Genomic DNA, 112349 nt, shown 5'->3' with positions numbered 1-112349 from the left:
CGCCCGCTCGGCCTCGCCGAGGTCGCGCTCCTGCACCCCCACGTCGACCAGGCGGAGCTGCGAGCCCGGTACGACCTGACCGGCGGCAACCCCGGTTACCTGGCGGCGCTCCCGGCCGGCCCCGCTCCGGCCGCCGCCGACCCGCTCCGGGAGGCGCCTGGTGTTCGGCTGCCCGACGCGGCGGTGGCCGTGCTGCGCCGCGAGTGGGCCGACCTGCCGTCCGTCGAACTGGCCTGCCTGCGAGCCGGAGCGATAGTGGATGCGCCCTTCGCCCCGGACCTGCTGGCCGAGGTCGCGCAGGTGCCGGCGGCACTGGCGGTCGCGGCCGGCTGGCGGTTGGCCCGGCTCGACCTGATCCGCCGCGTCCCCGGCACCGGACGCTTCGCCTTCCGGCACCCGGTGCTGCGGATGGCGGTCGCCCAGGACACCGACCCGGCGTGGCGGGTGGACGCCTGCGCGCGAGCGCTCACCGCGCTCGTCGACCTGGGCGCGCCAGCCGCGGACCGGGCCCGCTACGCCGAGCGTCTGCTCGCCCTGCCGAACGGCCGCTGGGCCGGACGCTGCGTCGACGTGCTCTCCCGGGCCGCCCAGGAGATCCGGCGCGAGACACCGGACCTGGCCATCCGCTGGCTGCGGCTGGCGTTGCGGGCGCTGCGGCCGACGGCCGGTGAAGCCCAACGTCGCCGCGACGTGTCACTCGCGCTGGCCCAGGTCACCGGCGAGGCGGGCGACCTGGCCGAGAGCCGGGCCCTGCTCCAGGAGATCGTGCCGCTGTTCCCCGCCGACCCGGAGGGACGACGGGCCCAGGCGGTAGCCCTGTGGGCGCGCGTGGAACGCCTGCTCGGCAACTACGCGGAGGCGGTGGCGATCAGCCGGCGCGAGCTGGCCGCGCTGCCGGCCGGCACCGGGCCCGCCGGCGGCTACCGGCTCGCCACCGAGATCGGCGTCGCCGGCATCCTGGCCGGCCGCCCCGTGGCCGGGCTGCCCGACGCGCTCACCGCGGATCCCGGCGGCCCGGGCGTGGACCGGGCCGGCCTCCTGGCCGTACGCGGCCTGGCCGCCGTGCACGACGGCGCGCTCGACGACGCCCGTGGGCTGCTCGACGCCGGCGCCCGGATCGTCGACTCGCTGCCGGACCGGGACCTGCGGGACCACCCCGACTGCCTCACCGCGCTCGGCCTGACCGAGCTGTACCTCGAACGGCAGGCCGACGCGGTGCGGCACCTCGACCGCGGGCTGACGCTCGTCCGCGCCTCGCACCGCGACGACGGGTTGTGTCAGCTTCTGCTCGCGCGCACCGAGGTGGCGTACCACGCCGGCCGGCTGAGCACGGCCATCGGACTGGCCACCGAGGCCGGCATCGTCGCCCGGCGCATCGGCAGCCGCCACCTGCTGAGCTTCGCCCTGGCGTTCGAGGCGGAGGCGACCGCCTGGCGTGGCGGTCCTCGGGACGACGACCGGGCGGTGGCGCTGGCCCGCAGCGCCGTCGGAATCGCCACCGACCCCGCCACCTGGTGCGGTCGTACCGCCGCGACCGCGCTGGCGACGGCGGCGCTGCTGGCCGGTGATCCGGCGACCTGTGCCGAACTCGTGCGCTCGGCCGGCGGCGACAGCCGGCTCAGCCGCCTCCAGACCACCCTCCGTCCGATGTGGCACGAGCTGCTCTGCGCCGCCGCGCTCGCCGCGGGCGAGGTGGACGACGCCGAGCAGCAGGCCCGGCAGGCGGTGGCCGAGGCGGAGCAGGTGGGCCTGCCGGGGCAGCGGGGCTTCGCCGAGTCGGCGTACGGCGAGGTGCTGCTCGCCCGCGGCGAGGTCCCGGCGGCGCAGCTCCACCTGGAGGCCGCTGCCGACCTGTTCCGCTCCGGCGGCATGGCGCTGCGGCGCAGCCTCGCGCTGGCCTCCCTGGCCCGGGCGGCCGAAGCCGCGGACCAGCCCGGCCCGGCGGCGCGGGCCCGCCGCCGGGCGCTGGAACTGGCCGGGTGGTGCGGTACGGAACGGGTCGCCCTGCGACTGGCGCGTCCGGTCGGCCCGCGCGAGGCCGCCGCGCTGACCGACCGGGAATGGCACATCGCGCGGCTGGCGACGACCGGAGTCACCAGCCGGCTGATCGGGCGGCAGCTCAACATCAGCCCGCGCACGGTGGAAGCGCACCTGACCCGGATCTACCGCAAAGCGGGCGTCGCGTCCCGGTCGGGCCTGGTCGCCTGGGTCGCCCGGCTCGACGACACCGATCGGTGACCGCTGTCCGGGCCGGATGACATCGTTCCGTGCAACGCCCGCGGACCGGGTAGCACGAGGCCGCGCCGCCACCGGCCCGGGCCGACGGTCGCTCACATACTCGACTGCATCGGGCGCGATTCCCGCGCACCGGCTGTGGATGGAGGACGAGATGCTGGGCAGAAGATCCGTCAGGAGCCCGCGTACCCTCGCCGCGCCGGTGCCGGCGATGCCGTTCGCCGCCGCCGCTGCGGCGCTGCTGATGCTGACCGGCTGTGGCGGCGAACCGGTGGACGCGGCCACCCCCGCGCCCGAGGGCTCGGCCGGCTTCGGCCGGGACCGGGCCGCGCTGGTGCTCACCGCCTTCGACCAGGCCGACTCGGCCGCCTCGGTGGCCGGCGACATCGAGACGCTGCGGACCCAGGAGGTTCCGCCCTCGCTGGACCTCAGCGTCGCCGCGGTCCGCCGGGCCGCCTACAACCAGCAGGCGCAACCGTCGTTCCAGCACATCAACCCGGCGTTCGCGGTGCCGCCCGGCGACCCGGCGTGCTTCCTCGTCACGGCCACCCTCAAGCTGGCCGGCTCAGAGCTGGCCCCCACCGACGTCAGCCAGTTCGTGCTCGGCACGGACGGCCAGTGGAAGCTCAGCCACAACGTCCAGGTCACCCAGCCTGCGCTGGTGGCCGCCCGGAGCATCGACGGCCGGCCGGCCACCGAGGGCGGCACCGCCCTGGACGAGACCAGCCGCCGGGCGCTCGCCGCCGAGGTGTTCGCCCGCAGCATCGGGTCGACCACCGGCAACCGGTCCCTGATCGCGTCCAGCCCGCTGCTCGACGGCCAGTTCGCCGGCGGCTGGGAGGTCTACGGGCAGCAACTCGCCGGCGTCGGCGCGGAGGTCCGGCGAACCCTGGACCGGGCGGAGTGGTCGGACTGCGCGGTCACGACGCCGACCGGCACGCTGACCTTCCTGACCGTCCACGCCACCGACACGCTGCGCCCGGCGCCCGGCGGTCCGGCCACCGTCCGGATGGTGCCGCAGAGCCCGGACCTGATCGCCACCGGTCATCGCACGGCGGTGAGCGGAAAATCCATCCGGGTCAACCGGGTGGAGACCTTCCTGCTGCTCGTACCGGCGCAGACCACCGGCACGTCGGTGCTGGGACTCAACGACACCGCGTTGACGGTCACCGCCGGCTGACCGCGCACCGACCCCGCCGACGGCAGAAACCGGTGGCATCACTCGGGATCGGAGGCCGCGGACCGCGACGATGACAGCAGCCGTGATCGCCGGCGGGGCCGGTGGTACCCGCGGCCCGGCCACCAGGCTCGGGAGGAACCATGTGGCGTCCGCGCTTCCGATCGGACTACGTGCCGGTGCGGCTGCCCGACGGCCCGCTCGTGGTGCTGGGGGAGACCCGCAGCCTGCTCGTCGACGATCCGGTCGCCGCGGACCTGGCCGACCAGCTCGACGGCGCCGCGCCGCTGGCCGACGTGGTGGCCCGGCTGGCCACCCGGCACCCGGTCGCCGCCGTCGCCACCGCCCTCGCCCGGCTGCGTGACCACGGCCTGCTCACGTCCGGCCCGGCGCACACCTCGCCGGCCGAGGCCGCCGGCTGGGACGCCCGGGGCGTCCCGCCCGAGGCGGGGCGGCGGTGGATGGCCGGTGGCCCGGTCACCGTCGTGGACCTCGGGGCGCCCCGGGTGGCCGAGACCGCCGACGCGCTGCGCGCCCTCGGACTCGCCGTGACAGTGGTCGGGCCGGACGGACCGGACCCCGGCCCGGACGACGCCCAGGTGCTGGTGCTGCCGTCGTCGATGCTCGACCCCCGGCTGGCGTCGATGAACGACCGCCACCTGGCCGCCGGTCGCGCCTGGACCCTGGCCCGGCCGCACGGCAACGTCGTCTTCCTCGGCCCGCACCTGGTGCCGGGCCGTACCGGCTGCTGGGCCTGCCTGCGGCAACGCTGGCAGGAGAACGAGCAGGTGAACGCGTTCCTCGGCGGGCAGGACCTGGCCGGTCCGCTGCCGCAGCCCGGACGGGCGGTCCTGCCCGGACTGGCCACCACCGCCGCCGGCCTGCTCGCCGCCGAACTCGCCGTGCTCGCCGTGCGGGGTACGTCGCCCCGCCTCACCGGCCGGATGGTGGCCCTGGACACCCGGGACCTGAGCACGGAGAGCCACCAGCTCGTACGCCAACCGCAGTGCCCCGCGTGCGGCGACCCGGACCTCGTCCGCAAGGCCGAGCCCCGGATCGACCTGCCGCCGAGCGGCGCCCAGCCCAGCCGGGCCGGAGACTCCCGTACCCGGGAACCCGCCGAGACGTACGCGGCACTCGCCCACCACGTCAGCCGGTACCTGGGCGTGGTGAGCCGGCTGACCCCGCTGGAGGCGACCGACAACGGCGTCACCCACACCTACTCCGCCGGGCACAACTTCGCCCAGCCCCGCGAGCTCGCCGGGCTGCGCCGCAACCTGCGCGGGCAGAGCGGCGGCAAGGGCCGGACCGACCTCCAGGCCCGGATGAGCGCGATCGGGGAGGCGGTGGAGCGCTACTGCGGGGTGTGGCGTGGCGACCGACCGGTGCACCGGGCGACCTACCGGCAGCTCGGTCCAGACCGCGCGGTGCACCTGCGCGAGCTGCTGCTGTTCTCGGACCGCCAGTACGCCGACCGGGACCGGCTCAACCGCGACCTCGGCCACCTGCACCGCGTTCCCCGCCCGTTGCCCGACGACGTGGAGCTGGACTGGACGACGGGCTGGTCGCTGACCCGGCAGACGCCGCGCGAGCTGCCCGCCGCGTACTGCTGGTACGGCCACCCGGAGCTGACCGGTCTGGGGGTGTGCTCGGCCGACTCGAACGGCTGCGCGGCCGGCGGCAACCTGTCCGAGGCGATCCTGCAGGGCTTCTGCGAACTCGTGGAGCGGGACAGCGTCGCCCTGTGGTGGTACCACCGCTCCCGGATGCCCGGCGTGGACCTCGCCTCGTTCGCCGACCCGTGGACCACCGCCTGCGTCGACCACCACGCCACCGCCCTGAGCCGCGAGCTGTGGGCCCTCGATCTGACCGCCGACCTCGGCGTACCCACGTTCGCCGCGGTGTCCCGGCGGGCCGACGGCGGGACGGAGGACGTCCTGGTCGGCTTCGGCGCGCACCTGGACGCGCGGGTCGCGCTGACCCGCGCGCTCACCGAGGTGAACCAGTTCCTGCCCGCCGTGCCCGGACCCACCTCCGAGCGCAACCGGTACGGCGGCGACGAACCGGACACCGCGCGCTGGTTCGGCACGGTGCGGGTCGCCGAACAGCAGTGGCTGTCCCCGGATCCGACCCGGCCGCCGCGCACCGCCGCCGACCACCCGACGCTGACCACCGGCGACGTGGGCGACGACGTGCGCCGGTGCGTACGCCGGGCGGAGCGGGCCGGCCTGGAGGTGATCGTCGTCGACCAGTCCCGCCCGGACGTCGACCTGGCCGTGGTGAAGGTCGTCGTGCCGGGCCTGCGGCACTTCTGGCGCCGGCTCGGCCCCGGTCGGCTGTGGGACGTGCCGGGCCGCCTCGGCCGGGACCCGCTGGCCGCCGACGAGACGTCGGCCAACCCGCTGAACGTGTTCTTCTAGCCGGCGCTCCCGGCCCGCCGGTGAACGTGGAAGGGATGGTGGGGGATGACCACAGTGGCGGACCCGACCGGTCGGCGGCGGTCGTCGTGAACGGCGCCGGCGGCGGTCCTCCGGTCCAGGAGTCGTACCGGCTGCGCCGTGACGCGGAGCTGCGACTCGGTGAGGACGGCTCGCTGCTGCTGCGGCAGACCCGTTTCCGGCTCACCCTGGAGCGACCCGGCATGGGCCGGCGGGCGCTGCTGCTGCGCCTCGCCGCCGACTGGGTCGGCGACGTCGAGGTCGGCCGGCTGATCAGCGGTCTGGAGGGGGAGAGCCGGGTGCTGCCGGCGCAGTTGCTGCTGCGCCGGCTGCTCGCCCACTCCTGGCTGGAGCGCCGCGTCCAGGTCGACGACCGGGCGCTGCTCGACCTCGTGCCCACCGGGCTGGGCCGGGGCAGCCTGCCGGAGAGCCGCCCGCACACCCCGGGGGTCCGCTACCGGCTCTCCCGCTTCGCCACCCTCCAGCACGATCGGGGGATGCTGATGGCCGCGTCGTCGCTGAGCACCCTCACCGTCGGTTGCGCCGACGCCGCCGCCGGCGCGGTGCTGGCCGCCGCCGTGCCGGGCCTCGGACCCGACACGGTGGCCCGCATGCTCGGCGTGCCGCCGGAGGCCGCCGGGCGGGTGCTCGACGAGCTGGCCACCGCCCGGATCCTGGTCACCGACGCCGAGTACGAGGCGGAGCACGACGACGCGCCGCTCGCCTACTGGTCGCCGGAGGAGCTGCGGCTGCACCACCGCTCCCGGGCCGGCCGGCACGCGCTGCCGGTGGGCGGCACCTACCGGATGCGGGAACGCTTCGCGCCGCAGCCGCTGCGCCGCCCGTACGACGGGGGCCGGGCGGTCGAGCTGCCGCTGCCCGACCTGGCGACGATCGCCAAGGCGGATCCCGCGTTCAGCCAGGTCGTCGCGGACCGGCGCAGCGTGCGCGAACACGACGACACGGCGCCGCTGCCCCTGGAACGGCTGGCCGAGTTCCTGTACCGGTCGCAGCACACCACAGTCGTCGGCGAGGCCGGTGGACAGGAGGTGGGCCACCGGCCCTACCCGGGCGGCGGCGGCGTCTACGAGCTGGAGATCTATCCGCTTGTCGCACGCTGCGCCGGGCTCGACCCCGGGCTCTACCACTACGACGGCGTCGGGCACCGGCTGGAGCCGGTCGCCGGCTGGGGCGCGGCCGCCGACCGGCTGCTGGCGTACGCCCGGGCGGCCGGCGCCATGCCCCGGCCGCCGCAGACGGTCCTGGTGGTCACCGCCCGGGTCCAGCGGCTGATGTGGAAGTACGAAGGGATGAGCTACGCCATGATTCTCAAGGACGCGGGTGTGCTGACCCAGCAGATGTACCTCGTCGCCACCGCCATGGGGCTGGCGCCGTGCGCCCTCGGCGCCGGGGACTCCCAGGCCTTCGCCGAGTTGTCCGGGCTCGATCCGCTCGTCGAACCGAGCGTGGCCGACTTCCTGCTCGGCTCCCGCCGTCCCGCCGACACGGGGGCCCGGCCGTGAAGTTCCGGCGGCAGGCGCTGCGTCAGCTGGAGGCGCCCGAGCAGCTCGACCGCGCGGTCCGGCTGACCACGGTGCCGAACTGGCTGGCCACCGTGGCGCTGGTCATCGTCGTGGTGGCCGCCGGGGTCTGGTCGGTGCGTACCGTGGTGCCCCGGACCGTCGAGGCCGCCGGGGTGCTGATCCACTCCAACGGGATCTCCGCCCTCGACGCGCTCGACAGCGGCCAGGTCACCAAGGTGTGGGCGTCGCCGCACCAGCGGGTCACGAAGGGCACGCCCCTCTACAGCCTGCGCACCATGGACGGCAAGGTGCGGGTGGAGAACGCGCCGGGTGACGCGTACGTCGTGGCCTGGCTGGTCTCGGAGGGCGAGATCGTCACCCCCGGCACGCACCTGGCCGACCTGGAACGGCTCGACACCGCCGGGGACGCGTTGCAGGCCGTCGTCTACGCTCCCGCCGTCGCCGCGCCCCTGCTGCAACCGGGCGTACCCGTCGAGGTGGCCGCCGCGGCGGCGCCCCGCAACGTGTTCGGCACCCTGGCCGGCCGGGTGACCACCATCGGCGCCTTCCCGGAGACCGAGGCCTCGCTGCGCGCCTTCCTGGGCACCGGGCCGGACGTCCGGCGGCTGCTCGCCCGGGGCAGCGTGGTCCGGGTGACAGTCACCCTGGAGCCCGACCCGGCGGCCCCGGGTGGCCTGCGCTGGACCAAGTCCCCGCCGCCGTTCCAGCTCAACTCGGCCAGCGAGGTCACCGCCTGGTTCACAGTGGACCAGGAACACCCGATCGACTGGTTGCTGGGACGATGAGCGCGCCCCCGACCGCCGCCACCGGAACGCCGGAGCCTCCCCGCATCAGGCGTCGACGGGTCCGTACGCCCACCCTGATCCAGATGGAGGCGGTGGAGTGCGGCGCCGCCGCGCTCGGCATCCTGCTCGCCCACCACGGCCGGCACGTACCCCTGGAGGAGCTGCGCCGGGTGTGCGGGGTGAGCCGGGACGGCTCCACAGCGGCCACTGTGCTCCGGGGCGCCCGCCGGTACGGGATGGTGGCGAAGGGCTTCCAGATGGACCTGGCCGGCCTGGCCACGGTGGCGCTGCCGGCGGTGCTGTTCTGGCGGTTCGAGCACTTCGTGGTGCTGGAGGGGCTCGGCCGCAAGGTCTTCATAAACGATCCGGCCACCGGCCCCCGCGCGGTGAGCTGGGAGGAGTTCGACGGCGCCTTCACCGGCATCGCGCTCACCATGGAGCCCGGCCCGGAGTTCCGGCCGGGCGGCACCCGCTACCGGCTGGTGCGGGCGCTGGCCGAACGGTGGCGCGGCCCGGGCTCGGCGATCGCGCAGATGCTGCTGCTCGGCCTGCTGATCGCCGTGGTCGGCTTGACCATCCCGGTGATGGCGAAGGTCTTCGTCGACCGGGTGCTGCTCCAGGAGGACCGGGCCGCGTTCGCCGGCCTGGTGGCGGCGGTGGCGGTGGCCACCGTGCTGACCTTCCTGGCCGGCCTGCTCCAGCAACGCCTGACCGTACGCGCGGAGACGGCGCTCGCCCTGAGCAGCGCGGCCCGGTTCTTCCGACATCTGCTGCGGCTGCCGCCGGCCTTCTTCGACCAGCGGCAGGCCGCCGACCTCAGCCAGCGGGTCCGGGGCAACGAGGTGGTCGCCGAGGTGCTCACCCGCCGCGCGGCCACCACGGTGGTGGACACCGGCCTGGTGCTGGCGTACGGGGCGCTGCTCTGCCAGTACGACCTGCTGCTCGGACTCTGCGCGGCGGTCCTCGCCGGGCTGAACGTGAGCGTGCTGCGTTACGTCGCCTCGACCCGGTCGACAGCCGTCGCCGGGCTCCAGGCGGACCGCAGCAAGCTGGTGACCACCGTCTACACCACGGTCCAGATGATCGAGACGGTGAAGGCCGGTGGCGAGGAGGAACGCGCCGTGGCCCGGTTCGCGGCGCGCCACGCCACAGTCGCCACCCGCCAGCAGCGGCTGGGGGTGCCCACCGCTGTGCTCTCCGTCCTGCCCGCGTTCCTCGCCTCCGGGACCACCGCCGTGCTGCTGGGGCTGGGCAGCCGGCAGGTGGTGGCGGAGGCGATGAGCGTCGGCGTGCTGGTCGGCATGCAGAGCCTGGCCGCCGCGATGAACCGGCCGTTGGGCAACCTGACCGCGCTGGGCTCGCGGCTGCAGGACATGAGCGCCGACCTCAACCGGCTGCGGGACGTGGAGCGGTACCCGCTGCCGTCGGCCGGGGACCGGCCCGCCGGGCCGTTGGCGCCGATGGAGGGGCACCTGCGCATCGAGGACGTGACCTTCGGCTACAACCCGCTGGGCCGGCCGCTGCTGGAGAACTTCAGCCTGGACCTGCCGCCGGGTGCCCGGGTGGCGCTCGTCGGGCGGTCGGGCAGCGGCAAGTCGACAGTGGGCCGGCTGGTGGCCGGGCTCTACCGCCCGTGGACCGGGCGGGTCACCGTGGACGGCCTCGAACGGCCGGGGAGCGACGACGGCCTCTGGGCGGCCACGGTGGCCATGGTGGACCAGGACCAGCGGCTGTTCGAGGGCACGGTGCGCGACAACGTCACCATGTGGGACCTCACCGTCGCGGACGAGGACGTCGTCACCGCGCTGACCGACGCCTGCCTCTACGACGAGGTGGCGGCCCGGCCGGGCGGCCTGGCCAGCCCGGTACGGGAGAACGCCCGCAACTTCTCCGGCGGGCAGCGGCAGCGGCTCGAGATCGCCCGCGCGCTCGTCCGCAATCCCCGGGTTCTCGTGCTCGACGAGGCGACCAGCGCGCTGGACGCCGAGACCGAACGCCAGATCGACAGGCACCTGCGGCGGCGGGGGGCGACCTGCCTGATCGTGGCCCACCGCCTGTCCACGGTCCGCGACTGCGACCTGATCGTCGTGCTGGACGGCGGCCGGGAGGTGGAGCGCGGCACCCACGAGCAACTGGTCGCCCGCGACGGCGCGTACGCGCGCCTGGTCCGGGACCACTGACCACGACGACCCGAGGAGACGCTGATGAGCGGCGCGGTGGAGAATCCCTCGCCCGGCAATCTGATCGGCTTCTGCGCCGACGGCGTACGCCAGGTCTGCCGCCTCGACGACCCGGTGGCGGGCTGGCTGGTGACCGGCGGCGAGGCCGACCTGTTCGCGGTGCGCCGGGCCGGGACGAACCCGTCGCGCCGGCACCACGTGGCCCGGCTGCCGGCGGGTGGCCTGGTGCCGACGTCCACCGCGATCGGTGTGTGGCAGCTGATCCTGGTGCCGCTGCCCGGCACGGACCTGCGCGGGCTGTCCCGGCCCCACCTGTCGCTGCTGGAGCGGCAGGTACGGCCCGGCCTCCCGGCGGACGAGGAGGTGTCGCCGCGGGCGCGGCGCGCCGCGGCGGAGCTGGTCGCGGCGGTGGACCTGGTGCTGGTGGCCGTCGCCGACGCGCTGCGCCGCGGGCAGGCGCCCCGGGAGGCGTCCACCCTGAGCGGGCGCGAGATCGTGTCGCTGGCGCAGGGGAGCGCCCTCGTCTCCACCGGCGGTGCCTGGTGGCTGCGCAGCGCCGGCGGGCAGTTGCGCCGCAACGACGGCGGTCCGGCGGAGATGTCGGGGGAGCGGGAGCTGTTGCTGGTCGCCGAGCGGGACTGGGTGGTGGCCGAGTCGCCGTGCGCGGTGGAGAGCCACGGCAGCTGGGACCTGCTGGTCAGCGGTCAGCTCCGGTCGGCGGTCGACCAGCACGTGGTGCGGCTGCTGCGGATGGTGGAGACCCGCGTCGAGGAGGCCGACGTGGCCCTGCTGAGCGGCGTGGAGCGGCGCCGGCAGATCGACGCCGAGGTGCTCGCCGCGGCGGCCCGCCGGTCGCTCGGGGTGATCGGCGCGGGCGGTTCGCTCCCGGTTCCGGACACCGAGGCCGGCTTCGACAGGTACGGGCGGGCGGCCTCGGTGGTCCGGGTGGTCACCGAGGGGATGGGCAGCCCGGTCAACGAGCCGGCCGACCGCAGCGGCACGCCACTTGACGACCGGGTGGCGGTGCGTGCGGTGTCCCGGGCGTCCAGCCTGTTCCTGCGCGAGGTGCGGCTTCCGGACCGGTGGTGGCGGCGGGACCTGGGGCCGCTCGTGGGGTGGCGGACCGGCGACGACCCGTCCCGTGCCGTCGCGGTGCCGCTGGTGTTCCGCCGGGGCCGCTACCACCACGTCGACCCGGAGACCCGGGCGTACGGGCCGATCGACGCGACGATCGCCGCGACGTTCGCCGCCGAGGCGACCCAGGTGCAGGCGCCGCTGCCGCAGGCCGCCCGGATGCGCCACCTGCTGCGGGCCGGGCTCGTCGGTGCGGCCCGCGACGTGCGCGGGCTGCTCATCGCCGCCGCCTGCGTGGCGCTGCTGGGCCTGGGCGTGCCGCTGGCCACCGGCGAGGTGCTGGGCCAGTTGGCCCGGCAGGGCGAGGTGGACGGCCTGTTCGGTTTCCTCGCGCTGATGCTCAGCGCCGCTGTGGTCGCGGGACTGGTCGGCGTGGTGCAGAACCTGCGGCTGCTGCGGTTGGAGGGCCGGTTGCAGTCCGGCGCGCACCTGGCGCTCTGGGACCGGCTCATGCGGCTGCCCGCCCGGTTCTTCACCGGTCGCAGCAGTGGTGAGATCGCCAACTCGATGTTGGGGATCTCGTTCGTCGGCGAGGCGCTGAGCGCGCTGCTGCCGCAGCTCGTCTCCGCGGCCACGACCGTCGCGGTGACCCTCGGCCTGCTCCTGGTGGTCGAGCCCGTGCTCGGGCTGTGGGGGGCGGGGATCGTCGCCGTCACCATGCTGGCCTTCGGCGCGTTCGCCGTCCTGATCGTCCGCCGGCAACGGATCGCGCTTCCGGCCGAGCACCGGGCGGCGGCGATGACCAACCAGTTGCTCGGGGGAATCGTCAAGATCAAGGTGGCGGCCGCCGAGGCCCGGGCGCACGCCCGCTGGTCGGAGGTGGCCGCGGTGGCCCGGGCGGCGCTGCAACGGGTCCGGCAGAGCCAGGCGGGCCTGGTCGCGTTCGCCACGGTGCTGCCGGTCGCCGGTCAACTGGTCCTGTTCGCCGTGCTGATGGGACCGCTCGCCGGCCGGGTCACGCCGGCCGACTTCTTCGTCCTCAACGTCAGCTTCGCGATGCTGCTCGGCGCGCTGCTCGTGCTGGTGTCGGCCGGGGTCGAAGTGATCGCGGCGGTGCCCCGCCTGGGCGGCCTGCGGGACATCCTGCGCGCCGACCCCGAGGCCCGGCCGGACCGGGTGGACCCGGGCGAGCTGCGCGGTGAGGTCGCACTGCACCGGGTCACCTTCGCCTACCAGCCGGACGAGCCGCCGGTGCTCGTCGACATCGACCTGCACGTGCGCCCGGGTGAGTTCGTCGCCATCGTCGGGCCGAGCGGCTGCGGGAAGTCCACACTGCTCCGGTTGCTGCTCGGTTTCGAACGCCAGCAGCAGGGCGCGGTGCTCTACGACGGCCAGGACCTCGCCGAACTCGACGTGCACGCGGTCCGCCGGCAGTGCGGGGTGGTCCTGCAGGACGGCCAGCTCTTCGCCGGCTCGGTGCGGGACAACATCTGCGGCGCCGGCAGCTTCCCGCTGGACCAGGTCTGGGAGGCGGCGCGGATGGCCGGCCTCGCCGACGACCTGGAGGCGCTGCCGATGGGGATGAGCACCATGGTGCCGTTCGGCGGCGGGACGCTCTCCGTCGGGCAGCGTCAGCGGGTGCTGATCGCCCGCGCGCTGGCTCCCCGGCCCCGGATCATCTTCCTCGACGAGGCGACGAGCGCGCTGGACAACCGGACCCAGGAGGTGGTCACCAGGAGCACCGCGGACCTGGCCGCGACCCGGCTGGTGATCGCCCACCGGCTGTCCACGGTCCGCGCGGCGGACACCATCGTGGTGCTCGAAGCGGGGCGGATCGTCCAGCGGGGCACCTACGACGAGTTGATGGAGCAGCCCGACGGGCTGTTCCACCGGCTGGCGCGACGGCAACTCGTGGACCAGCCGGAACGGTCCGACGCCGTGGTGGAGAGCCGGCAGCCGGACGGGCAGCCCGCGACGGGCTGAGGCCCGGTCAGCCGTTGTCGATGACCGCGCCGTCCTCCACGCACACGTCCGTGCCGAGGTGGTTCTCCAGCAGTTCCGCGACGTGCGCCTCGGCCTGGTTCTCCACGGCCAGCCGGAACGCCTCGGTGAGCACGCCGACCACGCCCTGGGTCAACAGCAGGGTCTCCCGGTCGAGGTCGGCCCAGGACGATCGGTTGCCGCTGCGCACCAGCTCCGGCGCGAGGGCCAGCAGCCGGGCGGTGACGGCGGCGACCAGATCGTCGGCGACCGGCCGGAGGCTGTCCAGCACCTCGCTGAGGGTCTGCAACGCCGGCACCGTGCCCACCCGTACCCGATGCAGGTCCAGGGCGGCGCGCAGCGGACGTGGCCGGGAGGTGCGGACGGTGCCGTCGTCGGCCCGTCCGATCACGCCGTGCCGGGTCAGCGCATGGGCCAGCGCGGGACGGTCGGCGGCCAGGCGCTGCAGCATCGCGGTCAGCCCGTCCGGCGCCTCGTCACCGGCCCGGACCCCGAGCATGGCCTCGATCGAGACCAGGTTGAAGCCCTGCCGCTGCAGGGCGAGGATCGCGTCCAGCCGGCGGACGTGGGAGTCGTCGTAGAGCGCGGCCCGGCCGTGCCGAACCGGTGGGGGCAGCAGCCGCCGGGCCTGGTGGGCGCGGATGTTGCGCGGCGACATGCCGACCTTGCGGGCGAGTTCGTCCACGCTGTACCCGGCCGGGCCGCCGGGTGTCGTCGTCACCTCGTCGATGGTCACGGTGGCCTCCGGCAGCACTCGGTGACGGAACACGGCAGCCGCCGGACCGCTGTCACAGTGGGCGATCCGACGATCGCAGCGTAGGTGCGGGCGCCGCGCGGGTGACAGGCGAGGAATTACTACTTGTTCACACTGATGACAATCATTAGAATCGCCAATCCGCGTCACGCCGTTGATTTCCATTACCCGGCTTTCGCCGCGGCGCGGACCTGTCGCGGCCGCATTCGATGAAATTCCCACTCGTCGGGCGGGCCGGAACGGCCGGTGGCCCACGATGAATCGGAACCGGCGGCCCGGACCCTCCCGCGCTGCCTGTCGCCGCCCCCGGTGTCGTCGTGGGCGGCCGACCGTCGAAGGGAGCAGGGGTGTGACAAATGTCGATCGAGCGGTCTTCGTGGCCGCGTACAGCCGGCTGGTCGCCGACGTCTGGGCCGACCCGGCCAAGGAGCAGGCGCTCGACCGGGACCCGCGGGGGTTCCTCGCCGGCTATGGCCTTCACCTGCCCGAAGAGGTGCAGGTCCGGGTGGTCCGGGACGTCGCCGACGCCGATCCGGACCTCGAGGTGCAGGTCAAGTCGTGGGAGCTGGCGGAGTCCAGCTGCGCCTTCGTGCTCTTCGTGCCCTCGCTGCTGCCGGTGGCCGAGGCGGAGCTGGCCGAGGACGAGCTGGACAGCGTCGTCGCCGGCCTGGACTCCAGCTGCGCGTGCTGCTGCCCGTGCTGCTGCACCTGACACCGATGTCTGCCGCCCGCCGGCCGGCACGGCAGATTCTGATGGCAGTCAGCGGAAATCCTTGATTGCCGAACCTCGATCTTCCTAGCGTTCTCGCCACAGCAATTAACCGCCCGGCCCGCAGCCCCAGGAAAGGACCGAACGATGAGCAACGACGAGCAGGAATACGGCGCGAGATTCGTGACCAAGTACTCGGAACTGGTCACCGCGGTGTGGCGCAGCGACGAGGAACTGCAGCGGCTCCTCGCCGACCCGACCGGCTACGCGACGGCGGCCGGCCTACCGGTCGCCCCCGGCGCCACCGTCGAGGTCGACCGCGCCCAGCCCGCCACGCTCTACACCAAGGAGCAGATCGTCGCCGACTGGTCCGGTACGCCCGGCCGGCACGTGCTGCACGTGCCCGAGGTGCCGCTGGTCGACCTCAACGAGCTGACCGAGGCCGAGCTGGAGACCGTCGCCGGCGGCGTAGCGCCGGCGGCCGACAACAACGTCAACATCATCGCCGTCCTCATCGTCTGAGTTCCCCTCCGCACCCCGCCGGGAGCCTCGATGACTGACACGACCGAGACCATCGCGTTCCGATCCGGCACCTACCGGACGGCCACTGTGGAGCAGACCTGGGCACGGGTCGGCGGCATGCTCGACCGGTTCCGGATCACCCGGGTCGCCGACATCACCCGGCTCGACGAGATCGGCCTACCGGTGCACGTCGCCTACCGGCCGGTCGGAGCCACCATGGCGGTGAGCGTCGGCACCGGCGCCACGGCGACGCAGTCCCGGGTCAGCGCGGTGATGGAGAGCATCGAGTCCTGGCATGCCGAGAACCTCCGGCCGGGGACCGCCGTCCGGTCCCCGGCCGAGGCGCTCGACCTGCCGTACGACGTCCGGTGGCTGCACCTGGCGGAGCGGTCGCCCCTGACCCCCGCCGTCGAACTCGACTGGGTGGCCGGCCGTGGGCTGGTGACCGGAGCGCCCTGCCTGGTGCCGCGCGCCACGATCGAACTCGACTTCACCGTCCGGCGGGGCTGGGACCGCGCCCTGTTCACCCCCAGCAGCAACGGGCTGGCCACCGGCAACACCTTCGCCGAGGCCAGCCTGCACGCCCTGCTGGAGGTCGTCGAGCGCGACTGCATCGCCCCTTACTGCACCTCGCCGCTCGCCGAGCGCACCTACACCGATCCGGGCACCGCCACGAACGCGATGACCCGCACCGTGCACGAGGCGCTGGTGCGGGCCGGCTGCTGGGTGGAGGTCTGCGACATCACGAACGCGGTCGGCGTGCCCTGCTACGCCGCCTCGATCTGGTCCCCCGACCTGCCGGTCACCTTCGGCGGCTTCGGCTGCCACGTGGATCCGGAGATCGCTGTCGGCCGGGCCATGTCGGAGGCGGCACAGTCGCGGCTGGTCATGGTCTCCGGGGCCCGGGACGACATCGACGCCACCGCGTACCACGACGTCGGCGCGCCGCCGGTGCCGCCACCCACCGTCGACCGGCCGGTCCGGCCGGTCCGCCGCGACCCCCCGCCCGCCGGGGACGTGACCCAGGTGCTGCGCGAGCTCGCGTCGCGGGTGCAGCGGATAACCGGCGTCGAGCCGTTCAGCGTCGACCTGACGCACGACGACATCGGCATCCCGGTGAGCAAGGTGTTCGCCCCCGGCCTGCGGATGTTCGACGAGCGGGCCCTGAGTACCCGACCAGGAGTGCCCCGTGACTGACGTCGTCTTCATCGGTCCGAGCCTGCCGGCCGACGAGGTCGGCCGGCTGCTGCCCGACGCGGTGGTGCTGCCGCCCGTCGCGCACGGCGACCTGCTCCGCCTGGACGTCGGCCCCGGCGACCGGGTCCTCGTCGTCGACGGGTTCTTCCTGCAACACCCGCCCGTACGCCACCGGGAGATCCTCGACCTGCTCGACCGCGGGGTGACAGTGGCCGGCGCGGCCAGCATGGGTGCGCTGCGCGCCGCCGAGCTGTGGCCGTTCGGCATGCGTGGCGTGGGCGAGGTGTTCCAGCTCTACCGCGACGGTGTCGTCACCGGCGACGACGAGGTGGCGGTGGTGCACGGGCCCGCCGAGGAGGGCCACCGCACGTTGAGCGAGCCGCTCGTGAACATCCGGGTCGAGCTGCGCCGCGCCGTCGCCGCCGGGGTGCTCGGCCAGGCCGAGGCCACGCTGTTGCTGGACGTCGCCCGGGACCTGCCGTTCCGGCGGCGGTCGTACCGCGCGCTGGAGCGCTCCGCGCCACCCGGGGCCGCGGCCGTGGTGGACCGGTTCCTGACCTGGCGCCGGCGCGACCCCTGGGACGCCAAGGGCGCCGATGCGCGGCTGCTGCTGTCGATGGCGGCGGACGACGCGCCGGAGCTGTGCCCGGCGCACGCCGGCGACCAGCCGATCGACAACCTCCACACCCGCTTCCTCGACAGCTGGCGGTCGCGGTTCGCCGGGAAGCCGGTCGGTGGGCACTGGGTCAGCGACCGGGACGCCGCGGCGGTGCTGATGCTGCTGCACCCCGAGGCGCCGGCCTGGCACCGGCGTGGGGTGCTGGCCGGGCTGGCCGAGGTCGACATCGCCGACCCGGCGGTCGAGGAACGCGCCCACCAGGCGGCGTGCGAGCGCGGCCTGACCGGCACGGCGCCGGGTGGGTGGGACTGGCTCACCGACCGGGAACGGGGCATCGGCGACCGCGAGGCGGTGCTGCGGGTGCTGGTGCGGGCGTTCGGCACCACGCCGTACCGCAGCCTGGCGCTGTGGATGGTCGCGGCGCCGCTGCGTACCCCCGCGTTGCTCGCCGCGGCGCGGCAGGTCGCAGCGACCGCGGCGTCGCTGAACGAGACGCTCGTCCCGCGTACGACGGGACACCGCCGCCCGGGCGGCCGGCTCCACTTCCGCACCGAGGTGGTCGACGAGTGCTTCGCGCGGTTGTGGGGCTGCGACGCCGACGGGCTGGAGTCGGCTGCGTGGGACCGGGGCTTCGACGGCCTGGCGTCGTTCCGGTACGCCGCCGAGCCGATCGTGGCGTACGTCAAGGCGTTCGGCGCCCCGCGACTGCCGGCGGTGGCGCAGGGCGCGCAGGAGGACATTCCGGCCGGTTGCACGGCCCGGGTCGGCTGAGGAGGCGTCGATGAGCGGAACGGTGAAGGCGGCACTGGTCTACCCCCCGCTGACCGACCCCACCTCGGGGTACCACTCCCTGAACTACCTCGACTCGTACGCCCGGGCACAGGGGCACCGGCCGGCGGAGATCATCGACGCCAACATCGAGGCGTTCCACCACTCGTACACGCCGTCGGCGTACGAGTGGCTGCGACGGGAGCTGTCCCGGTCCTCGACCGACGACCTCAGCGGCCCGGACGCGCTGATGGCCCGGGCGAACCACCTCGGCCTGCCCGACCCCGATCCGGAGCGGCTGCGCCGGTCGATCGGGGTGTTGCAGGATCCGAACCTGTTCTACGACTACCGGCACTACCAGGACGCGGTCGAAGGCGTGATCTCCTGGATGGACGCGCTCGGCGCGGTCGGGTTCCCCGGCCAGTTCCGCGCCGGCTTCCGGCTGCAGCCACCGCCGATGATCTCGATCGGCTCGGTGGCCGCGCTCACCGACGAGGCGCTGCTCGGCCGGCTCAACAAGCCCTTCCAGCCGTACTACGAGGACGTGCTGATCCCGCGGCTGGCCGCCGGTGGCCACCAGGTGATCGGGATCAGCGCCACCTATCAGTGGCAGCTTCCGTTCGCGCTCTGGATCGCCCGGCTCGTCCGCCGGGCCTGCCCGGACGTCTTCCTCGTCGCGGGCGGCACGGAGATCTCCGACGTCTGGAAGTGCGCCAGCAGACCCGAGTACGTCTTCCAGGTGCTCGCCGACTTCGACGCGATCGTGGTCGGGGAGGGGGAGAGCGCGTACACGGAGATCCTGGACGCGGTGGCGACCGGCACCCTGCCGGCCGGGCACCCCAACGTCCGCCTGCACCCCAAGTACGGCCGCCAGCGCCAGCTGCCCCTGCGCTACGAGCGTCTGGCGCAGGTGCCGGTCCCGGACTTCTCCGGTCTGCCCTGGGACCTCTACCTCAGCCCGGAACGGTTCGTCTACTACTCGCCGACCCGCGGCTGCTACTGGAACAAGTGCACGTTCTGCGACTACGGCCTGAACACCGACGGCCCGACGAGCCCGTGGCGGCAGGACACGGTCGGCAAGATGATCACGGACGTCACCGAGCTGTCGAAGTTCGCCAAGTTCATCTACTTCTCCGTGGACGTGCTCGCTCCCGCGACCATCCTGCGCTTCGCCGAGCAGGTCGTGGAGCGCGGGCTCGACTTCCGCTGGGGCGCCGAGATCCGGCTGGAGAAGTACTGGTCGGACGAGCGCTGCGAGCTGCTGCGGCGCAGCGGATGCGTGGCCGTGTCGGTCGGTTTCGAGTCCGGCAACCAGCGCATCCTCGACCTGATCGACAAGGGCACCAGACCGGAGCAGGTACGGCGCACCATGACCGCGATGACGAAGGCCAACATCGGCGTGCAGATGATGGGCTTCACCGGCTTTCCCACCGAGACCCGCGAGGAGGCGCTGGACAGCATCGCGTTCCTGCGCGACAACCCCGACCTGTGGACCCTCGGCGGGCTCGGCGACTTCATGCTGACCCCGGGCGCCATCGTCGCCAAGGAGCCGGACCGGTTCGGCATCACGAACGTGCGGCCGGTGGAGGGTTCGGACATCGTCCGGATGCTCCGGTACGACGAGCCGGTGACCGAGGCGGCGCAGGCCGAGGTCGCCCGGGCCAAGGCCGACCTCAACCCGGGACACTTCCACCGTCCCTGGCTGGGCAGCACCGACACCCCGCACACGTTCTTCTACCACGACCGGTACGGCACCGCGGTACGTGGTGTGCTCGCCCACGACCGGGTGCGGCACGACACCGACGACCGGACCGAGTTCCTCGCCAACGGCGCGTTCGTGGACCGCGACGACGAGCAGGTCTGGGACGCGTACCGGCGGATCCGGTCCGACGAGCAGGAGGGCGTCCCCGGCGACCTGCCGGCGAACCGGCACCTGTTCCGCCGCACCGACGGCCAGGTGTTCGCGCTCAACCGCAGCAGCCGTCTGTTCCTGGACCTGTTCAGCACGCCGCTCACGCTCGCCGAGGCGCAGCGTCGGCTCTGGATCGTCGAACCGGCGGTCGCCGACCGGGTCTGGCGCACGTTCATCGGGCAGCGGCTGATCCGCCGGCACCAGCTCCCGGCCCCGGCCCGGCCGACGCGGTGACCCGAGCGCCGGTCGGGCCGGCGCACCCCGACGAGTGGGATTTTGCACTCCCAGTGCACTTGTTTCCGGTTTCGCTGCTGCCTAGCGTCAGGCCATGGCTGACTCGTGGACGTTCGCTGTGGCCCGTGACGACCTCTCCCGCACCACACTCGCCGACGGCGCGGTGCCCGCCCTCGCCGACGGGGAGGCGCTGCTGCGCGTGGACCGGGTCGGCCTGACCGCCAACAACGTCACCTATGCGGTGCTCGGCGAGGCGATGCGCTACTGGGAGTTCTTCCCGCCCGAGCCGCGCGGGCTCGACCAGCGGTGGGGACTGCCGCCGCTGTGGGGCTTCGCCGAGGTGGTTGCATCCACAGTGTCAGGAGTCGAGCCGGGCGTGCGGATCTACGGCTACCTGCCGCCCGCCGGCCACCTGGTGGTACGCCCGGAGCGGGTGGACGGGACCGGCTTCCGGGACGCCAGCCCGCACCGGGCCGGGCTGCCCTCGCCGTACAACTCCTACCGGTCGACCACCGGCGACCCCGCGTACCGGGCGGAGCAGGAGGACCTGCTGATCCTGTTCCGGCCGCTGTTCTTCACCTCGTTCATGCTCGCCGACCAGGTCGTCGACAACGACTGGTACGGCGCGGAATCGCTGGTGCTGTCGTCGGCGTCGAGCAAGACGGCGTACGCCGCCGCGTTCGAGCTGCACGGCCGCGGCCATCGCCTGATCGGGCTCACCTCACCCGGCAACCTCGCCTTCACCAGGTCGCTCGGCTGCTACGACGATGTCCTCGCGTACGACGACATCGCGGCGCTCGACGTCGTGCCGACGGTCTACCTCGACCTGTCCGGCGCGCCCGCGCACCGGGCCGCCCTGCGGGCCCACCTCGGCGACCGGCTCGTCCGGGACATCGCCGTCGGCCTGACCCGGCAGACGCCGAACGCCGACGCCGCCGAGGAGGTCTTCTTCGCGCCGGTGCAGATGCGCAAGCGCAGCCGGGACTGGGGCCGCGACGGCCTCGACGCCCGGTTCGCCGACGCCTGGCAGCGGTTCTCGCAGGTGGTGAGCGGATGGCTCGACGTGCGGGCCGGCGCCGGTCCGGAGGCGCTGCGGGACGCCTGGCTCGACGTCCTCGCCGGCCGTACGCCGCCCCGGGTGGGCCACGTCGTGCAGCTCTGAGAGCGTCAGCGGTCGAGGTAGGCGGACAGGCCGCCGAGCTCCTCGTTGGCGATGAAGACCGAACGGACGTTGATGACGGCTTCCTCGACGTGCACCGGGCAGCCCCACGCCGAGTCGCCCCACGAGTCGGCGACCTTGATCTCGGCGGGCGCGGCGCAGCCGTCGCTGCCGCCGAGCTGACACCGCTCGGGGCGGGGAGTGGCGGCCTGCGCGGCGGCGGCGGCGCGCAGCCGGGCGGTGAGTTCCGCCGCCGCGGCGGCGCGCTGTTCCGCCTCGGCCCGTAGCTCCCGCTCCGCCCGCACCACCCGGGCCAACTCGTCGTGGGCGGCTCGCGCACGGGCGTCCGCTTCGGACTTCGCCTGTTCGATGTGGTGACGTTCGATGGCCAGGGCGGCGGTGCCGGTGAAGACCCGGGCGAGGGCCAGATCGGTGTCCCGCGGGACGCGCGGGGTGCGGTGGTACATGGCGAACGTGCCGAGCAGGCTGCCGTCGCGGGCCAGGATCGGCGTGGACCAGCAGGCGGCGAGTCCGGCCCGCTCGGCCAGATCGCGGAAGTCGGCCCAGAACGGGTCGGTGGCGATGTCGGTGACGACGACCGGCTCCCGCCGGTGCGCGGCGGTGCCGCACGATCCGACGCCCTCACCGGTGGCGATCCCGTCGATGGCCTCGTTGTAGAAGTCGGGCAGGCTGGGCGCGGCGCCGTGGCGCAGGTGCCGGCCGTCGGCGTCGGCGAGCAGGACGGAGACGAGCACCTCCTGCGGCGCGAGGTTCTCGATGCAGCGGGCCATCCCGTCGAGCACCTCGGTCAGGGGCGCCTGCCGGGCGATCTGCTCCAGCATGGCGCGGTGCTCGGCCATCAGCCTTTGCGCGTGCTTGACCTGCGTGGTCTCCACCCCGATCACGCGGATCCCGGTCACCGTGCCGGCGGGGTCGCGGCGCGCCTCGTAGGTGAAGTCGAAGAACGCCTCCCGCGCGTGCGAGCCGGTGCCCAGCATGATCCGGGCGTCGTGACCGGTGTAGGACTCGCCCGTCCGGTAGACCTCGTCCAGCAGGGCGATGAAGCCCTGGCCGTCCAGTTCCGGCATCAACTCGGCGAGCGGAACTCCGGTACGTGCGCGTTCCTCACCGATGGCGGCGAAGAATGCCGGATTCGCCGCCTCCACCACGTGCGTCGGCCCGGCGAGCGCCGCGAAGACGGCGATGGACTTGCCGAACAGCGTCCGCAGGTCCTCGTCCGCCGGCCTGGGCAGGTCCTGGCCTGGTAGCGCCGTCATGCCTGGTCTTCCTCCCACGCCCGCTTCGTCGACCGTCGCAAGATTACGGGTCAGTGACCGACGTTCACATCTTGGCATCGACGTCCGCCTCCGTTACCGTCGTGGGAACGCTCCCACGAACTTAGATACGTCGATGTGATCAGGAGGAAACACGTCGTGGCTATCCTCTCCGCCCGCCGCAGGTCAGCGGCCATCAGCGTGGCGGCCGTAGCGGGTCTCGCCGCCGCCGGCGTCGGCCTCGCCGTCGGCGGCGCGTCCGCCGGCACCGTGTCCGGATCGCTCTACCGCGACCCGTCCTCGGCAGTCGTCCGCTGGGTCGCCGCCAACCCGGGCGACTCCCGCGCCGCCGTCATCCGCGACAAGATCGCCAGCCAGCCGCAGGCCCGCTGGTACGCCAACTTCAACCCGTCGACCATCCAGTCCGAGGTCTCCAGCTTCATCGGCGCCGCCAACGCGGCGCAGCAGATCCCGGTGCTGTCGGTGTACGAGATCACCAACCGCGACTGCGGCGGCGCCAGCGCCGGTGGCGCGCCGGACCTCAACCAGTACCAGACCTGGGTGTCCAACTTCGCCCGCGGGCTCGGCAACCAGACGGTCCTGATCATCCTGGAGACCGACTCGCTGGCCCTGCAGACCTGCCTGAGCGCCAGCGAGCTGAACGCCCGCAACCAGGCGCTCACCACGGCGACCCAGACCATCAAGTCGGGCAACCCCAACGCCAAGGTGTACCTCGACGGCGGCCACTCCACCTGGAACAGCGCGAACGACACGGCCAACCGGCTCCGTGCGGCCGGCGTGCAGTACGCCGACGGCTTCTTCACCAACGTGTCGAACTTCAACCCCACGTCCAGCGAGGCGAACTTCGGCCGGGCCGTCATCTCCGCCCTCAACGGCATGGGCATCTCCGGCAAGCGGCAGGTCATCGACACCAGCCGCAACGGCGGAGCGGCCGGGGACTGGTGCGCCGACGACAACACCGACCGGCGCATCGGGCAGTACCCCACGACGAACACCGGCGACGCCAACATCGATGCGTACCTCTGGGTGAAGCCGCCGGGTGAGGCGGACGGCTGCCGCTACACGGCCGGTTCGTTCCAGCCGGACCTGGCCTTCAGCCTGGCCAACGGCGCGCCCAACCCGCCCACCACCGCGCCGCCGACGACCAACCCGCCGACCACTGCTCCGCCCACCACCGCGCCGCCGACGACCGCCCCGCCGACCACGGCGCCCCCGACCACGCCGCCGCCGGCCGGTAACGGCTGCTCCGCCTCGGTCGCGATCAACCAGTGGAACGGCGGCTTCACCGCGAGCGTGAACGTCACCGCCGGCTCGGCGAGCATCAACGGCTGGACCGTGACCGTCGCGCTGCCCGGCGGCGCGGCGATCACCGGCACCTGGAACGCCCAGGCCAGCGGCACCAGCGGCACCGTCCGGTTCACGAACGTCGGCTACAACGGCCAGGTCGGCGCCGGGCAGACGACCAACTTCGGCTTCCAGGGCACCGGCACCGGTCAGGGCGCGACGGCCACCTGCGCCGCCTGACCCGCACGACACCTGCGGGCCCGGCACGGAGGAACACTCCTCCGCGCCGGGCCCGTCCCCGTGCTCCTGGTCGACGCGGCTCGCCCAGGCGGCCGGCGAGGGTTAGGCTGTCGATGCGGGGTATCGACGGCTGATCGCCGACCCCCTGCCCTTCCCACGGTTTCCCAGCCGCGACGACTGAGTCGAGTGCTGCCGTGCAGATTCCCTTGGAGCACGACGTGCCCGACAAGACGTTCGCCCTGAACCCCTTCAGCATCGAGGGGGGCAAGGCCACCGACGAGGAGCGCAGTCCGGCCGCGGACATCAGCGCCGCCTCCATGACCCGCCTGCGCAGCCCGTTCGCCGCGGAGGAGCCCGCCCGCGAGCGGGCCGGTGAGCGCACGCGGCGCTGACGCCGAGAGTCACGGCTGCGCGTGGCGCCGCGCTCTCCTCAGGTTGAGGGCCAGCTCCTCACGGTTCTGGTGCGCGTGCCGGATCCACGCGGGCTGACCCGGGCCGGTGCGCCACGACTCGCTCAGCGGGCTGTTGTCCACGGTGTCGAAGCCGAACTGGTCGTACAGCCGCGTCACCAGAGCAACCGCCTCCGGGAAGTTGCTGGAGACGGAGAGCGCCAGCCGGTCAGGGGCGCCGGCAGGCCGGGCGGAGGTGAGCAGGCGGGGCGCCTGGATGTGGGTGAACGCCTTGGCGACCTTCGACGTGGGGAGCTGCTCCTGACGCAGTTCGTGGACCGTCTTCTCACCCGAGTCGAGGACCGGGATGTGCCCGTCACGCCAGACCATGTAGTTGTTCGTGTCCAGGACGATCTTGCCCGCGAGTTCCTCGGCCGGCATGTCGTTGACGACCTTCAGAGGTACGGCGACGACGGCGAAGTCGCCCGCCGCCGCGGCCTCCCTGGCGTACGCCGCCCGCGCCGACGGACCCAGCTCGGTGACGAGGGCCGCCAACGTCTCGGGCCCGCGCGAGTTGGCGATGACGACCGAGTACCCGGCCGCGATCGCCGCCCGTGCGATCTGGCTGCCGACCTCGCCCGCGCCGATGATGCCGATGGTTGTCATGGGTTCCCCTCCCGGCTGTCGGCTGCGGCTACCAGTTCAGGTGCCCGAACTCGTCCTGGAGCGTCCCGGTCGGGCCGTCCGTGGGCAGCGTCGCCAGACGTACGACGATCCGGGCGCTCTCGGCCGGTGACCTGCCACCGCCGAGCGCGGCGGTCATGTCGGTGGCGGTGAAGCCCGGCTCGACCGCGTTGAACTTGATGCCCGGCTGGGACCGGGCGTACTTGACGGTGATCATGGTGGCGGCAGCCTTGGACGCCGAGTAGAGCGGGAACCCCAGATCGAACTCCGGCCGGTCCGGGTTGTTCGTCGCCCAGAAGGAGCCCGCGCTGCTCGACACCGTGACCACGGTGGGGTTGGCGGATCTGCGCAGCAGGGGCAGTGCCGCCTCGGTGACCCGGATGATCCCGACCACGTTGGTGTCGAACACCCGCAGCGCGGTGGGTCCGTCGACGGGGCCGCTCTCGACGATGCCCGCGTTGTTGACCAGGACGTCGAGCCGGCCGTGGGCCGCGTCGATGGTCGACAGGGCCTCGGTCACCGAGGCGTCGTCGGTCACGTCCAGGTGCAGGAACCGCGCGCCGAGCGTCGCTGCCGCCTCCTCGCCCTTGCGCTTGTCGCGCGCCCCGACGTAGACGATGTGCCCCAGGTCCCGAAGCTGCCCGGCGGTCGCGAAACCGATGCCCTTGTTCGCGCCGGTGATCAACGTGACGGTCATGCGTCTCCCTCGGTCTTTTGTACTGATCGGTTGTGACGTCACCGTAGCAAGGTTCTGTACCGATCGGTTGGTGCGCTGCGTCACTTCTGTACCGAGCGGTAGAGTAGGTGCATGGGCACTTCGACACCGGGACGGCCGCGAGCCTTCGACGAGCAGACGGTCCTCGACCGGGCCGCCGAGGTCTTCTGGCGGCACGGTTACGAAGGCGCGTCGCTCAGCTCCCTCACCAGCGCCATGGGCATCAACCGGCCGAGCCTGTACGCCACCTTCGGCAGCAAGGAGGAGCTGTTCCGGCGTGCCTTCGCCCGCTACCACGAGACCAACCTGGCCAACGCCCGCGCCGCACTAGAACAACCCACCGCGTACGCCGCCGTGGAGAGCTTCCTGCGCACCAGCGCCGACGCGCTCACCGCCGACGACCACCCCGCCGGCTGCCTCTCCATCCAGGGAGGGCTCTCCTGTTCCCCGGAGAACACCCGCATCTCCGAGATGCTGGCCGCCGGCCGGGCCGCCACCGAGACAGCTCTGGAGGAACGGCTGTCCCGCGCGGCGAAGGAAGGCGACCTCCCGGAAGGCGTCGACAGCCGGGCGCTCGCCCGGTTCGTGATGGCGCTCAGCGAGGGCCACGCCGTGCACGCCGCAGCCGGCGCGAGCCGCGAAGACCTCCAGGCCTCGGTCGACGTCGCGCTGCGGGTGCTCAACCTCGTACCCGGCCCGGCGACCCCCGCCTGATCTCAGGAGAACCGATGCGGGAGGACGAACTGCGGGGCCTGGTGCGGCGCAGCCCTTGGCTGATCCGGGCGCTGGGCGTCGTTCGGGACTGCGGCCTCCCGGACGCCTGGATCGGCGCGGGCGTCATCCGCGACCTCGTTTGGGGCGAGCGGTACGGCCACGGGTTCGACCCCTCGTCGGTGCGCGACGTCGACGTGGTCTTCCTCGACCCGGCGGACCTGAGTCGTGACAACGACGACCGGGCCACCCGGCGACTGGTGGCGGGATGGTCGGATCCGCCGTGGGAGGCGAAGAACCAGGCCGCCGTGCACACCTGGTATCCCGCCAAGTTCGGCGGTGGCCCGGTGAACCCGCTGCGCACCGTCGCCGACGCGGTCGCCACCTGGCCCGAGTACGCCACCGCCGTGGCCGTACGCCTCGACACGTACGACGAGATCGCGGTGTGTGCGCCGCACGGCCTCGACGACCTGCTCGACGGCGTGTGGCGACGCAACCCGACCAGGGTCAGCCCGGAGGTCTCCCGGCAACGACTGGCCCGTCACCGCCCCGCCGAACGCTGGCCCGGCGTCCGCGTCGTGACCTGAGCCGGTGCTCGCCCGGCTCAGCGCGGGCCCAGCCCGGTTCGCCCGTCGATGAGTTCGCGCACGACATCCAGGTGGCCGGCATGTCGGGCGGTCTCCTCGATGACGTGCAGAACAATCCGACGCAGGTCAATGGTCTGCGACGCCAGCGGCTCCTCCGGGTGCCGGCCGATTGGTTCCGCCGTCAACGGCGCCGCGGCGATGATCGCGTCGGAGATCCGGCACTGGTCGCGATAGAAGTCGAAGACCTGGTCCGGCGATCGAGACGTGCGCAGCGGTGTGTTCTCGTCCGGCCAGGGCAGTGGCTCCACCGAACCGCGAAAGACCTCCTGGAACCAGTGGCGCTCCGCGTGACCGAGGTGCTCCACCAAGCCGAGCGGCGACCATCCGGAGGGCAGGACAGACGTCCGCAGCGCGGTCGGGTCCAGATCAGCCAGGATGGCTCGGACGCTGGCGCGCTGGTGTTCGAGGAATTCGCACAGCGCGGCCTTCTCTGCATCGATCTTCGTCACGCCGGCAGGCTAGCGACCGACGCCGACACTTCCGGGGGGTTGTGATCTCCGATGAGGTGCGCGGTGGGCTCAGCCGCCGGCGCGGCCCGCACGTGCCTGCTGGGGCGCGCGCCGCTGACCCTGAGGGCGGTCGACCAGAAAATCTAGGTCGGAACGCCTAGACATTCTCGGGGATGTGGAATAATCTTCCTCGAGTCGAGAGAGAAGATCCGTCAAGACGCAGACGGGACCGCCCGGCCGTGAGGTCACGACGGACGGTGAGAAGCGGAATTCGTTCCGCGTAGAACGGCAGTAGGAGCACGTCAGCCCCAACGCGTGATGCGCGATGGGGCACGCAGGTGGGGCCAAGGCTTGCTCAGGGCTCCAGCTGATGTTCGCCGCACGTGTCGGGGCCATGAAGTCGCGTGGGCTCCGGCGCCGGCGGACCGTACGACCGCAAGGGTAAGAAGTAGCAGAGGAAAGGGAGGGCCGTACACCGTTGGATCGCCCGCCAGCAGCTGTCATTCCAGGCTCGGCGGACACCGCAGTTTCCATCGAACGAGAGGTGGTCTCCGGTCACGCATATGCGATCCTCGCACCCGAAGCCTTCGATGGCTGGTGCGGATACGACAAGCCGACTTTCCTGTCGGTAGATGGTGTTCTGACCCGTTAACCCTGGGCCCCGGCGCTTATGCGCCGGGGCCCTCGATGTGGAGGTGACATGGGGCGAAACCCCGATGACATGTTCGGCGACGAGAACACTCCGGCCTACACCATCGGTCAGGCCGCAGAGATGCTCGGCACCACGCAGGACTTCCTGCGCCGCCTGGACGAGGCGAAACTGATCAACCCGCACCGCTCTGCCGGCGGGCACCGCCGCTACTCCCGCTACCAGTTGCGCCTGGCCGCCCGGGCCCGCGAGATGGTGGATCAGGGCACGGCGCTGGAAGCCGCCTGTCGGATCATCATCCTGGAAGACCAGCTCGAGGAAGCCCTGCGGCAGAACGAGAAGCAGTAGCGTGGGCCACGGCGGCAGACTGGCCGGCCCGCTCCCGGCTCGGTCCTGGTAGCACGTACTCCTGCTTGCGCGCCTCTTCGTATCCCGGCCATCGGCCGGGATGTTGCTGTTCGTAACCGGCGGTCGAGGCGGCTGTCGGCCGCCGGTGGCCGAGCACGGCGTGGATCCGGGCGCGCCTCCGCAGGGAAGCAAGCTCAGTGACTCCGGTCCTGCGAGGCTGATCCTGGCCGACGGCGCCTGCATCTCCGGCATGGCTTCCCTCAGCACCAACCAGCGCGGAGGACTCAACGGCTGTTCCGTCCAGACGAGATCACGGCAGACCTTCGCAACGCAGACCAGGGGCTGCAATTGGAGTTGCCCTACGACCGGGTGGGGACAGTCGCCGTCACCCGCATACGCAAGCTACTCGCCACGCAGGTATTGATGTCGCGTTCGGAGCCACTGAACCAGCGCCGTCGGCCGGACCCCGAACCGGCACCTCGCGCCCGGTGCTGAAGATCAGCAGACCACGCCCTCTCGGTCCTCGGAGTGCCCGGTACCACCACCTGCTCGACCGCGACGATGCTCTCTTCAGAGCGCGTCGGCGCGACCGTAGAACCCGCTCGATCATCCTGTCGATCCGTCCACTTCTTCGAGCGGTGCAACTTTCCGGGTGGGCGGTTCCGTTCTACCTCCGTCACGAGGAGGCAGCGCACTTGATAGCCGAAGACGAGCAAGCATTCCGCGAGTTCGTGACGTCAGAAATGGCGTCACTGCGCAAGCTGGCGTACGTGACCTGCGGCGACTGGCACGCGGCGGAGGACGCCGTGGCCAATGCTCTGGTCAAGCTCTATCCCCGCTGGCGGAAGCTGGACCGGCCCGATCTCTACGTCAAGACCATGGTCTACCGGGCCGCGGTCGACGAGACCCGTCGGCCGTGGCGGCGCGAGCGGTCGGCCGGTGACGCCATGCCGGACATCGCGCTGCGCGACCCCGCCGGTGCGAGCGACGAGCGGATGCGCCTGCGGGCGGCGCTCGACTCGGTGCCACCCCGGCAGCGAGCCGCGGTCGTGCTCCGGCACTACCTGGATCTGAGCCTGGAGGACACCGCCAGCGTCCTGAACTGCACGGTGGGCACGGCCAAGAGTCAGGTGTCCCGTGGCCTGGCGAAGCTGCGCGAGTCACTCGGCGGCGACCGTACCGATCTCAACGGACCATCGATAAAGGAGTGGACCCATGCGGTTGCATGATCTCGTGGACGCGGTAACGGGCGATGAGCCGCCGATGTCCCGCACCGTCGACGACATCATCACGGCAGGGCGGCGGGCGCAGCGTCGCCGTCGGGCCGGATTCGCGTCAGCCGGCGCGGCGGGCCTCGTCGTGGCCGTGGTCGCCGGTGCGTTCGTGGTACCGGCCCTGGGTGCGCAGCAGAGCCCCCCGGCCGCGCCGTTCGCGGCCGGGGCGGCGGCGTCCGAGCCGGCCGGGGCCGAGTGGCCCGACGCCGCGTCGTTCACCTTCACCTTCACCGGGTACGACGCCGGCACGCTGCATGTGCAGGACCCGATCGTCGCGTCCACCGCGTACCAGATCGCTCCCGTCTACTCCGACGGTCACACCTCGAACGACAAGCCCATGACCGCCCAGGAGGTGGAGGAGCAGGGCGACGCATTCGAGCAAAACAGGAAGAAGGCTGCCGCCGGGAAGCCGTCCCTCTGGGCGTACCTGACCGTCTACCGGCCCGGTGCCTTCGACCCGGCCGGGATCAAGGACGGCGCGAACGTCACCGTGGCCGGGCGCAGGGCCGTGCAGGCGACGCTGCCGGTCGGCCTTGACCCGCAACGCCCGGTGGATGGCGGCAACAAGCTCTTCGCCTGGGAGTACGCCGACAACGCCTGGGCGGCTGTCACGTCGTACTCCGGCGACAAGGCCACGCCGAGCTTCGAGGAGCTGGGCGGCCTGGTCGAAGGCCTGAAGCCCAGCAGGCCGACGCCGGCCCTGGTGCCCTTCACGGTGGGCTACCTGCCGGACGGTTACGTGCCGTTGCAGATCGGCACTCACGCCACGGCGGGCCTCGGCGGCATCGCCTCGGCCCGCGGCGGCGACTACGGCGGCGCGACGTACACCAGGTCCGCCGCGCCCACCACCGGGCTGACCGCACCGTACGAGGCGAGCGAGGGTGGCATCAAAGACGGGTTCCACATCTCGGTCATCCCGAGCAGCAGCGCGAACCAGACGCCGGAGCCCGGTGTGACGAAGTGCTACGACGTACCCGACCGGCCCGGGTGGGACGGCCCGCAGGTCGACATCTGGTGCCAGTTCCGGAGCGCCGACGGCGCAGTCGTAGTCGAGGTCAGCCCCGATAGTGCCGGTAACACGCTGCCGCGGGTCGAGCTGGAGAAGATCGCCAAGGGGATCACGGTCGCCGACGTCGAGGACGAGTCGACCTGGACTCCGGCCGCGACCGCCCTGCGGCCATGACGGCCGGCGCCGGCACCACGACGGTGCTGTTCCGCAGGGCCGCTTCAGCGGCTCCTGCCGCGAAGAATGAAGGCTTGGGATGAAACGGAGAGCAAAGGCCGGTCTGATTGCCACGGCAACAGCGGCTCTGTGCGTACAGGTGGTGCCTCTCGCCGAGGCGAACACCGCGCCGAAGTCCGACGCGGTGCCGGTCGGACTGGCGGAGTTCTACGCGCAGCGTCCTGCGTGGGGACCCTGCCCCCGCCCGCCGGTGCCACCGAGGCGGTCACCGGATGCTTCGGCGTCCGCGCTTCCCCGTGCCGGGAGCGCGTCCCCGGCGGTGGAATGCACGACTGTGCGGGTGCCGTTGGACTACCGGCGACCGGACGGTCCCCGGGAGACCGTCGAGCTCTCCCGGCGCCTGGCGAGCGATCAGCCGAACCGGCTCGGCGTACTGGTCGAGGTCCCCGGCGGGCCGGGCGGGCAGGGAATCTACGCGCCGGAGGACCCGGCGTACGAGGCGCTGTCAACGCGGTACGACATCATCGGGTACAACCCGCGCGGTGTCGGGCAGTCGCAGCCTCTGCTGTGCGAGGGCACGAGCGTGCAGGTGTCCGGTAGGACGCGCTTCACCGACGCGCAGATGCGGGCGTACACCGAGGAGTTCCGCAGGCGTGATCAGCAATGCGAACGCGCGGACGGTGCCCGGCGTCCCTACTTCACCACCGCCAACAACGCCAGAGATCTCGACATCGTCCGCGCGGTCCTGGGTGAGCGTCAGCTGAACCTGATGGGGAAGTCCTACGGCACGTACGTGACGGCCGTCTACGGCACGCTTTTTCCGAAGCGACTGAACCGCAACGTCCTGGACTCCGCGATCCACCCGCAATGGATATGGCGGGAGGCGTGGAAGCAACAGGCAATCGCCCAACGTAGGACCGCCGACGCCTGGATGACGTGGGTGGCCGAGCGCAACGGAATCTACGGGCTGGGAACCACCCGGTCGCAGGTGCGCACCACGATCGAACGGACCCGGGCGAAGCTGGAGCAACGCCCGATCGACCAGGGTGATTTCGTGTACGACGGCACCGAGTTCGACGGCCTCGTCGGGGCCACCAACGAGGTGGCGTACTGGGACTTCTTCGCAGCGACGGCGAGCCGGCTGCGTCAGCAGGTCGAGACACCCTCGGACGTGCCGGGTGACCTGGGCCGGGCGTTGGCTCTTCAGCAAGAGATCCAGGCCGACCCGCCGCCGACCAGCAATGGCGTCTGGGAGGCAGTCAACTGCGAGGCCGAATGGCCCGCCGACCTCAAGGTGTACTACGCGGACATGCGCTACTTCTCCGAGCACTTCCCCTACGGCTGGGGTGCTTCGGCGGTTTCTCCGCGTGAGTGCACCTTCGGCTCGGTGGAGCGGGTCGAGCCGCTGGTGAAGCTGCGCCGCAGCGGCTACCCGACAGGGCTGGTCGTGCAGGAGGAGTTCGACCCGCAGACGCCGTACGAGGGCGGTCGGGCGATGGCGGACCTGCTCGGGCACCGGCTCCTCAGCGTTCCGCGCGATGGCTACCACGTCGTCCACGGCACCAACGCCTGCGTCGACGCCGCCATCGACGACTACCTGCTGAACGGAAAGCTGCCGAAACGGGGAGCGGAGTGCGAGGGAACGCCGGTCCCCGAGGTTCCGACGGATGGTTCGGCGCGGGTGGGTGAGGGCGACCGCCCGTCCCTCGACGAGCAGACGACTCTCTTGTCTGGCCGGATCCCTCGTCCGCTTCAGGCTGGTGGTCGTGCGCCCTCCTGATGTCGACGCGTGAGGGCTTGACATCCGCGCCGTTCTGGCCGAACGCCTCCGCAGTTCCGTGGTACGTCACGGCTGGCCAGGTGGTGGATCTGTTCCACGGCGCGCAGACCCGCGGGCACGGCGACCTGAAGGTCGCCGTGCCCAGCGCACTTTGCGCCCGCGCCACGGTAGATACCGCCGGAGTACGCGCGCTGGTTGATCACCTTGAGGTGGTGTGGGCCCGCTGTTCCCGCCCGTGCGTAACGTCGGCCCGGCCGAGGATCTGGCCGGTGACGGTGTCCCGGGCCTCGAGTCCGATGCGGTAACCGCCATCGGCCAGGCTGCCGGTCGCGCAGCCAGCCCGGCCGGTCGCGGGACAACCCAACGGGCCGGGCATTTCGGCGATTGCACACTCCGATCTCTCGGTGTTGATGGGCGGACCGCGCGAGCAAGGAAAGAAACCATCGGCAAGCCATCCTCGCTCTCGCCTGGTGACGCGCGTTGACGTTGTCCGGGCACTCATCCGCGACCTTAAGAATTCACTCGACCGGCACCGGTGATCCGCGCCGCAGCCTGAACCAGGCTGCTCGCCGCCGACGCAACCCCATCCGCGCCAGCCGGCCCACCCTGCCCGCCGAGATCAATTGAAGTCACATGGAGACTGCTCAAGCGGATGCCAACCCGGGTCAACCGGTGCCGACGCGGGTCACCGCGACCGACCGCCGGTCGCAACCCGGGGTTCGTGTGCTCCGCGGGTGGTCCTGGGCTGGGCGAACGACGGTCCGAGGAACGTAGGTGAACGTGTGGGTACTGCGGGTGCAGGCTCAACGTTGCCGTGAGTCGGAAGCCGAGTCACCCTTCCTCGTAGTCGAGCAGTTCGCGGCGCCACTCCGCGAATCGGCTTAAGAGATCGTCCAGCGCTGGGCCGGTGACGCCGTACTGGGCGAAGTCGTCGGGATCGAGCTGGGTGGCTTGTGCGAGGGCGTCGGCGAAGATGCGCGGGTCGAACCCACGGTCGGCGCGCTGCGCGAGGGCGAGGAGGGCGTCGCGGGTGTAGCGGCCGGATCGGAGCGTGGCGTCGATGTCGATGAAGTCGCGGGCGAACGCTCGTCCGTAGAGGGCGCTCATCTTGTTCGCGACCGCGTCGTCGGGGTGGAGGACGGGTCCGATCGCCATGAGGATCGGTTCGTTGGCGCGCCAGTCCACGCCGAGTTCGACCTTGGAAACCCGCGCGCCATCGGTGACTGTGAGCCGGGCGAAGGTGTCGTACTGCCGCTCGGTCTCGACGGTGAGGCCGTCGTCTCGGTAGGCGTGTACGACGGCGGCGACTGCGGCGGTGAATTCGTCGCGGCGGTCCCAGGCGGTGAACAGGTCGACGTCCTCGCTGGGCCGCTCCAGGAGCCCAGCGGCCTGGACCGCGTAACCGCCGGCCAGCGCGAAGCCGTATCGGTCGGCCGCCGCGAGCCCGGTACGGGCGAGGCGTTCGTGGAAGGGGTCCACCGCTATGCCGCGTTGCTGCGTGTGGCGGCGAGTTCGGGGAAGGCGTCCTCCCAGCGTTGGCGGAGCTGGGATGGCAGCCAGAGAGTGGGCCAGAGCCGCCGGAGGAGGTCGGCATCGAGCCAGGTGTGCAGGTCCTCGACGGTGCTGGCTTCGGTGAGCACCACCTTGTACATGCTGGCCAGGCGTGCGGGCCGGTTCAGGTCGTACTCGGCATGCCCGGACCAGTCGAGGTGACGCGGAAGCGTCACGGAGCCGTCGGTCGGGCCGTGCAGATCGGCGAGGGTTTCGGCCACCACGTAGGGCTTCCGGTCGCCGTAGGGCTGGTAGTCCGCTGGCGGCTGGGGTGACATCCTGCGCCGGCTGAGGTTCGTCGCCCGCCGGACTTCCGGTCGTAGCGCCTGACGGATCGTCTCCCGGCTGTACCCGGTGACGCGCTGCAGATCCACCGGCCGCCATCCGGCCGCGTGAAACGCCCGCAGCTGCTCGTCCCGCTCGGTCAGCGCGGCGGCCCGCGTCGCCTCATACCGGGAGACAACCGCCTGCAGCTCATCCTCGGAGAACCGGCCCATGGCCTTTAGCCTACCAGGCTAGGCCCAGCACGCTTGGCGTACGTCATTCTTCGGAAGCCGGCGGACCAGTCATGATGATCGCGAGGGGATGTACTCATGTTCTGGTGAAGCCGAGGGCCCGGTATCCGGGCATGCGGCGTGGGAGTGAGGCGGCGAGGATGGGAGTGGCCGGGTCGTGGTAGTCGTGGACCTCGGCGAGGTCCTTGCCGGGCGCGGCGCGGATGACGCGGCCGGCGCATTGGACGAGTAGGCCGTCGTAGGAGATCGGGCCGGCGAGGAAGAGGGTGTCGAGGGCGGGGGCGTCGAAGCCCTCACCGATGAACGGCGTGGTGCCGATGACGAGCAGGCCGGCCTTGGCGCCGTCGAGCCGGTCAACGACTGTCCGCCGTTCGCGGGTGCTCATCGCGCCTTGGAGCACAAGCGCCGGTCGTACGAGCGGAGGTCCATCGACCCGCGCAGCACCATCGCCTCCCGCAGCAGGACCGTGCCGACGGCCCGCGCGGTGGCCGCGGCAACAGCACCGGTGAAGAAGACCCACACGTGGGCACCACGGCCTGACTGGGAGACCTCCAACGCGGCCGGCACCGCGCTGGCTCGCGCCGCCTTCACGTACGCGAGGGCGTCGAGCATCGCCGTCGGCCCGTCGAAGTCGGCCACGACGAAGTGGCAGGTGTTGCCGGGCATCAGCGGGTATAGGCCCATGAACACGTCGCCGACCAGATGCGCCGCGACGACCTCCGTCGTGCGGGGCAGGTAGGTGGCACCGCGCCGGTCCATACCCTTACGCCAGCCACCGGCGACTGCGGGCATCCACCCGGCAGCGCCGGTACGGGCGTTGTCCCACCGCACGGCGTACACGTCGGCCCGGGCCCGGAACCGGTCGGCGAACAACGCCAGCTTGTCCCGAGTCGGCGAAGCCATGGTGACCAGCCCTGGCGGCTCAACCGGCGCGGACAACTGCTCCGGCGCCGCAGTCGTGTCCTGGCCGCGCAGCTCCAGCAGACGTCCCAGTCGGGCGTTCTCTGCCCGTAACCGCTCCACCTCCCGCCGAAGATCGACGAACTCGGCCACCGAACCCATGCCGACCATCCTCGCGCATCGGGCGTCGAACATCCCGGCACCGGTCCGTTATCCTCCGCCGATGGCATCGAAGGACAACGCCGCGCTGGAGGCGATGATCGAGGAAGCCACCGCCGACACGGACGGTCATGAGGACGAGCGCGCCGGCCTGTTCACCATGATCGAGGAGCATCTGGCGGTGCCGTTCACCACCACCGTCCTCGGCGTCGAGGCCACCGTACGGAAGGCCGAGCTGGCGGCGGACAACATCGTCGCGGTCTGCGCCCGAGGTCGCCACCGGCAGAGGATCGATCTCCTCGACCTGCCGTTGCTCACCCCCGCGCCGGACGGCGCCGCGTGGATCGACGCCTACCGGCACTGGGCCGGACGGTAGGCCACGGTGAGCGAGTACCAGTACTACGAGTTCACCGCCGTCGACCGGCCCCTCACCGGCCGGGAGCGGGCCGAGCTTCGGTCGCTGTCGACCCGGGCCGACATCACCGCCACCAGCTTCGTCAACACCTACGAGTGGGGCGACTTCAAGGGCGACCCGCGCACGCTGATGGAGCGGTACTTCGACGCGCACCTGTACCTGACGAACTGGGGCACCCGCCAGCTCATGCTGCGGCTACCGAAACACGTGCTCGACCCCGCCACCGTCTCCCAGTACTGCCAAGGGGACAGCGCATCCGCGTGGACCACCGGCAAGCACGTCATCATCGACCTGCACGACGAGGACGAGGACGGCACCGACGAGTGGGACCTCGACGGCCACGGCCTCCTCGCCTCCGTCATCCCGGTCCGGGCCCGCCTCGCCGCCGGCGACCTGCGCCTGCTGTACCTGGCCTGGCTGCGCTGCGTACAGTCCGCCGAGATCGCCGACGACGAGCCTGAACCGCCCGTCCCCGCCCGGCTGGGGACCCTCGACGCGTCCCTCACCGCCGTCGCCGAGTTCCTACGCATCGACCCCGACCTGATCGCGGCCGCGGCGGCCGGACCGCCGCCGGCCACCTCCGGCGAACCGACCGCTGCGCAACTACGCACCTGGGTCGTCGGGCTGCCCGCTCGGGACAAGGACGCCATCCTGACCGACCTGATCACCGGCGGCGACAGCCACCTGCGCAACCGACTGCTGCGCCGCTACCGCGACGCACACCGCACTGATACGCCCACCCCGGCAGCCGCCCGTACCGCCGGGGAACTGCTCTCCACCGCCGCGGGGTTGCGCGCCGAACGGGAACGACGGGACGCTGAGCAACGCGAACGCGACCGGATCCGCCGCGAACGGTCCGCCGCAGCAGCCCGGCAACGGCACCTCGACACCCTCGCAGTCGACCAACCCGCCGCCTGGCAGCGAGTCGACGAGCTCATCGCCACCAAGAAACCCCGCGAGTACGACACCGCCGTGCAACTCCTCATCGACCTGCGCGAACTCAGCGAACGCGACGGGGACAGTTCGTCGTTCCAGCACCGGCTGGCCGAGCTCCGGGCGGCGCATGCCCGCAAGCCCAGTTTGCTCGAACGCCTCAACCTCGCAGGCCTCGACACCTGACGCATGGTTCTTCGCTGACCGTCGCCAAGGTGTGGCAAGGATCGTGGAGGGCCGGTGCGGCGTGTCAGCGTGACGCCCCAGACAGTCGACGCCGGCCACTTCATCCTGCCCGCCAAGATCAACCAGAGTCACCTGGAGACTCCTCCAGCGGATGCCGACCGGGGTGGACCGGTGCCAACGAGGGTCACCATGGCCGACCGCCGGCCGCAAACCGGGGTTCGTGTGCTCAGGTGTGCTCCTGGGCTGGGAGAACGGCGGTCCGGGGAACGTGGGTGAACGGGGGCCACTCCCTGCCACCCCAGGTGAACCCCAGGTCGCTAGACTGTGCCCTCGCGCCCTCGTAGCTCAGGGGATAGAGCATCGGTTTCCTAAGACCGTCATCTATGCATGTCGGTAGGCCGACTGCCTGCGATTCAGCCGTTCATTACCTCTGTTTGTTGGTCGCATTGGATAGCTGCTGCGCTCCGTTGCTGGCGGTTACAGTAGCAAACCGGCCGCCTCTGTTGCTTTTTGTGTCAACTTTCTCGATTCTAAATCCTCGTCACGGCATTTTGCGACTTGACGTAGCGAGGATGCTGTCCGGGGAAGCACGTGCGATCCTCGCCCAACCCGCTCCTTTACGCCGCACGCCGAGTTACGCCTGGGCACCGGAGTCGGAAGTGGGCGCAAACGCGTTGCCAGGCTGATGCGCCAGGCCGGGCTGCAGGGCTTCTGCCGGCGCTGCCGTCAGGGCTGCAAGGTGCGCGAGTTGGACGCGTGAGTGGATGCCGAGCTTCCGGTAGACGCGGGTGAGGTTTGCTTCGACTGTTTTGACACTGATGGTGAGGGCGGTGGCGATGTCGCGGTTGGTCGCTCCGCTGGCGGCGAGCTCGACGCAGCGCTGTTCGGCGGAGGTGAGGCAGGGGAGCGTACTGCTGTGCGCGGGGACGGGCTCCAGTTGGTGGAGGGTGCGGGTGGCGGCTTCGATCCAGGGGTGTGCCTGGTGCGTGCTGAAGAGGTCGGCGGCGCTCTGCGCCGCGGTGCGGGCGCTGGCGCGTCGGCGTCCGCGTCGTTCGGTGTGGCTGAGGGCCAGGAGGGTTCGACCGTGTTCGATGGGCAGGTGGCGGAGGTGGTCGGCTGCTGCGGTGAGGAGGTCGGCGGCCGCATCGTAGTTGCCCAGGGTGGCTTCCAGGAGTGCCTGGGAGCGGTCGAGCACGGGGAGGACGCAGCTTCTATCTAGATCAGTCGCGGTGCGACGGGTATCGGTCAGCAGTTTGCGGGCTTGGTCGAGGTAGCCGAGGGAGATGAGGGCTTGGGCGAGGTCGGCGTGCCAGCGCAGGACGGACGGGTCGCGGACCTGCTGGCGCTTCTCAAGCGTACGGACCTCTTCCAGCGCCTCCAGGGCTTCTTTCGGACGCCCGGTGACCAGGAGAAGATGTCCGAGGACGAAGAGGTTTCGGGAGAGGAAGACTTTGTTGTCCTCCCGGCGGGAGGTGTCCGCCCCGCGGCGTGCGTGAGCGAGGGCGGAGTCGGTGCACGAGGCGGTGCCCTCGACCAGGGCGGAGGTGTAGCACGTTGGTGCGGGGTCCAAGGCGGCTCTGTCGGTAAGCGACAGGGCGCGGCCGGCGTAGTCGAGGGCCAGTCCGCACCGTCCGGCGCGGATCTCGACTTCGGCGAGGCTGCGCAGGACATCCACGGTGGCTTCGGCGTCTCCGGTCCGCTCGGCTTCGACGAGCAGAGGCAGCAGTGCGCTGCGGGCTTCGTCCAGACGGTCGTCGAAGATGGCGTGCCGGGCGGAGAGCTGTTCGGGCCTGGCGTTGACGGGGATGTGAGTGCTGCGTGGCAGGGACAGGGCGTGGCCGAGCGTGGTCTCGGCTTGGGGGCGGCCGAGGATGCGTTGGATGCGGGCCTGCATCGTGAGGGCCATGGCGGTGGTGGCGGTGTCGCCAGCGCTCCGGGCGAGGCTGGCGGCCCGGGCAGCCTGGGCGCACGCCCGGTCGGGATCGCCGTTGACGTTGGCCCAGATCGCCTGGCGGACGAGGATCTGCGCGGTCAGGTCCGGATGTCCGGCCGCTTCGTGAAGTGCGTCGGCGAACAGCTTGTCGCCGTTGTACAGGTGCTGTCCGCCTGAGTCGATCAGGGCGATGAGGGCGTTGACGCGGTTGGCGGGGCTGCTGTCGTGGTTCAGGACGAGGCGGACGGCAGCCTGGCCGCGGGGCAGGTCGCCGTTGTGGGCGGCGTCGCGTACGGCGGTCAGCGCCCGTTCGGTGAGCAGGTCGGCGTCGGTCTCCGGGGTACGTTCGGCGGCGAGCAGGGAGAGCTCGGCCGCTAGTGCGGGTTCTCCGCGCAGCCGGGCGCGGGCGGCGGCGCGGTCGGCGCAGTCGGCCGACTGCGGGTCGTTGGTGTCGGCCGCCAGCGTGGTGTGACGGTCGCGGCGGATGCTGTCGCGGCTGGCTTCGGCCAGGCGGGCGTGCAGGAGCCTGCGTGTGGCGACCGGCGGTCGGGCCGCGAGTTCGGCACCGATCGCGGCGGCGGCGAACCGGATCTTCCCGTCGACCTGCCCGATGTTGATCAGTCCGGCTGCCTCGGCCTCTGCGAGAAGGTTTTCGGCGGGCGGGCCGGCGAGGCGGCTCAGCAGTTCGCGGTCGGGCCGGTCGTCGAGTGCGGCGACCGTCAACAGTTCCTGAACTTCGGCCGACACAGTGCCCAGCCATTCGTTCACCAGTCGGCGGGCGGCCGGCGGCAGGACCAGGTCGTCTACGAGACCCTGAGCGGCCGGCAGGTCGGTGGCGCGGCTGCGGGCCCCGGCGAATGCGAGGGCTAGGGCCGGGTTCCCTCCGCTGCGGATGTGGGTCTGCGTGACCTCGTAGGGGGTTAGCCGGTACGGCGACAGCAGGGTTGCGACCTGATCGGGTGTCAGCGCCGGGATGCGTACCGCACAGGGGTCCTCGCCGCACCAGTGGCCTTCGCTCCCCGGGCGCCAGATTCGCTCTGCGGCTATGACGGGAAGGTCGGGAGCCAGGCGCAGTGCCCAACGCAAGACGGCCGCGCTGGCCGTATCCAGCCACTGGGCGTTGTCCACCACCAGTGTCAGAGGCGGGGTGTCCAGCAGCAGGGTGGCGGTCAACCGGCGCAGCCGTAGAGCGGTCCCGGCGGGATCGGCAGAGCCCGGCACTCCGACGGCCTTGTCGATTCCGGTCGCGAGTTCCCGCGCGGCCGGCAGCGGTTGGAGGGCCAGTGCGAGTTCGAGCAGTCCGGTGTAGGGGACCTGGGCGTCCTGTGGGCTCGGAGCCAGCCTTAGGACAGGCATGCCCAGCTGCTGCCCGAGTACACCGGCCGCAGCGGTCTTGCCGATCCCGGGCGGACCGAACAGCACCACCCGACGGGCGCCGCGCACGACGCCCGGTACCACCGGCAGCATGGTGCCGGTGGCCCCCTGATGCGCATTCACTGCCGTCGCAGAATCTGGCACCGGATCATAGTGCGCCCGACGGTCCTTCGCGCACCAGAGCAAGGGGTTGCCCTGATTTCGGCCAGCCTCCGCCGTTCCTAGTGTCATCGCCAAAGCCGAGCTGTCACCGGTTGCCGGAGATCCCATCAACACGGGCCCTGCTGCCACACCCCTCAACCCATCTCGGCGGGAGGATTGCGATGTATCGAAGAACTGCCATGGCGGCCGCTGTCGCGGTTGCGCTTACCCTGGGCACCGTGACCGGGGTGGCCACCCAGTCGACCGCAGCCACCCCGCCCCCTACACCCACGGTTGCGCAGAGCCCGCTGTCGCTGGCGATCTCCGCGGCCGACCGGGCCGCCGACGGCGGTCACGACGCGCTGGCGAAAGGCCCCTTCGAGCAGTACGACCGGCGCATGGTGATCCCGTGGGTCGACGGGCTGTTCTCCATCGCCTACACACGCACCTACCGGGGCCTGCCGGTGGTCGGCGGCGACGCCGCCGTGCTCGCCGACGGCAAGGGCGCGATCCGGGCGATCTCGGCCGCCACCAAGACGAAGATCAACGTGTCGGTGGTGCCGACGGTCGCCGTCGACCGTGCCGAGCAGACCGCCAAGAGCCTGCTCGCGAAGGTCGACCGGGTCGAGTCGCGCACCCTGGTGGTGCACGTCAAGGACAGCACCGCCCGCCTCGCGTGGGAGGTCGTCGTCGCCGGGCGCACCGCCTCGGCGCCCAGCCACCTGCATGTCTTCGTGGACGCGCGCACCGGCCAGGTGCTGGCCAAGCAGGAGGACGCCGCGGCCGGTTCCGGCACCGGCAAGTGGAACGGGCCCAGCCCGTTGTCGATCACCACGTCGCAGTCGGGCAGCACGTACTACCTGCGCGACACCACGCGCACCGGCCTGAACTGCCAGGACTACAGCACCAGTACCGTCTTCTCCGGCGCGGACGACAGCTGGGGCAACGGGGTGGGCACCAGCAAGGAGACCGGCTGCGTCGACGCACTGTACTCGGCGCAGAAGGAATGGGACATGCTGTCGGCCTGGCTGGGCCGCAACGGGCACAACGGCAACGGCGGCAGCTGGCCGATCAAGGTCGGCCTGAACGAGCAGAACGCCTACTGGGACGGCTCCACGATCACGATCGGCAAGAACTCGGCAGGCAACTGGATCTCGTCGATGGACGTGGTCGGCCACGAGTTCGGCCACGGCCTCGACCAGAACACCCCCGGCGGCACCAGCTCCGAAGCCGGCCTCGGCGAAGCCACCGGCGACATCTTCGGCGCCCTGACCGAGGCATACGCCAACCAGTCCGCCACCTACGACGACCCGGACTACCTGGTCGGTGAGGAGATCGACCTCGTCGGCAGCGGCCCGATCCGCAACATGTACAACCCTTCGCTGGTCGGTGGCCACCCGAACTGCTACTCCTCGTCGATCCCGAACACCGAGGTACACGCGGCCGCCGGCCCGCTCAACCACTGGTTCTACCTGCTCGCCGAGGGCAGCGCGCCGGGCGGCGGCAAGCCGAACAGCCCCATCTGCTCGGGCGGCCCGTCGTCGGTCACCGGCGTCGGCATCCAGTCCGCCGGAAAGATCTTCTACGGCGGCATGCTGCTCAAGACCTCCGGCATGACCCACAAGAAGTACCGCACCGCGACCCTGACCGCCGCGAAGAACCTGGACTCCTCGTGCGTCCTGTTCAACCGGACCAAGGACGCGTGGAACGCGGTCGCGGTCCCGGCCCAGACCGGCGACCCGACCTGCACCGCGACCAGCACCGACTTCTCGATGTCGATCAGCCCCACCTCGGGCGGCGTCAACGCGGGCTCCTCGGTGACCGCGACGGTCAACACCGCCACCGTCTCCGGCAGCGCGCAGACCGTGTCGCTGACCTCCTCGGGTGCCCCGTCGGGGGTCACCGTGTCGTTCAGCCCGTCGTCGGTCACCTCGGGCGGCAGCTCCACGATGACGGTGGCGACCACGTCCGGCGCGGCCGCGGGCACGTACACCATCACCGTGACCGGCACCGGGTCGGTCACCCACACGGCCCAGTACACGCTGACGGTCAACGGCGGCACCCCCGGTGGCACCGCGCCGGACATCGACGTCGCCAACGTGCAGGCGCACCTGACACAGCTCAGCACCATCGCCACCAACAACGGCGGCACCCGCCGCTCGACCGGCCAGGGCTACCTGCAGTCGGTGGCGTACGTCAAGGGCAAGCTGCAGGCCGCCGGCTTCACCGTCACCGAGCAGCCCTGCACCTCCGGCTGCACCAGCGGTGCAGGCCCGAACCTGATCGCCGAGTGGCCGGGCGGTAACGCGAGCAACGTCTACATGTTCGGCGCCCACCTGGACGGCGTCTCGGCCGGTCCGGGCATGAACGACAACGGCTCCGGCTCGGCGGCGCTGCTCGAGGTCGCCCTCGCGCTGGCCGCGCAGAACCCGACCATGCTGAACAAGGTCCGCTTCGGCTGGTGGACCGACGAGGAACAGGGCCTCAACGGCTCCAAGTTCTACGTCAACTCGCTGACCAGTACCCAGCGAACGGCGATCAAGGCCTACTACAACTTCGACATGATCGCGTCGAAGAACGGCGGCTACTTCATCAACAACATCACCTCGACCGCGTCGCAGCCGATGAAGGCGTACTGGGACTCCCTCAGCCTGCAGCCGGAGGAGAACGTCGAGGGCCAGGGCCGTTCCGACGACTACTCGTTCCAGAACGCGGGCATCCCGACCTCCGGTTACGCGATGGGCGCCAGCGCCACCAAGACGTCGGCCCAGGCGTCGAAGTGGGGCGGCACGGCCGGTCAGTCCTACGACTCCTGCTACCACTCCTCGTGCGACACCCTCAGCAACATCGACGCCACCGCGCTGAACCGGGCTGCCGACGGCATCGCCTACACGCTGTGGAACCGGGCGGTCGGCACCTCGACGCCGACCAACGACTTCTCGATCTCGGCCAGCCCCGCGTCGGGCACCGTGAACGCGGGGTCCAGCACCACGACCACCGTCGGCACCGCCACCACCTCGGGCAGCGCCCAGACGGTTACCCTGACCGCCAGCGGCGCCCCCACGGGCGTAACGGTCTCGTTCAGCCCGTCGTCGGTCACCTCCGGCAGCTCGTCGACCGCCACCATCGCGGTCGGCTCGTCGGTGGCCGGCGGCACCTACACCATCACCATCACCGGCGCGGGTTCGGTGTCGCACAGCACCACGTACACGCTGACCGTGACCGGCGGGCCGGGCGGCTGCACCGCCGCCCAGCTGATCCTCAACGGCGGTTTCGAAAGCGGCACCTCGCCGTGGACCGGCTCCACCGGCGTGATCGGCACCTCTATCGGGCAGGTGCCGCGCAGCGGCACCCGGTACGCGTGGCTCGGCGGAAACGGCTACACCGCGACCGAGGCCATCAGCCAGACCGTCACCATCCCGTCGGGCTGCACCAGTGCGGTACTGACCTACTGGCTGCACATCGACACGAGCGAGTACTGGGCGCTCGCCTACGACGTGTTCACGATCAAGGCCAACGGCACCACCGTGGCGTCGCTGTCCAACATGAACGCTGCCACGGGCTACACGCAGCGCACCGTCAACCTCGGCGCGTACGCCGGCCAGACGGTCACGCTGACCTTCACCGGCACCGAGGACGCCTACCTGCAGACCAGCTTCGTGCTGGACGACGTGACCCTGCAGATCGGCTGAGTTCAACGGCAGGGTGGGGCGCTCGCCCCACCCTGCCGCAGGTCCTGCGCCCCTGTTCCGCTGCCGGACCGGACCTTAGCCTGAATCCGTGGATTGGATTCTGGGTGCGTTGTCGGGTTGATCTAGCCGATTGGGGGTGTGATGGATCCGCTGGCCCTGGTCTCCGTAGAACGCCAAGTAACCCGGCTCCGCCTTGACCTGGCGAGAGGCGAAGTCCATCGCCTCCGGGCGCAGATCTGCCCAACCTCGCGGGAAGCGGCCGTACCGGTCGTAGAACCTCCGCAACAGCGCGAACCCGGCCGTATCTCGCCATGCTTGGACGCAACCAGGTCCAGCTCAGCAGGGACAAGGGTCCAGTGCTCGACCAGCTCGCCGATGCTCAGAGGAGATCGACTCACAGCGGTCAACCATCGTGGCAGCGATCAGGGACCGCGCAGACCCCCAAAAAGATCAACTATTTGGCCCCTGGTCGCAAGATCGTTACTAAAGCCCCTGCGGATGGGGCCGGCGTGGTTGGTCGTGAAGGGCCCGTCGGCGTGTGACCAGGTCCAGCGAAGCCGTCGGTGGGTCAGCCACGCGCCGGTCTGGCCGGCGAGGTCGCGGTGCCGGCGCTGGGTCCTGTTGGTGTCAGCGCTGTCGGTGGTGAAGGCGAGCAGGGCGTAGCCGCCGGGGATCCCGGCGTCGGGCTCGCCGGGGTGCCGGCTGCCGTCGACGGAGAAGTGCACGCTAGCCAGGGCCGGTGCGCCCTGTCCGGGCAGAGTCTGCAGCATGTGGACATGGCCGTGGTCGACCAGGTGCCATCGGCCGTCCAGGGGCAGCCCGAGCGTGGTGCGGGCGTGGGCGAACAGTTCGTAGGCGTCGACGGGGTCCTGCACGACGAGGGTGGTGGTCACGGTCATCGCGGTCACCGGGCCCAGATGGGCCACTCCCTGCCACCCCGGGTGAACCGGCAGGCCGCTAGACTGGGCACTCGCGCCCTCGTAGCTCAGGGGATAGAGCATCGGTTTCCTAAACCGTGTGTCGCAGGTTCGAATCCTGCCGGGGGCACCAGGTCAGGTGTTTGATCAACGATCACTGTGCCGCCTTCCGGAGCTTGCGTGCCCGATCGCCTCGCCGAGATCTGCTGCAGCAACGCGGTTGTGTGAGCGGGACTGACAGCAGCGGCCACCCTCGCTCGTCGCTGACCCGTTCGAAGAACTGCAACAGGTCGTCCTTGCTGACCCCGAATTCCGCACAGACGCCAACGGCCGCCACTAGATGAACCTGGCCTTGAACTGGCCGGAGGCGCGAGGCAGGCGCCGGATGCGGGGCGCTCCTACGACCGACTGACATGGTCTGCGGTCGACCGTAGGTGACACGGCGAGCCATGCCAGAGCCTGCCACCCGCCATGGACAAAGCCGCAACAGGCACCCGCATGCCCTTCTCACATCACCTGATCGACACCGTAGACGGCCTGTGCGTGCGTGTACCCCTCGAATTCCAACTGCTTGATCAGGCCCGAACGAGAGAACGGCTGGGTGTCGAGGTAGTCCTTCGCCATCTTGGCAGCCTGTTTCTTGTAGTCAACCTTCAGAGAATCCACGGCCTGGGTTGCGATCTTCCTCGGGTAGCCCTCGAACTCCAACTGCTTGATCAGGCCGGAGCGGGAGAACGCTTGATATTGCAGGTAGTCGGAGGCGGCCCTGATGGCGTTCTCCTGCTCTACGGACACCTTCGGCTCGGTCGGCGCCTTGGTGGTGGCCTTCGGCTTCGGCTTCGGTGTTGTTGTCGTAGGAGCTGCGGTGGTGGGTGTTGGGGTAGTGGGTGCTGCGGTGGTGATCTCCACCGACGGTGCTGCTGTAGGGCTTTCTGCCGGGACGGACGCGGCAGCGGTCGCCTCCGCGGCGGCGCTCCTTGCGGGGGGTGAGTCGCCACCGCCGACTGCCGCAGCGATGGTCACTCCGCCGCAGCAGAGCACCAAGACACCGCCGACGGCCGCTGCGATGATGAGCCGCACGGGGCGCTTCTTCGGAGGCTGCTGCAAATGCGTAGCTGGGTAACCGGGGGGCGGCGGAGCGCTGTAGCTCACTGATGGGACCCTTCGGGAGACTGTGCGTAACCGCGTATACGGCGAGTCTGCTCAGCCGGGCCATCTATAACCATCCCCGCTTCAGCCGATGATCTCCTCAGCCGTTGCTGGTGGAATGTCGTCCGACCGCTGACGCGTTCTGCTGCATGAGTTGGCCGGCGCGGGACGTGCGGTTGCGATTGCCGTACGTCACTTCGTTCCCGACGGGACGGCAGCGTCCACCCGTGTAGAGGACGCGCGAAGGGGCTCCGTCTCGGAATCGTTGCCGGTCAGTGCGGAAGCGGGTGAAAACCCTGCCGGCGGTGCCTGCATTCACTCATTTCCCGACCGTTCGTCGCGGTTCTGATCATGGCCGGGGCGGCGGGGCACGCTCTGTTCGGCCGTCCCGGCTCACGTGCTCACCCGGGGTTCCAGCGGCGAGTAGGCGACTCTCCCGGGCCACAAACGAGCAAGGTGACAGTGCCCGTCGCGAGGTGCCAGGTGAGGTGGGCGGCCAGATAGCCGATGCGCACACGGTCAAGTCCGAGCCCGGCGACAAGAGTTGCGCATGCTGACCATCCGGCGAGGTGATCGGGGCCGGTACGACGACGCCTGGAGCGGTAGGTTGCACGTCGATGTTTCTCGTCTTCTTCGCACTTGTGCTGCTCGCTCTGGCCTGGCCGGTGTTCGCGGCCGCTGCCCTCGTGTTCGTGGTGGTCGCACTGTTGGCGCTCCGTCGCGACCCGCACCTCCGGGGCAGGGCATGGGCGCTGAGGCGGGCGGGATGGTTCCTGGCCGCCGGTGCGGCGTTCACCGGGGCCGCCGCTTACGGTCGCGGGTTGGCGGCGACGACCTTCGGGATCCTGGATCCCGATGACGCTTGCATGCTGCGGCGGCCGGAAGGCTACAGCCACCGCATCGGCGCGTCGGCTGACGGGTCGTCGAGCATGTGGCCGCTGCGCGACACCACGTGCGGCCCCGACCTGGTGCCCGGTTACGTCAATCCCCTGGTGGCCGGGTCGGCAGGGCTGTTCGTGGTGCTCCTGGCGGTCCTGATCCTGGCGGAGGTCAGGTCCCGGCGGCTGCCGGACGGCGACGCAGCCCGCCGGTGACAGTGGCCGCGACGCGGCGCGCCGGCGACATTGGACGACGAACCGGCGACGAGGCGGTGACGCGGACGGCCCCGCGTCCGGCCGGAGCCGGAGCGCGGGGCCGGCGGGTCAGCGGACCAGCGCTGCCACCAGCGTCCCGATGCAGGCGACGACGGCGGCGATGATCGGACTGAGCGTCTTGATGTACGCCAGGATGAGCCGGTGCCGGTCGGTCGGCTCGGCAACGGTTTCGTCCTCGTCCTCTGGTGTCTCGAAGTCTGACCCGTGAGGGATTACAGTCAACGTGACTCCTTCCGTTGCAGCGGTGGAGTCGAATGCGGCGTCCGGTGGCAGCCGGGCGCCGCCCTCTGTGTGAGGCGACGCAGTGCCGTTCGACGGTTCGAGCATCCTCTCGCCGGACAGCTAGCACAAGAGCGGGCAATTCACTGTCGGGTACCTGACAAGCAGATGCATCGCATCGAGAAAATTTCGGTGCCACCTCTTGCCAAATGCAATTTTCCGTGAACGAGTTCTACCGAACGTGACCATCCCGAAGCTTACGGTGAGCAGTCGTGTCGGCAAGCGCGCCGACTACGAGACGAGGAAGCCGGTGGAGGGGCGGGTCAGGACGCCGGTCATCGGGAAGCGGGTGGAGCCGTTCCACCAGTGCCACACGACGCGCGCGGTGCCATCGGCGGCGTCGAAGACGTCCATCCCGCCGGGGCCCTGGTGGTTGCCGGGCAGGCCGCGGATCGGGTTGAGTCCGGCGCTGCCGGTGTAGCCGAAGAAGGGCCGGGACACGCCTTCGCGGATGGGGGTGCAGCGGGAGCCGGGCAGGGGAGTCGCGCCGCAGCGGGCGATGCCGGTGGAGTAGCGCGCGCTGTCCCAGTTGTTGCCCGAGTACATCAGGTACCAGTCGCCGTCGGCGGCCTTCCACATCGCCGGGTTCTCCACCACGTGCGTACCGCCGCTGATCTTGGCGGTGTCCCAGGTGATGTCGGTGCTCTTGAGCATGTCCCGGCGGGTGTCCCAGATCGCGCGGCCCTCACTATCGGTGCGGACCGTGGAGATGCCGGTCTCGGCGCCGGAGGCGATGGCGTCGTCCCGGTAGGTCACGTACAGGTTCCCGCCGGCCACGAAGGGGTTCGCGTCGAGTGCCCACCGCCCGGCGTCCGGGCAGGCCCACTCGCCCTGGTTCTGGAAGGGGCCGCGGGCGCTGTCGGAGACGGCCCGTCCGATGCACTTCTGGCCGGAGCCCTTGCGGGAGGCGGTGTAGAACATGAAGAACCGGTTGCCGAAGCGGGCGACGCCGGGTGCCCAGACCGCGCCGCCGGGCTCGGCCCAGGCGCCCGGGCCGGAGGGCAGCGCGTCGTGCGAGGCGCAGTCGGCCATGCCGACGCTGCTGCCGGAGCCGTGGACGAGGACGGGTACGTACAGTCTGCCGGTCGCGCCGCAGCGCGCGCCGGTGCCGGCGCCGACTGTGGTGCCGTAGGTGACGTAGGAGCCGTCCTTCGCCAGCAGGGTGTCCGGGTCGGCCAGCGGGAAGGTGGACGAACTCGCCAGCGTGGACAGGCCGCTGCCGGGCGCGGCCGTGGCGGGTGTTGCCGCTGTGGTGGTCACCAGGGCGGTCGTCACGAGCGCGACGAGCGCCTCGCGCAGTCGTAAAATTCTCACCGCTCAGCCTCCATCGATGAAGGTAATTGTCGACGCGAGGCTATCGACGGTGAGTGATCGAAGTCAATGAATCAATGCGACGCGAGGTGCGTGGGTCGGGCCGGGAGCCGGTAGATCGACACGTGGGAGCGCGATTCGGCGGTGAACTCCGTGCCGGACCAGTCCGCGTACCGATGCTCCAGGGTGAAGCCGGCCAACTCGCCCATCAGGTCCAGCTCGGACGGCCAGACGTAGCGGTGCGGGCTGCGGAAGACGCGCGCCTCGCGGCCGTCGCCGAACTCGAAGTGGTGCGAGACGAGGTGTTGCCGCAGCACGTCGTAGGTGTCCACGCCGACGTATCCGGGCTCGCTCGCGAAGACCGCCGCCCGCTGCCCGGGCGGCAGTACGCGCAGCTCCGGCACCTCCAGCTCGATCACGAACCGGCCGCCGGGCTTGAGGTGGCGGGCGGCGTTGCGGAAGCACGCCACCTGTTCGGCCTGTTCGAGCAGGTTGGAGATGGTGTTGTAGACGAGGTAGACCAGGCTGTACTCCCCGGGTGAGGTGGCGGTGGCCATGTCGCCGATCACCACCGGGATCGTCGCCGCATCGGCCTTCGTCCGCAGTCGCTCCACCATCGGTGCGGAGAGTTCGATGCCGCTGACCCGCACGCCGCGTCCGGCCAGGGGGACTGCCACCCGGCCCGTGCCGATGGCGAACTCCAGCACCGGCCCGTCGCCGGCGAGCGCGGCGAGCCGGTCCACGGCCGGGTCGAGCACCTCCGGCGCGAACATCCCCGTGCCCGGTGTGTCGTACCGCTCGGCGGTCTCGCCGTTCCAGATCTCGTCCTGGCGCATCCGCTCACCATGGCGATCGGCGCCGGACGCTGTCGACCGCATTTCACCGTCGAGCCCGGTTCCGGAAGGCCCGAACCCGCTGCGGAGCCGCTGTTACGCTCCGTCATGAGGGCCGCGTGGTCTGGTGAGCCCTCCGGTCCGGGCCCTCCAGGTCGGCGCCAGGGTGCGTCGGTACCCTGCTAGTTCTGGCCTGTCCGCGACGACATGAGGTATTCGTGAACGATCTTCGAGTGGTGGCGTTCGACCTGGACGACACCCTGGCGATTTCCAAGTCCCAGATCGATCGTCGGATGGCGGAGCTGCTCGGCCACCTGCTCACCGAGGTGGACGTACTCATCATCTCCGGTGGTCGGTTCGAGCAGTTCCAGTCGCAGGTGCTGGCCCACCTCGACCTCACCGAGCAGCAGCGCGAGCGGCTGCACCTGATGCCCACCTGCGGTACCCGCTACTACCGCTGGTCCGACGGGGACTGGCGGCAGGTCTACGCCGAGGATCTGAGCGAGGCCGACAAGGCGCGTGTCGTTGCCGCGCTGACCGAGTCGGCGCAGGCGCTGGGTCTGTGGGAGGCGAAGACCTGGGGCGACATCATCGAGGACCGGGGCAGCCAGATCACGTTCTCCGCGCTGGGTCAGTCCGCCCCGCCGGCGGAGAAGTACGGCTGGGACCCGGACGGCGACAAGAAGCGGCGGCTGCGGGACGCGGTCGCGGCGAAGCTGCCCGACCTGGAGGTCCGTGGCGGCGGCTCGACCTCGATCGACGTCACCCGCAAGGGTGTGGACAAGGCGTACGGCATGCGGAAGCTGCTGGAGCACCTGGACCTGACCATCGACAACGTGCTCTTCGTGGGGGACCGGCTGGACGTGGGCGGCAACGACTACCCGGTCAAGGCCATGGACATCCGCTGCCACGCGGTCACCCGGTGGGAGGACACCGCCGACTACGTGGAGCGGCTCGTCGACGACCTGGTGAAGCAGCGCGCCGGGCGCGCCTGACCGACGTGCGACGCAGAGCCCGCCGGTTCCGGAACCGGCGGGCTCTGGCGGTATCGACGGTGATGAGGTAGGAACAGCCGAGAGAGCGCTCTCCCGTCCCATCACCGAACAGGCAGGCAGATGCGATCACCCGACCCCTCCCGCCGCCGTTTCCTCACGCTCACCGCCTCCGCGGCCTCGCTCACCGCCCTCGGCCTCCCGGCCGGCGCCGCCGCCGCGTCCCCGGCCGCGCGCCCGGCACGCGAGCCCGACTTCGGCCCCAACATCTTCGTGTACGACCCCGGCACGCCGGTGGAGGAGATCCAGTCCACGCTGGACCGGTTGTTCACCGCCCAGGAACGCAACGAGATGGGCTTCGACAGGTACGCCGTGCTGTTCAAGCCCGGCCGCTACGAGGTGGACGCCCGGCTCGGCTACTACACGACTGTCGCCGGTCTCGGCGCCCACCCGGACGACGTGGAGATCCACGGCGCGGTCCGGGTGGTCGGCCAGCCCGACCCGAACTCGCCGGCCGGCATCTCCGCGCTGACCAACTTCTGGCGTTCGGCGGAGAACCTCGCTGTCACCCCGACCGACTGGTCGAATCAGTGGGCCGTCTCCCAGGCGTCGCCGATGCGCCGGGTGCACGTCAAGGGTGTGCTGTGGCTGGAACCCGGTAACGGCGGCTACTCCAGCGGCGGCTACATCGCCGACTCCAAGGTGGACGGCATCACCATCAACGGCTCCCAGCAGCAGTGGCTCACCCGCGACAGCGAACTCGGCGGCGAGTGGACCAACGGCGTGTGGAACCAGGTCTTCTCCGGCGTGATCGGCGCGCCCGCCCAGGGCTTCCCCGACCCGCCGTACACCACGCTGCCGACCAGCCCGGTGACCCGGGAGAAGCCGTACCTGTTCGTCGACGCCCGGGGCGCCTGGCGGGTCGCCGTGCCGCGTCTGCGCCGGAACACCGCCGGCACCACCTGGGCCACCGGCGGCGCGCCGGTGCCGTCGCTGCCGCTGTCCGCGTTCTTCCTGGCCCGGCCCACCGACTCGGCGAAGCGGATCAACGCGGAACTGGCCCGGGGCCGGCACCTGCTGCTCACGCCCGGCGTCTACCACCTGGACCGGGCCCTGCGGGTACGCCGACCGGACACCGTGGTGCTCGGCCTCGGCATGCCGAGCCTGGTGCCGGACCGCGGGGACGCGGCGCTGCGGATCGAGGACGTGGACGGGGTCCGCATCGCCGGGGTGCTGGTGGACGCCGGGCCGGTCGAGTCGCCGGTGCTGGTCGAGGTCGGCACGCGGCACTGCCACCGGTCGCACGCCACGAACCCGATCTCGCTGCAGGACGTCTTCTTCCGCATCGGCGGCCCGTACGCCGGGCGGGCGGTGACCAGCCTGGTGGTGCACAGCCGGCACACGCTGATCGACAACATCTGGGCCTGGCGCGGCGACCACGGCCGGGCCGGGACGATCGGCTGGACCGTGAACACCGCCGCCACCGGCGTGATCGTCAACGGCGACGACGTGACCGCGTACGGGCTCTTCGTCGAGCACTACCAGCGCTGGCAGACGATCTGGAACGGCGAGCGCGGCCGGACCGTGTTCTACCAGAGCGAGCTGCCCTACGACCCGCCGAGCCAGGCGGCCTGGCGCAGCCCGACCGGCAACGGCTGGGCCTCGTACAAGGTGGCCGATCACGTCCGCACGCACGAGGCGTGGGGACTGGGCGTCTACTCGTACTTCAACCAGGGCGTGGACATCCGCTGTGACAGGGGGATCGAGGCGCCGCGCCGGGCCGGGGTGCGGTTCCACGACGCCATCACGGTGTTCCTCGACGGCAGCGGCGGGATCGAGCGCACGATAAACGACGTCGGCACCCCGGTCGTCGGCTCGTACGGCACCAGCACGGTAATCAGCTACCCGTGACGTCAGCGGCGGCCCGGCCGGTGATCCGGCCGGGCCGCCCGGCTCACCCGGCGAGCTGGTCGACGCGGGAGAGCACCTGGTCGATCAGGCCGTACTCGCGGGCCTCCTCGGCGGTGAACCAGCGGTCGCGGTCCCAGTCGCGCTGGATCTCCTCCAGCGTGCGCCCGCTGTGCCGGGCGATGAGCTCCTGCATGGTCCGCTTCACGTGCAGCATGTTCTCGGCCTGGATGGTGATGTCGGAGGCCGTGCCGCCCATCCCGCCGGAGGGCTGGTGCATCAGGATCCGGGTGTGCGGCAGCGCGAACCGCTTGCCGGCCGTCCCGGCGCAGAGCAGGAACTGCCCCATCGAGCCGGCGATCCCGAGCGCCAGCGTCGCGACGTCGTTCTTGACGTACCGCATGGTGTCGTAGATGGCCATGCCGGCGCTCACCGAGCCGCCGGGCGAGTTGATGTAGAGGAAGATGTCGCGCTCCGCGTCCTCGGCCGCGAGGAGCAGGATCTGCGCGCAGATCTGATTCGCCGACGCCTCGGTGACCTCGGTGCCGAGGAAGATGATCCGTTCCTTCAGCAACCGCTCGAAGACCCGGTCGTCGAACACCGCCTGCCGATCGTCGAGCATCCAGATGCCACCCATCACCGCGCACCTCCGTACCGCCGGTGGACGGTGGACCGCCCGGGAACCCGGCGGTCTCCAGCGTCCGCCGGGCGCACGGTCGCGGCCCAGGCTTTCTGCCCGGGGCAGATCCGCCCTCGGCAGAAGCTACGCGGCGACCGGCCGCCGCCGGCCCGCGCGGGCCCGCCGCCGGGCCAGCGTGACGGAGGTACGCGGACGGGGGCGGGCGGTCGAGGCGGAGGGAGCCGGCCAGATCCGGATGCCGCCACCGAACCCGATCGGCGTGGCGGCGCCGAGGGGCGCGCCGAGCGGCGCCGGCCCGGGGCCCAGGGGCCGCAGCGTGCCGCCGAGCAGCGGCGTGGCGGTGACCGGCCGACGGGCGACGTGCGGCCGGAGCGAGACGGCGGGCCGGCGGGACACGGGCGGCCGGGACGACACGGCCGGACGGCGCGTGACGGACAGCCGGGGCGGGCCGACCCGCAGCTGCGGCCCGGTGCGGGCGACCGGCACCCGGTCGAACCGGGCCGCCGAGACTCCGGGGACGACCGGCGTCGGCCGCTCGCGGCGCAGCTCGTCACGGGCTTCTTCGAGCAGGTCGGCGAGGTGGATCCCGAGCGCGCGGCAGATCGCGGCGAGCACCTCGGAGGAGGCCTCCTTGCGTCCGCGCTCGACCTCGGAGAGGTAGGGCAGGGAGACGCCGGCGGCCTGGGCCACCTCGCGCAGCGTGCGGCCCTGGCGCAGGCGGATGCGCCGGAGCACCCCGCCGATCACCCGTCGCAGCAACGACATGCCGGCCTCCTCGCGGTCGGGCGCCCCGGACTTACCCATCATGCCCTCTCCACGCCTCCGGCAGCGGCCCCGACGGGTTCCGATCCTCACCCGGCGGGCCGCGTCCCCGCGTACCCGTTATCTTGTGGGCGTGCAGGTGGCGGAGCAGGACCGACGGTGATCCATTTTCCCGCGCAGCGGCGAGGGCCGCTGAGCGCGCTGAGCCTGCGCCTGCTCGCCGCTCTCGGCCTGGTCTTCGCCACGGTGTTCGTGGTGTGGCTCGACCGCGACGGCTACCGCGACGTCGACGACAGCGGCCTGAGCCTGCTCGACTGCTTCTACTACGTGGTGGTCTCGCTCTCCACCACCGGGTACGGCGACATCACGCCGGTCAGCTCGTCGGCGCGACTGGCGAACGTCCTGTTCGTCACCCCCGCCCGGGTGCTCTTCCTGATCATCCTGGTCGGCACCACCCTGGAAGTCCTGACCGAGCAGTACCGCACCGGGCGTCGCCTGTCGCGGTGGAGGAGAACCGTGAAGGACCACGTCATCATCTGCGGCTACGGCACCAAGGGCCGCAGCGCGGTCTCCGCCCTGCTGGAGAACGGCACGGACAAGTCCAAGATCGTGGTGGTCGAGCGCAGTGGCCCGGCGCTTCGGCAGGCCACCTCGAACGGCCTGGTGACGATCGAGGGCTCGGCGACCCGCTCGTCGGTGCTGGAGCAGGCGCACGTGCGTACCGCGAAGTCGGTCATCATCGCGACCGACAGCGACGACGCCTCGGTGCTGGTGGCGCTCACGGTCCGGCAGCTCACCGCCGGTCAGGTGCGGATCATCGCGGCGGTACGCGAGGCGGAGAACGCGCCGCTGCTCAAGCAGAGCGGCGCGCACCACGTGATCGTCTCGTCGGCCACGGCCGGGCGGCTGCTCGGCCTGTCCACCTCGGCCCCGCCCCTGATCGACGTGGTGGAGGACCTGCTCACCCCGGGGCAGGGCATGGCGCTGGCGATGCGGTCGGCCGAGCGCGACGAGGTGGGCCGTTCTCCGCGTGAGCTGGAGTCGCTGGTCATCGCGCTGGTCCGCCGGGGCAAGGTGGTCACGCTCAACGACCGTGCCGGCGCGGTGATCGAGACCGGCGACATGCTGGTCCACGTCCGCGACGACCGGCCGCAGGCCACCACGGCGCTCTGACCCAGTCTCGCTGAGCGTCGGCGGTCAGCAGGCGCCCGGGCCGCCCTCCGCCATCACTTCGCCGCAGGTCGACGACCGGCCCTGGGTGGCCCGTCGCAGCAGGTCGTAGAGCAGGTCCCGCTCGCCGGGCGCCAGCGCGCCGAGAACTTCCTCCTCGGCTCCGGCGAGCGCGCACTCGGCCTCGCGCAGTCGCTTCGTGCCCGCCTCGGTGAGGCGTACCTCGTGCCGGCGGCGGTCCTCCGGGGAGCGGCGGCGCTCGGCCAGGCCGTCCGCCTCCAGGTCGTTGAGCAGCCCGACCACGTTCGTGCTGTCGAGCTGGAGCGTGCCGGCGAGCGCCTGCTGGCTGATGCCGCCGGAGTCGCGCAGCACGGTGAGCGCCACCAGGTGGCGGGGGCGCAGGCCCAGCGGGGCCAGCACCGACTCCGAGCGCAGCCGCATCCGCCGGGCCAGGTGGTCGAGCAGGGGCCCGGAGCGGCGCTCGGACTCCTCGACCGGTGCGGCGGACATGTGACCCAGTTTACGCGCTCCGAGGAACATCGACCTGCTATAAATAGTTGGTTCTACACGAACGATCGTCGGAGGAGGAATCACCAATGGCACACCTACTGCACATCGACTCCAGCATCACCGGGGAGCGGTCGATCAGCCGGCGGCTCACCGCCCGCGCGGCCGCCGCCTGGCGCGCCGCCCACCCGGACGGCACCGTCACCTACCGGGACCTGGGACAGAACCCGCTGCCGCACCTGAACACCGCGAGCGGCCTCGCGCGCATGGTGCCGCCGGACCAGCACACCCCCGATCAGGCGGCGTCCTGGCGGCTGACCGAGGAGGTCGTGGCCGAGGTGAAGCAGGCCGACACGGTCCTGCTCGGGCTCCCGCTCTACAACTACGGCGCGCCCAGCAGCGTGAAGTCCTGGGTCGACCACCTGATCGCCCCCGGCATCGCCTACGACCCGGTGACGAACGCCGGGCTGCTCGGCGACCGCCAGTTCGTCGTCCTGGTCAGCCGCGGCGGCGGGTACGGCCCGGGCACCCCGCGCGAGGGCTGGGACCACGCCGAGCCGTGGCTGCCGCACGGCCTGTCCCTGACCGGCCTGGAGCCGCGGTTCATCTGCGCCGAGCTGACCCTGGCCCCGGTCAACCCGGCGATGGCCGAGCTGATCCCGCTGTTCGAGCAGAGCCTCGCCGCGGCCGAGCGGGCCGTCGACGACCTGTGGGTGCCCGCCTCGGCGGCCGCCTGACCGGGCTGCGTCACACGCGAGAGGGCGGGCCGCTCCACGGGGGAACGGCCCGCCCTCTCGCGTGACGCGTCAGCGGCGGATCAGAGGATCGTCCAGGTGTCGCCGCTGCCGAGCAGCGCGGCGAGCTGCTGCTCCGGGGTCTTGTCCACGCTCGCCTTGGCGGCCGCGACCTGCTCCTGCACCACGCTGTCGTAGGAGGGGCGGCCCACCGACCGGAACACGCCGATCGGGGTGTTGCTCAGATCCAGGCCGGGCAGCCGGGACAGCGCGAACGCGTACGCCGGGTCGGCCACGCCCGCGTCGTGCACCACGATCTCCTCGGCCGGCGTGTTCGCGGTCTCCCGGACCTCCAGGCCGAAGCCGCCCGGCGGGTGGACGACGCAGAACTGCCCGTCCTTGCCGAACGTGATCGGCTGCCCGTGCTCCAGCCGGATCAGGAAGTCGTCCCGGGTGGCCGGCTCCTTCAGCGTGTCGAACGCGCCGTCGTTGAAGATGTTGCAGTTCTGGTAGATCTCCACGAACGCGGAGCCCTCGTGCTGGGCGGCGGCCCGCAGCACCGACTGGAGGTGCTTGCGGTCCGAGTCGATCGTCCGGGCCACGAACGTGGCCTCGGCGCCGAGCGCCAGCGACAGCGGGTTGAACGGCGCGTCCGCCGAACCGACCGGCGTCGACTTGGTGATCTTGCCGACTTCGGAGGTCGGCGAGTACTGGCCCTTGGTCAACCCGTAGATCCGGTTGTTGAACAGCAGGATCTTCAGGTTGACGTTGCGGCGCAGCGCGTGGATCAGGTGGTTGCCGCCGATGGAGAGCGCGTCGCCGTCACCGGTGACCACCCAGACCGACAGGTCCGGCCGGGACACCGACAGGCCGGTGGCGATCGCCGGGGCACGCCCGTGGATCGAGTGCATCCCGTACGTGTTCATGTAGTACGGGAAGCGCGACGAGCAGCCGATGCCCGAGACGAAGACGATGTTCTCCCGGGGGATGTTCAGCTCCGGCATGAAGCCCTGCACGGCCGCCAGGATGGCGTAGTCGCCGCAGCCGGGGCACCAGCGCACCTCCTGGTCGGACTTGAAGTCCTTGGCGGTGAGCTTGAGGGCGACGGGCTCAGACATTCTTCAGGACCTCTTCCAGCATCGTCTCCAGCTCGGCGGCGGTGAACGGCAGGCCGCGGACCTGGTTGTAGCCGATCGCGTCGACCAGGTACTTCGCCCGGATCACGTGGGCGAGCTGGCCGAGGTTCATCTCCGGCACGACCACCTTGTCGTACCGGGCCAGCACCTCGCCGAGGTTGGCCGGCATCGGGGCCAGGTGCCGCAGGTGCGCCTGGGCCACCGAGTGCCCGCGCTGGCGCAGGCCACGGCAGGCCGCGCCGATCGGGCCGTACGTGGAGCCCCAGCCCAGCACCAGCACCCGGGCGTCGCCGTCCGGGTCCTCCACCTCGACGGCCGGCACCGGGATGGTCTCGATCCGGGCCGCGCGGGTCCGCACCATGAAGTCGTGGTTGGCCGGGTCGTACGAGATGTCGCCGGTCTTGTCGGCCTTCTCCAAGCCGCCGATCCGGTGCTCCAGACCGGCCGTGCCGGGCACCGCCCACGGGCGGGCCAGCGTCTGCGGGTCGCGCAGGTACGGCAGGAAGGTGGTGCCGTCCTCGCCGTTGGGCTTCGTGGCGAACTCGACCCGCAGGTCGGGCAGCGACTCGACGTCCGGCAGCAGCCACGGCTCGGAGCCGTTGGCGACGTAGTTGTCCGACAGCAGGATCACCGGCGTGCGGTAGGTCAGCGCGATCCGGGCCGCCTCCAGCGCCGCGTGGAAGCAGTCCGACGGCGACTTCGGCGCGATCACCGCGACCGGCGCCTCGCCGTGCCGGCCGTACAGGGCCATGTTCAGGTCGGCCTGCTCGGTCTTGGTCGGCATGCCGGTGGACGGTCCGGCTCGCTGCACGTCGACGATGACCAGCGGCAGTTCCAGCGCCACCGCGAGGGAGATCGTCTCGCTCTTCAGCGCCACACCGGGACCGCTCGTCGTGGTGACGCCGAGCGAGCCGCCGTACGACGCGCCGAGCGCCGCACCGACCGCGGCGATCTCGTCCTCGGCCTGCATGGTGACCACGCCGAACTTCTTGTGCTTGCTCAGCTCGTGCAGGATGTCCGAGGCCGGCGTGATCGGGTACGCGCCGAGGAACACCGGCAGCCCGGAGCGCACCCCGGCGGCCACCAGGCCCAGCGACAGCGCCGCGTTGCCGGTGATGTTCCGGTAGGTGCCGGGCAGCATCTTGGCCGGCTTGACCTCGTACCGGACGGAGAAGTCCTCGGTGGTCTCGCCGAAGTTCCAGCCGGCCCGGAACGCGGCCACGTTCGCCGCCACCAGCTCGGGGCGGGCCGCGAACTTGCGCTCCAGGAAGCGCAGCGTGGACTCGTACGGGCGGGAGTACATCCAGCTCAGCAGCCCGAGCGCGAACATGTTCTTGGCGCGCTCGGCGTCCTTCTTGGAGACGTCGTGCTCGGCCAGCGCGCCGATCGTCATCGAGGTGAGCGCCACCGGGTGCACCGCGTACCCGTCGAGCGAGTCGTCGTCCAGCGGGCTGGTCGCGTAGCCGACCTTCGCCAGGTTGCGCCGGGTGAACTCGTCGGTGTTGACGATGATGTCCGCCCCGCGCGGCAGGTCGGCCAGGTTGGCCTTGAGCGCGGCCGGGTTCATCGCCACCAGCACGTTCGGCGCGTCACCCGGGGTCAGGATGTCGTAGTCGGCGAAGTGCACCTGGAAGCTGGAGACGCCGGGGAGGGTGCCGGCGGGGGCGCGGATCTCGGCCGGGAAGTTGGGCAACGTGGAGATGTCGTTGCCCAACTGCGCCGTCTCCGACGTGAACCGGTCGCCGGTGAGCTGCATGCCGTCGCCGGAGTCCCCGGCGAACCGGATGACCACCCGGTCCAGTTGACGGATCTGCTTGGTCACACCCGCACCTCGCTTCGCTGAGCGCCGTCGCCCCTGCCGGCCCGGCCCGCTCCGATTCTCACGTCAGAGCCTACGTCGCCACGTTAGGGCCACCTTGGTCGAGGTCCGACGTATGGGACTGGTTCGGGCCGCTGTATGCCCCGCTTTGCAGCGTTTAGTACCTGGGTCCGTAACCCAGATCACCACGTATTCATGATCACCGGTCGGTTGCCGGCCGCTCCGGCACCGTGATGTCACTGCGGCGGCGCAGCGAGCGGGTCGCCAGCGTCAGCGCGAGCACGACCAGGAGGCCGGACACGGCGATCAGCGCGATCGCGGTCCGCCGGGTCGAGGCGTCGTCGTCGGCCGGCCCGCCACCGGCGGCGAGCACGCCCTGCGAGGCGGTCGGACCCGGCACGCCCACCGGCGGGGTGGCGTCCGCCGCGGCGGCGCTGATCCGGAAGCTCATCTGCACCTGCCGGTCCCGCCCGCTGCGCGGGTCCAGCCGGCCGATCACCGCGCCGGCCAGCGGGGCACGGCGCTGCGCCTCGGCCGAGGCGGCGAGCGTCAACCGCAGGGTTGCGGTCCGCCCGGTCGGCAGGACGCCCAGCTCGCACCGGGTCCGGTCGGGCGTCACCGCGGCACAGCCGCTCCCGGTGTCGCCGACCGTGACACCGGCCGGCAGGAGCACCTCGACACGGCCCGCGGCGTCGACAGCGCCGGTGTTGCCGAGCCTTACGGTGAGCGTGCTGGGCGCGCCACTGATGTCGAACAGCACCTCGTCGGCGCGCAGCGAGATCCCGGGCACCGGCGGCCCGGGCGGGAAGAGCACCGGGAAGCCCTCGTCGTCGTACGCCGCTCCGCTGACCCCCGGCGCGACGGCGGTGACCTGCACGGAACCGGTCAGCGGCATGGTCCGCCAGGCGTCGCCGTCGACCCGTACCCGGATGGTCGCGCTGAACCGGGCGCCCGGCTCGGCGTCCCACCCGACGCAGCTGTGGTTGGCGCCGCCGGTCGGCTGGCAGCCCGGCGTGCCCGCGTCGGTCAGCCCGGGCGGCAGCGTGTAGGCGAGCGTGATCCGCTCCGCCCGGCCGCCGGTGTTCGTCACCGTCACCCGCAGCGTGGCCACCGTGCTGTCGGCGTTCCAGTAGTCGGGGGTGAGCACCACGTCCTCGGTGTTCACCCGTACCCCGAGCGGCCCGCCCGGCGGCTGGGCCGAGGGCGGCGGCGGGGGCTGGACCGGCGGCACGACCGGCGGCGGCGCGCTGGTGGTGTTCGGGGCCGCGCTGGTCGGCGCCGGTTCGACGGGCGGGCTGCTGACCGGCGGGGCCGACGCGGTGGTGACCGGCGGCGGAGGCGTGCTCGGGGGTGGCGGCGCCTCGGTGGGCGGCGGTGCGGGCGAGCTGGTTCCCGGGTCCGCGGTGGGGACCGGTTCGGTCGGCTCGCCGGCCGGATCGGCGGGTTCGATCACCCGGGCCAGGCCGGCCGGACCTCCGGCGGCGGCCGTGGCTCCGGCCGGCGCCATCGCCACCGCCGCCGCGACCAACGCGGGCACCAGCAGTGCGAGGGTACGACGGAGCGCGGCCCGCCGAACGGGTCGAACGCGCAGGCGGGCCATCTGTCCTCCGGGGCGGGTCAAGGTGTCCCATTATTCGGTGATGCTTGCCATCAGGCACTAGTCCTGCCAGGAAACGAATTCGTAACGTGTCCGGGACATCTGGACGGGACCGGTACGCTCCGCTCGTGACCGGATATCTCGGCTCGTACGCCACGCTCGGTCTGCTGCTGCTCGCCGCCGTGCTCTTCTTCGTGACGGCGTTCTCCGCGAACCGGGTGTTACGTCCGAGCCGCCCGGCCGAGCCGTGGGGCAAACGGGCCACGTACGAGTGCGGCATCGACCCGGTCGGCGGCGACTGGGCCCAGATGCAGATCCGCTACTACGTCTACGCCTACCTGTACGTGCTCTTCGCGGTCGAGGCGGTCTTCCTGTTCCCGTGGGCGCTGGTGTTCGACCGGCCCGGCTTCGGCGCCACCACCGTGGTCGAGATGGGCGTCTTCGTGGCGATCGTCGCGCTCGGCATCCTCTACGCCTGGCGGCGCGGCGTCCTGCGCTGGACCTGACCCGTCAGGCGCCGCGCGTCACCTGACCTCCTAGGCCAGCCCGCGCCGGGTCGCCGCCGGCGGCCGGTCGCCCCGGATCGAGGCCACCATGTCCAGCACCCGGCGGGTCTCGCGGACCTGGTGGGCGCGGAACACCCGGGCGCCGAGCCAGGCCGAGACCGCGGTGGCGGCGAGCGTCCCCTCCAACCGCTCGGGCACCGGCAGGTCGAGCGTCTCGCCGATGAAGTCCTTGTTCGACAGGGCCACCAGCAGCGGCCAGCCGGTGTCGGACAGCTCCGCCAGCCGCCGGGTGATCTCCAGCGAGTGCCGGGTGTTCTTGCCGAAGTCGTGCGCCGGGTCGATCAGGATGCCGTCCCGGCGTACGCCCAGCCCGGCCGCGCGTTCGGCCAGCCCGGTCACCGTGGTGAGCACGTCGGCCACCACGTCGTCGAAGTGGGCCCGGTGCGGCCGGGTACGCGGCGCGAGCCCGCCGGCGTGCGAGCAGACCAGCCCGGCGCCGGTCGCCGCGGCGACCCGGGCCAGCGCCGGATCCGCCCCCGACCAGGTGTCGTTGAGCAGGTCCGCGCCGGCCGCCACCGCCTCCACCGCCACCTCGGCCCGCCAGGTGTCGATGGAGACGACCACCTCGGGGAAGGCGGACCGGACCGCGGCGATGGTGTCCACCGTCCGCCGGATCTCCTCGGCCACGTCCACCTCGTCGCCCGGGCCGGCCTTCACCCCGCCGATGTCGATGATCTCGGCGCCCTCGTCGACCGCGCGCTCCACCGCGCGCAGCGCGCTGTCCTGGGCGAACGTGGCGCCCCGGTCGAAGAACGAGTCGGGCGTGCGGTTGACGATCGCCATCACCACCAGCTCACCGGGGCCGAACGTCCGTCCGCCCAGCCGCAACGCCCCGGTCATGCCCGCCTCCTCGTCGCCCGCGCTCGCCGGCCGGTCCGACGCTATCCGGTCCCGTGCGCGCCACCCCTGCCGGTCCCGTGCGTCGGACGCATTTACCGACCGGACGTCCCGGAGGGCTCGCCCGATCCCGGCCCGCATGCCACGATCTGTGCATGGGTGAGGTTCTGCTCCTCTTGGTCGTCGCGCTGACAGTCGCGGCGGTGGTGTTCGGCGTGACGGTGCTGGTCTCCGGCAAGGATCCGGGCCTGACACCGGCCGAGCCGGACGGGCGGGCCGTGCCCCTGCCGGGCAGCCGTCCGCTCGACGAGTCGGACGTGACAGGCGTCCGCTTCGACACCGCGCTGCGCGGCTACCGGATGGCCCAGGTCGACTCCGCGCTGCGCCGCGCCGCGTACGACATCGGCTACAAGTCCGAGCTGATCAGCGTGTTGGAGGCGGAGAACGCGGCCCTGCGCGACGGCCGCACCGAGGACGCCGACGCGCTGCGCCGGGCGCGCGAGGAGGCCGCCGCGACCCGGCCCGAGACCGAGCAGGCGGTCGACCCGTCCGACCCGGAGCCGGTGGTGATCGACCTGTCCGCTCCCGAGCAGCCGTCCCGTACCGACGCCGACGGACAGCCGGGAGGCACCCCGGCCGAGCCGGGCGTGGCGGAGGCCCCCGCCGCCGCGGCGACCGAGGACACCGTCTCCCCGGCGAACGGGATCGCTGCCGGCTCGGCCGACGACGACCGGGAGCGCGGTTCGGTGGTCCGGTCGGAGTCCGCGTGACCGGCGCCGGCCGCCCGGCCGACGACTTCACCGAGGCGTCCCGGCGCGGCGCCGGCGAGGTCACCGCCACCGTGATCGTCGACGCGCCGGCCGATCGCGTCTTCGCCGCGCTCACCGCCTGGGAACGCCAGTCGGACTGGATCCCGCTGACCCGGGTCCGGGTGGTCGAGGGTGACGGCGGCGAGGGCAGCCTGGTCGAGGCGGTCACCGCGCTCGGCCCGGCCGTGCTCCGGGACGAGATGCGTGTGGTCCGGGTCGACGCCCCGTACGAGGTCGGCGTGGTGCACTGCGGCAAGCTGCTGCGCGGCCCCGGCGTGCTGCGCTGCACCCCGATGGACCGCGACCGCACCCAGGTGGTCTGGCACGAGTGGTTCCACCTGCCGGGTGGCCCGGCCGGGCGGGTGGCCTGGCCGGTGCTCTGGCCCGGCTCGAAGTTCAGCCTCACCCAGGCGTTGAAGAAGTTCGCCCGGCTGGTCGAGCAGGGCCGGCTGCCCTGACCGGCGGTCGGCGCGGCGGGGCTGTCGGTGGCCCGGCCTATCGTGGACGCCGTGACTGACCTGGTGAACGGCCCCGACGGGCTGCCGCGCTGCGCGTGGGGAGCGAGCACCCCCGACTACGCCGTCTACCACGACGAGGAGTGGGGCCGGCCGCTGCGCGGCGACGATGCGCTCTACGAGCGGCTGACGCTGGAGGCGTTCCAGTCCGGCCTGTCCTGGCTGACCATCCTGCGCAAGCGGCAGGCGTTCCGGGACGCCTTCGCCGGGTTCCGGATCGAGTCGGTGGCCCGCTACGGCGAGTCCGACGTGGCCCGGCTGATGGCCGACGCGGGGATCGTCCGCAACCGGGCCAAGATCGAGGCGGCGATCGCCAACGCCCGGGCCGCGTCGGAGCTGCCCGAGGGCCTCTCCGCGCTGCTCTGGTCGTTCGCGCCGCCGCCCCGGGCGGCGCGCCCCCGGTCCTTCGCCGAGGTGCCGGCCACCAGCCCGGAGTCCGTCGCGATGGCCAAGGCGCTCAAGAAGCGGGGCTTCCGGTTCGTCGGCCCCACCACCGCCTACGCGCTGATGCAGGCCACCGGCATGGTCGACGACCACCTGGCCGACTGTCACGTGAGCGGTGACCGGGCCGGGGTGTGACCGAGCGCGCCACCTCCGGCGTGATGGGATTGGGACATGACCGACACCGAGCCGCGTACGAGCGGGACGACCGACGGTGAGACCACTACCGGCGCCTGGGCGGTGCTGCTGCCCGCCGAGCGCTTCGAGGCCGAGCGGCTGGTGCACCACGACGTGCTGGAGCTGACCGGGCCGGCCGCAGCGGCCCGCCCGCGCCCCGGCGACCGGGTCGCGGTGCTGGTCGACGAGCCGCTGCGGCTGGTCGCGCTCGGCCGGGTCGCGCTCGCGGCGTCCGGGACCCGGGAGGACCCGGACGATCCGCAGTCCGACCTGGCGGCCGGGCCGCTCGTGGTCGCGTACACCCGGCGGGCGCTGGACGAGCCGGTTCCGGTCGACGGCCCGGCGCCGGACGGACCGGTGGTCGCGCTCGACCCGGCCCGCTGGCGGGCGCTGGCCGACCGGCTCGGCCCGCCGCCGGCCCGCAGCACCTGGCTGGTCAGCCTGGACCTGCCGATCGAGGCGGCGTCGCGGGCCGAGGCGGTCCGGATCTTCTGGTCCTACGTGCAGGAGCTGGGCCCGCGGGAGCTGCCGGCGTTCGTCTCGCCCTACGGCGACGAGCTGGCCATGCAGGCGTTCGTGCTCGGCGTCGAGGCCAACCAGGATCCGGAAGAGGACGACTGACCCCCCGTCCCGGGCGGTAGCGTCCGGGACGAGGGCCGGCGCCGGCCGGCGTGGGCAAGGGGGTGCCATGCGGTTCCGGGACAGGGTCGTGCTGGTGACCGGCGGAGCGTCCGGCCTGGGCGAGGCGACGGCGCGCCGGTTCGCCGCCGAGGGCGGCAAGCTGGTGATCGCGGACATCAACACCGAGGGCGCCGAACGGGTGGCGTCGAGCCTGCCGGACGCGCTCGCGGTGACCATGGACACCGGCGACGCCACCTCCGTCGAGCGCGGCATCGCCGAGGCGGTCGCGCGGTACGGCCGGCTCGACGTGATCTTCAACAACGCCGGCATCGACGGGCAGCAGCAGGCGCTGCACGAGATGGACCTGGCGAACTGGGAGAAGGTCCGCCGGATCAACGGCGACGGCGTGTTCTACGTGCTGCGGTACGGCATCGACGCGATGCTGCGCTCCGGCGGCGGCGCGATCGTCAACACCTCGTCCACGGCCGGGCTGACCGCGCAGGACAACATCTCGCCGTACACGTTCACCAAGGCCGGCATCGTCGGGCTGACCCGGTCCGCGGCCGTCGAGTACGCCGCCCGGGGCGTACGGGTCAACGCGGTCGCCCCGACAGTGGTGATGACCCCGCTCGTGGAGCACTTCATCGCGAACGCGCCGGACCCGGAACAGATGCGCCGGCAGATGGAGTCGTTCAACCCGAAGCCCGGCATCCCGACCGCCGACGACGTGGCGGGCGTGGTGCTCTTCCTCGCCTCCGACGACGCGGCCTGGGTCACCGGGCACACGATCCCCATCGACGGCGGCTACGTGGCCCGCTGAGCGGGCGCGCGAGGGGTGCCCGGCGTCCGCCCCGGCCCGGTTCAGCGGCCCTCGAAGACCGGCTTCTGCTTGTTGACGAACGCCTTGGTGGCGGCGTGGTGGTCGGCGGTGGCGCCGCAGATCGCCTGCGCCTGCGCCTCGGCGGCCAGCGCGTCGGCGAGCGTGCCGGCGTCGGCGATGGAGAGCTGGCGCTTGATCGCCCCGTACGCGACGGTCGGGCCGGCGGCGAGCCGCGCGGCCAGCTCCTGCGCGGCCGGGAGCACCTGCTCGTCGTCGTCCACCAGCCGGTTCAGCAGGCCCAGCCGGCAGGCGTCGTCGGCGCTCACCGGCTCGGCGAGCATCAGCAGCTCGACGGCCTTGGCGTGGCCGACCAGCCGGGGCAGCGTCCAGGACGCGCCGGTGTCGGCGGCCAGCCCCACCCCGGCGAAGGCCATCAGGAAACGGGTCTTCGGGCCGCCGATGCGGAAGTCGGCGAGCAGGGCCAGTGAGGCGCCCGCCCCGGCGGCCATGCCGCGCACCGCGGCGACCACCGGCTTGGGCAGGTTGGCCAGCCGGGCGGCGATCGGGTTGTAGTGCGCCCGGACCGTGCCCAGCGGGTCGGCGTCGGCCGAGTCCAGCGTCTGCACGTGCTCGCGCAGGTCCTGCCCGGCGCTGAACGAGCCGCCCGCGCCGGTCAGCACCACGGCCCGGCAGGAGCGGTCGGTCTCCAGCTCGGCCAGGGTGTCCCGGAGCGCCTCCTTGAGCGCCACGTCGAGCGAGTTCATCGCCGTCGGGCGGTTCAGCGTCAGGGTGACGACGGCGTCGGTGCGGTCGACGAGCAGCGGCTCGGTCACGTTTCTAACGACCCTTCTGTCGTGCCAGGCGGTTGCTCGCGTCGAGGCACTGCTCGACGTACCGGTCGGCGGCCGGCCGGAGCCGGGCGGCGTGCCGGTCGAAGAAGCTGGCCGCGCTGGTGCCCGGCCACCGCTCGGGTAGCAGCGCCGGTGGCAGCTGCGGGTCCCGGAACAGGAACGTACGCCACGCGTGCACGAGCCGGAACCGGGCCGCGTACGCGTCCTCGTCGCTGCTGCGCACCGTGACGCCGGACAGGAGCGGCTTCTGCTCGGCGACGAAACGCTCGTACGCCCGGCCGATCTCGGCCAGGTCCCAGGCGCGGCGGACCACGCCCATCGCGCCGGGCGTGCCGGAGGTGTGTGCGGCGGTGAAGCGCTCGTAGCGCACGCCCGCCTCGTCGAGCAGCAGGTCGACGTCCTCGCCGGCACGGGTGGCGACCCAGGTGCAGTCGTCGAGCGTGCCGTAGCCGAGGAAGCTGAGGTTGGCGGCGAGCCGCTGCCGGTCGCGGCGGGACGCGGGCGGGGTGAGCACCAGGAGGTCGAACCGTCCGTCCCAACTGTGCCGTCCGGTCCGGTAGATCCGCGACGCCGCCTCGTCGAGTCGACGTGCCGCCTTCGGGGTGATCGAATACCCGGGTCCGGAGGCGAGCCGGAGTGGTTCCAGCCAGCCCTGGCGGACCATCCGGCTGACCGCGGTGCGCACCGCCGGTGGGGCGATCCCGAGCGGGGCGAGCAGCTTGACCAGGGCGGCGACGGGTGCGCGGCCACCTCGGGCCCGGAGGTGGTCGCCGTACAGGTCGAAGAGTGCCGACCGTGCCTGCATGACCGCACATTGTGACAGGCCTATCCAAGATAAGCTAGATGCTGTTACATCAATGCTGCTTCGGTTTGGGTCCGGCGGTGTTCATCAGGGAAAATCGTTGGTCGAGCCTCCCGTGATGGTTGCGGTTGGCGTTGGCGAAGTGGCTGTGGGGCAACTCACCGACCCTGGTGTAGGTCTGAGGGGAGACAACATGGCGGCGATGAAGCCGCGGACGGGCGACGGTCCGCTGGAAGTCACCAAGGAGGGCCGGGGCATCGTCATGCGTGTCCCGCTGGAGGGTGGTGGCCGGCTCGTCGTCGAGATGACTCCCGACGAGGCCACCGCGCTGGGTGACGCGCTGAAGGCGGCAGCGGGCTGATTCGAGGAGTGTCCGCGTGGCGTCCGCCGCGCGGGCGGTTCGTCATACCCTGAGCCACCGGCACCGCCGGTGGCTCAGGGCCTTCCTCTGCGGGTGAGCGATGAAACGTCCCCGTTGAAACCATTTCGGAGGTACGGTCCAGCGTGCTGGTCATTCGTCTGGTGAGTGGGCCCGCGGGGTCCGACGCTCTCGTCCTGCCCGTCCGTCCCGGGAAGCCCGACTCCGCGGACTCGTCCGGCTCTCCGGCCGAACTGGTCCCGACCGCCGTCGCGCCCGGCGACGACGTCCGGGTCGAGGCCGCCGCCCTGCTGCCCGCCACCCGGCTCACCGGCGCCGCCGGTGAGGTACGCGAGCACCTGCGTCCCGGCGGCGCTCCGGCACGGCTGTGGCTGCTCGGCGTCGGGTCCGGCGACGAGCGCGACTGGCGCACCGCGGGCGCCGCGCTGGCCCGCGCGGCGAAGGATGAGACGCAGATCACCATCGCGCTTCCCGGCGAGGCGACCGAGGCGCTGCGCGGCCTGGCCGAGGGCCTGCTGCTCGGCTCGTACCGCTTCCGCCTCACCGAGTCCGGCGGACGCCCGGCCCTGGCCGAGGCGCTGGTGCTCGTCGACGACCCGGAGGCGCTCGCGGGCACGCTCGACGCCGCCCGGACCACCGCCGAGATGACCCGCCTGGCCCGGGACCTCACGAACACGCCCTCGTCCACCAAGAACCCGGAGTGGTTCGCCGAGCAGGTGGCCGGCGCCGCATCCGGCCGGACCGGCCTGCACCTGCGGGTACGCGGTCCGCAGGAGCTGGCGGCCGAGGGCTTCGGCGGCATCCTGGCCGTCGGCGGCGGCTCCGCCAGCGGCCCCCGCCTGGTCGAGCTGGACTGGCGGCCCGACGGCGCGCGCACCCACGTGGTCCTCGTCGGCAAGGGCATCACGTTCGACACCGGCGGCATCTCGATCAAACCGGTGCCCGCCATGAAGCTCATGCGCAAGGACATGGCCGGCGCCGCCGCGGTGATCGCCGCGACGCTCGGCGCCGCCGAACTGGGGCTTCCGGTACGGGTCACCACGCTGGCCCCGCTCGCCGAGAACATGGTCAGCGGGTCGGCGTTCCGCCCCGGCGACGTGATCCGGCACTACGGCGGGCTGACCAGCGAGAGCACCAACTCCGACGCGGAGGGCCGGCTGGTCCTCGCCGACGCGATGGCGTACGCGGTCCGCGAGCTGAAGCCCGACCTGCTGATCGACCTGGCCACGCTGACCGGCGCGAACGCGGTGGCCCTCGGCAAGCGGCACGCGGCGCTCTACAGCGAGAACGACGCCCTGGCCGGCGACCTGCTCGACGCGATCACCGCGGCCGGTGAGCGGGCCTGGCGGATGCCGCTCGCCGACGACTACGTCGAACACCTGGCCAGCGACGTCGCCGACCTGCACAGCTCACCGGCGCAGGGCGCCGGCTCGGTGGTGGCCGCGCTGTACCTGCGGGAGTTCACCGGTGACCTGCGGGACCGGTGGGCGCACCTGGACATGTCCGCGCCGTCGTGGTCCGACGACACGCACGGCGAACTGGTCAAGGGCGCCACCGGCTGGGGCGTACGCGGGTTGCTGCGCTGGCTGGCGACGCTGGGCTGAATCAGGCGTGCCGGGGCATGATTCAGCTCTTCACGGCGGCGAGCAGGCCGTGGCCGACCGGCAGCAGCGCGGGCACCCAGTTCTCCGACTCGCGGATCGCCTTGATGGCCTCCCGCACGGTGACCGTCTCGACGTCCCGCGCGGCCGGATCGCCGACCCGGCCGGCCGCGAGCGCGCCGTTGAGCGCGAGCACCCCGCCGGGGCGCAGCAGCCGCAGCGCCGCGTCCACGTACGCGGCGAAGCCGGTGGCCGCCGCGTCCACGAAGACCAGGTCGTAGGCGCCGTCCGCGAGGCGGGGCAGCACGTCGAGGGCCCGGCCGGTGATGATCCGGGTACGCCCCGACGGGAAACCCGCCTCCTGGAACAGCCGCCGGGCGATGCGCTGGTACTCCACCTCGACGTCGATCGTGGTGAGCACCCCGTCCGGGCGCATGCCGCGCAGCAGCCAGATGCCGCTCACCCCGGTGCCGGTGCCGATCTCCACCACCGCCCGGGCGTTGCCGGCGGCGGCGAGCAGCCGCAGGGCGGCTCCCGACCCGGGCGTGACCGCCTCCAGGCCCACCTCGTGGGCGAGGGCGCGGGCCGTGCGCAGCACGAGGTCCTCGGTGACGTACGACTCGGCGAAGTGAAGCGCCTGGGCCGTCGAACTGCCGTGACCGGCGACCGTGGCGATGGGACACCTCCGGGGGCGGACTGGTGCGAGGGGCGGTATGCACTGTGAGCGTAGAGGCGGGCCGGTACCCGCGCAGCCGCGAGTCCGCTGTGAAGCGGTCACGGAGGGCAACCCCTGACTCCATTCGCGTCATCCGTGTAATCCTGGATGCGTCCCGCGCGTCACGGTCGTCCGGCTCCGCCGGTCTCCGGCGCGGGGCGAGGGGGACGGAGTGGGAGGCACCGACGTGACCGACGGCTGGGACTGGCGCCGGCCCGGCGGATCACCGGCACCGGGTGGACCGGCGCCGGGACGACCCGCGCAGGACGCCCCGGGTCAGGCGACGTCGCCGTGGTGGTCGGACGCGCTCGCCGACCCGTGGCGGGACCCGTACGCGCCGGCCGCCGTGGTCGTACCGGCGGCGCCGACACCGGGCGCGGGTGAGCCGGAGCCGGTCACCGATCCGGACCTGCCGACCCGGCCGGGGCTGCGCCAGATGGTGCTGATTTCCCTGGTCACCGCGTTGCTGGCCGGTTCCCTGGGCAGCGCCCTGACGTACGCCCTCCTGCGCGGCGGTGACGTGCCGACGCTCGGCGCGCAGTCGGGGCAGGCCCCGGCGCTGGCCCAGCGCAAGCCCGAGTCGCTCGCGGGCGTCGCCGAGCGGGTCCTGCCCAGCGTGGTCACCATCCGGGTGGTCAGTCTCGGCGGCACCAGTGAGGGCTCCGGCTTCGTGGTCAGCGCCGAGGGGCACATCGTCACGAACGACCACGTGGTCGCCGACGGCCCCGGAAAGGCGACGGTCGTGTTCAACGACGGCAGCACCGCCGCGGGCACCGTGGTGGGGCAGGACCCGGAGTCGGACATCGCAGTGATCAAGGTCTCCCGCTCCGGGCTGACGCCGGTGCAGTTCGGCGACTCCGACGCGCTCGCTGTCGGTGACCCGGTGCTCGCGATCGGCTCGCCGCTGTCGCTCGCCAACACCGTCACCGCCGGCATCGTGAGCGCGCTGGACCGGACGATGCAGGCCGGCGAGCCGGGCGGGCCGACCCGCTACTACGCGGCGATCCAGACCGACGCCGCGGTCAACCACGGCAACTCCGGCGGCCCGCTCGTGGACGGCGCCGGCCGGGTGGTCGGGGTGAACTCGACGATCAAGTCACTGGTGGCCGACGGGCAGGAGGCCGGCAACATCGGTCTCGCCTTCGCCATCCCGATCAACCAGGCGAAGCGGATCACCGAGGACATCATCGGCACCGGCAAGGCCCGGCGTACGGTGATCGGCGCCCAGGTCGGCGGCACCGGCGCCACCGGCGGCGGGGTACGCCTCAACGCGGTCGAGCCGGCCGGTCCGGCGGCGGCCGCCGGGCTGCGTACCGGGGACGTGGTGCTGCGGCTGGACGGCCATCCGATGACCGACCCGACCGATCTGGTGGCGCTGGTGCGCAAGTACGCGCCCGGGTCGGTGGTGACTGTCGAGTACCGGCGGGGGTCGGCGCGGCAGAACGCCTCGGTGACGCTCGCCGCCGACGCGAAGTGAGCACCGGTCACCCCCTCCCGGATGGTCACCTGACGTGCGTAGTCTTGCCGTGGACACGGACGAGGAGGCCGCGGTGTTCGAGAACCTGAACTGGTGGGAGATCGGCGTCCTGCTGCTCCTGGCGCTGTTGATCTTCGGGGACCGGCTGCCCAACGTCATCAACGACGGTCTCCGGATGGTCCGCAACCTGCGCAGCATGGCGCGCAACGCCACCGGCGACCTGAGCCGCGAGCTGGGTACGGACATCCAGCTGGAGGACCTGCACCCCAAGGCGTTCATCCGCAAGCACCTGCTCAGCGAGGACGACGAGCAGGCGATCCGCAAGCCGCTGCAGAGCATGTACGACAACCTGCGCTCGGACGTCACCGGCGTGCACGACGAGCTGAAGGACGTCGCGAAGGCCGCCGACCTGCGTACCCCCAGCGTCGCGACCAGCACCCCCACCCCGCCGGCCCCCCGCCCGTCCTACGACGACGCCACCTGAGCCGGAAAAGGGACCGCCCCCTCTCGCGTGCGGCGGGAAGGGGCGGTTGGGGAGCGGTGGGAGCTAGCGGCCGGCGGGCTTCAGGCCCAGGGGCTTGCCGAGCAGGGACTCGCGACGTACGGCCAGGCGGTCGGCGACCTGGAACAGGGCCTTCGCGGCGGGAGCGTCCGGCTGCGCCAGCACGATCGGCTGACCGGCGTCGCCGCCCTCGCGTACCCGGGTGTCCAGCGGGATCTGCCCCAGCACCGGCACCTGCGCTCCGATGGTCCGGGTCAGCGACTCGGCCACCGCCGCGCCGCCACCGGCCCCGAAGACCTCCATCCGGGAGCCGTCCGGCATCTCCAGCCACGACATGTTCTCGATGACGCCGACCACCCGCTGGTGGGTCTGCAACGCGATCGCGCCGGCCCGCTCGGCCACCTCCGCGGCGGCCGCCTGCGGCGTGGTGACCACCAGGATCTCCGCGTTCGGCAGCAACTGGGCCACCGAGATCGCGATGTCGCCGGTGCCCGGCGGCAGGTCGAGCAGGAGGACGTCCAGGTCGCCCCAGTAGACGTCGGCGAGGAACTGCTGGAGCGCCCGGTGCAGCATCGGCCCGCGCCAGACCACGGCGGCGTTGCCGGGGGTGAACATGCCGATCGAGATGACCTTCACGCCGTGCGACTGCGGCGGCATGATCATGTCTTCGACGCGGGTCGGCGCGCCGTCGGCGCCGAGCATCCGGGGCACCGAGTGGCCGTAGATGTCCGCGTCCACCACACCCACCGACAGGCCCCGCGACGCCAGCGCGGCGGCCAGGTTGACGGTCACGCTCGACTTGCCGACACCGCCCTTGCCGCTGGCCACCGCGTAGACGCGGGTCCGCGAGCCGGGCTGGGCGAACGGGATCACCGGCTCGGCAGTGGCGCCACCGCCGCGCAGCTTCGACTGCAGCTCCTGGCGCTGCTCCGGGCTCATCACCCCGAAGACGATCTCCACGCCGCTCACGCCGGGCACCGCGCCCACGGCGGCGGTGATGTCGCTGCGCAGCTTGTCCTTCAGCGGGCAGCCGGCCACGGTGAGCAGCAGCTCCACCCGGACCACGCCGTCGTCGTCCCGCTCGGCGGACTGGACCATGCCGAGTTCGGTGATCGGCCGGCGGATCTCCGGGTCGTTGACGGTGGCCAGGGCGGCCTGGATCGCGTCGGAGACGGTGCTGACGGGTGCTGACATGCCCGCAATGCTACGTCGCGGGTCATCGGCCACCGCCGCTGGCGGGGGCGGTGTGAGCGATTCGATGGCCGGTCAGCCCTCGTAGCGACCGTCCCGCGCGAAGTCGCCGTCCAGCTCGTCCCGGGGCTCGTCCAGCCGATCGGCGCCGGCCGTCCGGCGGGCCTCCCGCTCCTGCTGCCGCCGCTCCAGCTTGCGCCGCCGCTCGGCCGCCTCGTCCAGTTCCTCGCCCAGCCGGGTCAGCTCCGAGCGGAGGAAGTCCCGGGTCGCCACGTCACCCATCGCGATCCGCAGCGCGGCGATCTCCCGCGCCAGGTACTCCGTGTCCGCCTTCTGCAGCGTGGCCCGCCGCCGGTCCTCGTCCAGCGCGATCCGGTCCCGGTCCGCCTGCCGGTTCTGCGCGAGCAGGATCAACGGCGCCGCGTAGGACGCCTGCAGGGACAGGATCAAGGTCAAGAACGTGAAGGTGTACGGGTCGAAGCGCAGGTTCGCCGGGGCCAGCGTGTTCCACAGGAACCAGGCCACCAGGATCAGCGTCATGTAGACGAGGAAGTTCGCCGTGCCCATGCCCCGGGCGATGCCCTCGGCCCAGCGGCCGAACGTCTCCGCGTCGACCCGGGGCAGGCGCAGGTTCCGCGGGGCGCGCGGCTGGTCCAGCCGGTCGCCCCGGCGCTGATCACTCATCGTCGCCGTCCAGGATGCCGTCGTCGGTGGTGGACGAGGGGGATGCCGCGTCCCGGTCCCGCCAGTCCCGCGGCAGGGAATGGTCGAGCACGTCGTCCACCGTCACCGCGCCGACCAGGCGGTTGGCCCGGTCCACCACCGGCATGCCGACCATGTCGTACGTGGCCATCCGGCGGGTGATCTCGGGCAGCGGGGTCGACGTCCGCAGCGGGTCGATGTCGTTCACCACGATCCCGCCGAGCAGATCCGCCGGCGGTTCCCGCAGCAGCCGCTGGAAGTGCACCATGCCCAGGTAGCGGCCGGTGGGCGTGGTCAGCGGGGCGCGGGTCACGAAGACCTGGGCGGCCACCGCCGGCGAGAGCTGCGCCTCCCGGATCCGGGCCAGCGCCTCGGCCACCGTGGCGTCCGGCGGCAGGATCACCGGCTCCGAGGTCATCACGCTGCCGGCGGTGCCGGAGGCGTAGCGCAGCAACTGGCGTACCGGGTCGGCCTCGTCCGGCTCCATCAGGTCGAGCAGCACGTCCTGCTCCGGCGGGGGCAGCTCGTTGAGCAGGTCGGCGGCGTCGTCCGGCTCCATCTCCTCCAGCACGTCGGCGGCGCGCTGGCGGTCCAGCGCGGCCAGGATCTCCACCTGGTCGTGCTCGGGCAGCTCGCTGAGCACATCGGCCAGGCGCTCGTCGTCGAGCGCTGCGGCCACCTCGTTGCGCCGGGCATCGGGCAGGTCCTGGAGGGCGTTGGCGAGGTCGGCGGGGCGCATGTCCTCCAGGACGGCGAGCAGGTTCGCCGTACCCCGGTTGTCGCCGACCGCGCCCAGGCCGTGCACCCGGTCCCACTCGACCTGGTGGAGGTGGCCGCGCCGGGTGAGCCGGCCGGTGTGCTCGCGGACGGCGACCCGGCTCAGTGTCCACTCGCCGCCGCGGCTGCACTCCATGGCCACGTCCACCACGGAGCCGGCCCGGCCGCCCTCGACCTGGACCCGGCGGTCGAGCAGTTCCTGGAGCACCAGCAGCTCGTTCGGGCGCTTCTCGAAGCGGCGCAGGTTGAGCGTGCCGCTGCCGAGCACCACCCCGTCGGGATCGATGGAGGTGATCCGGTTGATGGACAGGAAGATGCGTCGTCGCATCGGCATCTCCGCGACCAGGCCGACCACCTCCGGCGGTCGCTGGGTCGCGCGCATCCGCGCCACCGCGTCCCGGACGCGGCCGACCTGATCGCCGTTCGGGTCGAAAACGGCGACTCCGGCGAGTCGAGCGAGGTAGACCCGGTTCGGCGTGCTCACGGGCACCAGCCTAAGGGCCTACTCTCTAACAGCATGTCGACCTTGGGCTACGAGATCGTGGACGTCTTCACCGACCGCCCCTTCGCCGGCAACCCGCTGGCCGTGGTGTTCGGCGCGGAAGGGCTGGCCACCGAGCAGATGCAGGCGCTCGCGCTGGAGTTCAACCTGTCCGAGACGGTCTTCGTGCTCCCGCCGACACAGGTCGGCGCCACCTACCGGGCGCGGATCTTCACCCCCGCCGACGAACTGCCCTTCGCCGGGCACCCGAGCGTCGGCGCCGCGGTGACCGCGAGCCGGCGTGGCGTCTTCGGCGCGGGCCGGGTCACCCAGGAGTGCGGCGCCGGCGTCCTGCCGATCGAGGTGACTGCCACCGGCGCGACGCTCACCGGCGGCACGCCCACGCTCGGCCCGGAACTCGACCCGGAACCGCTGCTGGAGATGGTCGGCCTCACCGGCCCCGACCACGTCGGCCCGCCGCCGCGCGTCGCCGGGTGCGGCCTGGAGTTCCCCTACCTTCCGGTACGCCCGGACGCGGTGGCCCGGGCACGGTTGAACACGGCGGCGGCGGAGCGGTACGGCGTTGAGCACGTCAGCCTCTTCTCCTGGGACGCCGATTCGCAAACCGCGCACGCCCGGGTCTTCGTGCCGGGGCTCGGCGTGCCCGAGGACCCGGCGACCGGCTCGGCCGCTCTCGGGCTGGGCGTGTGGCTGGTCGCGAGCGGGCTGCTGCCCGGCGAGGGGCGCGCGGAGTACACCGTCCGGCAGGGCATCGAGATCCACCGCCCCTCCACGCTGACCTGCACGGTGACCGCCTCCGGCGGGCTGGCGCTGGGAGCGACCGTCTCCGGCCAGGTGATGCCGGTGGCCCGAGGCGAGATCACCGTCCCCCCGTTCATCGGCTGACCCCACCCCACCCCATCCCACCTTGTTGATCAAGGAGTTCGTGTCGGCGAACGGGCCTCTGGAGGACACGAACTCCTTGGTCAACCGGCCGGGGCGGGAGGGACGGGCCGGGATGGGGGAGGATGGCGGGGTGAGTGACGAGGTGGACGAGCGGGTGACTCCTCCGCTGGTGGACGAGGCGGTGAAGAAGGCCGCTGTCTGCTGGGTGAGCAGTGGCGGCGGTCCGGCGTACGCGCTGTGGTGCCTCCCGCTGGACGGCACGCTGCTGGTGGTCACCGGCCCCGGTGAGCAGGCCGCCCCCGGGCTGGCCGACAGCGAGACCGCCGAGGTCACGTTGCGCGGCGACCACGGCGGACGGATCGTCACCTGGTCGGCGCGGGTGACCCGGCTGCGACCCGGCACCGAGGAGTGGGACACCGCCGCGCCGCTGGTCGCGGCGAAGCGGCTCAACGCCTCAGGGGCTGCCGCCGAGCTGGTGGAGCGATGGGTGGCGCAGGGATGCGCGCTCAACCGGCTCGCGCCCGTCGGCGCCGTCGTGACCGGTGCTGACCTGCCGGACGGCTCGCTGAGTGAGCAGCCCCGGCCGGCCCCCGTGGTGCGGGCCGTCCGCAAGCCGTTCCGCCTGCACCGCGTCCGCCGCCGCTGACCGCGAACCGCCGGGGCGTCAGGCGGCCGCCCGATCCGACCCGGCCACGTTCGACGGGCCCCGTCCGACGGGCCCGGTCAGGCGACGGGGACCGGGTCGAGCAGGTCGAGCACGTCCGTCAGCGAGGTCAGCGACGGCCCGTCGAAGCCGTGGTCGGCGTTGAGGACCACGTGGCCGGCCAGATCCGGCGCGGCCAGCCGGACCGCGCTCAGCCCGGCCCGTTCCGCGCCGGTCAGTTCCTGGCTGTCGCCGTCGCCGACGTAGAGGCAGTCGGCCGGCGCCTGGCCGAGCCGGTAACACGCGGCGAGGTAGAGCTCCGGGTCCGGTTTGCAGCGCCCGAGGCGTACCGAGAAGATCTGGGCGTCGAGCAGCGGCGCGACCGGGAGCTGCGGCAGGAACGCCGGCAGCTCGTGCGTGCAGTCGCTGACCAGCCCGGTGCCGACGCCCCGGCGACGCAGCGCGGCCAGCACCGGGACCGCCTCGGCGCGCAGCCGGGTGTCGGCGCGTACCGCAAGGTGCCGGGAGGCGACGGCGGCGCGTACCGCCGCGTCGGACGGGTGGACGCCGAGCCGGGCGCACACCCGGCGCATGGTGGACTCGGCGTTACCGAAGGAGCCGCTGGCCCGTTCGTAGAAGCTGCTGTCCAGCACCTCCATCAGGGCCTCGGGGGAGCAGCCGAGCAGTTCGGCGGTGGCGATGTGGGCGGCTCCACGCCGCGCGCCGTGGGTCAGGGTGCCGAAGAAATCGAACAGCACGGCCTGGAATCTGGGCATGAGGGAACGCCTCCGGACGTCGAGGGGGGAGATCGCCGGGACGCATGATCGTAACGGAGTGCTGACTTTCCGTGTCGGTCGGGTGTTCGTGTGAGGATTACCGCTCGTGCCGACCGTTCCGCATCGCCCGCCGCTCGACGTGTTGACGGTAGGCGCGCTCGCCCTGGCTGTCGCCTCGGTGTCGTCCTCGGCGCCGCTCGTGGCGTTCGCCGCCGCCTCGGCGCTCGCTGTCGCGTTCTGGCGTACCGCGTTGTCGGCTGCGGTCCTCGGGCCGGTGGCGCTGACCCGTCGACGGGCCGAGCTGCGCGCCCTGACGGTCGGGCCGGGCCGGCGTGAGGGCCTCTACTGCGTACTCGCCGGGGTCGCGCTGGCCGCCCACTTCGCCACCTGGATGCCGAGCGCGCAGCTCACCTCGGTCGCGGCCGCCACCGCGCTCGGCGCGACGCAGCCGGTCTGGCAGGGCCTGATCGCCCGCTGGCAGGGGCGGCGGCTGCCGGCGGCGGTGTGGGCCGGCATCGCGGTGGCCGTGCTCGGCGCGGCGCTCGCCACCGGCGCGGACTTCGGCGTCTCGGGCCGGGCGTTCGCCGGTGACCTGCTCGCGGTGGTCGGCGGCCTGTTCGCGGCCGTCTACACCGCCTTCGGTGAGCGGGCCCGGGCCAGCATCAGCACCACCACCTACACCACCGTCTGCTACGGCGTGTGCGCGCTGGTCCTGCTGGTGGTGTGCCTGGTCGGAGGGGTACGCCTGCACGGCTTCGAGGGCACGACCTGGCTGGCGATCCTCGGACTGGTGGCCGGCGCCCAACTGCTCGGCCACTCGATGTTCAACTACGCCCTGCACCGGGTCTCCGCGACCACTGTGAGCGTGCTGATCCTGCTGGAGGCGCCCGGCGCTGCAGTGATCGGCTGGGTGTGGCTGGGCCAGCTGCCCCGGCCGCTGGCCCTGCCCGGCCTGGCGTTGCTGCTGGCCGGCGTGGCGGTGGTGGTGCTCGGCGGGGCGCGGGCCGGTCGCCGTGCCACGCCGGTCGCGGCGCCCGCCGACCCGGACCCGCTGGGCGACGCGGAGCGGGCGCGGCGACCCGGCGACGCGCCCGACTGAGCCGGTCGGGGCGAAGTCGCGCCGTTCCGGCCCCTGGATGGTCCCGTTTGCACGAAAGTGCTCAGGGTGGGGGCGGAGCGGGACGACGCGGCGCAGGCGGGCACGGTCGTCACGCCCTCGGCCGAGTTCCCGCCGCTCGGCGACGAGGAACGGGCGGCGCTCGGCCGGATCGGCGAGCGGTGGCGCGGCCCGCGCCGCGCCGACGACCTGCCGGTCGACCCGACGCTGGGCCGGCACGACCACCATCCGGCGCCCACCCGCTTCGGCCGGCTGGCGCCGATCGACATGTTCACCGTGGCGCAGCCGGGGGAACTGGTCGCCACCGGCGCGGCGGACCTGCCCGGCAACCGGGCCGGCCGGTCGGTCGCCCGGGTCCGCCGGACCCTGATCGGTCCGCCGTTGTCCAGCGCGTCGGTGCTCTACGAGCGGATGCGCAAGCTGGTCGCGCTGCCTGTGCTCTCCTCGGATCTGCTCAGCTCCGTCGCGTACGGGCCGGAGGCGATGCTCGCGGTGCTGGTGCTGGCCGGGAGCGCCGCGCTCGGGCTGGCCCTGCCGCTGGCCGCCGTGCTGGTGGTGCTGATGGTCGCGGTCGGCCTGTCCTACCGGCAGACCATCCCGGCCTATCCGCACGGCGCCGGCTCGTACATCGTCGCGGGGGACAACCTCGGGCGTACGCCGGGACTCGCCGCCGCGGCCGGGCTGATGCTCGACTACGTGCTGACCGTGTCGGTGTCGATCGCGGCCGGGGTGCACGCGGTCACCTCGGCGCTGCCCGGCCTCGGCCGGTGGACCGTGCCGCTCGGGGTGCTGGTGATCGCCGTGCTGCTCGCCGGCAACCTGCGCGGCGTACGCACCGCCGGGAACATCTTCGTGCTGCCCACGTACGCGTTCGTGGTGGTGCTGCTCGTGGTGCTGGCGGTCGGGTACGCGAAGGCCGCCTCGCGGGGTTTCGCGCCGCTGCCGCCGCCCTCGGCGCCCGCGGCCGAGGGGCTGGGCCTGCTGCTGGTGCTGCGGGCGTTCTCCTCCGGGGCGGTGTCGATGACCGGCATCGAGGCGGTCTCGAACGCGGTGCCCGCGTTCCGCCCGACGGAGTGGCGCAACGCCCGCACCACGCTGGGCTGGATGGTCGCCATGCTGGTGACGCTGTTCGCCGGCCTGATCGGGCTGATCCACCTCGACGGTCTGGCGCCCCGCGCGGACGAGACGCTGCTGTCCCAGCTCGGCCGGGTCACGTTCCCCAGCGGTCCCGGGTACGCGATCCTGCAGGCCACGACCGCGCTGATCCTGCTGCTCGCGGCGAACACGGCGTTCAACGACTTTCCCCGGCTGCTGTTCTTCATGGCCCGGGACGGGCACGCGCCGCGCCGGTTCCTGCACATGGGCGACCGGCTGGCGTTCAGCAACGGGCTGGTGGCGCTGGCGCTGACCGCGGCGGTGGTGTTCGTCGCGTTCGGCGGGCACACCGAGCGGCTGATCCCGCTCTACGCGGTGGGCGTCTTCCTCGCCTTCACGCTGTCCCAGACCGGCATGGTGGTGCACTGGCGGCGCCGCCGGGGGCCGGGCTGGCGTCGCCGGCTAGCGGTCAACGCGGTCGGCGCGACGCTGTCCGGCCTGGTGCTGCTGACCGCGGCGGTAGCCAAGTTCGCCGAGGGCGCCTGGGTGGTGGTGCTCGCGGTGCCGCTGCTGGTGCTGCTGTTCCGCCGGATCCACGGGCACTACGACCGGCTGCACCGCGCGCTGGCGCTGCACTCGCCGCCGTCCGCGCCGCCCGCCGAGTGCGACGAGCTGCCCCAGCAGGTACGCCACCTGGTGGTGGTGCCGGTGGCCCGGCTGAACCGGGCGTCGCTGCGCGCGCTGGCGTACGCGACCTCGCTCGGGCGGCCGACGCTCGCCGTGCACCTCGCTCCGGCGCAGGACGAGGCGGACCGGTTCCGGGACCAGTGGCGGGCCTGGGGCGACCACCTGAAGCTGGAGACGATCGTGTCGCCGTACCGGTCGGTGATCGGCCCGCTGGCGCACTACCTGGAGGCGCTGCACGCCGCGAGCCCGGACCTGACGCTCACCGTGATCGTGCCGGAGGTGGTGCTGCGCCGACGTCGGTACCGGCTGCTGCACAGCCGCGCCGAGCAGCGGCTGCGGACCGCGCTGCGGGCGCTGCCCGGCGTGGTGGTGACGAGCGTCCCGGTGCACGTGTCGCGGTGACGCTCAGAGGTATCCGGCGAAGTGGTCGGCGACCAGCGCTGCGACCGCCTCGGCGTCCCGGTCGAGGTCCACCTCGATCACGCGTACCCCGAGCGCCCGGGCGCCGGCGACCGCGTCGGCGGCGACCAGCTCGTCGCGCGCGATCCGATGACGCCACGCCCGCTCCGGGTCGCTCACGCCGGGATGCCGGGCCATCGCCCGCGGCAGCCGTTCCACCTGGTACGCGCGGAACTCCGGCGTCGGCACCAGCACCACCATCTGCCCTGTCGACTCGACGATCGGGGCAACCAGTTCGGGCCGCAGCCCCCAGCCCTCGGCGACCACCCGGCGACCGCTCACCAGCGCGCTCAGGTCGTCGAGCACCCACTCGAAGCGGCGCGGAAATCCGGCGAGGGTCTCGGCTGCCATCCGCTCCGGGTTCGTCGTCACCCAGGTCGCCTCCGCGTCCGGGCCGTCCGGCGGCTCACCCCGTCGGATCCGGTCGGCGATCCGCCGGTCGTCGTGCCCTCGCGCGTCGTGGCGGTCGTAGAGGTACGCGGTCAGCCCGTACCGCAGTGCCAACGTGACCGCGAGTGTCGTCTTGCCGGCCCACTGCGCGCCGCCGATCCAGAGTGCGCGGCGGGCGGTGGCCAGAGGATCGAAGTCCATGCCCCGACACTGCGCCTCGCCAGCCCCAAGATCAAGTCTTGTTCTCGGCGTCCCCGCGTGATGAAGTGAGGGAGAAGGCGCAGCTCAGACGTCGCGTACCTCAAGCACGCGGGTGGCGGGCGCGGCATCGCCCAGCTCGGCGCGCAGCGCGACGCGGTCCGGGTCGACCAGGAACGCGTCCAGCCCGGCGCGGGCGGCGAACCGGATCACGTGCACCTCGGTCTCCCCGTCGCCGGTACGCAGCCGCCGTTGCAACTCGCCGCCGTGCCGGCCGAGCAGCGCCAGCACCGCGTCCTCGTACCGCCGCCCGGCGTCCGCGTCGGCGCTCAGGTCGACCAGCGCGACCAGCAGGACCTCGTTTCCCGTCGTCATGGCGTCGAGTGTCCCAGCGGACCGGCGGTCGTGGTGACCCGCTCAGGCGTCGACGCCGACGGCCTTCGCGCTGGCCGTCCAGAGCCGCGCGGCCAGCGCCGGGTCGGCCGCCTTGGGCCGGGGCCGATGCGGCTTGCGGTCGGCGTAGTAGCCGCCGTTCATCAGCCGGGACGGGTCCTGGCAGGCGAGCCAGACCAGCGTCTCGGCACCCTTCTCCGGGCTGCGGAACGGCAGCAGCCGCATGCCGAGCGCCACGATCCGGCTCTCGTTGCCGAAGCGGGTCCGCACCACGCCCGGGTGGAACACGTGCGCGGGCACCTCCGGCCAGCGCCGGGCCGCCTCGGAGGTGAACAGGATGTTCGCCTGCTTGCTGGTGCCGTACGCGCGGAACGGCCGGTACGAGCGCAGCGCGGAGTTGAGGTCGTCGGGGTCGAGCACGCCGCTGCGGTGCGCGTCCGAGCCGGTGACCACCATCCGCCCGATCCGGTCTCGCAGCAGGTTGCTGAGCAGGAACGGGGCGAGGTGGTTGGCCTGCATGCTCAGCTCGAAACCGTCGACCGTGGTGATCGGCTCCAGCACGATCGCGCCGGCGTTGTTGGCGAGCACGTCGATCCGGTCGTAGCGCTCGCGCAGGCGTTCGGCGAGCCCGCGTACGTCGTCGAGCACCGCGAAGTCGGCGCGGAACAGCTCCGGCTGCTCGCCGCAGCACTCGCGGACCCGCTCGCCCGCGGCGCGCAGCCGGGCCGGGTCCCGGCCGACGAGCACCACCTGGTCACCGCGGCGCGCCAGCTCCTCCGCGGCGGCCAGGCCGATGCCGGAGCTCGCCCCGGTCAGCACCACGATCCGACGCTCAGTGAGATCTTCCACAGGTCCATTCACCCCGGTCACGGCACGAGGTTACCGTGGCGTCACCACGCCCTTTGGGATCGTTAAGTTCTCGAAATCCACCGCTGCGCCGGCGCCTGCGCCGGACGCTGGAAGGAGCGCACCCATGACCGCTGTCGGTCGTCCCCGCCGATCCTGCCTGGCGGTGCCCGGCTCCAGCGTCAAGATGCTCGGCAAGGCCCAGGGCCTTCCCGCCGACCAGGTCTTCCTGGACCTGGAGGACGCGGTCGCCCCGCTGGCCAAGCCGGACGCGCGCAAGAACATCGTGGCGACGCTGAACGAGGGCGACTGGGCGGGCAAGACCCGCGTGGTCCGGGTGAACGACCTGACCACGCCGTGGACCTACCGGGACGTCATCGAGGTGGTCGAGGGCGCCGGGGCGAACCTGGACTGCATCATGCTGCCGAAGGTGCAGAACGCCGAGCAGGTGCACTGGCTGGACCTGCTGCTCACCCAGATCGAGAAGACGCTCGGCCTGGAGGTGGGCCGGATCGGCATCGAGGCGCAGATCGAGAACGCGGCCGGGCTGGTGAACGTGGACGCCATCGCGGGCGCCTCGCCCCGGGTCGAGACGATCATCTTCGGCCCGGCCGACTTCATGGCCTCGATCAACATGAAGTCCCTGGTGGTCGGCGCGCTGATCCCGGACTACCCGGGCGACCCGTACCACTACATCCTGATGCGCATCCTGATGGCCGCGCGGATGCACGACAAGCAGGCCATCGACGGCCCGTTCCTGCAGATCCGCGACGTGGACGCGTTCCGCGAGGTGGCGAAGCGCTCGGCGGCGCTGGGCTTCGACGGCAAGTGGGTGCTGCACCCCGGCCAGATCGACGCGGCGAACGAGGTCTACTCGCCGGCGCAGGCCGACTACGACCACGCCGAGCTGATCCTCGACGCCTACGACTACTACACCTCGGAGGCGGGCGGGAAGCTCGGCGCGGTGATGCTCGGCGACGAGATGATCGACGAGGCGTCCCGCAAGATGGCCCTGGTGATCGCCGCCAAGGGCCGCGCCGCCGGCATGTCCCGTACGTCCTCGTTCACGCCGCCCTCGGCCTGATCGCGCGTCGGGCCGCCCCCGCGCCCGGGGGCGGCCCGGTGGCGTCAGTAGCTGCTGCTGGCGCTGGACGCGCCGATCGCGATCACGATCATCACGATGTAGAAGATGATGCCGGCGACCAGCAGAGCGGTCAGGATCCAGCCCACGATGATGGCCGCCGTGGCCATGCCCTCGCCCTGCTCACCGGTCTCCCGGATCTGCTTGCGCGCGACGTGGCCCATGATCGCGCCGATCGGCGCGGTGATGCACGAGGCGAAGCCGACGAGCGACAGGACCAGCGCCACGATGGCCATCGTGTTGGTGCGGGCCGGCGGCATCGCGTAGCCGGGATAGGCCCCCGGCGGCGGGTAGGTGCCCGGGGGCGGGTAGCCGGGCATCGCGGCGGCGTACGGGTCGCCGCCGGGTGGGGCGTACGGGGACTTCACGCCCGCGTACGGGTCGGCGACCGGCGCGTAGGGATCGGCGACCGGCGCGTACGGGTCGGCCTGGCCCGGCTGGTTCGGGATCGCGGGCATGATCGGGTCGGCCGGCGGCGCCGAGTGCGGCCCGGCCGCCGAGGGGTCCTGCCAACCACCGGGCGGTGGGGGATAGCTCATCTGATCATCTCCAGGTACGTGGTCGGCTCAGGGTAGCCACCGGCTCGCGACACGGAGCACCCTCTTTCCGGGCGCGCGTTGCCCGGCGGGTCGGTACCGGGCAGGATCCTCGGCATGGCACTTGACGCGCGTGGGGGTCGGTCGCGACGGGACATGAGCCGGCCGGGGTCGGTGCGGCGCCCGCGTGGCGGCGAGCCGGTCGGCGCCGCCGACTCCGAACGGTCGGCGCCGCTGCCGGAACCGGCCACCATGCGGCTGGACGGCCGGGTCGCGCTGGTCACCGGCGCGGGCAGCGCCGACGGCATCGGGTACGCGACCGCGCGCCGGCTGTCCGACCTGGGCGCCCGGGTGGCGATCGTCTCCACCACCCGGCGCATCCACGAGCGCGCGGGCGAGCTGGGCGTCACCGGCTTCGTCGCCGACCTCACCGACGAGTCGGAGGTGGGCGCGCTCGCCGACGCGGTGGCCGAGCAGCTCGGCGACGTCGAGGTGCTGGTGAACAACGCGGGCCTGGCCAGCCGGGCCAGCCCGGAGGTGCTGCGGCCGGTGGCCCAGCTGACGTACGACGAGTGGCGCGGCGAGATCGACAGGAACCTGACCACCGCGTTCCTGTGCAGCCGGGCGTTCATCGGTGGCATGGCCGAGCGGGGCTGGGGCCGGATCGTCAACCTGGCCGCCACCGCCGGGCCGGTCAACGCGCTGCCCACCGAGGCGGCCTACGCGGCGGCCAAGGCCGGCGTGGTCGGGCTGACCCGGGCGCTGGCGATGGAGATGATCGCCGACGGGGTGACTGTGAACGCGGTGGCGCCGGGCATCATCCACACCGCGGCGTCCACCATGGCCGAGATCAAGCAGGGCCTGGGTACGCCGGTCGGGCGTCCCGGCACGCCGGACGAGGTGGCCGCCGCGATCGCGTTCCTCTGCTCGCCGGCCGCGTCGTACATCACCGGGCAGATGCTCGTGGTTGACGGTGGCAACAGCGTCCGGGAGGCGCAGTTCCGCTGAGCCTCAGTAGGTGCCGTTGTCGGAGTTGGCCCAGATCGCCAGCCCGATCCAGCCGCAGCAGGCCACCAGGCCGATCGCGGTGAAGATGTAGCTGAGGATCAGTCCCCAGGTGGCGAGCTGGTCGCCGTCCTCGCCGGTCTGCCGGATCTGCCGCTTCGCCAGGTGGCCGCAGACGATGCCGGCGGGCGCGAAGACGAACGCGAAGACCAGTGACAGGATGGCGAGCACGTTCGTGCCGCCGGGGCGTGGCCCCGGCCCGGGTGGGCCGTACTGGCCGTAGGGCGGCTGCGGGGCGTACGGGGGCTGCTGGCCCCACTGCGGATGCTGCTGGCCGTACTGCGGCTGCCCGTACGGCTGGCCGTGCGGCGGCGGCTCGTACGGTGAGGGTGGCTGCTCGTCAGTCACGCGCGCCCCTTTTCCCCAGGTGAACGGGCCCTCTCTCTTGCGGACGCTACCCGTAGCGGTGAACCTTTTCACAGCGGTTGTAGGGACTGGTCACCTTGGCTGCGCCGGTCCCGGGGCCGATACTGACCGAGCGTTCAGTTACCCCTGAGTAATGCGCCGACGACCCCGGAGGCTGAGATGGCCCGACTCGCCCAGACGCCCGGACTGACCGACGTGCAGCGGTCGATTCTGGAAACTGTCCGGGAGTTCGCCGACAAAGAGATCATTCCGCACGCGCAGCGGCTGGAGCACGCCGACGAGTACCCGAGCGACATCCTCGACGGCATGCGCGAGATGGGGCTGTTCGGCCTCACCATCGACGAGGAGTACGGCGGGCTGGGCGAGTCCCTGCTGACCTACGCGCTCGTGGTCGAGGAGCTGTCCCGGGGCTGGATGTCGATCTCCGGCATCGTCAACACGCACTTCATCGTGGCGTACCTGATCTCGCAGCACGGCTCCGCCGACCAGAAGGCCCGGCTGCTGCCCCGGATGGCCACCGGCGAGGTGCGCGGCGCGTTCTCGATGTCCGAGCCCGAGTGCGGCTCGGACGTCTCGGCGATCAAGTCGAAGGCCGTCCGCGACGGCGACAACTACGTCCTCAACGGCCAGAAGATGTGGCTGACCAACGGCGCGTACTCGTCGGTGGTGGCCACCCTGGTCAAGACCGACACCGGGGCCGACTCGGTCTACGGCAACATGAGCACCTTCCTGCTGGAGAAGGAGCCCGGCTTCGGTGAGACCGCGCCCGGCCTCACCATCCCCGGCAAGATCGACAAGATGGGCTACAAGGGCGTCGAGACCACCGAGATGGTGCTCGACGGCGTCACCGTGCCCGCCTCCGCCGTGCTCGGCGGCGAGGAGAAGGTCGGCCGCGGCTTCTACCAGATGATGGACGGCATCGAGGTCGGCCGGGTCAACGTCGCGGCCCGCGCCTGCGGCATCTCGATCCGGGCGTTCGAGCTGGCCGTCGCGTACGCCCAGCAGCGCCACACCTTCGGCCAGCCGCTCGCCCGGCACCAGGCCGTCGCGTTCAAGCTCGCCGAGATGGGTACGAAGATCGAGGCCGCGCACGCGCTCATGGTCAACGCGGCCCGGCTCAAGGACGCCGGCCAGCGCAACGACGTCGAGGCCGGCATGGCCAAGCTGCTCGCCTCCGAGTACTGCGCCGAGGTGGTCCAGGAGGCGTTCCGGATCCACGGCGGCTACGGCTACTCCAAGGAGTACGAGATCGAGCGCCTGATGCGCGAGGCGCCGTTCCTGCTGATCGGCGAGGGCACCTCGGAGATCCAGAAGACGATCATCTCGCGCGGCCTGCTCAAGCAGTACAAGCAGTAGGCCGGGGCGTCAGGCGCGCCGGGTCAGTCCGGCGGCGGCCCGCTCCACGATGAGGCACCTGTCCTCGACGTAGTCGAGGCCCGCCTCCTCGGCGATCCGGCGCGCCTCGTCCGAGAAGATGCCGAGCTGCAACCACACCGCCGGGGCGCCGATCGCCACCGCCTGCCGGACCACGTCGACGGCGTCCCGCGCCGGGCGGAACACGTCGACCAGGTCGACCGGGTGCGGGATGTCGGCCAGCGTCGGGTACGCCTTCTCGCCGAACAACTCGTCCACCGTCGGGTTGACCGGGATGATCCGCCAGCCGTGCCGCTGCATCTCCAGCGGTACGCGGTGCGCGGCCTTGCCCGGATCGCGGGAGGCGCCCACGACGGCGATCACGGCGGAGTCTGCGAGGATCTGCTGAGCGGAACGCATTCCCCGAGCGTAGCCCCGCCGGCGCTCGTGCCCCGGTCGCTAGAGCAGGGAGAGCTGTTCGGCGGCCGGCGCGGGCGGCGGGGTCTCCGGCAGCCGCCTGTTGTCGCCGGTCTCGCCCCGGTGCAGCCCGTGCCGGCGTGCCGCCATCCGCACCCGCGCGGTCACCTCCCGCTGGTACGCCTGCGGCGCGTACGAGCCGGCCTGGTAGAGCTGCCGGTAGCGGGGCACCAGGTGGGGGAACTCCCGGGCCAGCCAGCGGGCGTACCACTCCCGGGCGCCGGGCCGCAGGTGCAGCGGCAACGGCGTCACGCTCGCCGCCCCGGAGGCGGCGACGGCCGCGACGGTGGCGTCGATCGACTCCTCGTCGTCGCTGAGGCCCGGCAGGATCGGCGCCATCAGCACACCCACCTCGAAGCCGGCGTCGGCGAGCTGACGGACCGCGTCGAGGCGGCGGCGGGGGCTCGGCGTGCCCGGCTCGGCCGCCCGCCAGAGCGCCTCGTCCACGAATCCCACCGAGTACGACACCCCGACCCGGGTCACCTCCGCCGCCTCGCGCAGCAGCGGCAGGTCACGCAGCAGCAGCGTGCCCTTGGTCAGGATCGAGAACGGGTTCGCGAAGTCCCGCAGCGCCTCGATGATCGGCGGCATCAGGCGGTAGCGGCCCTCGGCCCGCTGGTAACAGTCCACGTTGGTGCCCATGGCGACGTGCGCGCCGCGCCAGCGTGGGGCGGCCAGCTCACGGCGTACCAGCTCGCCCGCGTTGACCTTGACGATCACCTTGCGGTCGAAGTCGGCGCCCGCGTCCAGGTCGAGGTAGGTGTGCGTGTTGCGGGCGAAGCAGTTGTGGCTGACCACGCCGTTGGCGATGAAGTCGCCGGTGCCGGTGGTGATGTCCCACAGCGGAAGCTCCAGGCCGAGATCCTCGACGGTGCTCACCTGGAGGTGCGCCGCGCACTTGAGCGCCATGCCCTCGATCGAGCGCCGGGCCGTGACGGCCGGGTCGGTGAGGTGGAAGAAGCGCAGCCGCTCGGGCAGCCCGCCGGTCAGCCGGAGCTGACGCGCCGCGCCCGGCATGCCCGGCACGTCGAGCGCCCACCGGAAGCCGAAACGCTCCAGCGCGCCGGACGTGCGGGCCTGGCTCCCGTCGTCCGCGACGCTGATCCGGAACACGCCCCGGTGGCAGGTGCCGGTGGCGTCGAACATGCCGGCCAGGTAGCCCAGCGACCAGTCGTCTGTCGTCTCGCCCGGCGGGCGCAGCAGGCCGGTGACGACCTCGGCCGGGCCGGACGTGCGTACCACCGTGGTCGTCGGCCGGCGGCCGACCCGGGTGACTGTGGCCCGCTCGACGGTGACCCCCGCGTCGGCCAGGTAGCGTTCGGCCCGCTCCAGCGCCTCCGCCTCGGCGGTGGCCAGCCGGAACCGGGCACCGGCCCGGTCGTCGTCGCGGAGCAGGGCGTGCAGGTAACCCCGGCGGTAGTCGGCCGAGCGCTTCGGCGCCACCGCGAACCGGCCGGTGCCCAGCAGGCGGTTGCGGGTGGTCAGGTGGGGACGGCGGCCGCCGCCCCGCATGCTCCCGGTGACGTGTTTCCAGCCGCGTTCGGTCAGGAACCGGTGGTCGCCGCTGGCGACGAGCGTGGTGCCGTCGGCCAGGGTGACCCGGTAGGCGCGCTTCACAGTGGACCACTTGTCGAGCACCGTGGTGACGACGTAGTGGCGGTAGGCGCCGCGCCGCCGGGTGCCGTAGATCCGGTCGCCGGGCTCCAGTTCGCTGATCGCCCTGGTGCGCCCGTCGGCCATCAGGATCGGCGTGTCCCCGCCCAGGCAGTAGACGCAGGCGTGTGAGCAGCCCCGGTAGGGGTTGATCGTCCACTCGAACGGCACACGCGACTGGCCGGGCACCCGGTTGATGATCGACTTGGCGCGGACCTCGTAGAACGTCATGCCGGCGAAGCCCGGGGTGTCGAAGGTGCGGGCGACGGCGCCGGGCAGCGCCAGCGGCAGGGGTGGAGCCGCCGGCGCCGCCCGATCGGGAGTCCCCTCGTCCGGGGGAGCGGAGAGGTTGTCCCAGCGCATGGAGCTCATTCGAACATGTGTACGAACAAAGCGCAAGTGACGCTGCGGACACCGCGCGCCGCCGTGCCCCGGGGCGGGGCAGGATGGGGGCATGGAGACGTCGACCTTCGTCTACGACGGCGACTGCGCCTTCTGCACCCGGTGCGCGCAGTTCATCGAGCGTCGGATCCCGACCGGCGCCCGGGTGGTCCCGTGGCAGTTCGCCGACCTGGCGGCGCTGGGCCTGACGGAGGCCGAGTGCGAGGAGGCGGTCCAGTGGGTGGGCGCCGACGGCTCCCGCGCCGCCGGGCCGGACGCCATCGCCCGGCTGCTCGGCGACAGCGGCCCGCTCTGGCGGTTCGCCGGGGCCGGACTGCGCCTTCCCCCGGTACGCGCCGCGGCCTGGCCCGCGTACCGCTGGGTGGCCCGCAACCGGCACCGGCTGCCGGGCGGCACGGCCGCGTGCGCGCTGCCGCAGGAGGCCCGGGAACGGCTGTACGGCCCGACCGGACGCCCGGGCCCGACCGCCTGACCGGCCGGGTGGCCGTGGTCAGGCGGTCGCGGTCGAGGACGGGTCGGGGGCCGGTGCCGGCGAGAGGGGCGCCGTCGCGGGCGCCGTCGGCGCGGCGGGCGGCGGACGGCCGAGCAGGCGCCGGACGAACACCACCGGACGGACCTTCTCCAGCGCCAGGAAGCTGGTCATCGCCACCAGGTGCGGCGCGAACGAGATGGTGATCGTCGCGATGGTCACCAGGTGGAACGAGTAGAAGAAGCCGACGGTCATCGTCCGCCACCGCGCCGGCAGCACGAACACCAGCGGGCTGAGCAGCTCGAACGCCAGGATGCCGAACTGCGCCACGATCAGCAGGTGCGGCACCTGCGCGATCAGGTCGGCGAGGTCGGTGCCGCGCCGGATGATCGCGCGGGCCAGCACCGAACCGTTCGCCCAGTCCAGGCCGCCGAAGCGGAACTTGGCCCAGGCGGCGAGGAAGTACGTGCAGATGACCGAGATCTGGGTGACCCGCAGCGCCCAGCCGCCCGCCTCGGTACGGGTCGGGTCGCCGTGCCGGGCGCGGCCGGCGGTGGGCAGCACGGCCAGCGCCACGAGGAGCGCGAAGCGGTCGTGGTCGACCTTGCCGTAGCTCATCGCCACGATCATCCACTCGAAGTACAGCGCGAAGACCGTCCAGCCGAGCAGCCGGTGCGCCCGGCCGGTGGCGGCGAGCAGCGCGGTGACCAGCAGCGCCCAGAACACCACGCCGACCAGGGCGGGGGTGGGGGTGGGCAGCGGGAGCAGCCGGCCGACGAGCAGCGGCTGGTAGAGGTCGCCGGGTACGTCGACCCGGGTGCGTACCCAGGGTGTGAACACCACCAGGTCGGCGGCGACGAAGAGGTAGACCAGGGTGCGGAACGCGGCGATCCGGCCGCGCGGGACCGCCTCGGTCAGCCAGGCGGTCATCCGCCGGTCTCCCAGCGCACGGCCGTCTCGTCGGTCCACCTGCCGGTCGGGCGGCCGCCCTGGATGTCGAACCAGCGGACCACGATGCGCACCTCGACCAGGTCGGGGGCGTCGGGGTGGCGTTCGGCGTACGCGTCGGCGACGGTCCGCAGCAGGCTCGGATCGGCGGCGTAGCGGTTCTGCTGGCCCTCGATCTCGGCGCGGCGGATGCCGGTGGCGTCCTGGCCGAGCGGGACCACCGCGCCGGTGCGGTCCACGCCCTCGACCCGGGTGTCCGGGGCGGGCGCGTTCGGCGGGTCGGAGGTGGAGTACATCCGGAACGGCCCGAACGGGAAGTCGTCGTCGGTGCCGCGCACGGTGCCCAGGAGCAGCAGCGCCAGGCCGAGCAGGGTGGCGCCCACTCGGACCGCGCGCCCGCGGGCGGTCAAGGTCTCCATCGCATGGTGACGATACGGGAGTGAAGCGGCCGAAAGTGTCCCTCAGTCGGCCATTCCTCACTGTCCGTCCCGGCGGTGCGGCGGGCGTGGAAACGCCGCCGGCCGGCCCCTGGCGGGGTCGTCCGGCGGCGTCGGGTACGTCAGTGGTTGTGCTCGGCCAGCTTCTTGCGGACGTCGTCCATGTCCAGCGCCTGGACCTGCTCGATCAGGTTCTCCAGCGCGGACTCCGGCAGCGCGCCCGGCTGGGCGAACACGATCACGCCGTCACGGATCGCCATGATCGTCGGGATGGAGCTGATGTTGAACTTCGCCGCCAGCTCCTGCTGCGCCTCGGTGTCGACCTTGCCGAAGGCGATGTCCGGGTGCTTCTCCGAGGACCGCTCGTAGACCGGGGCGAAGCGCTTGCACGGGCCGCACCAGTCCGCCCAGAAGTCGAGCAGGACGATCCCGTCCTGGCCGGTCACCTCGTCAAAGTTGGCCGTGGTCAGCTCAACCGTTGCCATTGCTCTCTCCGATCACCGCGGATTGTCGTACGCCCGGTGGAACCAGGGTCAGTCCGTCCGAATTCCCGGCACGGTGGGGGCGAAACGCACAGCGCCCGGACGGTGACCCTGGGCACATCGAACTCTATCTGTGCGGGCCGCTCGTGCGGAACGCAAATGCATGCCGCACTTGCGTGACGGGACGTGATGGGAGCGTTTCCAAGGAGATCACGCACAGTTCTGGCTACGAATCAGTAACTTCGGGCTTGACGAGCATCTATCCAGCCTGCGGAGATCGCTTACCGACAGTGCGTCGGTGACTTTCCGTAGTGTTACGAAAAGGTAAATGTGACCTCCGTCTCTGTTGATGTGGTGCGCCGTACGGCAGAATTCTTCGCATCAGAGCGTGGGCGGCGGGTGCCGGGGAGGGCCCCGCCGCTCATTGCGTCCGGACCTCGGTGGCCCTCGGTGTGACATTTCCGCCGCGTGAGCGCCCCGCACCTCGCCTTAACAAGCGATAAGGCATGCTGTGCCGAACTCCATCGCCGCCTGTCGAAGGGGACAAGGATGCAGTTCGGCCGCTACTACGAGGAGTTCGAGGTCGGCGCGGTCTACCGGCACTGGCCGGGCAAGACGGTCACCGAGTACGACGACCACCTCTTCTGCCTGCTCACCATGAACCACCACCCGCTGCACATGGACGCGCACTACGCCGAGTCCGCCTCGCAGTTCAAGCGCAACGTGGTGGTCGGCAACTACATCTACTCGCTGCTGCTCGGCATGTCCGTGCCGGACGTCAGCGGCAAGGCGATCGCCAACCTGGAGATCGAGTCGCTGCGGCACGTCGCGCCGACGTTCCACGGCGACACCATCTACGGCGAGACGACGGTCCTGGACAAGCGGGAGTCGGCCTCCAAGCCCGACCGGGGCGTGGTCGCCGTCGAGACCCGCGGCTACAACCAGGACGGCACGCTGGTCTGCGTGTTCCGCCGCAAGGTCATGGTCCCCAAGAAGGAGTACGCGGCCGCCGCCGTCCCGGACGGCGTCGACCCGGAGCGTCCCAGCTTCCCCGAGCCGCGCTGACCCGCGTCCGTCCGGCTCACCGGGCCTCGTTCTCCGTTCGGCGGGGACGGGGCCCGGATCTCGTCCGGAGGCATATGCTCGGGCTGGAGGTGCCCATGAGCCACTCCGAAGCCGTAGAGCCGCCTTCCGCCGGTCGCCGCGCCGCGCCGCTCACCACCGCCGCGTACTCCGCGACGGAGTGGGACCTGCTCACCGACCTGCCCGGCCGCGTGCTGGTCGCCGCCGCGGCGCCCGGGCCCGGGCGTCCGCCGCGCGGTGTCGCCGCCGGCCTCTCCGGTCTGGACGCGGTGGCCGCCGGACGCGCCTTCGACAGTGATCTCGTCCGCGCCGTGGTGGCCGCCATCTACGCCCGCCACGACGGCGCGACCGAGCGGGACGAGCGCCTGACCGACCTGGTCGACCTGCTGGCCGCCGCCCGGGCCGCGGTACGGGTGCTGCGCCGCCGCGCCGATCCGGCCGACTCGGCGGCGTACCGGCAGTGGGTGGAGTCGGTCGCCGCCCGCGTGTGCCGCGCCGGGCAGACCACGCCGAATCCCGCCGACCGGCGTTTCCTCGACCGGCTGGGCGGCGCGCTCGACCTGCGCTGACTGCGCGGCTGGCCGGGCCGTACCCTCGGCAACCGTGACCGACGACCAGCTCGACGTGGGTGTGGGGCCGTGGCCCGGTGACCCGCCGGACGACCCGCGCTACGACCCGGAGCTGCTCGTCGCCGGTGACCGGCGCAACGTGGTGGACCGGTACCGCTACTGGCGGCGCGAGGCGGTCGTGGCCGATCTGGACCGGCGGCGGCACGAGTTCCACGTGGCGATCGAGAACTGGCAGCACGACTTCAACATCGGGACCGTGGTCCGCAACGCCAACGCCTTCCTCGCCGCCGAGGTGCACATCGTCGGGCGGCGGCGGTGGAACCGCCGGGGCGCCATGGTGACCGACCGCTACCAGCACGTCCGGCACCACCCGACGATCGAGGAGTTCGTCGCCTGGGCGCGGGACGAGAGCCTGCCGGTGGTCGGGATCGACAACCTGCCCGGCTCACGGCCGATGGAGACCGCCGTGCTGCCGCGCCGCTGCGTGCTCCTCTTCGGTCAGGAGGGACCCGGCCTGTCCCCGGTGGCGCGGTCGGCCTGCGACGCGCTCTTCTCGATCGCCCAGTACGGCTCGACCCGGTCCATCAACGCGGGCGTGGCCAGCGGCATCGCCATGCACGCCTGGATCCGGTCGTACGCCGGGCCGCCGCCGGACTGACGCCGCGGTTCCACCACCGGACGGAAATCCCACGCCGGTCGGCCCGCCCCGCTTGACGCCCCGCCGTGCGGGGGCGACGGTGAGGGTGTGACTGTCGCGGTGAGTTGTCCGAGATGCGCCGGGTCGGTACGCGAGCCGGACCTGATGCACGCCGAGCACCGGTGCCTGCGCTGCGGCCCGGTCGCGCCGCTGCACGTGCCCGAGCGCATCAACGACGAGATCATGGCCAGCGTGGTCGAGCGGATGGCGGCCGACCCCGACCCGACCGGCCGGCTCCGGATGCCGCTGTGGTGCCCGTGGCCGCTCCCACCGGGTTGGACGCTCACCGGCGTGGCCTGGGCGGGCGACGAACGCGCTGGAGTCCGGGCCACGCTGGTCGCCTGCGCCGGACCGGCCCCGCTGGACGGTGGACCGGCCGACCTGATCTTCGTCGCCGAGGAACCCGGCATCGGTCTCGGTTCCCGCTTCGCGGGACTGCCCGGCCCCGATCCCGGTCCCCAGGTGGAGGAGGCGTTGACCGATCCCGGCCCTGGTCATCCCGAGCGGCTGCCGCACGCGAAGATCCGCGTGGGCGGCCATCCGACTCCACTGTGGCTCGTACGCTCCGAAACGGATCGAAGCGCGTACGCCGGCGAGGCTCGGGGAATGTGGCTCCATGCGATAGCCTGGCCGGCGAGTGCGGGTCACCTCCTCGCGGAAGAAGTCGTGCTGCACGACCTCACCGAGTGGACACCGCCCGAACTCGTGTACGGCGCACCGTCTCCGTACCTGCACGGACGGGCCTGACCGCCCGCACCGGTGAGTCGGAGAGCGGACGCAGATATTCACGGTAAGACACCATGCTGATACTCTGGGTGCCGCTGCGGTAAACGGACCCGGCGCCGCGCGAGAGGATGGCCCGCTATGGTCAAGAAGGTCCTCACCTGGGCCGGCATCGCATTCTTGATCTTCTTCGTTGCGTACCGGCCCAACTCCGCCGCCGACGTCTTCAAGTCTCTCGGCGGCGGCATCATGGACATCGCGCAGGGCTTCGGCGACTTCTTCACCAACCTCGTCGCCTAGCCGCCCATGGGAAGCCCCTCCGGTCCACCCTTCGACCCGGACGACCCCGACCGGGCACGCCGGGAGCGCGACACCGAGCCGATCCCCCGGATCGACCCGGACGAGCCGCCCAGCGCCTACGGCCCCGGCCCGTACGCGGACGCGGACGACGCCGGCTACGGCAGCGCGTACACCGGTGAGGGGCGGTCCGGCCGGGCCTGGGCACGGGATCCGGACGGCTTCCCGGACCAGCCGATCTCCGAGGAGGAGCTGGCCGGGCTGCGGTCCGACGCCACCGGCATGGCACCCCGCCGGGTGCTGCCGTTGGAGGACGAGCCCAGCTCGCTCGTGGCGCGTTACCTCTTCCCCACCGAGCGCTACCGGGGCGAGTGGAAGCGGCACTGGATCCACCTCACCACCCCGATCATCGTCGGCGTGGCGGCCACGTTCGTGCTCGGCTACCTCTCCGGCTTCCTCGCCGGGCGGGACGTCGGCGCGCTGACCACCGTCGCCGTGCTGCTCTGGTTCGGCGTGATGGGCTGGGTCGCCTGGAAGGTCGCCGACTGGTGGTACGACCGGTTCATCCTCACCAACAAGCGGGTGATGGTGGTCAACGGGATCATCACCCGCCAGGTCGCGATGATGCCGCTCACCCGGGTCACCGACATGAAGTACGAGCAGAGCCCGACCGGCCGCGCGCTCAACTACGGCACGTTCGTGCTGGAGTCCGCCGGCCAGGAACAGGCACTCCGGGTGATCAAGAACTTGCCCAACCCGAACGAGCTCTACCTGCGCGTGGTCGAGGAGATGTACGAGCCGCAGGCGGTCGAGGCACGGCTGGGCAAGGAGGCCGACGAGGCGAAGGCCGACGACGGAGCTTGAAAGTTTTCGTCCGAACATCGGATGAACTGCACACCTTCCGCCATCGACCTGACCGACCGGGCCGTGGCATCCTGCCAGGCAGGACGGGGGGAGATGAGCGTGGTGAGCAGAGATCCGCTGGAGGAGGAGTTCCGCGAATTCGTCGCGGCCCGGTCCGGCGCGCTGCTGCGCACCGCCTACCTGCTCGCCGGTGACTGGGCCACCGCCGAGGACCTGCTCCAGACCGCGCTCACGAAGACCTACCTGGCCTGGAAGCGGCTCGGCGGGATCGAGGCCATCGAGCCGTACGCCCGCCGGGTCCTGGTCAACACGTCCACCAGCTGGTGGCGGCGCCGCTGGCACGGCGAGCGCCCCACCGAGGTGCTGCCGGAGCACGCCGGCGTCGACGAGATCGAGCAGCAACTCGACCGGGACGCGCTCTGGCGGCACCTGCAGGCGCTGCCCGCCCGGCAGCGGGCCGTACTGGTGCTGCGCTTCTACGAGGACATGTCCGAGGCGCAGACCGCCGCGCTGCTGGAGATCTCCCCGGGCACCGTCAAGAGCCAGACCTCCCGGGCGCTCAACACGCTGCGTCGCCGCCTGGGCTCCGAGGCGGCCCTGAGCCTGCCCGAGCCCGCGTCTCCGCCGCCCGCCCCGGCCGGCCGGCCGGGGCCGCCCGCGCGCGGAAACGAGCAGTCCGTGCCAAGGACCCCGGCGCCGCGACCCGCAGCCCGGGTGCCGCAGCCGGTACCGCCACCGGCGGCCCCGGTCCGCCCCGCCGTTCCGATCCCGGCGGAGAGCCGATGACCGGCATCCGGCACGACTGTGACAACCGGACCGGTGGCCCGGAGCGTCCATTGGCCGTGAGCGACGACGAGCTGGAACGGGCGCTGCGGGAGACGCTGTCCCGCCGCGTCGCCACGTCCCGGCCGCTACCAGTCGACCCGGCCGGAGAGGTGCTGCGCCGGGCGCGCCGCACCGGCCGGCGGCGTACGCTCACCGGCCTGGCCCTGGCCGGCGTCGCCACCGTGTTCGTCACCACCGGCGTGGCCCAGTTCAGCGCCTCCGGCGGCGACGGCGGCACCCCCACAGTCGTGCTCGGCGACCCGCCCGGGCTCACCCCGTCCCCGCTGGCCTCGGGGCCCCCGATCACCCGCTTCGGGCCGGTCCGCGCCGAACTCGACCTGCTCGTCGGCGACCGGCTGGACACCAGCGGCGGCGAACGGCGGCAGCTGACCGGGGTCAGCGGCGTCGAACGGGCGCAGCGCGTCCACGACCGCGAGGGCTGGCTGATGACCTCGGCCGCCACCGCCGCCGGTCGTACCCTCTGGTGGGTTCCGGCCAACGGCACCGCGCCGCAGGTCATGCTCGCCGCCGCGGAGGCGGTCGCGATCTCCCCGGACGGGCGGCAGGTCGCCTGGCGGGACGGCCCCGAGGTGATCGCCGCCGGGGTGGTCGCCGGGCAGCTCATCGCGCCGGTCCGGACCCCCGCGCCCGACGGCGCCGTGCCGGTCGGGTTCGCCGGCGACGCCGTGCTGATCCAGCAGCCCGGCGAGGGCGGGGTGAGCGTCTGGGAACGCGCGCTCGGTGGGCAGCCGGCGCCGGCGAACCCGGACGTGCGCGCCGTCTACGGCACCCGGCCCGACGGCCGCCTGGTCGGCCTGATCACCGCCGACCGGCCCGGGCAGCACTGCCTGGCCCTGCTCGACCCGGCCCGCGACCTCGCGCCGGTGCGTACCGGATGCGGGGTGAAGCTGGCCGCCGACGGACTCGGCGGGGTGTCCGCCGACGGCCGGTGGCTGCTCGCGAACGGCAACGCCCGCTCCGCCCTGCTGGTCGACCTGGCCGACCCGGGCGCCTCCCCGGCCGCGCACCCGGCCGGCCCGGTGCTGGCCGGCGACGTGGCCTGGACCCACGCGGGCGTGGCGCTGCACGTGGACGCGACCGGCGGGCTGGTCCGGGTCAAGCCGGAGCGGGTGCTGGCCGGGGACCGGCCCACGGCGTCGCCTGTCGAAGGGCTGGCGCCGGGGGACCGGCCGGTGGTGGTGGCCGACGTCCCCGCCGCTCCGGAAGGCGCGTAGCGTCGGGCGGGTGAGCGATCCGGCCCGCATCGACCTGCACACCCACTCCACCGCCAGCGACGGCACGCTGACCCCGCCCGAGCTGGTCCGGGCCGCCGCCGACGCCGGGCTCGACGTGGTGGCGCTCACCGACCACGACACCACCGCCGGCTGGGCGCCGGCTGTCGCCGCGTTGCCGCCCGGCCTCACCCTGATCCGCGGCGCGGAGATCTCCTGCCGCTGGTTCGGCGTCGAGCCGGCGATCCCGCTGCACCTGCTCGCGTACCTCTTCGACCCGGCCGAGCCGGAACTGGCCGCGGAGCTGGCCCGGGTCCGGCAGGCCCGCGAGGAACGCGGCGAGCGCATCGTGCGGCTGCTCCAGGCCGACGGCATCCAGGTGAGCTGGACGGAGATCCTGGCCGGCGCGGACGGCGGCACCGTGGGCCGCCCGCACATCGCGCAGGCGCTGATCCGGGCCGGACTGGTCGCCACCACGAGCGAGGCGTTCGGGCCGGACTGGCTCGGCGAGCGGTACCGGCTGCCCAAGGACGACATCGAGGTGTTCCGCGCGGTGGCGCTGGTGCGGGCGGCCGGCGGCGTGCCCGTCTTCGCCCACCCGAGAGCCAGCCGGCGCGGCCGGATCGTGCCCGACGAGCTGATCGCGGACCTGGCCGCGGCCGGCCTGGCCGGTCTGGAGGCCGACCACGAGGACCACGACGCGGCCGAGCGGGAGCACGTCCGCCGGCTCGCCGCCGAGCTCGGGCTGCTGGTCACCGGCTCGTCCGACTTCCACGGCACGCACAAGACCGTCCGGCTCGGCGCGCACACCACCGGACCCGAGGCGTACGAGCGGATCGTCGCGCTGGCCCGCGGGGTGACCCCTGTCGCTTCGAGCTGAAGCGCTCCGGCGGCACGGCTACCGTGTCCGCGTGGATCTCAAGCTCTTCGGCGAGGTCTTCGTGACCCTGCTGGTGATCGTCGACCCGCCCGGAATGATGCCCATCTTCCTCGCGCTCACCGGGCCGTTGACGGCGCGCGACCGGAACCGGGCCGCCTGGCAGGCCGTGGCGCTGGCGCTCGGGGTCATCGTGATCTTCGCGGTGGCGGGGCAGACGATCCTGGCGTACCTGCACGTCGACCTGCCCGCGCTCCAGGCCGCGGGCGGCCTGCTGCTGATCCTGGTCGCGCTGGAACTGCTGACCGGCAAGTCGGACGACCCGAGCCAGCAGGTCACCTCCAACATCGCGCTGGTGCCGCTCGGCACCCCGCTGCTGGCCGGGCCGGGCGCCATCGTGGCCACCATGCTCTTCGTCCAGCAGGCCGGCGGCGGCGTCGACTACCTGGCCATCGGGCTGGCCATCGTCGCGGTGATGGTCACCGTCTGGGTGGTGCTGCGCTTCTCCGGCGGGATCGTCAAGGTGCTGCGCCCCGGCGGCATCGAGGTGCTGACCCGCATCGCCGGCCTGCTGCTGGCCGCCATCGCCGTGCAGCTCATCGCCGACGCGATCGCCGCGTTCGTGACCCAGTACCTCAACAACGCCTGAGCGCTTCGTCCGCTGTCGTACCGGGGTGGCAGGATCTCAGGGGTGCGACGACAGTCAGCAGCCAGTGGCTCCCGGGCTCCCCGACCGCGCGCCGAGCAGTCCGAGCAGCTCGGCTTCGAGGGCATGCCGGAGCGCCTGTTCGTCTGCACACCGAGCAAACTCGGCGCGTACGCGGACTGTCCCCGCCGCTACCGCTACGCCTACGTGGACCGGCCCGCGCCGCCCAAGGGCCCGCCGTGGGCGCACAACTCGCTCGGCGCCAGCGTCCACACCGCGCTGAAGAACTGGTACGCGCTGGCCCCCGATCGCCGCCGCCCCGAGGTGCTCGGCACGCTGCTCAAGGGCACCTGGGTCCGCGAGGGCTACCGCGACGACGAGCAGGAACGCGACGCCTTCCGGCGGGCGCTGACCTGGCTGGAGAGCTACGTGGCGGGCCTCGACCCGGCCGACGAGCCAGTCGGCGTGGAACGGGTCGTCGCGGTGAAGACCGCCGTGCTCGCGTTCAACGGCCGCACCGACCGGATCGACTCGCGCCCCGGCCCGGACGGGCGGCCCGAACTGGTCATCGTCGACTACAAGACCGGTCGCACCGGCCTCGACACCGACGACGCGCGCGGCTCGCAGGCGCTCGCGCTCTACGCGTACGCGGCCGAGCGGGTGTTCCGCAAGCCGTGCCGCCGGGTCGAGCTGCACCACCTGCCCACCGGCACCGTCGCCGCGCACGAGCACACGCCGGAGTCCCTGCACCGGCAGCTCACCCGCGCCGAGGACACCGCCCGCGACATCATGGCCGCCGAACGCGCAGTGGCCGACGGCACCGACCCCGACGCGGCGTTCCCCACCGAGCCGGGGCCGCGGTGCGGCTGGTGCGACTACCGGCGTACCTGCCCGACCGGCGCGCAGACCCCCGGCAAGGAGCCCTGGTCCGCCGTCGAGCGATTCGCCGACCAGGACTGAGCGCGCGTCGCCGTCAGGCCGCGGTCAGGCGGGCGGCGCGTTCCTTGGCGGCCTGCTGCAACGGGCCCTCCCGGTAGCGCCGGGGCACCGCGGCCAGCGCCAGCCGCAGCGCCCGCGCGCTCAGGTCCGCCGACAGCGCGGTGGTGGGCAGGCCCAGCCCGCCGTAGAGCCGCAACGCCCACGGCGGCAGCATCCCCAGCGCGGTGGCAGCGATCCCCAGGTACGCCCAGCGCGGCGGCCCCAGGTTCAGGCCGACCCGCGCCGGCAGGCTGACCTTCCACGGGATCGGCGGCGCGGTCAGGAACAGCGCCGTCTCGGCCGCCTCCCGGGTCATCCGCAACTGCGGGCGTACGTCCCGGTAGTAGTCGGCCACCTCGGCGGCGGTGCCCGGCACGTCGTCCGGGTCCAGCCCCACCAGGGCCGCCGACCGGCGCTGCTCGGTGTAGTAGCCGTCCACCTCGTCGTCGGTGAGCGCCAGACCGGCACGCCGGGCGGTGCTCACGAACGACTCGACCTCGGTGACGTGCACCCAGCGCAGCAGCTTCGGCTCGTCGACGCGGAACTCCTCGCCGGTGAACGGGTCGGTGGCGCGCATCCGGGCGTGCCGCGCACGCACCCGCCGCCCGGCCGCCTGCGCCTCGGCCGTGGTGCCGTAGATCGTCGTCCCCACGTACGTCGCCGTGCGGACCAGCCGGCCCCAGGCGTCCGAGCGGTAGTTGCTGTTCTGCGCGACGCCCGCCATCGCACGCGGATGCAGCGCCTGGAGGTAGAGCGAGCGCAGGCCGGCGACGATCAGGATCGGTTCCTCGTGCACCTTCCACGTGACCGAACCCGGACCGAACAGGCCGAGGTCGTCAGTGTCCACCGATCAAGAGTGCCACGGCGTTCGCCGGTCACCCCCGGGTCGGTGTCCTCGGTCCGGCGCCCTCGGTGCTCGCTCAGTCGTCGGCGGAGCGGCGCGACTGGCAGGCCGGGCAGAGACCCCAGAAGGTCACCTCGGCCTCGTCCAGCTCGAAGCCGTGCGCCACGTTCGGGTCGAGGCAGGGCGCGCTGCCCACCGCGCAGTCGACGTCGGCGATCTCGCCGCAGCCCCGGCACACCACGTGGTGGTGGTTGTCGCCGACCCGCGCCTCGTACCGCGCGGGGCTGCCGGCCGGCTCGATCCGGCGGGACAGCCCGGCTCGGGACAGCGCGCCGAGCACGTCGTAGACGGCCTGGGTGGAAACGGAGTCGATCCGCTGACGGACCCGGCGGGTGATCTCGTCGACCTCCAGGTGCCCACCGGCGGAGAGCACGTCCAGCACGGCGAGACGCGGTCGCGTGACCCGTAGGCCCCTCGACCGGAGCAGTTCCTCACCCGTGGACATGAATCCATGACAGCACGCAGGTGACAGGCCGACAAGCGAGCGTGCTCGCGGGTGGCCGGGGCCACAGGTGAACCGGCGGGGCCGCGTCTGCGTGTGTGGGGTTACACAGCCTCGCGACGTACGCTGTGCGCGCCTAACCACCCACTCGCCGGAGGTGTCGGTGTTCAGGGAATTCAACGGTCTGCCGCTGCACGTGCTCGTCATTCACGCGGTGGTGGTGCTCGTGCCGCTGCTGGCGCTGTTCGCCATCGCGTACGGATTGCTGCCGCGCTGGCGGCACCGGCTGGACTGGGCGGTCGCCGCGCTGGCCGTGATCACCCCGGCGGTCGCCTGGGTCGCGACCGAGTCCGGCGAGGAGCTGGAGGGGATCCTGCGCGCGAAGGGCTACCCGCCGGACCGGCTCCAGCAGATCAGTGAGCACGCCGAGTACGGCGACACCCTGTTCTGGTTCTCGCTCGGTCTCGGCGCCGCGGCGCTGCTGCTGGTGCTGTCGGCGAGCAGGTTCGCCCGCGCCCGGAACCTGCCCCGCTGGCTGCCGATCGTGCTCACCGTCGCGGTGGCGGTGCTGGCGGGCTTCGCGCTCGTGTACGTCTACCTGACCGGTGACAGCGGCGCCAAGATGGTGTGGGACGGCATCGTCTGAGCGTTGCCGCTCAGAACAGCAGCCGCGAGCAGAGCAGGCAGGTGAGCAGCACCAGCACCACGGCGACGACTGCCCCGACGCCGTAGGTGAGCCGCTGCGCGCGCTGCTCCGCCTGATCCATCGCGGCCATGTCCTGCGGCGGAAGCCGGCGGGGCGGCGCCGGCTGGACGTGCACCGGTGGCCGCCAGCCGGGCGGCGGAGGCGTGCTCGGCGGCGGTCCGGCGTAGCCACCGGCAGCCGGGTCACCGGCGGACCGGCCCGGCCAGGGCCCGCCGGCCACCGTCCAGCCGCCGGCCGACTCCGGCTTGGCCCACGGGCTCTCGGTGGCCGCCTCGCGCGACCACGGGCTGTTCGGCCCGGACGCCCCGGAGGTGTCGGCGGCGGTGACTCCCGTTCCGGCGGCGCCGACCCCGGTCGGCTGGCTCCCGGCTTCGCCGGGTCCGGGCGCGTCCCACCCGGCGTGGTCGGCGGGGTGGCTCACGGGTCCGTGTTCGGCCGGGCGGCCCACAGGTCCGGAATCGGCGGGGTCGCCCACAGGCCCTGGGGCGCCCACAGGCCCTGGGTCGGCCTGGCCGGAGCCCGACCCGCCCGGGCGGGACGCCCCGGCGTCGTTCTCCTCGCCCGTGGCCTGTTGCTCCGGGCGTCGCCAGGTCTCGTCGTCGGGGCTGCCACCGCTCGGCGTCGTCACGCCGTCCGACGCTACCAACGCCCCGGCCGGTCGGCCGCCCGACACCGACACCTCGGCGCGTACCTCTTGCGCGGCGGGGCTCCGACCCGCTGCCGGGCCCGACGAGATCGAGTGGCCGTTCAGGGTCGCGCCCGGTCTGTGTCTGGCTGTTCGGGATCACGGTGCAGTCCGCGCCGGGCTGTTCCCGATCGCAGCCGTGGCGGCGCCGGACGTCGCGGGGTCGAGGTGGCCGCCGTTCCGGCGGTATCGTTGCTGCTCGTGACCGACCCCGGCATCCGGGCACCGCGCGGCGACGACGACCGCGTGGTCGACCTCAGCGAAGACTTCGTGGTGCTGCCCGAACAGACCACCGACGACACCGACCGCGGCTGGGGCGAGCGCCCCGGCGGCAACGACGACTGGCTGCTCGCCGAGCGCCCGCCGCACTGGGACTGACCGCGGCTCCGCGTCACCCGCGTACGACCACGGCGAAGCGGCTGCCCTCCGGCAACCCGACCGCCCGGCGCGCCTGCTCGGGCGGCAGCGCCAGGTAGAGCGCGGAGGACCCGTCGACCGCCCCGGCGGCGCCGACCACGTCGAGCACCAGCGCACGCGGCGCCAGCAGCGTAGGGTCAGCCGACCCGCCGGCGGGCACCACCATCAGATCGACCCGGGCACCTGGACGCAGCACCGCGAGGGCGGCCGGCTCGGCCAGCCGGATCGGCACACCGACCGCACCGGCCGGCAACGCGCGTGGCCCGTCGGGCGGCGGACCGGCCGGCGTCGTCGAGGCGGCCGGGGGAGCCCCGGGTTGGCAGGACGGAGGTGTCTGGAGCACCGCCGCGGCCAGTCCCAGCAGCACCGCGACGAGTGCCACCCGCAGTAGCGTCCGGCGTCGCGGCAATCCGCGCCAGCGGACCGGACGCAACGTCGCCTCGCCACCCGCCACCGCTGCCTCCCGCTGTCAGCCGACCATCCGACCCGCAGGCTAGGGCCGAGCCATCGTCGCCCGCGGCCCCACCGCATGCCCCTGTGGATAACCCGCCGTCCTGTGCACAACCGCTGCCCGGGCGGGGTTCGGCGCCACCACTTCGGGGAGGTGGTCACATCCGGAGTGGCCGGGGCCGCCAGTTCGGGGAAGTGGCGCTATCCGGGCGAGCTGATGCAGCAACCTCGCCGAGGTGGTGAGCAGCGCGCGAGTGGTCGGGAGCGGGCGCTCCATCGTGCGGGGCGGCCATACGCAACGTGGCCGCCCCCGAACGGGACGGCCACGAGCGCGAAAGCGTTGGTCAGGAGGAACTGGACGCCGCCGGCGCCTTGCTCGCCGTCGACCCGGAACCCGAACCAGAGCCGGAACCCGAACCGGACGACGACCCCGAAGAAGAGGACGACGACGAACCGGACGAGGACGAACCAGACGACGTCGAACCGGACGACGAGGACGACTCGGACTTGGCCGGCTTGTTCGCGGCGCTGCTCCCGTTGTCGGACCCGGACGTACGGGAGTCCGTGCGGTAGAAGCCGGAGCCCTTGAACACGATGCCCACCGAGTTGAAGAGCTTTCGCAGCCGCCCCTCACACGCCGGGCACTCGGTCAGCGGGTCGTCCGAGAAGGACTGCACCGCCTCGAGCTGGTGGCCGCACGCGGTGCAGGCGTACTGGTACGTGGGCACGTTCTCCTCCGGATCTTGGCACGGCCTGTTGGCACTCGTGGTATTCGAGTGCCAATGGTGCGTCATGACCCCCGGGTTCGTCCAGCGGAAGCGCCCGGGCCCACACCCGGGACGGCCACCAACCCGTCCGCCGGAGTGATCACACAGTGCACCGGGCGGTCGTGCGGCTGGGCGGGGACCGCCTCGACCAGCTCGCCGTCGTGCAGGAGAGCCACCGTCGGCACGGTGGCGGGCACCCGGGCGAGCGCCCGGTCGTACGAGCCGCCGCCGCGGCCCAGCCGGATGCCCCGGCGGTCCACCGCTACCGCCGGCACCACTACGAGTCCCGCCACGGCCACTGCGGCGCGGCCCCGGGTCGGCGCGGTCGGCTCGCGCATGCCCCGGCCGGCGGCGCGCAGCGACTCCCGCCCGGTGTAGGGGGCCCAGTCCAGGTCCAGGTCGTCGCAGAGCACCGGCAGCAGCAGCTCGGCGTCGGGCGGCAGCGCGGCCCGCAGCACCTCGGGCAGGTCGTCCCCGCCGGGCTCGGAGGCGACCGGCACGTACGCGCTCATCCTGGCCGGTCGCAGTCGGCGTACCAGGGTCACCAGCTCGGCCTGGACGGCGGCCGCCGCGACCGCGCGCTCGGGCGCGGACAGCGACCGGCGGGCGGCGAGCAGCGCGACGCGCATCTTCTGCTTCGCATCGTGCGCTTCATCCGAAAATTCCGGCACGCAACACTCCTGACGCAACGCTTGCCTAATGGTCGCTCTGTGTCAGCATCGCACCAAGGGGCGCGGAACTTCCGGGGGGAAGCTTGACGCTACGCGGGCGGTTGACGGCAGCCTTCCTCGCGGTGGTGCTCGGCCCCGTCCTGCTCGGCGCGCTCTTCGTCGGGGCGACGTTGAGCGCCGTCGACCGGAGCCGCGCCACCGAGCGACTGGGTCTGGCCGCGGCCGGTGTGCGTACCTCGATCGACGCGCTCTGCCAGCAACTGCGCGCGGCGGCCGACGCGGTCGCGCTGGTGGCCGACCCGGTCGCCCGGCCGCGTGCGGCCGACCAGGTGGTCGGCCGGGGGCTCGCCGCCGGCGTGCTGATCGCCGACGCCGCCGGCCGCACCAGCTACGCCACGGCGGGCGGTCCGCCCGGGCGCTGGCAGGACTGCGCCGGCGCCCCCGCCACCCCGATCGGCGCGCTCTCCGCCCAGGTGCGGCTGCGCGACCCGGCCGGCGCCGACCTCGGCGCGGTCGCCGCCGCGCAGCCCGTCGACCGGGCCTTCGTGGCGCGGCTCGCCGCCGTCACCGGCGTCGCGGTCACCCTCCTCGACGCCCCCGGGCAGATCACCCACACGACCGAAGAGCAGGGGGTACGCGCAGCGGTGCTGGCCGCCGCCGGCAAGGCGCGCGGGAACGGCGTGGCCGGGACGGGCGACGGCCGGTACGTGCGCCGGGTGGGCCCGATGCCCGGTCAACCCCTGCCGCTGGTGCTCTCGATTCCCGGCGAGCGCCCACCCGGCCTGTACGGCGCGCTGATCGCGGCGGTGGCGCTGGCCGCCCTGCTGGCCGTGCTGACCGCGTGGCGGCTCGCCCGGGTGACCACCCGGCCGCTGGGCGAGCTGGCCGGGGCGGTGGACCGGGTGGCGCAGGGCGACCTGAGCGCCCGGGTGCCGGTGCGCAGCCGGGACGAGATCGGGCGGCTGGCCAGCGCGTTCAACCGGATGGCCCGGGAGACCGGCAGCTACGTGGCGGCGCTGACCAGCAGCCGGGACCAGCTGCGCAACCACCTCGCCGTGCTCGGCGACACGCTCGCCAGCACGCACGACCTGCAACGCATCCTGCGGGTGATCCTGGACAGCGCGATCGCCGCCACCGGCGCCCGGGCCGGCGCGGTGCTGCTCGTCGACGCCGAGGGCGTGCTCGTCGGCCGGTGCGTCGAAGGGCTGACGGGACGCTGGCCCACGAGCGACCCGGCCGACCCGGCGACGCTGCGGGTCGCGGTCGGCGCCGGGGTGCTCGGCGCGGTCGCCGCCACCGGTGAGCCGCTGCGCGGCCGGTGGACCCCACCCGACGCCCCGACCGGGGAACCGTCCTGCGAGACGTACGTGGCGGTGCCGTTCGCCACGCCCGGCGGCGCCGAGTCGCGCGGCCCGGACCGGCCCGGCCACCCGCCCGCCGACGGCGACCCGCCCGGCTCGGCCTGCGCCGCGCTCGGCGTGCTCGTGCTCTACGACCGGCTCGGCGGTCCCGAGTTCCACGACGACGACGTGGTGACGCTGCGGACGTTCGCCGGGCACGCGGCGGTCGCGGTGGAGAACGTCCGGGTGCACGAGGAGGCGCAGCGGCTCTCCCTCACCGACCCGCTGACCGGGTTGTGGAACTACCGCTACCTGCGCGAGTCGATCCGCCGGGAGGTGGAGCGAGCGAACCGGTTCGGCCGGATGCTCAGCGTGCTCGCGCTCGACCTCGACCGGTTCAAGCGCGTCAACGACACCTGGGGGCACGCCGCCGGGGACGCCGTGCTGGTCGAGTTCGCGCGCCGGGTACGCGGCGTGATCCGCGAGGTGGACCTCGCGTTCCGGCAGGGCGGCGAGGAGTTCGTGGTGCTGCTGCCGGAGACCGACGCGCGGGGCGCCACGATCGTCGCCGAGCGGCTCGGCGCGGTCGTACGGGACCAGCCGGTGACTGTCGAGGGAAGCACCGACGAACCGGTGCACGTGCCGGTGACCGTCTCCATCGGCATCGCCGTCTACCCGGACCACGCCGCCGACGGCCAGCAGGTGCTCGACGCCGCCGACGACGCGCTGTACGCGGCGAAGGCCGCCGGACGCGACGGCTACCGGCTGGCCCCCGCGCCCGATCCGGTTCCCACCCAGGAGATCCCGGTGGTGGCCGTGACCGTCAGCCCGCCGGACGGGCTGCCCCGGGCGGGCACGGCGGACGCGCCGGGCACCGTCCAGGGCGGCGCGTCTTCCGGTCCTCACCCGCCGCGGCAGAGCCGTGGCCGATAGTCTCGCGACATGTCGGAGCACTCAGCGAACCCCTCAGCGACCCGCGGTCGCTCCCGCGCGGTCAAGGCCGTGATCCCGGCCGCCGGCCTGGCCACCCGGTTCCTGCCGGCCACCAAGGCGGTTCCCAAGGAACTGCTGCCGGTCGTCGACCGGCCGGTGCTGCAGTACATCGTCGAGGAGGCCGCGCAGGCCGGCATCGACGACATCCTGCTGATCACCGGTCGCGGCAAGACCTCGATGGTCGACCACTTCGACCGCCGGCCCGACCTGGAGGAACGGCTCGCCAAGAAGCCCGAGCTGCTGGCCGAGGTCAAGCGCACCGAGGAACTCGCAGCGATCTACACGGTCCGCCAGCCGGAGCAGCTCGGCCTCGGCCACGCCGTCGGGTACGCCGAGTCGCACGTCGGCGACGCGCCCTTCGCGGTGCTGCTCGGCGACGAGTTCGTCAAGCCCTCCGAGCCGCTGCTGCCGGCCATGCTGGAGCTCCAGGCCCGCACCGGTGGCGTGGTGCTCGCCTTCTTCGAGGTCGACCCGGCCGAGACCAGCCGTTACGGCATCGCGTCGGTCGAGCCCGCCGAGTCGGAGTACGGCGACATCGCCGAGGTCGTCAAGGTCACCGGCATGGTGGAGAAGCCCAGTCCGTCCGACGCGCCCAGCAACCTGGCGGTCCTCGGGCGGTACGTGCTCCCGGGGAAGATCTTCGACGCGATCCGGCGTACCGACCCGGGCAGCGGCGGCGAGATCCAGCTGACCGACGCGATGGAGCTGCTGCGTACCGAGGGGGTGCCGGTGCACGCCATCGTCTACCGGGGCACCCGCTACGACACCGGCATGCCGCTGGGCTACCTGCAGACCGTGGTGCAGATCGCGGCCGAGCGGGAGGACCTGGGCGCCGAGTTCCGCAAGTGGCTGGCCGAGTTCGTCAACAACGGCGACGAGACGGTCACCGCGGCGGTCCTCAACGGCATGCGTGACGCGTCCGGCGGTGCCGATACATGACCGCGACGGCCGACGCCGAGGCGGCCGCGAACGAGTTGACGCCGCTCGCCGACTACCTGGGCAGTGTGCTGCGCAGGTTACGCGCGCTGCCTCCACTCGACCTCGACCTGACCCAGGCGTACGGCAACGTGCTCGCCGAGGACGTGGTCGCCCCGCACTCGTACCCCGCCTTCGACCAGGCGGCGGTGGACGGGTACGCCGCGCGCTGGGAGGACATCTCCGGTGGGAGTCGGGGGCCGGGCTACGTCCCGGCCCCCTCCGGTATGCCCGGTGGCCGCAGCATCCGGCTCAACGTCGTCGGTGACCTGGGCGCGGCGAGCTGGCGGCCGGTTCGGCTCACCCCCGGCTCGTGCTTCTCGGTCGCGGCGGGCGCGCCGCTGCCGATCGGCGCCGACGTGGTCGTCCCGGTGGAGTGGACCGACCAGGGCATGGCCGCCGTCGAGATCTTCCGCGCCCCCAAACGGGGGTACGGGCTGCGCCGCGCCGGGGAGGAACTGGTCGCCGGCACACTGCTCGCCCGCGCCGGCGCGTACGTCTCACCGGCGCTGGTGGCGGTGTTCGCCGCCACCGGCATCGGGCACGTCGTGGTGCGGCCCAGTCCGCGCGTGGTCATCGTGGCCACCGGCGACGAGCTGGTCGACGTGGGCCGGGGCAGCCAGCCCGGGCAGGTGGTCGACACCAACTCGCACGCGCTCACCGCTGCGGCGGCCGAGGCGGGCGGGCTCGCGTACCGGGTGGGGATCTGCGACGACGACCCGGAGGCGCTGCGTGGCCTGCTGGACGACCAGACGCTGCGGGCCGACCTGATCATCACCACCGGCGGCACCGGTACCGGCCCGGGCGACATGGTCCGCCGCATCCTGTCCCGCCGCGAGGGCGGCCGGGCCGGACCGGTCACCTTCACAGAGGTGGCCCTCTATCCGGGAACGGCTCTCGGGTTCGGTACGGTCGGCGCCGAGGAGGTGCCGGTGGTGTGTCTTCCCGGTGAGCCCGGCGCGGCGCTGATCGGCTTCGAGGTGCTGGCCCGCCCGGCGATCCAGCTGCTGGCCGGTGCCGAGCCGGTGTTCCGGCCGAGCGTCCGCGCGCATCTGCTGGAGACGGTCTCGTCCCCGGTGGGGCTGCGCGAGTTCCGGCCCGCGCACGTGGCCGAGCGGCGTGGCGGCGGGTACACGGTGCAGCCGCTCGCCGGTGGCCCGTACACGCTGTCCGGCCTGTCCGACGCGAACGGTCTGCTGGTGCTGGGCGAGCGGGTCACCACCGCCGCCGCGGGGTCCACCGTCGACGTGCTCCTGCTGGACCGGCGCCGGTGAGCGCGAGGAGTGAGCTTGCGAGCCCCGCAGTCGCGAGCGAAGGGCAAGCCCGGTGAGCGCGAGGAGTGAGCTTGCGAGCCCCGCAGTCGCGAGCGAAAGGCCGGCTCGGTGAGGTTCTGGCGGGCTCCGGGGTGGCCGGCGGTGCTCGTGGACGGCCCGGTGGTGCTGCGGCCGTACCGGCGCTCGGACGCCGGCGCCTGGTCGGAGATCCGGCGCGCGAACCGCGAGTGGCTGGCGCCGTGGGAGTCGCACGTGCCCGGCGGCTGGTACGAGACCAACTCGCCGGCGGCGTTCCGGCTGGTCCACGCGGACCAGCGCAAGTCCGCGCGCAGCGGTGAGGGCATGCCGTTCGCGGTGTGCCTGCGTGAGGACGGCAGCGAGCGGCTGGTCGGCCACGTCAACATCGGCAGCATCGTGCGGCGGGCGTTCTGTTCCGGGTACGTGGGCTACTGGGTGGACTCCCGGGTGGCCGGCCGGGGCGTGATCCCGACCGCTGTCGCGCTCGCCGTGGACCACGCCTTCGGACCCGGTGGCCTGCACCGGATCGAGGTGAACATCCGGCCGGAGAACATGCCGTCCCGCCGGGTGGTGGAGAAGCTCGGCTTCCGCGAGGAGGCCTATCACGTGCGCTACATGCACATCGACGGCGCGTGGCGCGACCACATCGGATACGCGATGACCGGCGAGGAAGTAGTCGCCGAGGGCGGCTTGCTGGCGCGGTGGCACCGCGTACGTGACAACCGCCGCTGACGCGCCCGCACGGCGCGGCGCACTGTGAACTGGGTCGACGGCCCGTAACCTCAAGTAACTGCAAGCTGCGGCAAGCGCTGCCCGCCCGCATGAAGTGCGCCGTAAACGACGGTCGACGGAACAAGTTGCGGCGGGCGGCGCTCGCCGGAGAACTTTGGTGACGGGAGGGGTGAGGGTGCCCACGTCGGTGCTCCTCGCCGTCCTCGCCGCCGCCGGTCTGCTCGCCCTCGCTCCGGCGCTGGTCCGCCGGTACGACGCCACCGAGCGGCTGGTGGCGGAGCGGGCGCAGTCGACGGCGCGGGTGCTCCAGCGCCAGCGTCGACGGCGCACCGTGCCCGGGCGACGGCCGCTGCACCCGCCGCGCTCCCTCGTGGTGACCCTCAGTGAAGACTCCGACACGGGTAGTCTCGCCCGCCCG

110 protein-coding genes, 1 tRNA gene and 2 pseudogenes (2 of these 113 cut by a window edge) are annotated in these 112349 nt (G+C 72.5%); 68 read left to right on the top strand and 45 right to left on the bottom strand.

All coding sequences use genetic code 11. The features are described 5' to 3' along the window. From DQE82_RS31365 to DQE82_RS30775, 7 genes are all read left to right on the top strand, one after another. Window positions 1-2238, top strand: the 3' portion of a protein-coding gene (locus tag DQE82_RS31365) for a LuxR family transcriptional regulator (RefSeq protein ID WP_113972119.1). The gene continues 627 nt to the left of window position 1, outside the view; only the last 2238 of its 2865 coding nucleotides appear in the window; its start codon lies beyond the left edge, outside the window; the stop codon is at window positions 2236-2238. A 151-nt stretch (window positions 2239-2389) separates the two neighbouring features. Then, a complete protein-coding gene (locus tag DQE82_RS05265) occupies window positions 2390-3415 on the top strand; it encodes a hypothetical protein (protein WP_147265125.1) in 1026 nt (341 codons plus the stop codon). A gap of 140 nt (window positions 3416-3555) precedes the next feature. Then, window positions 3556-5832: a TOMM precursor leader peptide-binding protein gene (locus DQE82_RS05260; RefSeq protein WP_113972117.1), complete on the top strand. Its 2277-nt coding sequence runs from the start codon at window positions 3556-3558 to the stop codon at window positions 5830-5832. 35 nt (window positions 5833-5867) lie between these two features. Then, entirely contained in the window at window positions 5868-7373 is a 1506-nt protein-coding gene (locus DQE82_RS05255; protein WP_113972116.1) for a SagB family peptide dehydrogenase, read from the top strand. Continuing rightward, entirely contained in the window at window positions 7370-8179 is an 810-nt protein-coding gene (locus tag DQE82_RS05250) for an HlyD family efflux transporter periplasmic adaptor subunit (RefSeq protein ID WP_064448581.1), read from the top strand. The genes DQE82_RS05255 and DQE82_RS05250 overlap by 4 nt, the downstream gene beginning before the upstream one ends. Next, window positions 8176-10359 carry an NHLP family bacteriocin export ABC transporter peptidase/permease/ATPase subunit gene (locus DQE82_RS05245; protein WP_113972115.1) on the top strand — a complete coding sequence of 728 codons (2184 nt, stop codon included), beginning with the start codon at window positions 8176-8178 and terminating at the stop codon, window positions 10357-10359. Before DQE82_RS05250 ends, DQE82_RS05245 begins: the two co-directional genes overlap by 4 nt. A 24-nt stretch (window positions 10360-10383) precedes the next feature. Next, window positions 10384-13416 carry an ATP-binding cassette domain-containing protein gene (locus tag DQE82_RS30775; RefSeq protein WP_199495940.1) on the top strand — a complete coding sequence of 1011 codons (3033 nt, stop codon included), beginning with the start codon at window positions 10384-10386 and terminating at the stop codon, window positions 13414-13416. Between the two features lie 7 nt (window positions 13417-13423). Here DQE82_RS30775 and DQE82_RS05235 read toward each other — a convergent pair whose 3' ends face one another. Beyond that, complete coding sequence (locus DQE82_RS05235) at window positions 13424-14170, bottom strand: MerR family transcriptional regulator (RefSeq protein WP_158559965.1); 747 nt, start codon at window positions 14168-14170, stop codon at window positions 13424-13426. Window positions 14171-14537: 367 nt separating this feature from the next. On the opposite strand from DQE82_RS05235, the gene DQE82_RS05230 reads away from it, so the two are divergent. From DQE82_RS05230 to DQE82_RS05205, 6 genes are all read left to right on the top strand, one after another. Next, complete coding sequence (locus DQE82_RS05230; RefSeq protein ID WP_147265124.1) at window positions 14538-14900, top strand: hypothetical protein; 363 nt, start codon at window positions 14538-14540, stop codon at window positions 14898-14900. A 144-nt stretch (window positions 14901-15044) separates the two neighbouring features. Further along, on the top strand, window positions 15045-15419 hold the full coding sequence (locus DQE82_RS05225; RefSeq protein WP_043327003.1) for a hypothetical protein: 375 nt from the start codon (window positions 15045-15047) through the stop codon (window positions 15417-15419). Between the two features lie 30 nt (window positions 15420-15449). Beyond that, entirely contained in the window at window positions 15450-16616 is a 1167-nt protein-coding gene (locus DQE82_RS05220; RefSeq protein WP_043327001.1) for a YcaO-like family protein, read from the top strand. Further along, entirely contained in the window at window positions 16609-18006 is a 1398-nt protein-coding gene (locus DQE82_RS05215) for a TfuA-like protein (protein ID WP_113972112.1), read from the top strand. Before DQE82_RS05220 ends, DQE82_RS05215 begins: the two co-directional genes overlap by 8 nt. Window positions 18007-18016: 10 nt before the next feature. Continuing rightward, window positions 18017-20149 (top strand): radical SAM protein, encoded by a 2133-nt coding sequence (locus DQE82_RS05210; RefSeq protein WP_113972111.1) that lies wholly within the window; start codon window positions 18017-18019, stop codon window positions 20147-20149. Between the two features lie 94 nt (window positions 20150-20243). After that, a complete protein-coding gene (locus DQE82_RS05205) occupies window positions 20244-21311 on the top strand; it encodes a DUF2855 family protein (protein ID WP_113972110.1) in 1068 nt (355 codons plus the stop codon). Window positions 21312-21316: 5 nt separating this feature from the next. On the opposite strand, the gene DQE82_RS05200 is transcribed toward DQE82_RS05205, so the two are convergent. Next, window positions 21317-22585, bottom strand: a complete 1269-nt coding sequence (locus tag DQE82_RS05200) for a GAF domain-containing protein (protein ID WP_113972109.1) — start codon at window positions 22583-22585, stop codon at window positions 21317-21319. Between the two features lie 156 nt (window positions 22586-22741). Between DQE82_RS05200 and DQE82_RS05195 the strand changes: the two genes are divergently transcribed. After that, window positions 22742-24127, top strand: a complete 1386-nt coding sequence (locus tag DQE82_RS05195) for a glycoside hydrolase family 6 protein (protein ID WP_113972108.1) — start codon at window positions 22742-22744, stop codon at window positions 24125-24127. Window positions 24128-24321: 194 nt separating this feature from the next. Continuing rightward, the gene (locus DQE82_RS05190; protein WP_104115843.1) at window positions 24322-24519 is read left to right on the top strand and encodes a hypothetical protein; all 198 of its coding nucleotides are present in this window, start codon (window positions 24322-24324) and stop codon (window positions 24517-24519) included. A 9-nt stretch (window positions 24520-24528) separates the two neighbouring features. On the opposite strand, the gene DQE82_RS05185 is transcribed toward DQE82_RS05190, so the two are convergent. Then, window positions 24529-25182, bottom strand: a complete 654-nt coding sequence (locus DQE82_RS05185; RefSeq protein ID WP_113972107.1) for an NADPH-dependent F420 reductase — start codon at window positions 25180-25182, stop codon at window positions 24529-24531. Window positions 25183-25210: 28 nt separating this feature from the next. Beyond that, window positions 25211-25897 (bottom strand): SDR family NAD(P)-dependent oxidoreductase, encoded by a 687-nt coding sequence (locus DQE82_RS05180; protein ID WP_113972106.1) that lies wholly within the window; start codon window positions 25895-25897, stop codon window positions 25211-25213. Between the two features lie 111 nt (window positions 25898-26008). Here DQE82_RS05180 and DQE82_RS05175 point away from each other — a divergent pair, with 111 nt between their 5' ends. Both DQE82_RS05175 and DQE82_RS05170 read left to right on the top strand, forming a co-directional pair. Next, window positions 26009-26629, top strand: a complete 621-nt coding sequence (locus DQE82_RS05175) for a TetR/AcrR family transcriptional regulator (RefSeq protein ID WP_113972105.1) — start codon at window positions 26009-26011, stop codon at window positions 26627-26629. 14 nt (window positions 26630-26643) lie between these two features. Next, the gene (locus DQE82_RS05170) at window positions 26644-27213 is read left to right on the top strand and encodes a nucleotidyltransferase family protein (protein WP_113972104.1); all 570 of its coding nucleotides are present in this window, start codon (window positions 26644-26646) and stop codon (window positions 27211-27213) included. A gap of 17 nt (window positions 27214-27230) precedes the next feature. On the opposite strand, the gene DQE82_RS05165 is transcribed toward DQE82_RS05170, so the two are convergent. Then, window positions 27231-27722: a DinB family protein gene (locus DQE82_RS05165; protein WP_199495938.1), complete on the bottom strand. Its 492-nt coding sequence runs from the start codon at window positions 27720-27722 to the stop codon at window positions 27231-27233. A 700-nt stretch (window positions 27723-28422) separates the two neighbouring features. Here DQE82_RS05165 and DQE82_RS05160 point away from each other — a divergent pair. The 4 genes from DQE82_RS05160 to DQE82_RS05140 all read left to right on the top strand — a co-directional run bounded on the left by DQE82_RS05160 (window position 28423) and on the right by DQE82_RS05140 (window position 32956). Further along, the gene (locus DQE82_RS05160; RefSeq protein WP_043326983.1) at window positions 28423-28719 is read left to right on the top strand and encodes a helix-turn-helix domain-containing protein; all 297 of its coding nucleotides are present in this window, start codon (window positions 28423-28425) and stop codon (window positions 28717-28719) included. A gap of 695 nt (window positions 28720-29414) precedes the next feature. Next, window positions 29415-29948, top strand: a complete 534-nt coding sequence (locus DQE82_RS05150) for a SigE family RNA polymerase sigma factor (protein WP_043330679.1) — start codon at window positions 29415-29417, stop codon at window positions 29946-29948. Then, window positions 29935-31176 carry a hypothetical protein gene (locus DQE82_RS05145; protein ID WP_113972103.1) on the top strand — a complete coding sequence of 414 codons (1242 nt, stop codon included), beginning with the start codon at window positions 29935-29937 and terminating at the stop codon, window positions 31174-31176. Before DQE82_RS05150 ends, DQE82_RS05145 begins: the two co-directional genes overlap by 14 nt. 340 nt (window positions 31177-31516) lie before the next feature. After that, window positions 31517-32956 (top strand): alpha/beta hydrolase, encoded by a 1440-nt coding sequence (locus tag DQE82_RS05140; protein WP_158559964.1) that lies wholly within the window; start codon window positions 31517-31519, stop codon window positions 32954-32956. Window positions 32957-33787: 831 nt separating this feature from the next. Here the strand turns inward: DQE82_RS05140 and DQE82_RS05130 are convergent. From DQE82_RS05130 to DQE82_RS05120, 4 genes are all read right to left on the bottom strand, one after another. Next, a complete protein-coding gene (locus DQE82_RS05130) occupies window positions 33788-34435 on the bottom strand; it encodes a nucleotidyl transferase AbiEii/AbiGii toxin family protein (protein ID WP_064448561.1) in 648 nt (215 codons plus the stop codon). Window positions 34436-34437: 2 nt separating this feature from the next. Beyond that, window positions 34438-35004 (bottom strand): hypothetical protein, encoded by a 567-nt coding sequence (locus DQE82_RS05125; protein WP_064448560.1) that lies wholly within the window; start codon window positions 35002-35004, stop codon window positions 34438-34440. 94 nt (window positions 35005-35098) lie between these two features. Further along, complete coding sequence (locus DQE82_RS31010) at window positions 35099-35407, bottom strand: helicase (end) (RefSeq protein WP_082931159.1); 309 nt, start codon at window positions 35405-35407, stop codon at window positions 35099-35101. Continuing rightward, a complete protein-coding gene (locus DQE82_RS05120; protein ID WP_231915650.1) occupies window positions 35404-36084 on the bottom strand; it encodes a hypothetical protein in 681 nt (226 codons plus the stop codon). The genes DQE82_RS31010 and DQE82_RS05120 overlap by 4 nt, the downstream gene beginning before the upstream one ends. 61 nt (window positions 36085-36145) lie before the next feature. Here DQE82_RS05120 and DQE82_RS05115 point away from each other — a divergent pair, with 61 nt between their 5' ends. The 3 genes from DQE82_RS05115 to DQE82_RS31420 all read left to right on the top strand — a co-directional run bounded on the left by DQE82_RS05115 (window position 36146) and on the right by DQE82_RS31420 (window position 38375). Then, complete coding sequence (locus DQE82_RS05115; RefSeq protein WP_231915649.1) at window positions 36146-36457, top strand: hypothetical protein; 312 nt, start codon at window positions 36146-36148, stop codon at window positions 36455-36457. 6 nt (window positions 36458-36463) lie between these two features. After that, on the top strand, window positions 36464-37615 hold the full coding sequence (locus DQE82_RS05110) for a hypothetical protein (RefSeq protein ID WP_069087865.1): 1152 nt from the start codon (window positions 36464-36466) through the stop codon (window positions 37613-37615). A gap of 640 nt (window positions 37616-38255) precedes the next feature. Then, entirely contained in the window at window positions 38256-38375 is a 120-nt protein-coding gene (locus tag DQE82_RS31420; RefSeq protein WP_223201434.1) for an IS3 family transposase, read from the top strand. Here DQE82_RS31420 and DQE82_RS05105 read toward each other — a convergent pair. Then, window positions 38361-41015, bottom strand: a pseudogene (locus DQE82_RS05105) (LuxR C-terminal-related transcriptional regulator); the annotation flags it as partial. The gene DQE82_RS31420 and the pseudogene DQE82_RS05105 overlap by 15 nt on opposite strands. Window positions 41016-41302: 287 nt before the next feature. Here DQE82_RS05105 and DQE82_RS05100 point away from each other — a divergent pair. Continuing rightward, window positions 41303-44755 carry a M28 family peptidase gene (locus tag DQE82_RS05100; protein ID WP_370446775.1) on the top strand — a complete coding sequence of 1151 codons (3453 nt, stop codon included), beginning with the start codon at window positions 41303-41305 and terminating at the stop codon, window positions 44753-44755. A 422-nt stretch (window positions 44756-45177) separates the two neighbouring features. Here the strand turns inward: DQE82_RS05100 and DQE82_RS05095 are convergent, their stop codons facing one another. After that, a complete protein-coding gene (locus DQE82_RS05095) occupies window positions 45178-45654 on the bottom strand; it encodes a hypothetical protein (protein WP_147265123.1) in 477 nt (158 codons plus the stop codon). 75 nt (window positions 45655-45729) lie between these two features. Between DQE82_RS05095 and DQE82_RS05090 the strand changes: the two genes are divergently transcribed. Further along, window positions 45730-45805: transfer RNA gene (locus DQE82_RS05090), tRNA-Arg, on the top strand. Between the two features lie 374 nt (window positions 45806-46179). On the opposite strand, the gene DQE82_RS05085 is transcribed toward DQE82_RS05090, so the two are convergent. Beyond that, window positions 46180-46752, bottom strand: a complete 573-nt coding sequence (locus DQE82_RS05085) for an Ltp family lipoprotein (RefSeq protein WP_198033303.1) — start codon at window positions 46750-46752, stop codon at window positions 46180-46182. Window positions 46753-47438: 686 nt separating this feature from the next. Here DQE82_RS05085 and DQE82_RS05080 point away from each other — a divergent pair. Further along, a complete protein-coding gene (locus tag DQE82_RS05080) occupies window positions 47439-47915 on the top strand; it encodes a hypothetical protein (RefSeq protein WP_043326959.1) in 477 nt (158 codons plus the stop codon). Window positions 47916-48023: 108 nt separating this feature from the next. On the opposite strand, the gene DQE82_RS30770 is transcribed toward DQE82_RS05080, so the two are convergent. The 3 genes from DQE82_RS30770 to DQE82_RS05070 all read right to left on the bottom strand — a co-directional run bounded on the left by DQE82_RS30770 (window position 48024) and on the right by DQE82_RS05070 (window position 50401). Then, entirely contained in the window at window positions 48024-48197 is a 174-nt protein-coding gene (locus tag DQE82_RS30770) for a hypothetical protein (protein ID WP_013283846.1), read from the bottom strand. A gap of 288 nt (window positions 48198-48485) precedes the next feature. Further along, the gene (locus DQE82_RS05075) at window positions 48486-49568 is read right to left on the bottom strand and encodes a family 43 glycosylhydrolase (RefSeq protein ID WP_104115131.1); all 1083 of its coding nucleotides are present in this window, start codon (window positions 49566-49568) and stop codon (window positions 48486-48488) included. A 71-nt stretch (window positions 49569-49639) separates the two neighbouring features. Next, a complete protein-coding gene (locus tag DQE82_RS05070) occupies window positions 49640-50401 on the bottom strand; it encodes a bifunctional 2-polyprenyl-6-hydroxyphenol methylase/3-demethylubiquinol 3-O-methyltransferase UbiG (RefSeq protein WP_113972098.1) in 762 nt (253 codons plus the stop codon). Between the two features lie 215 nt (window positions 50402-50616). Between DQE82_RS05070 and DQE82_RS05065 the strand changes: the two genes are divergently transcribed. Continuing rightward, window positions 50617-51393: an HAD-IIB family hydrolase gene (locus DQE82_RS05065; RefSeq protein ID WP_104115129.1), complete on the top strand. Its 777-nt coding sequence runs from the start codon at window positions 50617-50619 to the stop codon at window positions 51391-51393. 120 nt (window positions 51394-51513) lie between these two features. Continuing rightward, complete coding sequence (locus tag DQE82_RS05060; protein WP_113972097.1) at window positions 51514-53301, top strand: adenylyl cyclase; 1788 nt, start codon at window positions 51514-51516, stop codon at window positions 53299-53301. Window positions 53302-53344: 43 nt separating this feature from the next. Here DQE82_RS05060 and DQE82_RS05055 read toward each other — a convergent pair whose 3' ends face one another. Together DQE82_RS05055 and DQE82_RS05050 are read right to left on the bottom strand one after the other, a co-directional pair. Next, complete coding sequence (locus DQE82_RS05055; RefSeq protein ID WP_043326952.1) at window positions 53345-53935, bottom strand: ClpP family protease; 591 nt, start codon at window positions 53933-53935, stop codon at window positions 53345-53347. Between the two features lie 126 nt (window positions 53936-54061). Next, window positions 54062-54703, bottom strand: a complete 642-nt coding sequence (locus DQE82_RS05050) for a helix-turn-helix domain-containing protein (RefSeq protein ID WP_113972363.1) — start codon at window positions 54701-54703, stop codon at window positions 54062-54064. A gap of 156 nt (window positions 54704-54859) precedes the next feature. Between DQE82_RS05050 and DQE82_RS05045 the strand changes: the two genes are divergently transcribed. Continuing rightward, window positions 54860-55873 (top strand): TrkA family potassium uptake protein, encoded by a 1014-nt coding sequence (locus tag DQE82_RS05045; RefSeq protein ID WP_043326951.1) that lies wholly within the window; start codon window positions 54860-54862, stop codon window positions 55871-55873. A 24-nt stretch (window positions 55874-55897) separates the two neighbouring features. Here DQE82_RS05045 and DQE82_RS05040 read toward each other — a convergent pair whose 3' ends face one another. After that, the gene (locus tag DQE82_RS05040) at window positions 55898-56380 is read right to left on the bottom strand and encodes a MarR family winged helix-turn-helix transcriptional regulator (RefSeq protein WP_174536704.1); all 483 of its coding nucleotides are present in this window, start codon (window positions 56378-56380) and stop codon (window positions 55898-55900) included. Window positions 56381-56466: 86 nt separating this feature from the next. On the opposite strand from DQE82_RS05040, the gene DQE82_RS05035 reads away from it, so the two are divergent. Continuing rightward, window positions 56467-57114 carry an FMN-dependent NADH-azoreductase gene (locus DQE82_RS05035; protein ID WP_104115126.1) on the top strand — a complete coding sequence of 216 codons (648 nt, stop codon included), beginning with the start codon at window positions 56467-56469 and terminating at the stop codon, window positions 57112-57114. 80 nt (window positions 57115-57194) lie between these two features. Here the strand turns inward: DQE82_RS05035 and DQE82_RS05030 are convergent, their stop codons facing one another. The 3 genes from DQE82_RS05030 to DQE82_RS05020 form a co-directional block, all read right to left on the bottom strand. Next, entirely contained in the window at window positions 57195-58229 is a 1035-nt protein-coding gene (locus tag DQE82_RS05030; RefSeq protein WP_043326944.1) for a 2-oxoacid:ferredoxin oxidoreductase subunit beta, read from the bottom strand. Then, window positions 58222-60069: a 2-oxoacid:acceptor oxidoreductase subunit alpha gene (locus tag DQE82_RS05025; RefSeq protein WP_113972096.1), complete on the bottom strand. Its 1848-nt coding sequence runs from the start codon at window positions 60067-60069 to the stop codon at window positions 58222-58224. The genes DQE82_RS05030 and DQE82_RS05025 overlap by 8 nt, the downstream gene beginning before the upstream one ends. 196 nt (window positions 60070-60265) lie before the next feature. After that, window positions 60266-61603 carry a hypothetical protein gene (locus tag DQE82_RS05020; RefSeq protein WP_233514588.1) on the bottom strand — a complete coding sequence of 446 codons (1338 nt, stop codon included), beginning with the start codon at window positions 61601-61603 and terminating at the stop codon, window positions 60266-60268. Between the two features lie 188 nt (window positions 61604-61791). Between DQE82_RS05020 and DQE82_RS05015 the strand changes: the two genes are divergently transcribed. Beyond that, entirely contained in the window at window positions 61792-62169 is a 378-nt protein-coding gene (locus DQE82_RS05015) for an NADH-quinone oxidoreductase subunit A (protein WP_030501070.1), read from the top strand. Between the two features lie 30 nt (window positions 62170-62199). Here the strand turns inward: DQE82_RS05015 and folP are convergent, their stop codons facing one another. Continuing rightward, window positions 62200-63069: a dihydropteroate synthase gene (gene folP / locus DQE82_RS05010; protein WP_113972094.1), complete on the bottom strand. Its 870-nt coding sequence runs from the start codon at window positions 63067-63069 to the stop codon at window positions 62200-62202. A 152-nt stretch (window positions 63070-63221) separates the two neighbouring features. Between folP and DQE82_RS05005 the strand changes: the two genes are divergently transcribed. From DQE82_RS05005 to DQE82_RS04985, 5 genes are all read left to right on the top strand, one after another. After that, window positions 63222-63836, top strand: coding sequence for a DivIVA domain-containing protein (locus DQE82_RS05005; RefSeq protein WP_104115122.1), 615 nt, complete (start codon window positions 63222-63224; stop codon window positions 63834-63836). Continuing rightward, window positions 63833-64333: an SRPBCC family protein gene (locus DQE82_RS05000; RefSeq protein ID WP_043326933.1), complete on the top strand. Its 501-nt coding sequence runs from the start codon at window positions 63833-63835 to the stop codon at window positions 64331-64333. The genes DQE82_RS05005 and DQE82_RS05000 overlap by 4 nt, the downstream gene beginning before the upstream one ends. 51 nt (window positions 64334-64384) lie before the next feature. Further along, window positions 64385-64969 (top strand): DNA-3-methyladenine glycosylase I, encoded by a 585-nt coding sequence (locus tag DQE82_RS04995; protein WP_113972362.1) that lies wholly within the window; start codon window positions 64385-64387, stop codon window positions 64967-64969. Between the two features lie 36 nt (window positions 64970-65005). Continuing rightward, complete coding sequence (locus tag DQE82_RS04990; protein WP_043326931.1) at window positions 65006-65629, top strand: hypothetical protein; 624 nt, start codon at window positions 65006-65008, stop codon at window positions 65627-65629. A 67-nt stretch (window positions 65630-65696) separates the two neighbouring features. Next, the gene (locus DQE82_RS04985; protein WP_043326929.1) at window positions 65697-66449 is read left to right on the top strand and encodes an SDR family NAD(P)-dependent oxidoreductase; all 753 of its coding nucleotides are present in this window, start codon (window positions 65697-65699) and stop codon (window positions 66447-66449) included. A gap of 41 nt (window positions 66450-66490) precedes the next feature. On the opposite strand, the gene DQE82_RS04980 is transcribed toward DQE82_RS04985, so the two are convergent. Beyond that, window positions 66491-67282, bottom strand: a complete 792-nt coding sequence (locus DQE82_RS04980; RefSeq protein ID WP_043326927.1) for an enoyl-CoA hydratase/isomerase family protein — start codon at window positions 67280-67282, stop codon at window positions 66491-66493. A 4-nt stretch (window positions 67283-67286) separates the two neighbouring features. After that, entirely contained in the window at window positions 67287-68105 is an 819-nt protein-coding gene (locus DQE82_RS04975) for a PaaX family transcriptional regulator C-terminal domain-containing protein (protein WP_043326925.1), read from the bottom strand. A gap of 190 nt (window positions 68106-68295) precedes the next feature. On the opposite strand from DQE82_RS04975, the gene DQE82_RS04970 reads away from it, so the two are divergent. Both DQE82_RS04970 and DQE82_RS04965 read left to right on the top strand, forming a co-directional pair. Then, entirely contained in the window at window positions 68296-68463 is a 168-nt protein-coding gene (locus DQE82_RS04970; RefSeq protein WP_013283866.1) for a DUF3117 domain-containing protein, read from the top strand. Between the two features lie 143 nt (window positions 68464-68606). Then, entirely contained in the window at window positions 68607-70085 is a 1479-nt protein-coding gene (locus tag DQE82_RS04965; RefSeq protein ID WP_113972093.1) for a M17 family metallopeptidase, read from the top strand. 22 nt (window positions 70086-70107) lie between these two features. Here DQE82_RS04965 and DQE82_RS04960 read toward each other — a convergent pair whose 3' ends face one another. Then, window positions 70108-70758 (bottom strand): O-methyltransferase, encoded by a 651-nt coding sequence (locus tag DQE82_RS04960; protein WP_255358665.1) that lies wholly within the window; start codon window positions 70756-70758, stop codon window positions 70108-70110. 211 nt (window positions 70759-70969) lie between these two features. On the opposite strand from DQE82_RS04960, the gene DQE82_RS04955 reads away from it, so the two are divergent. Together DQE82_RS04955 and DQE82_RS04950 are read left to right on the top strand one after the other, a co-directional pair. Then, complete coding sequence (locus DQE82_RS04955; protein WP_176722725.1) at window positions 70970-72274, top strand: S1C family serine protease; 1305 nt, start codon at window positions 70970-70972, stop codon at window positions 72272-72274. A gap of 73 nt (window positions 72275-72347) precedes the next feature. Next, window positions 72348-72758: a preprotein translocase subunit TatB gene (locus DQE82_RS04950; RefSeq protein ID WP_043330672.1), complete on the top strand. Its 411-nt coding sequence runs from the start codon at window positions 72348-72350 to the stop codon at window positions 72756-72758. 63 nt (window positions 72759-72821) lie between these two features. Here the strand turns inward: DQE82_RS04950 and DQE82_RS04945 are convergent, their stop codons facing one another. The 3 genes from DQE82_RS04945 to DQE82_RS04935 all read right to left on the bottom strand — a co-directional run bounded on the left by DQE82_RS04945 (window position 72822) and on the right by DQE82_RS04935 (window position 75930). Further along, entirely contained in the window at window positions 72822-73970 is a 1149-nt protein-coding gene (locus DQE82_RS04945; protein ID WP_030501083.1) for an Mrp/NBP35 family ATP-binding protein, read from the bottom strand. A 72-nt stretch (window positions 73971-74042) separates the two neighbouring features. Beyond that, window positions 74043-74651 carry a DUF1003 domain-containing protein gene (locus DQE82_RS04940; protein WP_064447572.1) on the bottom strand — a complete coding sequence of 203 codons (609 nt, stop codon included), beginning with the start codon at window positions 74649-74651 and terminating at the stop codon, window positions 74043-74045. Continuing rightward, window positions 74644-75930: a magnesium transporter MgtE N-terminal domain-containing protein gene (locus DQE82_RS04935; protein ID WP_064447753.1), complete on the bottom strand. Its 1287-nt coding sequence runs from the start codon at window positions 75928-75930 to the stop codon at window positions 74644-74646. The genes DQE82_RS04940 and DQE82_RS04935 overlap by 8 nt, the downstream gene beginning before the upstream one ends. Before the next feature lie 33 nt (window positions 75931-75963). Between DQE82_RS04935 and DQE82_RS04930 the strand changes: the two genes are divergently transcribed. Beyond that, window positions 75964-76833 carry a PhzF family phenazine biosynthesis protein gene (locus DQE82_RS04930; RefSeq protein WP_064447573.1) on the top strand — a complete coding sequence of 290 codons (870 nt, stop codon included), beginning with the start codon at window positions 75964-75966 and terminating at the stop codon, window positions 76831-76833. Between the two features lie 112 nt (window positions 76834-76945). Beyond that, complete coding sequence (locus DQE82_RS04925) at window positions 76946-77479, top strand: hypothetical protein (RefSeq protein ID WP_176722724.1); 534 nt, start codon at window positions 76946-76948, stop codon at window positions 77477-77479. A gap of 77 nt (window positions 77480-77556) precedes the next feature. Here DQE82_RS04925 and DQE82_RS04920 read toward each other — a convergent pair whose 3' ends face one another. Then, the gene (locus DQE82_RS04920; protein WP_069087214.1) at window positions 77557-78252 is read right to left on the bottom strand and encodes an HAD family hydrolase; all 696 of its coding nucleotides are present in this window, start codon (window positions 78250-78252) and stop codon (window positions 77557-77559) included. A 106-nt stretch (window positions 78253-78358) separates the two neighbouring features. On the opposite strand from DQE82_RS04920, the gene DQE82_RS04915 reads away from it, so the two are divergent. Beyond that, a complete protein-coding gene (locus DQE82_RS04915) occupies window positions 78359-79351 on the top strand; it encodes a DMT family transporter (RefSeq protein ID WP_069087213.1) in 993 nt (330 codons plus the stop codon). A 66-nt stretch (window positions 79352-79417) separates the two neighbouring features. Further along, the gene (locus DQE82_RS04910; RefSeq protein ID WP_223201249.1) at window positions 79418-81553 is read left to right on the top strand and encodes an APC family permease; all 2136 of its coding nucleotides are present in this window, start codon (window positions 79418-79420) and stop codon (window positions 81551-81553) included. Window positions 81554-81556: 3 nt separating this feature from the next. On the opposite strand, the gene DQE82_RS31005 is transcribed toward DQE82_RS04910, so the two are convergent. The 3 genes from DQE82_RS31005 to DQE82_RS04895 all read right to left on the bottom strand — a co-directional run bounded on the left by DQE82_RS31005 (window position 81557) and on the right by DQE82_RS04895 (window position 83440). Then, entirely contained in the window at window positions 81557-82201 is a 645-nt protein-coding gene (locus tag DQE82_RS31005) for a hypothetical protein (protein ID WP_043326908.1), read from the bottom strand. 84 nt (window positions 82202-82285) lie between these two features. After that, window positions 82286-82573, bottom strand: coding sequence for a hypothetical protein (locus tag DQE82_RS04900; RefSeq protein ID WP_043326906.1), 288 nt, complete (start codon window positions 82571-82573; stop codon window positions 82286-82288). Between the two features lie 42 nt (window positions 82574-82615). Then, window positions 82616-83440 (bottom strand): SDR family NAD(P)-dependent oxidoreductase, encoded by an 825-nt coding sequence (locus DQE82_RS04895; protein WP_199495936.1) that lies wholly within the window; start codon window positions 83438-83440, stop codon window positions 82616-82618. A 124-nt stretch (window positions 83441-83564) separates the two neighbouring features. Here DQE82_RS04895 and DQE82_RS04890 point away from each other — a divergent pair, with 124 nt between their 5' ends. Then, window positions 83565-84521: a CoA ester lyase gene (locus DQE82_RS04890; RefSeq protein ID WP_043326903.1), complete on the top strand. Its 957-nt coding sequence runs from the start codon at window positions 83565-83567 to the stop codon at window positions 84519-84521. Between the two features lie 44 nt (window positions 84522-84565). Here the strand turns inward: DQE82_RS04890 and DQE82_RS04885 are convergent, their stop codons facing one another. Then, window positions 84566-85117, bottom strand: a complete 552-nt coding sequence (locus DQE82_RS04885) for a DUF4190 domain-containing protein (RefSeq protein ID WP_113972091.1) — start codon at window positions 85115-85117, stop codon at window positions 84566-84568. A 114-nt stretch (window positions 85118-85231) separates the two neighbouring features. On the opposite strand from DQE82_RS04885, the gene DQE82_RS04880 reads away from it, so the two are divergent. Then, window positions 85232-86122 carry an SDR family NAD(P)-dependent oxidoreductase gene (locus DQE82_RS04880; protein WP_104113814.1) on the top strand — a complete coding sequence of 297 codons (891 nt, stop codon included), beginning with the start codon at window positions 85232-85234 and terminating at the stop codon, window positions 86120-86122. Window positions 86123-86125: 3 nt separating this feature from the next. Here DQE82_RS04880 and DQE82_RS04875 read toward each other — a convergent pair whose 3' ends face one another. Further along, the gene (locus tag DQE82_RS04875) at window positions 86126-86527 is read right to left on the bottom strand and encodes a DUF4190 domain-containing protein (RefSeq protein ID WP_043326898.1); all 402 of its coding nucleotides are present in this window, start codon (window positions 86525-86527) and stop codon (window positions 86126-86128) included. Between the two features lie 177 nt (window positions 86528-86704). Here DQE82_RS04875 and DQE82_RS04870 point away from each other — a divergent pair, with 177 nt between their 5' ends. Next, entirely contained in the window at window positions 86705-87901 is a 1197-nt protein-coding gene (locus DQE82_RS04870) for an acyl-CoA dehydrogenase family protein (protein WP_013283885.1), read from the top strand. 9 nt (window positions 87902-87910) lie between these two features. Here DQE82_RS04870 and DQE82_RS04865 read toward each other — a convergent pair whose 3' ends face one another. Further along, entirely contained in the window at window positions 87911-88318 is a 408-nt protein-coding gene (locus tag DQE82_RS04865; RefSeq protein WP_113972090.1) for a CoA-binding protein, read from the bottom strand. A 39-nt stretch (window positions 88319-88357) separates the two neighbouring features. Next, window positions 88358-90391, bottom strand: coding sequence for an intein-containing Rv2578c family radical SAM protein (locus DQE82_RS04860; protein WP_113972089.1), 2034 nt, complete (start codon window positions 90389-90391; stop codon window positions 88358-88360). Between the two features lie 91 nt (window positions 90392-90482). Between DQE82_RS04860 and DQE82_RS04855 the strand changes: the two genes are divergently transcribed. After that, entirely contained in the window at window positions 90483-90902 is a 420-nt protein-coding gene (locus tag DQE82_RS04855; RefSeq protein WP_043326890.1) for a thiol-disulfide oxidoreductase DCC family protein, read from the top strand. 18 nt (window positions 90903-90920) lie between these two features. On the opposite strand, the gene DQE82_RS04850 is transcribed toward DQE82_RS04855, so the two are convergent. From DQE82_RS04850 to trxA, 3 genes are all read right to left on the bottom strand, one after another. Next, on the bottom strand, window positions 90921-91829 hold the full coding sequence (locus tag DQE82_RS04850; RefSeq protein ID WP_064447584.1) for an HTTM domain-containing protein: 909 nt from the start codon (window positions 91827-91829) through the stop codon (window positions 90921-90923). Then, complete coding sequence (locus DQE82_RS04845) at window positions 91826-92266, bottom strand: hypothetical protein (RefSeq protein ID WP_064447585.1); 441 nt, start codon at window positions 92264-92266, stop codon at window positions 91826-91828. Before DQE82_RS04845 ends, DQE82_RS04850 begins: the two co-directional genes overlap by 4 nt. 140 nt (window positions 92267-92406) lie before the next feature. Beyond that, the gene (gene trxA / locus DQE82_RS04840; protein ID WP_018789069.1) at window positions 92407-92769 is read right to left on the bottom strand and encodes a thioredoxin; all 363 of its coding nucleotides are present in this window, start codon (window positions 92767-92769) and stop codon (window positions 92407-92409) included. A 528-nt stretch (window positions 92770-93297) separates the two neighbouring features. On the opposite strand from trxA, the gene DQE82_RS04835 reads away from it, so the two are divergent. The 11 genes from DQE82_RS04835 (at window position 93298) to DQE82_RS04790 (ending at window position 101539) form a co-directional block, all read left to right on the top strand. Then, window positions 93298-93831 (top strand): MaoC family dehydratase, encoded by a 534-nt coding sequence (locus DQE82_RS04835; RefSeq protein WP_338013367.1) that lies wholly within the window; start codon window positions 93298-93300, stop codon window positions 93829-93831. A 95-nt stretch (window positions 93832-93926) separates the two neighbouring features. Next, window positions 93927-94418 carry a hypothetical protein gene (locus DQE82_RS04830; RefSeq protein WP_113972361.1) on the top strand — a complete coding sequence of 164 codons (492 nt, stop codon included), beginning with the start codon at window positions 93927-93929 and terminating at the stop codon, window positions 94416-94418. Between the two features lie 34 nt (window positions 94419-94452). Beyond that, window positions 94453-95076: an RNA methyltransferase gene (locus DQE82_RS04825; RefSeq protein WP_043326883.1), complete on the top strand. Its 624-nt coding sequence runs from the start codon at window positions 94453-94455 to the stop codon at window positions 95074-95076. A 99-nt stretch (window positions 95077-95175) separates the two neighbouring features. Further along, window positions 95176-95862 (top strand): DUF6758 family protein, encoded by a 687-nt coding sequence (locus DQE82_RS04820; protein ID WP_370446774.1) that lies wholly within the window; start codon window positions 95176-95178, stop codon window positions 95860-95862. A gap of 117 nt (window positions 95863-95979) precedes the next feature. Beyond that, entirely contained in the window at window positions 95980-96138 is a 159-nt protein-coding gene (locus DQE82_RS30760) for a hypothetical protein (protein ID WP_013283898.1), read from the top strand. A 6-nt stretch (window positions 96139-96144) separates the two neighbouring features. Next, entirely contained in the window at window positions 96145-96999 is an 855-nt protein-coding gene (locus tag DQE82_RS04815; protein WP_043326880.1) for a PH domain-containing protein, read from the top strand. 93 nt (window positions 97000-97092) lie between these two features. Further along, on the top strand, window positions 97093-97785 hold the full coding sequence (locus DQE82_RS04810; RefSeq protein WP_043326878.1) for a SigE family RNA polymerase sigma factor: 693 nt from the start codon (window positions 97093-97095) through the stop codon (window positions 97783-97785). A gap of 56 nt (window positions 97786-97841) precedes the next feature. Further along, window positions 97842-99059: a hypothetical protein gene (locus DQE82_RS04805; protein WP_223201248.1), complete on the top strand. Its 1218-nt coding sequence runs from the start codon at window positions 97842-97844 to the stop codon at window positions 99057-99059. Window positions 99060-99069: 10 nt separating this feature from the next. Then, window positions 99070-99936, top strand: a complete 867-nt coding sequence (locus DQE82_RS04800; protein WP_064447587.1) for a PHP domain-containing protein — start codon at window positions 99070-99072, stop codon at window positions 99934-99936. A gap of 31 nt (window positions 99937-99967) precedes the next feature. Continuing rightward, entirely contained in the window at window positions 99968-100582 is a 615-nt protein-coding gene (locus tag DQE82_RS04795; RefSeq protein ID WP_064447588.1) for a MarC family protein, read from the top strand. A gap of 123 nt (window positions 100583-100705) precedes the next feature. After that, on the top strand, window positions 100706-101539 hold the full coding sequence (locus DQE82_RS04790; RefSeq protein ID WP_223201448.1) for a PD-(D/E)XK nuclease family protein: 834 nt from the start codon (window positions 100706-100708) through the stop codon (window positions 101537-101539). Between the two features lie 13 nt (window positions 101540-101552). On the opposite strand, the gene DQE82_RS04785 is transcribed toward DQE82_RS04790, so the two are convergent. Then, entirely contained in the window at window positions 101553-102404 is an 852-nt protein-coding gene (locus DQE82_RS04785; RefSeq protein WP_113972088.1) for an oxygenase MpaB family protein, read from the bottom strand. A 73-nt stretch (window positions 102405-102477) separates the two neighbouring features. Next, window positions 102478-102906, bottom strand: a complete 429-nt coding sequence (locus DQE82_RS04780) for a Fur family transcriptional regulator (protein WP_030501115.1) — start codon at window positions 102904-102906, stop codon at window positions 102478-102480. A 160-nt stretch (window positions 102907-103066) separates the two neighbouring features. On the opposite strand from DQE82_RS04780, the gene DQE82_RS04775 reads away from it, so the two are divergent. Beyond that, the gene (locus tag DQE82_RS04775) at window positions 103067-103549 is read left to right on the top strand and encodes a DUF2231 domain-containing protein (protein WP_043330667.1); all 483 of its coding nucleotides are present in this window, start codon (window positions 103067-103069) and stop codon (window positions 103547-103549) included. Between the two features lie 10 nt (window positions 103550-103559). Here DQE82_RS04775 and DQE82_RS04770 read toward each other — a convergent pair whose 3' ends face one another. Then, entirely contained in the window at window positions 103560-104030 is a 471-nt protein-coding gene (locus tag DQE82_RS04770) for a hypothetical protein (RefSeq protein ID WP_083296906.1), read from the bottom strand. 465 nt (window positions 104031-104495) lie between these two features. Between DQE82_RS04770 and DQE82_RS30755 the strand changes: the two genes are divergently transcribed. Next, on the top strand, window positions 104496-104672 hold the full coding sequence (locus DQE82_RS30755; protein WP_166455806.1) for a hypothetical protein: 177 nt from the start codon (window positions 104496-104498) through the stop codon (window positions 104670-104672). Window positions 104673-104685: 13 nt separating this feature from the next. On the opposite strand, the gene DQE82_RS04760 is transcribed toward DQE82_RS30755, so the two are convergent. Continuing rightward, on the bottom strand, window positions 104686-105093 hold the full coding sequence (locus tag DQE82_RS04760; RefSeq protein WP_223201247.1) for a flagellar biosynthesis protein FlgA: 408 nt from the start codon (window positions 105091-105093) through the stop codon (window positions 104686-104688). 368 nt (window positions 105094-105461) lie between these two features. Between DQE82_RS04760 and DQE82_RS31000 the strand changes: the two genes are divergently transcribed. After that, complete coding sequence (locus DQE82_RS31000; RefSeq protein WP_233514587.1) at window positions 105462-105734, top strand: hypothetical protein; 273 nt, start codon at window positions 105462-105464, stop codon at window positions 105732-105734. 14 nt (window positions 105735-105748) lie between these two features. On the opposite strand, the pseudogene DQE82_RS30995 reads toward DQE82_RS31000, so the two are convergent. Both DQE82_RS30995 and DQE82_RS04750 read right to left on the bottom strand, forming a co-directional pair. Then, window positions 105749-105955 (bottom strand): annotated as a pseudogene (locus tag DQE82_RS30995) (FmdB family zinc ribbon protein); the annotation flags it as partial. Next, on the bottom strand, window positions 105952-106599 hold the full coding sequence (locus DQE82_RS04750; RefSeq protein ID WP_113972086.1) for a 5-formyltetrahydrofolate cyclo-ligase: 648 nt from the start codon (window positions 106597-106599) through the stop codon (window positions 105952-105954). The pseudogene DQE82_RS30995 and the gene DQE82_RS04750, both read right to left, overlap by 4 nt. Window positions 106600-106682: 83 nt before the next feature. Here DQE82_RS04750 and DQE82_RS04745 point away from each other — a divergent pair, with 83 nt between their 5' ends. The 5 genes from DQE82_RS04745 to DQE82_RS04725 form a co-directional block, all read left to right on the top strand. Continuing rightward, a complete protein-coding gene (locus tag DQE82_RS04745; protein WP_199495934.1) occupies window positions 106683-108872 on the top strand; it encodes a diguanylate cyclase in 2190 nt (729 codons plus the stop codon). Between the two features lie 9 nt (window positions 108873-108881). Continuing rightward, the gene (locus DQE82_RS04740) at window positions 108882-109871 is read left to right on the top strand and encodes a UTP--glucose-1-phosphate uridylyltransferase (RefSeq protein WP_069087205.1); all 990 of its coding nucleotides are present in this window, start codon (window positions 108882-108884) and stop codon (window positions 109869-109871) included. Beyond that, a complete protein-coding gene (gene glp, locus DQE82_RS04735; protein ID WP_043326858.1) occupies window positions 109868-111181 on the top strand; it encodes a gephyrin-like molybdotransferase Glp in 1314 nt (437 codons plus the stop codon). The genes DQE82_RS04740 and glp overlap by 4 nt, the downstream gene beginning before the upstream one ends. Before the next feature lie 108 nt (window positions 111182-111289). Beyond that, on the top strand, window positions 111290-111931 hold the full coding sequence (locus tag DQE82_RS04730; RefSeq protein ID WP_113972084.1) for a GNAT family N-acetyltransferase: 642 nt from the start codon (window positions 111290-111292) through the stop codon (window positions 111929-111931). A gap of 169 nt (window positions 111932-112100) precedes the next feature. After that, window positions 112101-112349, top strand: partial view of a hypothetical protein gene (locus tag DQE82_RS04725; RefSeq protein ID WP_199495925.1) — the start only. The gene runs 534 nt beyond the window's last position; only the first 249 of its 783 coding nucleotides appear in the window; it begins with the start codon at window positions 112101-112103; the stop codon falls past the right edge of the window.

The organism is Micromonospora sp. LHW51205 (assembly GCF_003315815.1).
Lineage (GTDB): Bacteria > Actinomycetota > Actinomycetes > Mycobacteriales > Micromonosporaceae > Micromonospora > Micromonospora chalcea.
Note: the sequence above shows the minus strand (reverse complement) of the source record. Positions and strands in the feature narration are given on the sequence as shown.

Coding starts and splice junctions, on each gene's coding strand:
- DQE82_RS05265 (WP_147265125.1), top strand. CDS start 2,390: ATGCTGGGCAGAAGATCCGTCAGGAGCCCGCGTACCCTCGCCGCGCCG.
- DQE82_RS05260 (WP_113972117.1), top strand. CDS start 3,556: ATGTGGCGTCCGCGCTTCCGATCGGACTACGTGCCGGTGCGGCTGCCC.
- DQE82_RS05255 (WP_113972116.1), top strand. CDS start 5,868: ATGGTGGGGGATGACCACAGTGGCGGACCCGACCGGTCGGCGGCGGTC.
- DQE82_RS05245 (WP_113972115.1), top strand. CDS start 8,176: ATGAGCGCGCCCCCGACCGCCGCCACCGGAACGCCGGAGCCTCCCCGC.
- DQE82_RS30775 (WP_199495940.1), top strand. CDS start 10,384: ATGAGCGGCGCGGTGGAGAATCCCTCGCCCGGCAATCTGATCGGCTTC.
- DQE82_RS05225 (WP_043327003.1), top strand. CDS start 15,045: ATGAGCAACGACGAGCAGGAATACGGCGCGAGATTCGTGACCAAGTAC.
- DQE82_RS05220 (WP_043327001.1), top strand. CDS start 15,450: ATGACTGACACGACCGAGACCATCGCGTTCCGATCCGGCACCTACCGG.
- DQE82_RS05210 (WP_113972111.1), top strand. CDS start 18,017: ATGAGCGGAACGGTGAAGGCGGCACTGGTCTACCCCCCGCTGACCGAC.
- DQE82_RS05205 (WP_113972110.1), top strand. CDS start 20,244: ATGGCTGACTCGTGGACGTTCGCTGTGGCCCGTGACGACCTCTCCCGC.
- DQE82_RS05200 (WP_113972109.1), bottom strand. CDS start 22,585: ATGACGGCGCTACCAGGCCAGGACCTGCCCAGGCCGGCGGACGAGGAC.
- DQE82_RS05185 (WP_113972107.1), bottom strand. CDS start 25,182: ATGACAACCATCGGCATCATCGGCGCGGGCGAGGTCGGCAGCCAGATC.
- DQE82_RS05180 (WP_113972106.1), bottom strand. CDS start 25,897: ATGACCGTCACGTTGATCACCGGCGCGAACAAGGGCATCGGTTTCGCG.
- DQE82_RS05175 (WP_113972105.1), top strand. CDS start 26,009: ATGGGCACTTCGACACCGGGACGGCCGCGAGCCTTCGACGAGCAGACG.
- DQE82_RS05170 (WP_113972104.1), top strand. CDS start 26,644: ATGCGGGAGGACGAACTGCGGGGCCTGGTGCGGCGCAGCCCTTGGCTG.
- DQE82_RS05160 (WP_043326983.1), top strand. CDS start 28,423: ATGGGGCGAAACCCCGATGACATGTTCGGCGACGAGAACACTCCGGCC.
- DQE82_RS05145 (WP_113972103.1), top strand. CDS start 29,935: ATGCGGTTGCATGATCTCGTGGACGCGGTAACGGGCGATGAGCCGCCG.
- DQE82_RS05125 (WP_064448560.1), bottom strand. CDS start 35,004: ATGGGCCGGTTCTCCGAGGATGAGCTGCAGGCGGTTGTCTCCCGGTAT.
- DQE82_RS31010 (WP_082931159.1), bottom strand. CDS start 35,407: ATGAGCACCCGCGAACGGCGGACAGTCGTTGACCGGCTCGACGGCGCC.
- DQE82_RS05120 (WP_231915650.1), bottom strand. CDS start 36,084: ATGGGTTCGGTGGCCGAGTTCGTCGATCTTCGGCGGGAGGTGGAGCGG.
- DQE82_RS05115 (WP_231915649.1), top strand. CDS start 36,146: ATGGCATCGAAGGACAACGCCGCGCTGGAGGCGATGATCGAGGAAGCC.
- DQE82_RS05095 (WP_147265123.1), bottom strand. CDS start 45,654: ATGACCGTGACCACCACCCTCGTCGTGCAGGACCCCGTCGACGCCTAC.
- DQE82_RS05080 (WP_043326959.1), top strand. CDS start 47,439: ATGTTTCTCGTCTTCTTCGCACTTGTGCTGCTCGCTCTGGCCTGGCCG.
- DQE82_RS05070 (WP_113972098.1), bottom strand. CDS start 50,401: ATGCGCCAGGACGAGATCTGGAACGGCGAGACCGCCGAGCGGTACGAC.
- DQE82_RS05060 (WP_113972097.1), top strand. CDS start 51,514: ATGCGATCACCCGACCCCTCCCGCCGCCGTTTCCTCACGCTCACCGCC.
- DQE82_RS05055 (WP_043326952.1), bottom strand. CDS start 53,935: ATGGGTGGCATCTGGATGCTCGACGATCGGCAGGCGGTGTTCGACGAC.
- DQE82_RS05050 (WP_113972363.1), bottom strand. CDS start 54,703: ATGTCGTTGCTGCGACGGGTGATCGGCGGGGTGCTCCGGCGCATCCGC.
- DQE82_RS05040 (WP_174536704.1), bottom strand. CDS start 56,380: ATGTCCGCCGCACCGGTCGAGGAGTCCGAGCGCCGCTCCGGGCCCCTG.
- DQE82_RS05035 (WP_104115126.1), top strand. CDS start 56,467: ATGGCACACCTACTGCACATCGACTCCAGCATCACCGGGGAGCGGTCG.
- DQE82_RS05030 (WP_043326944.1), bottom strand. CDS start 58,229: ATGTCTGAGCCCGTCGCCCTCAAGCTCACCGCCAAGGACTTCAAGTCC.
- folP (WP_113972094.1), bottom strand. CDS start 63,069: ATGACCGGGGCGTTGCGGCTGGGCGGACGGACGTTCGGCCCCGGTGAG.
- DQE82_RS05005 (WP_104115122.1), top strand. CDS start 63,222: ATGGGTGAGGTTCTGCTCCTCTTGGTCGTCGCGCTGACAGTCGCGGCG.
- DQE82_RS04990 (WP_043326931.1), top strand. CDS start 65,006: ATGACCGACACCGAGCCGCGTACGAGCGGGACGACCGACGGTGAGACC.
- DQE82_RS04985 (WP_043326929.1), top strand. CDS start 65,697: ATGCGGTTCCGGGACAGGGTCGTGCTGGTGACCGGCGGAGCGTCCGGC.
- DQE82_RS04975 (WP_043326925.1), bottom strand. CDS start 68,105: ATGCAGGCACGGTCGGCACTCTTCGACCTGTACGGCGACCACCTCCGG.
- DQE82_RS04970 (WP_013283866.1), top strand. CDS start 68,296: ATGGCGGCGATGAAGCCGCGGACGGGCGACGGTCCGCTGGAAGTCACC.
- DQE82_RS04945 (WP_030501083.1), bottom strand. CDS start 73,970: ATGTCAGCACCCGTCAGCACCGTCTCCGACGCGATCCAGGCCGCCCTG.
- DQE82_RS04940 (WP_064447572.1), bottom strand. CDS start 74,651: ATGAGTGATCAGCGCCGGGGCGACCGGCTGGACCAGCCGCGCGCCCCG.
- DQE82_RS04930 (WP_064447573.1), top strand. CDS start 75,964: ATGTCGACCTTGGGCTACGAGATCGTGGACGTCTTCACCGACCGCCCC.
- DQE82_RS04925 (WP_176722724.1), top strand. CDS start 76,946: ATGGGGGAGGATGGCGGGGTGAGTGACGAGGTGGACGAGCGGGTGACT.
- DQE82_RS04920 (WP_069087214.1), bottom strand. CDS start 78,252: ATGCCCAGATTCCAGGCCGTGCTGTTCGATTTCTTCGGCACCCTGACC.
- DQE82_RS31005 (WP_043326908.1), bottom strand. CDS start 82,201: ATGGACTTCGATCCTCTGGCCACCGCCCGCCGCGCACTCTGGATCGGC.
- DQE82_RS04900 (WP_043326906.1), bottom strand. CDS start 82,573: ATGACGACGGGAAACGAGGTCCTGCTGGTCGCGCTGGTCGACCTGAGC.
- DQE82_RS04890 (WP_043326903.1), top strand. CDS start 83,565: ATGACCGCTGTCGGTCGTCCCCGCCGATCCTGCCTGGCGGTGCCCGGC.
- DQE82_RS04885 (WP_113972091.1), bottom strand. CDS start 85,117: ATGAGCTATCCCCCACCGCCCGGTGGTTGGCAGGACCCCTCGGCGGCC.
- DQE82_RS04880 (WP_104113814.1), top strand. CDS start 85,232: ATGGCACTTGACGCGCGTGGGGGTCGGTCGCGACGGGACATGAGCCGG.
- DQE82_RS04870 (WP_013283885.1), top strand. CDS start 86,705: ATGGCCCGACTCGCCCAGACGCCCGGACTGACCGACGTGCAGCGGTCG.
- DQE82_RS04865 (WP_113972090.1), bottom strand. CDS start 88,318: ATGCGTTCCGCTCAGCAGATCCTCGCAGACTCCGCCGTGATCGCCGTC.
- DQE82_RS04860 (WP_113972089.1), bottom strand. CDS start 90,391: ATGCGCTGGGACAACCTCTCCGCTCCCCCGGACGAGGGGACTCCCGAT.
- DQE82_RS04855 (WP_043326890.1), top strand. CDS start 90,483: ATGGAGACGTCGACCTTCGTCTACGACGGCGACTGCGCCTTCTGCACC.
- DQE82_RS04850 (WP_064447584.1), bottom strand. CDS start 91,829: ATGACCGCCTGGCTGACCGAGGCGGTCCCGCGCGGCCGGATCGCCGCG.
- DQE82_RS04845 (WP_064447585.1), bottom strand. CDS start 92,266: ATGGAGACCTTGACCGCCCGCGGGCGCGCGGTCCGAGTGGGCGCCACC.
- trxA (WP_018789069.1), bottom strand. CDS start 92,769: ATGGCAACGGTTGAGCTGACCACGGCCAACTTTGACGAGGTGACCGGC.
- DQE82_RS04830 (WP_113972361.1), top strand. CDS start 93,927: ATGAGCCACTCCGAAGCCGTAGAGCCGCCTTCCGCCGGTCGCCGCGCC.
- DQE82_RS30760 (WP_013283898.1), top strand. CDS start 95,980: ATGGTCAAGAAGGTCCTCACCTGGGCCGGCATCGCATTCTTGATCTTC.
- DQE82_RS04815 (WP_043326880.1), top strand. CDS start 96,145: ATGGGAAGCCCCTCCGGTCCACCCTTCGACCCGGACGACCCCGACCGG.
- DQE82_RS04810 (WP_043326878.1), top strand. CDS start 97,093: ATGAGCGTGGTGAGCAGAGATCCGCTGGAGGAGGAGTTCCGCGAATTC.
- DQE82_RS04790 (WP_223201448.1), top strand. CDS start 100,706: ATGCCGGAGCGCCTGTTCGTCTGCACACCGAGCAAACTCGGCGCGTAC.
- DQE82_RS04780 (WP_030501115.1), bottom strand. CDS start 102,906: ATGTCCACGGGTGAGGAACTGCTCCGGTCGAGGGGCCTACGGGTCACG.
- DQE82_RS04740 (WP_069087205.1), top strand. CDS start 108,882: ATGTCGGAGCACTCAGCGAACCCCTCAGCGACCCGCGGTCGCTCCCGC.
- glp (WP_043326858.1), top strand. CDS start 109,868: ATGACCGCGACGGCCGACGCCGAGGCGGCCGCGAACGAGTTGACGCCG.